This is a genomic window from Ideonella lacteola (assembly GCF_038066555.1).
In the GTDB taxonomy this organism is placed as follows: domain Bacteria; phylum Pseudomonadota; class Gammaproteobacteria; order Burkholderiales; family Burkholderiaceae_C; genus Ideonella; species Ideonella lacteola.
This window is the reverse complement of sequence record NZ_JBBUTG010000013.1, coordinates 1-115,343: the sequence shown is the minus strand read 5'-3', so window position 1 is coordinate 115,343 and position 115,343 is coordinate 1. Positions and strand designations below refer to the sequence as shown.

Sequence of the window (115,343 nt, the reverse complement as noted above, 5' to 3'; positions counted from 1 at the left end):
TTGGCACGATCGTGGGCCATGTCAGGGACATGTTCCGCACGCGTGCCTATGTCCATCAAGACGGCCGGATGACACTGCTGGACGTGCCCGGCGACTACGTGGCGTCCAAGGGTCTCAACAATGCCGGCGTCGTCGTGGGTGTCTCTGTCTGGGACGGCGGACACAACGGCTGGATCTTTGACCACGATGTGTTGACTGAGCTGCCCATCTCCACCGATGCCGTGGCCATCAATTCAAGCGGCGTGGTGTTGGTGTCGCGTTGGGGCCGAGAGAACACGGATGCGAGTCTCTACATCAACGGACGACTGGAGACCTTGCCGAGCCCGGCGGGCGCTGACGAATGCCAGGCCATGGCGCTGAACGATCGGAATGTGGCCGTTGGCATCTGCCATCGGATGGACGGCTCGCCGGTGGTCGTCAGGTGGAGCGATGGCGACGTCGTTGATCTGTCGAATTTGATCTCCGACGGGTCGGGCGACGGATGGTTCCTGACCGCGGTGTCGGGTATCAACGGGGCGGGCCAGATCGCCGGTTGGGGCTGGATCACAGACCCACAGGGTGAATATGTCAGGCGTGCGTTCTTGCTGAGCCCTGTTCCGTAGTGCGCCTGGAGGTCGTTGCACCCCTTGCTCAGCTTGTGCGTGGCGTGCGGCGTTGGGACGGCGTGATCTTGGCGGGTGCTGCCGCTGGCCATTTCGCGAACCTTGATTCGGATGTGACGGCGTCAGCCGCCATCCGACCGGGCGAGGCCTAGGCCTGGATGTATGCCTCCAGCCCCGCCACCAGCGCGGCGAAAGACACGGCGCAGCGCGGGCTGTCTCGCAAGTCGGCGTGCATGGCCACCCAGGTGTCGAGCTGGAACGAGAACGGGTGGGGCAGCACCCGCACGAGGCCCGCACGGCGAGCCAGCGCGACCTGGCAGACGCCGAGACCGAAGCCGGCACGGATCATCGCGAGTTGCGCCAGATCGCTGTCGGCGCGCAGGGCAAAGCGTGTGCGGTCGAACGGGCCCAAGGCCGCCGACATCTTGCGCAGCCGCGCGGTTTCACGATCGAAGCCGATCAGGCTGTGGTGATCCAGGTCGACCATGGATTGCGGGGTGCCGCATCGCGCCAGGTAGCTCGCCTGTGCGTGCAAGCCCAGCTCGATCGCACCCACACGACGGGCCAGCAGCGCCCCCTGGGTGGGCTGCACCATGCGGACTGCGATATCGGCCTCGCGCCGCAGCAGGTCATCGACCTGGTTCGACAGCATCAACTCGATGACGAGCTCCGGGTGTTGTCGGCGCAGGTCGGTGAGGATCGGCGGCAGCACCTCCACGCCCACCACCTCGCTGGCGGTGATGCGAACGGTGCCGCGTACGCCTTCGCGCTGGCTGCTGGCGGCGCGCAGCAGCGCGGCCGCGGTGTCGGCGAGATGCGCGGCATACGGGCGCAGTGCTGTGGCGGTGTCGGTGGGCGCGTAGCCATCGAACGAGCGGGTGAACAGCGTGAGGTTCAGCGATGCTTCCAAGGCATCGATGTGCCGGCCGACGGTCGGTTGGGTCAGGCCCAGCGTGCGGGCGGCGGCCGAGAGCGAGCCCTCTTCCAGCACCGCCAGGAACGAGCGGTACCACTGCCAATCGGGCTCTGTCGTCGCAGTCATTCTGCTATTCAAACATGAATAGCGGTTCGCCTGAATTCAGCGATTTTCTTTTGGCGCCGCACCCGCCAGACTTCGTCCATCGCCAGTCACTGTCACCCTCCAAGGACACCCCACATGGACATTCAGCCTTCTCGAATCGCATTGTTCGGCGCCGCTGGCGTCATCGGCCAGAGCGTGGCCAGCGCCCTGAGTGCGCAGGGTCGTCACTACCGTGTGGTGGGCCGAAGTGAAAGCAGCATGCGGCGCCAGTTCGGCCACGATGCTCTGGCCGAGGTGAAGACCTGGGACCCCGATTCGCCGGCTTCGGTGCAGGCGGCCGCCGAGGGCATCGAGACGCTGGTCTACATGGTGGGCGTCGACTACTGGCGGTTCGAGCTGCACCCGGCGCTGATGCGCAAGACGATCGACGGCGCGATCGCCGCGGGCGTCAAGCGCATCCTGCTGATTGGCACGGTCTACCCGTACGGCCTGCCTCAGACGCCGACGATCCGCGAGGATCACCCGCGCGAGCCCCACACCTTCAAGGGCCGCATGCGCAAGGCCCAGGAAGATCTGCTGCTGGAGGCGGCCACCGAAGGAAAGATCGAGGCGGCCGTGCTGCGCCTGCCTGACTTCTACGGCCCCGGTGTGGAGGCGAGCTTTCTGCATGGCGCCGCGCAGGCCGCGATCAACGGTGGCACCGCCGACCTCATCGGCCCGATCGACACGCCCCACGAGTTCGTGTTCGTGCCGGACGTCGGCCCGGTCGTCGCCCGGCTGATCGACACGCCTGAGGCGTTCGGTGGCCGGCGCGTGTGGCATCTGGCGGGGGTGGGTGTCACCAGCCAGCAGGCATTGTTCGAGGAGATGCAGCGCCAGGTGGGCCACCCGATCAAGCTTCGGGTGGCTGGCAAGACGATGTTGCGGGTGCTGGGCCTGTTCAAGCCCATGTTGCGCGAGATGGTCGAGATGCACTACCTGCAGACACACCCGGTGCTCATGGACGATGGCGCGCTGCAGCGGCTGATCGGCCCGATCCGCAAGACGCCCTATGCCGAGGGCATTCGCCAGACGCTGCAAGCCGTGCGTGACGGCGTGGAGCCCACGCCGCCCGGCGGTGCCCGCCGCGCCAAGGCGGCAGGCATCGCCTGACGGTCAGAGAAAGCCCAGGCTGCGCTTGTTCCCGAAGTGCACCAGGTTCGGCAGGATCTTGTCGAGCTGACCCTCGCCGGCACCGAACCAACCCAGCAAGGTGCTGGCGAACTGGTCGACGCTGCTGGTGGGAATCCAGCGGCCCTGCAGCTCCCACGATTCCACGCCGACGTCGTCCGGACCGCCCAGCTCCAGCTTGGGGTAGGTGCCGTAAGTGGCACCGCCCTTGACCGAGCCGCCCAACACGATCTGGTGGTTGCCCCAGGCATGGTCGGTGCCCGCGGTGGAGTTGGGCGCGAAGGTGCGGCCGAAGTCGCTCTGGGTGAAGGTGGTCACCTTGGTGGCCAGGCCCAGGTTGATCAGGGCTTGCTGGAAAGCCGCCAGGGCGTCGCCCAGCTCCTTCAGCAATCCGGCATGCAGGCCGAGCAGCGAGTTGTCGCCAATCTGGCCGCTGTGGGTGTCATAGCCCCCTTGCTGGGCGAAGAAGATCTGCCGGTTGCCCTGGACCTGCGCGTTCGAGCGGATCAGCTTGGCCACCTGGTAGAGCTGCTGGCCCATCGAGGTGGTGATCTTGCCGTCGACGATCAGCGGGGCAAATGCCGAGTCGATCGCCGGCGTCGAGTCAGCGTCACCCGGCATCGACTTGACGATGGCCCCGAGCCGTTCGGACATGTCGAACGCGTTGGTCTGCTGGGCCGCATAGGCCTGCCCCAGCACCAGTGGCTGCGGCTCGGCGTACAGCGCGTCAATGGCCGCACGGCGCAATCGGTTCGGCTCCCAGTCGGTGTCATCCGGGCCGAGGCCGTAGGCGCCGAAGGTGGAACCAGGGCCTGGCAGCACCAGCGGCGAAGGGCGAACGTCTTCGACACCGAAGCGGCCGTTGCCACCCACCGAGATCACCGGGTTCACGGTGCCCAGCACCTTCGATGCGCGGCCGCCCCAGCCAGTGCGGGTCATCGCATCGGTGGTGCCTGTCTCCCACTCGATCTGCTGATCGGCGTGAGAGAAGAGGGCATCGGGAATCATCTCGCTGCCGTCAGGCGCGCCGAGGTACTGGTCTTTGCTGAGCGGCTTGTACAGCGGGCCGACATTGAAGATCGGCGCCAGCTGATGGTTGGCCCAGAACGGTTGCAGGGCCGACAACGAAGGGTGCAGCCCGAAGTTGGAGCCCGACAGCGACACCAGGCTCGATTGCGGCAAGGCCAGGCTGCCGCGCACCTTGGCGTACTCCTGGTAGTGGCTGGTGTCGGTGGGCACGATGGTGTTCATGCCATCGTTGCCGCCGTAAAGGAAGATGCAGACGAGGGCCTTGTAGTCGGCCGCATAGGCCGGTTGCGTGCCCAGGGCGAGATGGCCGAGGCTGGCGGCGCCCAGGGCGCCGGCCAGCGTGCCGCCGGCGCGCTGCAGCCATTGGCGGCGATTCAGGCGCAAGGGGTGGTGCGTGTGCGTCATGTGGGTCACTCCTCGTGCGCTCAACGTTGCACCTGGTAGTCGGGCGAACCGAGCACCAGGTAAGCCGCGGCCTTGACGCGTTGGGCCTGCCAGTTGTTGGGGTCGGTGGTGGGCGACCACCACTTCACGGCCTTGAGCACCTTGGCCCGCGGCGCCTCGGGCAGAAGGCGCCCCAGCGTCATCATCGACAGGCCATCGACCAGCTTCTCGGCGTTCTTCGCATCCGGCAGGAAGGCCGTCAGGTCGACCCGCGTGCCGACCGCATCCGGCACGTTGGGATCGGGCGCAGAGCCGTTCCAGTCGAGCAGATAGGTCAGGAAGTTCAAGCGCTCCAGCGCCGTGTTCGAGTTGTGGATGCCGAACTCCGGGCCCACCAGCGAGGTGCCCGCCACGGGGTAGTCGCTCGGGTAGAAGCTGAAGACAGAGGGCGGGCGGAACACCTGCTGACGAAGCAGCTCGGACCACCAGTAGTACAGCGCCGCGCCATCGGTGTGGCCGTTGAGGGCACGGATGGCGCCGGTGACGTGGAGGATCGGTTCACGCAGGTGGCCCGCCTTCTCCTGGTCCCAACGGTCGCCACGGGCCTCGCTGTCGAGCAGGACGGCGGCCACCGTCGCAGCCATGTCGCCGATCTTGCCTTGGCCAAAGGTGCGGCCGGCGGCCTGGTAGGTGCCCGTCTTGAATGCACTGGCGACGCGGCCGACGTACTTGTCCGAGGGGTTGCTCTTGACCAGGTGCTGGATCAGCTTCTTCGCCACGAAGGGTGGCGTGTTCGGGTGCTGCATCAGGCTGTCGAGCACCTTGCTGAGCGCCTGGGTCGAATTGCTGTTGGCCGGCACAAAGACATCGGACAGCAACCGTCGCTTGCCCGCGTCGCGGAAGGCGGTGGCGGGCACCATGTCGCCGCCGAAGTAGGCGCAGTTCGCGCCGCTGGGCCAGCAACCCCAGGCCGTCTGGCCCCCGGCGGGGTAGGTCCAGCCGGTGAGGGCATAGGCGTACTCGCGCACCGTCTCGTTGTTGTAGGTGGGCTTGCACTTGCCCGTGGCCAGCGTGCCATCCGCATTCAGCTTGCAGGTGCCGATAGAGAACAGCTGCAGCAGCTCGCGGGCGTAGTTTTCGTTGGGCAACGACTTGTCGTTGTTGACCATGTCGAGGAACTCGCCCATCAGCGGCGACAGGGTCACACGGCGCAGCAACTCCCGGTAGTTGCCGAACGCGTTCTCGAGAAGCATGTTCTCGTAGTTGCGCCAGCCGTAGGTGCCGTAGACCGTGTTGCTGCTGATCACGAAGATCTGCTGCAGCGCGTGCGCGACCCGTTGGCGGAGCTGGTCGGGCTGTTCGATCGCGTTGCGATAGAAGTCCCAGCTCACCGGCTCTGCCGAGTAGTAGTCGCGCCAGCAGTAGACGTTGTTGATCTGGTCGGGCCGGCTGCAGAAGAACTCCGGCCGGGTGTTCTTGTGGATCGCGTCGTCGGCGCCGTGCGTGTACACCGAGCCGGTCGTCGTCATCTGCTTGGAGATCCAGCCCGCCGCACCCATCGACTCGATCTCGGTGATCAGCGCGCTGGTCGGCCCGAAGGTGGCTTGCTGCGCCAGACGCACCGCATCCGATTGCTCGGCCGTGGGCACCAGCGACAAGCCGGCGAAGGGATCGGCCGTCTCGCGCCGGCCCGAGGCCGACTGAACGCTGGCTCGGTTGGAGGCGGAGTCGGAAGTGGCCGCGGCCGATGGTGGGCTGTTGGCCGATTCATCCGCGGTGTCTGAACCGCCGCAGGCTGCTAGCAGGGCCACTGTGGCGCCTGCCATCCCATTGCAGAGGCGGCTGCGAAGCCGGCCCGATCGTGCACTCATGCGATGCCCCTGTTGGCGGCAGCGCCGTGATGGGCTGCCGGACGGCGCACTGTGACGTGGCGCCGACGGGCCCTGTATCCAAACTTAACCCTCCCAGGTGTGAGGCTGTTCGCTTGGTAACGCACCTCACAACTCGAAATCGCGCCGGCCGGTCGCCGGCGCGAGTCACCCGGCCTCGACTACGAGGCCTCGTAGCGAAAACGGGTGGGGTGACTGGGTCAGCGCGTGGCGCGGGCGAACGCCAGCCAGTCGATGTTGGCGATGCCGCTGCCACCCTTGCCCACGAGAAACACGTCATGCACACCCGTGGTGGCCTGGATGGGGAACGTGAAGGCCTGGTAGGTCGTCCACCCGCCGGTGTTCGGCACGGTGACCGTGCCGACGACCGGGCCGCTGGTGCTGTCCAGCCGAACCTCGATCTTCTGGCCGGCGTAGGCCGGGTCCACCGCGAGCCGCATGCGCAGCCGATCCAGGCCCTTGCTGCCGAAGTCGAGCGAGGTGTAGCGGATCCAATCACCCCCATCGAAGAAGCCGATGCCGTTCGAGTCGTAGCTCACCCCTTGCTGGGTGTAGAAGTTCTGCGACTGCAGCTTCTTCTTCGCGGCCCAGGTGCCCTCGTAGGGCAGGTTGCGGATCAGGCTGTTGCTGCCGGTGAGGGCGTTCTTGAAGACGGTGTTCAACATGGTGTTCGGTGCCATGTTGAGCTCCACGTCCCAGTTGCGCCACTTGGACTCGATGGTGGCGTAGCTGTCGGTCGCTACGTTGGGCGTGTTTGCCGACGCGTTGGTGTGGTTGTAGAGCGCCCAGTTGCCGATGTTGGTGCCCTTGTACGTCCAGCTCGTCCAGTGCCAGCCGGCCTCGTTGTACCGCTTGAGGGCGTACTCCCAGCTCGATTGCAGCGAGAAGAGATTGAACTCGCCCACGTGGTGCGGCACGTTGTACCAGGCATGGTCCTGCTCGTCGGCGACCTTGCCATCGGTGAAGGCCTTCTGTGATTCGTAGTTCGAGTCGTTGCCCCAGTTGTAGTAATGGAAGGAGTAGCTCACGTTCTTCCACCCGAATTCACTCGGCGGCGTGATGGCGTTCCAGTCCCAGATGCCTTCCATGAAGATGATGTGGTTGGGGTCGACCGTGCGGATCTCGTCATAGATGCGGTCGTACATCTCCAGCACTTCGCGCGTCGCGGCGCCGGGGTAGTTCGTCGATGGCTCGTTGAGCAGGTCGTAGCCGGCGACCGTGGACTCGTCCTTGAAGCGCTGCGCCACCGTGCGCCAGAAATTCAAGGTCTGCGACTGGTAGGTGGCGTTGTTCCAGAGCTCGCCCGAGCCACCGATCTTGCCGCTGTGGTCGGCGCCGTTTTGCGAGCCGGGCGCGCCATGCAGATCGAGGATCACGTACAGCCTGTACTTCTTCGCCATCTTCACCACCCACTCGATGCGGCGCAGATCGGGCTTGCCCTTGTCGTCCAGCCTCCAGCTGCCGTCCTCGTTCATGTGGTTGAGGTAGTAGATCGGCAGCCGCACGGCGCTCATGCCCAGGTCTGACAGGCGGATGAAGTCCTTCTCCTGCAGGTAGGTGTCCTGGTAGGCGGCGATCAAGGCGTCGCGGCCGGAATCGCCAAAGCGCTGGCTGAGCGTCTTGCGCATGTTGTAGTCGTCGCTGACCCCTTCCAGCGGCGACATCCACTTCTCGTGCACCTGCCAGCCGCCCAGGTTCACACCGCGCAGGTAGACGGCATCGCCGGTTCCGTTCTGGTTGCGAATCAGGCGGCCATCCACCTTCAGGAAGTTGCTGTGGCCGGCAGCCCATGCCGGGGACACGGCGGCGGCCAGCAGGCCCAGCGTGAGGGCCATGGCGGGCTGCCGGAACCACGAGCGGGCCGGCGTGGGGGTGGTGTGGGGCGGGCGGGCAGTGTTCACGATCCTCTCCTCGATGTTCAGCGGCGTACCGTAATGGAAGGGCTGTGCGATCAGCATCCGGGTTGGTACCGGTTCCAATCGCGGGCTGGCAACAAGGCGTAACCCTGCAGGGCGCTCAGGCCTTGAAGGTGACCCAGGGGCGCATGCGCGCCACCGGCGCGATCAACCCGGCGTCACGTTGCGCGTCGATGACGGGGCCGATGGGCTTGTAGGCGTGCGGTGCCTCTTCGATCAGGCGCTCTTCGCGCAGGGTGACGCAGTGCCAGTCTCCGTTGGCGGGAGGTTGGGGCAGGGCTCGTGCCACTTGCCGCCGCATGCGGCGGCCCGCGCCATGACTGCAAGAGGACAACCATTGCGGGTGACCGAGGCCCAGAGCCACGTAGGAATGGTCGCCCATCGAACCAGGGATCAGCGCCAATTCGCCGGGGTGTGCCGGCGTGGCGCCCTTGCGGTGGATATTGCGACCGTGCTCCGTGAGGATCACGTTGTGGGGAACGTCCACGATCAGCCGCCATGCCGGCGTGCCGAACAGTCGCTGCATTTCCGCCTTGACCATTTCCCCCAGGACGACTCGGTTGGCCCAGGCATACCGCGCCGCAATGCCCATGGCCTCGAGGTACTCGCCCGCCAATGGACCGTCGAGCGCATAGAGCTGGCTCGATGGATGGCGGACGCCCGAGGGCCAGGCCTGTCGGGCACGGTCCATCCACTGCGCTCCGATGTGAAAGCCGAGGTCACGCGACCCGCTGTGGATCATCACCACCACGTCGTCTCGTGCCAAGCCGGCGGCATAGGCCGCGTGGCGGTCCAGCACGGTCTCAACCACTTGCAACTCGACAAAGTGGTTGCCCGACCCGGGTGTGCCCAGGCAGGGATCGCGGTACGTCTCGCGGGCCCCGACGAATGCCGCCGGGGCGTGGCGAGAGTGCCCAGACAGCCCACCGAGGCCGATGCATCGGGCGAGATCGGTGGCGAGCATGTCGCGGTCGACCGCTGCCCACAGGCCTTCCGGTTTCAAGGCGTCGATGAACGCCAGGGGACCATCGTCGAACAAGGCTTTGAAGGCACGGGTGGGCACCGGCACTTGGCGCTCGTTCTGAAGCAGCACCGCACGCAGGCGATCGATCAAGGCTTCTCGGCGAAGCGCCACCTGAGCCAGGTTCAACCCGGTTCGATAGAGCCGCATGCCGCAGTTGATGTCGGTGCCGATGGCCGAAGGGATCACCACATCCAGGTCGGTGGCGACCACCGAGCCGACCGGGGCGATGGTGCCGGGGTGGAAGTCTGGTGTTGCGCACGCCGAGCACACGGCCGCGCGGCCGGACGGCGTGCGGACCGATGCGAAGGCCAGCAACTGGCGGACGGCCATCTCCTCCAGCGGGAGGTCGGGCGGCAACAGGATGGTGGCCTGGGCGCGTTCGTCGCGAACGCGGTAGACGCCGCCTTCGTAGCGAAGGTCGATGTTCGCGCGGGCAAATGCGCGATAGAGGCGATTCAGATGGGACATGACGCTGTGCGGTGCCAGGCGGTGAGCCTGGGGCCCGAAAGTCTTCGGGCGGTCGAAGGTGGCTCCGTCGGTGGACGAGGAGCGCGGCCCTTTCGCTGCAGCAGCAGTCAGCTGGAGAGTGGGCGCGATTCTAACGTCGGCCGGTTTGAAGACGCTGCAGCAATCGCTGACGCCTGCGGCGGGTGGTAACGATTTGCCGTTCAACTGGCCGCGGCGCAGGGCGACACTGCGGGCATCTCGTGTTCAGAATCGACGACCATGAACCCAGTGATTCGCTCGGCGTGGGTGCTGGCCATTCAGGCGGCCCTGTTGGGGGCGGCCATGGCGCAGCAATGCCCGCCAGAGGTACCGGTGCAGGGCGCACCGCCACCTGGCCCGCTCCCGGTGTTTCCGGCCACCAACTGGTGGAACACGGACATCAGCGCGGCCCCCGTCGATCCCAAATCGGCCAGCTACATCGGCTTCATCAACAACGGGTCATCGCGCCAGTTGCATCCCGATTTCGGCGGTGAGGTCAAACCGGGCAGCCAGAGCGTGTATGGCTTTCCCTATGCGGTGGTCGATGGCACGCAGCCGAAGCAGAAGGTGAAGTTCAAGTACTGGGATGAAAGCGACGGCGTTGACCTGGATACAGGCAAGCCGATTCGCTTCTACCCGATCCCTGGCGAAGCCATCACCCAGCCGCACTGGGTGGAGGGCGGGGCGCCGGCGAACGTGGATCAGCGCAAGAAGAACGATCGCCACCTGCTGATCATCGACTGCACGAACAAGCACCTGTACGAGCTGTACAACGTCTACTACGACGCCACCCAGAAGAAGTGGCTGGGCGGATCAGGCGCCTTCTTCGACATGACGCGCAACGATCGCAGGCCCGAGGGCTGGACATCGGCCGATGCGGCGGGCTTGGCGATCTTCCCGGGCCTGGTGCGCTATGACGAGGCCTGGAACGATGCGGTGCCCGAGATCGAGCATGCGCTGCGGGTGACGGTGCGGGCCTCGAACGGCCATGTCTATCCGGCCTCTCACACCGCGGGCTCGACGGCCGGTGCATTGCCGATGGGCGCCCGCCTGCGGTTGAAGACCAACGTCAACGGTGTCGACCCCGCCACGCGCACCAAGGACCCGCATGCGCGCAAGATCTTCCGCGCGATGCAGCGCTATGGTCTGATCGTGGCCGACAACGGCTCGGACATGTACATCAGCGGCACCTTCGACACGCGCTGGAACAACGACATCCTCAACCCGGCGTTTGCCACGCTGAGCGCGAGCGATTTCGAAGTGATCAAGCTCGGCTGGAAGCCCTGACGCACCGCAGGCGCTGCCCCATCGACGTCGCACCCCACGTGCCGCGCCGCTCGGGTCTCCCGATGGGGCGCGGCATCCATTGGCGGTGCGCTGGATCAGGAGCCCGCCGAGGCCGCTCCGCACTTGCCGTTGAAGGCTTTGCCGCTGCGTGACGTGCAGGTCACACCCGCCGGAAGGGTGACCTCCATCGACGCCAACTGGCTTGAAGCCGAGGCGATCGCCGAGCGCGCATTCGGCCCGCAGTTCGATTGCAGCCCGTACCACATCGGCACCACGGCCTTGGGGCCCTTGATCTTCAGCGACACCGTGCTCTGGTGCTCGTAGCGATTGTTGCTGACGAGCGAGTCGACATGCCCACCTCCTGCCGCTTTCACCCGGCTCGGCGGTGAGAGCTTCATCTGCTCGGCCACCACGGGGTCGAGCGCGCTGGGGCAGCGGCCCGCCGCGGTGCTGCCGATGCAATAGTCGAATGCTGCGCTGGTGGTGGCCGATCCACTGCCCATGGCCGAAACCTTGATGCTCAAGGTGGTCACTTGGGTGGGCGATGCCCCCGCCACGCTGAAGACCACCACATCGCCACCGAAGAGCTTGGCCGTCACGTCCCAATCGACGCCGGATTCATTGCCCGCGGTGCAATAGGCCAGGCCCGTGTCTCGGTCGTTGAAGTTGGTTGACGCTTGCGCATCGCCCTCGGCCAGGTTCCAGGTCTTGGCATGCCCGGTCGTGTTCTCGTTCTGAACCACATCGCCGTTCGGGCCGTTGGCAATGGTGATCATGGACACGCCGTTGATCGATTGCGCAGCGACGGGGTGGGCGGCGGCGGCGCAGACGGCAGCCAGCAGGGCGAACCGGTGAATGGATCGCTGGTGCGACACGGGTTGGCGCATGGGTAGTTCCCCCGAAGAGAGCGAAGCCCGAATCCTAACGGCGAGGCCCGCACGATGCTACTGCGGGTATTGCGATGAATGGTTGAGTGGAGAGACCCGAACGACTGGCACTGGGGTGGGGCGCGGCGGCCCATGTCAGTGCGTGTCATCGGGCGGCGCAGCGACGGCGTTGAGTCAGGGTCTCAGGCGCATCGCACCCACCTCGCGGTACGACGCCGGAGATGTGAACAAAGGAAACAAGGCAGTTCCATGAACCGCAGAATCAAGACCGCGACCGCCGCTCTGGCCCTGCTGATCGCCGGTGCCGCGTCAGCCGACGTGACCTTCTACGAGCACGGCAACTTCGAGGGCCGGGCCTTCACCACGCCGCACAAGGTCGACGACTTCCGGCGCTTTGGTTTCAACGACCGCGTTTCCTCGCTGGTCATCACGGGCCGGCAATCTTGGGAGGTCTGCGAGCACGTCGAATTTGGCGGGCGCTGTGTCGTGCTGATGCCCGGCCAGTACCGCTCTCTCGGTGAAATGCAGATGAACGATCGCCTGTCATCGGCCCGGCCCGTTTGGCGCGATGGCCACGGCCACGACGATCACACGCCGCCTCCGCCGCCGCCTCTGCCGCCGGGCCATGCCACCGGCCAGATCGCCTTCTTCGAGCACGGCGGCTTTCAGGGGCGGGCCTTCCAGGTCAGCGGCGAGGTGGGCAACTTCCAGCAGTACGGATTCAACGATCGCGCGTCGTCGGTGATCGTTCTGGGTGAACGGTGGGAGGCCTGCGAGCACGCGGGCTTCCAGGGGCGATGTGTCATCCTGAGGCCGGGCCGCTATCCCAGCCTCGGCGCGATGGGACTGAACGACACGCTGTCGTCCGTGCGCCCGGTGCCGCCCACGGCACGCTACGAAGAGGTGCGCTATGCGCCGGTGCCTGAGCCCGTCTACGACTGGCGCCGTCGTCCGCAAGAGCGCTTCTACGAAGCGCAGGTGGTGGGCGCCCAGGCCGTGTTCACGGGCCCGCAGCAGCAGCGGTGCTGGATCGAGCGCGATCGCGTGGCGGTGGAGCGCCACAACGAGCCCAATGTGGGCGGCGCCGTGGTCGGCGGCATCCTCGGCGGCATCCTCGGCCACCAGATCGGCACGGGTTCAGCCCGCGACCTGGCCACGGCAGGCGGTGCCGTGATTGGTGCGGTGGTGGGCGCCAACGTGGGTCGCGAGACGGTGGTCAACCGGCCCACGCAACGCTGCGCAAGCGTGCCGCCGCAAGGCCGCCCCGACTACTGGGACGTGACCTACCAGTTCCGTGGCATGGAGCACCACGTGCAGACCACTTTCCCGCCCGGCCCGACGATCACGGTGAACGACGAAGGCGAACCGCGTCTGTGATGAGGGCCTGACGCGCCGACCGAGCGTGGCAAAGAGAAGCGGCCCGGGGCTCACACCCCGGGCCGCAGTTCTTTGGGGAACGCGGTTGATCAGGCGGTGGCCGGGCGCTGTGAAGCGATCCAGCCATCGATCTGACGTTCCAGCACCTGGAGCGGCAGGGTGCCTTGCGAGAGGACGCGGTCGTGGAAGGCCGAGAGGCTGAAGCGCTCGCCCAGTTGTTGCTTCGACCTCTGCCGCAGTTCCTGGATCTTCAGTGCGCCGATCTTGTAGGCCAGCGCCTGGCCGGGCGACGCCATGTACCGCTCGGTGGCCTGCTTGGCTTGCGCCGCGGTGATGCCTTCGTTGCGGACCATGTAGTCCATCGTGCGCTCGCGTGTCCAGCCCTTCGCATGCAGGCCGGTGTCGGTGACCAGGCGCACGGCCCGCAGCAACTCCATCTTCAGGTGCCCCAGATGCTGGTTGGGGTCGTCGTACAGCCCCATCTCGTGGCCCAGGGTCTCGGAATACAAGGCCCAGCCTTCACCGAAGGCGTCGTTCCAGCCGAAGCGGCGGAACGCGGGCAGCGGCAGGTCGAACTGCAAGCTGGTGTGGAAGTGATGGCCGGGTTGCCCTTCATGCAGCAGCAGCGAGGTCATCTCGGAGTTGTTGTACTTGTCGGGCGTGGTGGGTGCGCCGACAAAGAAGATGCCCGGACGCGACCCATCTTGTGATGGCGCGCTGTAGTAGGGGCTCGTCGTGGCGCGCTGAAGCTCGGGTATCGCGCGGATCTGCAGCGGTTGCTTCGGAAGTTTGCCGAAGAGGTGGGGCAGTTGCGGCGTGACCCGTTCGTTCAGCGCGTAGTAGGCGGTGAGGATGTCGTCCCAGCTGCGGAAGGGCCTGAAACGGGGTTGCGCCTCATGCCACTTCAGGAACTCGTTGATCGAGCCCTTGTGGCCGAAGCCGCGCTGCAGCTTGGCCATCTCGCCATGGATGCGTTCGACTTCCGTCAGGCCCAGCGCGTGGATGCGGTCCGGCGCCATGTCGGTGGTGGTCTGCAGCCGAACCAGGTAGGCGTAGTAGGCCTCTCCATTCGGAATGGCCGAGATGCCAGCGCTGGTGCGGCAGGCGCGCAGATAAGGGCCCTGCAGGAAGGCGAGCAGCCCCAGCATCGAAGGGCGGATGTCCTTCTCGTAGGCCTGCACGTATTCGCGCGTGATGCGAGTCCGGTCTGCCGGGTCGAAGCCCGCCGGCATCGCCCGCAGCGCCGCGCCGAAAGGCGATTGGTCGAGCTTCGGCGCGGTCAACGCCTTGAGCATCGGCAGTGCCGATTGCACCAGCGGCCGGGGCACGGTGTACCCGCGCGCCACGCCCTCGCGCATGTTGACGATGGCCTGCTGGTTGAACTCCGGGATGCGGCGCAGGCGCTTGAGGTAGTTGACGTAGTCGGTCGGCGTCTTCAGCGCCTGGAGCTGGTCTCCGCCGGCCCAGTTCGACAGCGCCACCGGCATGCCGCCGTATTGGTCGATCGGCATCAGATGGTCGGGGAAGGCGCTGCCTTCGATCGACAGCTGCACTTCGCGGCTCAGCAGCTCGTGGGTGAGGCGATCGTCCGCGGAGAGTGGCTCCAACGGTAGCGCGGCGAGCTCTCGCTTGACGCGCTCATCCAGGGCCAGGGTGGCGGCCTGATGCTCCGGCGAGATCGTGATCGCCATCCGTCCTTCGTACTTCGGGCCGCCCAGCGTGGCGGAGCCTTGCAACGGGTTGAGTTCCAGTTGATCCGCAAAGTAACGGGACGCAATGTCCGCCAGCACGGGCGAAGTGATGCCCGATGACAAGCTGGCATTCGGGGCGGGGGTGTCGGCGGCCCAGGCCTGTGGCCACGTGGCCGCGGAGGCCACGGCTGCAGCGCGCTTGGCCCAGTCACGTCGGTTCAGCATTCAAGTCTCCTCGTGGGTAGAGCCTGTCGATGTTGCCGGCTCGGCGGCGAACGATCAGCGGTGGTGCGACGGAACGCGCGATTCGCGGGGTGAATCGTGCAGGGCTGCGACGCAGTGAGCCGTGGGTCAGGTCGACGGTGCCGAGGGCGCGGGGCCTGCTGTGCGGTGGATTCGGATGGGCGCCGCTGAGGCCGCACGGGCACGCAACTGCCCGCAGCCGCCCTCCACATCCTGCCCTGCCGATTGGCGCAGCTTGGTCAACACGCCGCGCCGGTGCAGTGTCCGCGCGATCTCGGCGGCACGCTCCCAGCTCGGGCGGCGGTAGTCCAGCCCGTCGACCTGGTTGTAGGGGATCATATTGAGGATGGCGTACTTGCCCTGCAGCAGTTCGTGCACGGCATCGATCTCGTCGTCTCCGTCGTTGATGCCTTCGAGCAGCGTCCATTGGTACTGGATCGGGTACCCGGTCTGCCGGGCATAGCGTTCGCCCAGCTCCACCAGTTCGGTCGGTGTGATGCGCGGCGCGCGAGGCAGGAGCTGTTCGCGCAGCTCGGGTTTGGTGGTGTGCAGCGACAAGGCCAGGGCGGGTTTCACCCGCCCCTGTGGCAGCCGCTCGAAGACCCGGTGATCACCCACCGTGGAGAAGACCAGCTGCTTGTGCCCGATGCCGCCTGCGGTGCCCAGCAGCTCGATCGCATCCAGCACGTTGTCGAGGTTGTGTGCGGGCTCGCCCATGCCCATGAAGACCACCTTCTTGACCGGTCTGCGCTGACGAGCCAACGCGACCTGCGCCACCATCTCGGCGCTGCCCACTTGCCTCAGCAAGCCATCGCGCCCGGTCATGCAGAAGCGGCACCCCACCGCACACCCGACCTGGCTGGAAATGCAGACGCCGTCGCGCGGCAGCAGAACACTTTCCACCGTCTGTCCGTCCCCCAGCTCAACGAGCAACCGGGCCGAGCCATCTTCAGCCGGATGCTCCGACTGCACCCGACCGAGGGCCTGCAGCTCGGCCTCCAGGGCGGGCAGCGCGCGGCGCAGGCTTTGCGGCATGAAGTCTTCCAGACGGCGGCGGCCGCTGTCTTGAGGCATCGCGTTCGACCACAGCCGCAGCACACGCTCTTCATGGGCAGGCAGGGCGCCGAGGGCGCGAAGGCGCTCGCGCAACGCGGGCAGGTGGGCAAGGGGGGAAACGGTGAGAGGTACGGCCATGGCAGCAGCAAATCGAGACGTGGCACGACGGTTCGGCGATCTGCCGGCCACAGGGCGGATTGTCGCGTGTGGCGCGGTACGGGCCGGCGTGCCTTGCGCAGCAGATGCATGCAGATGCCGCATCGATAAGGTCCCGATGCGCGCACGCCCGGGGTGCGGTCGACCGTCGGCTGTGGCACAGTGCGGGGCCCTCAGCCTACCGGAGGACTGGCCCCTGTGAGCAGCCGAGCATCGTCCGCACCCACCATCATTGACGTCGCGCGTGAAGCCGGCGTGTCGATCAAGACCGTGTCACGCGTGCTCAACCGCGAGGCGGGTGTGCACGAGCAGACGCGCGAGCAAGTGCTCGCGGTCGTCGCGCAGCTGAAGTACCGCCCCAAGTTGTCAGCCCGCAGCCTGGCCGGGGCGCGCAGCTTCCTGATCGGCCTGCTGTACTACGACCCGAGTGCCGCGTTTGTCGGTGGGGTTCAGAAGGGCGCTGCGGTGCGTTGCCGCGAGGCGGGTTATCACCTCGTCGTCGAGTCGATCGAGAACGAGGCGCCGGACATCGAAACGCAAGTCGACCGCATGGTCGCGGCGCTGCGACCGGACGGGATGATCCTCACCCCGCCGCTATGCGACAACCCGCAGGTGCTGAAAGTGCTGTCCGACAGCGGCACACCCACCGTCTTGATTTCGCCCGGCGATCACGACCCTGCCTTGCTCACCGTGCGCATGGACGATGTCCACGCGGCCCAGGAGGTGACGCAATTGCTGATCGAGCTGGGCCACGAGCGCATCGGCTTCATCCGCGGTGCGCGAGATCAGGCCGCTTCCGAGCTGCGCTACCAGGGCTTCAAGCTCGCCATGGAGGCGGCGGGCCTGTCGGTCGACGAGGCGCTGGTCTACCAGGGCGACTTCACCTTTCCCAGCGGCGTTGCCGGTGCGCACCATTTGCTCGGGCAGAAGGGGCGGCCGACGGCTGTGTTTGCCAGCAACGACGACATGGCGCTCGGCGTTCTGTCGGCGGCGCAGCGGCTGGGCCTGCAGGTGCCGGGCGAGTTGTCGATCGCGGGCTTCGACGATTCACCGGCCGCTTCGCTCGTGTGGCCGCCGTTGACCACCGTTCGGCAGCCGATCGAAGAGATGGCCCGTGTGGCGGTGGACATGCTGGTGACACCAGCGGCCGGCGGCGACGAGGCGACGCCCGGTGGCCGCGTGCTGCCGCACCGCCTGGTGCCGCGTGATTCGACAGCCGCGCTGGCATCGCGCGCGCACCGACCGACGGCAGCCCGTCGTTGACTGCGCCGGGCCTGCGCGCACAGGCGTCCACGCGAATCCACCACCTCTGAGACGGGCCGCTCGGCCGTCGCGACACCTCGGCACAAACACTCGGGAAGACCCGGAGTTGCGTCGTCTTGACGGTCGATGACAGCGTTGTCAGAATTCGTTTCACCAGCTTAGACAACGTTGTCATTTTGCCGTGATGGACAAATGGCAACCGCGGTCCGCTGGCCGGCTGCGATGCCAGCCGGTAGCCACGACATGAAAGAAGGAGACACGGTGGTGATCAGCAGAAAGCATGTGGTGGCCGGCCTGGTGCCGGTTGCCGTTCTCTCCGGCGCCGGGGTGTTGGCGCAGGACAAGCCGGCAGGCGACACGGGATCGGTCGATCAGGTGACCGTCACAGCCACCAAGCGTCTGACGCTGGTGCAGGACACGCCGCTGGCGGTGACAGCCTTCTCGGGCAAGGACCTGGAAAAGGCGCAGGTCAAGGACCTGTCCACGATGCAGGCGCTGGTGCCTAACCTCAGCGTGGAGCAGCATGGCGACTCGGGTGGCGTGCACGTCTTCCTGCGCGGCGTCGGCTCCACCAACCACACCGAGCTGGGTGACCCGGCGGTGGCGTTCCATGTGGACGGTGTCTACTCGCCGCGTCCGCAGGGCGCCACGGTGCTGATGTATGACCTGGCCAGCGTTGAAGTGGCGCGTGGCCCGCAGGGCACACTGTTCGGCCGTAACGCGACAGCCGGTTCGGTGAACCTGGTGACGGCCAAGCCGAAGTTCGGCGATTCGAGCGCTTCGTTCGGTGCCGTTGTCGGCGACCGCAACCACATCGGCATCCAGGCCGCGATGAACGTGCCGCTGGCCGAGACGGCCGCGCTGCGCATCGCGGCGATCACCGATCGCCAAGATGGTTGGGTTGAATACCAAGAGCGTTCCTATGTGCAGCCCGGTGCCCGCAAGTACGGCGCCACCGACCAGCAAGGCATCCGCACGACGCTGGTCTGGGACATCACCGAGAACCTGCGCACCACGACCGCCCTCGAGTACTACCGCGACCAAGGCACCGGCAATGTCTCGCTGATGCAGACGCCGCGCTCGGGCGAGAAGTGGAACTCGGCCTTGATCGACACCCCGGGGGCCCTCGACCAGGACAACACCACCTTCCGCACCCGCATCGATTGGGCGATCACGCCGTCGATCGAGCTGAGCTACATCGGCAGCATCAGCAGCATGTCGCGCACCAATGCCAGCGACAACGATGCAGGCGTCACGCCGGGCTTCAAGCAAGAGCACCGCACCGAGTGGTCTCGCTTCGACAACAACACGCACGAACTGAACCTGAAGTCGACCGACGAAGGCCCGTTCCAGTGGATTGCGGGTCTGTTCTCGATCAACGAAGACAACAAGATCCGCTTCGACATCGACATCTCGCAAACGCCGGTTGTCGGCACCACCGGGCCGATCATCGTCGACCCGAAGGACCCGACCGACGTGGCCTGGGCGATGTCGTTCATCCAGCCCAAGCGCACGCTGTCGTCCAACGCCGTGTTCGGCCAGGGCACCTTCAAGTTCAACAAGGAATGGGCGGTCACCGCCGGTGCGCGCCACACGAAGGAGAAGAAGCAAGACGTAGGCGGCCGCAACTGGGTGTGCCCGAACTTCGGCTCCACCATCGCCACGGGCGGCCACCTGATCGGCCCCGGCGGCCCGGTCAACCGCGAAACCTGCAACAGCGACTACGACGACGCCTTGCCGGCACCCGACTACGGCACCTGGCCGGGCGGCGGCCACAACGATGGCAAGACCGAAGACACGGCCAGCACCTACCTGGGCCGCGTCGAATTCAAGCCCAGCAAGGATCTGCTGACCTACGCCACCATCTCGACCGGCTTCAAGTCCGGCGGCCTGTCCGATGGCGGCCGTCGTCACAAGCCCGAGTTCCTGACCAACTACGAAATCGGTGCGAAGACCGAGCTGTTCGATCGCACCTTGGCGATCAACGTCGCGGCCTTCATGATGAAGTACAAGGACATGCAGGTCAGCTCGATCGAGTACACGGGTGACGATGGCACCGGTGGACGCCAACAGCAGCTGGTGACCAGCAACGCTGCGAAGGCGACGATCAGCGGCGTCGAAGCCGAATGGAGCTGGCGCCTGACCAAGGCCGATCGGTTCAGCGGCAACGTCTCGTTCCTGGATGCCAAGTACGACGACTTCCTGACCTGCGATTCGGCGCTGCTCAACTGTGGCGACGAAGCGAACGCGCAGAACCTGAAGGGCGAGAAGCTGCCGCACGCGCCGACCTTCTCGACCACCTTCGCCTACGAGCACGACTTCACCATGCCCGGCGGTGGCTTGGTGGTGCCCCGTGCACAGGTGCACTACCAGACGCGGACCAAGCTGGGCCCGTTCGGCGACATCAGCCCGAACGCTTCGGCGGCCGCCCGCGCCACGCCGGATGCGCGTTACCAAGACGCCTACGCCACGGTGGACTTGAGCTTGCGCTACGAAGAGCCCAAGGGCCGCTGGTTCCTGGAAGGCTTCGTGGTCAACGCCTCTGACGAGCATGTGAAGACCGACGCTTCATGGGTCAACGGGACCGCCTGGACGTCGTTCTACAACCCGCCACGCACCTACGGCGCCAAGATGGGCTATCGCTTCTGATCGCCCGCGGGGCCGGCCTGATGCGGCCCCGACCTCCGAACGCCGAGCATTCACCCGGCGCCCGCCTCCTCTCAAAGTCGGCGCCGGGTCTTTTTTTGTCGGCTCCATATCGAATCACTTCGTCGAGTTCGAGGATGAACCGCTTGTTCGCGCACAGCGCGGTGAGTGCCGTGCTCGTGATGGCCGCTGGTGCCGCCATCGCGCAGAAGACGACACTGACCGTGGCCACCTTTCCGGATCTGGATCGTGCCTCGAAGGCCGCGGTCGAGAGCTTTCAGCAGCAGTACCCGAAGGTGGAGCTGAAGATCGTCTCACTGCAATACGGCGATCACCACACCGCGATGACCACCGCACTGGCCACCGGTTCGGGCCTGCCCGACGTGATGGCGGTGGATTTCCGGTTCATCGGCAAGTTCGCCGAGAGTGGCGGGTTGGAAGACCTCAACGCCGCTCCCTACAACGCGCAAACGCTGCGCGACAAGTTCGTCAAGTACACCTTTGCCCAAGCCACCGGCAGCAAGGGCAATCTGGCGGCGATGCCCGCCGACATCGGCCCCGGCACCTTGCTGTACCGAAAAGACCTGGCCGAGAAGGCCGGTGTCACCGAAGCCGATCTCACCAAGAGCTGGGAGAGCTTCATCGAAGCGGGCCGCAAGATCAAGGCGAAGACCGGCGCCTACTTGCTGGCCGATGCCGCCGACATCCGCGACATCGTGCTGAGAACCGGCCTGAAGGACGGCGAGGGCCTGTATTTCGATGCGCAGGGCAAGCCGCTGGTCGACGGCCCGCGCTTCGTGCGCGCCTTTGAACTGGGCCGCGCCGCGCGCCAGGCCGGGCTCGATGCGAAGGTGCAGCCGTGGACCAACGACTGGTCCGCCGGCTTCAAGCAAGGCCGCATCGCGAGCCAGATGATGGGTGCCTGGCTCACGGGCCACCTGAAGAACTGGCTCGCACCGGACACCAAGGGCTTGTGGCGCTCGGCGGTGCTGCCGGGGGGGCAGGCCGGCAGCTACGGCGGCTCGTTCTACTCGATCCCCAAGAAGGCGGTGCACAAGGCGGAAGCCTGGGACTTCATCCGTTTCATGACGACCAACAAGACGATCCAGCTCAACTCGCTGAAAGTGCTGGACACCTTTCCTGCCCTGATCGAAGCGCAGAACGACGCGGTGATGGACGAACCGATCGCGTTCCTGGGTGGCCAGCAGGCCCGCAAGCTGTGGCGCGAGATCGCGGCGCAGGTGCCCGCCACGCCGGTGACGAAGTACGACGCGATGGCCACCGACGTGATCCGCGACGAGTTCGAGAAGGTGGTCGCCGAGGGCAAGGCCATTCCCGCGGCGCTGGCCGATGCCAAGGCCTTGATCGAGCGGCGCGCCCGCCGCTGACCGAGGAGGCCGCTGTGGAACGCGCGTTGTCTACCGCCCATCCCGTTCAACCGGCGTTGCCGGCGCGCCGAGCCGGCGCGGCCTGGCGTGCGCGTCGCTGGGCGCCGTACCTGTTCATCGCGCCGTTCTTCGTGCTGTTTGCTGTGTTCGGCGTGTTCCCGCTGCTGTTCTCGATCTGGCTCTCGCTGCACCAGTGGGACCCGGCGGCGGGGCTGGAGTCGATGCGTTGGGTCGGCTTCGAGAACTACGTCTTCGCGGCGACCGACCCGTGGTTCCACCGTTCGCTCTACAACACCTTCTGGTTCGCACTCGCCACCGGCGTGCCCCAGCACCTGGTGGCGCTGCCGCTGGCCTACTTCATCCATCGGCGCCTCAAGCGCAGCCGAAACGCGGTGGTGGCCGCGTACTTCGTGCCCTACATCACCTCCAGCGTCGCGATCGCGCTGATCTTCAGCACGCTGTTCTCGAAGGACTACGGCGTCATCAACGCGCTGCTGGGCACGCAGATCGACTGGCTGGGGGACGCCACCTGGACGAAACCCTCGGTGGCGTTCGTGATCTTCTGGCGCTTCCTGGGCTGGAACGTGGTGCTGTATCTGTCGGCGCTGCAGGTGATCGACAACGAGCTGTATGAAGCCGCCACGCTCGACGGCGCGGGAAGCTGGCAGCAGTTCCGCTTCATCACCTTGCCGCTGCTCAAGCCGATGATCTTCTTTGCCGTGACGCTGACGATCATCGGCAACCTGCAGCTGTTCGAAGAGCCGTTCATCCTGGTCGACCCCGAGAAGGGCGTCAGCCAATCGGTGATGACCAGTGCCATCTTCATGTACCGGCTCGCCTTCAGCGACGGCGACTTCGGCACCGCCTCCGCCGTCTCGTGGATGCTGTTCCTGATCATTGCGGCGCTCACCTGGGGCAACAGCCGGCTGTTCGGCCGCACCGGAGGGCAGCATGAGGCGTAGCACCTCGAATGTCTCGATGGCTGCCTGGGCCATGGTGGGCACCGGCGCGGTGCTCTTGATGGCCCCGTTCTGGTTCACCTTCGTGTTCGCCACCCATGGGCGCACGGAGATCTTCAACTCGCCCCCGCCGGTCTGGTTCGGCTCGGCGCTGTTCAACAACATCGACCTGCTGCAGGAGCGGTTGCCCTTTTGGCGCAACCTGGGCATGAGCCTGTATGTGGCGGGGATGACGACGGCGCTCAACCTGATGCTCTGCGCGCTGGCCGGCTATGGCTTCGCCGCCTACGACTTCCGCTTCAAGAAGCCGCTGTTTGCCGTCGTCGTGGGCTCGATGATGCTGCCCAGCTTCCTCAACATGATCCCGAGCTTCATGGTGATGGATGCGATCGGCTGGATCGATCAGCCCCGTGCGCTGATCGTGCCGGCGGCCGCGGGTGCGCTGGGCATCTTCATGATGCGCCAGTACATCGGATCGGCGATTCCGAAAGACCTGCTCGATGCCGCCCGCATGGACGGCTGCGGCGAGTTCCGCATCTTCTGGAGCGTGGTGCTGCCGCTGCTGAAGCCGGCACTGGGCACGCTGGGCCTGATCACCTTCATCGCGTCGTGGAACAACTTCATGGCGCCGCTGGTGGTGATGCGCTCGGCCGAGAACTACACCTTGCCCTTGGCGCTGCGCTCGATGCAAAGCCCCAACAACACCGAATGGGGCGCACTGATGGCCGGCAGCGCCATCGCGATGCTGCCCCTGCTGATCGCCTTTTTCTTCAGCGCGCGGCGGCTCGTCGCGGGCTTGACCTCCGGTGCCGTGCGCGGTTGACGCACACGGCCATCTCTGTCCTTCGTTGCCAAACAGACGAATGAACTCGAACGACACGCAATTCGCCGCCGCGGCCAGCCGCGCGGCCTTCGGCCCTGATTTCGTCTGGGGCTCGGCCACCAGCGCTGCGCAGATTGAAGGCGCCGGCGCGCTCGACGGCAAGGGTCCGTCGATCTGGGACGCGTTCTGCCGCGAACCCGGCCGCATCAACGATGCCTCGAACATCGACGTGGCCTGTGACCACTACCACCGCTACCGCGACGACGTGGCGCTGATGAAGTGGCTGGGCCTGAAGGCGTACCGGTTCTCGTTCGCCTGGCCGCGCGTTCAACCGCTGGGCCGCGGCGCATGGAACGAAGCGGGCTTTGCCTTCTACGACCGCCTCATCGACAGCCTGCTGGAAGCCGGCATCGCGCCGCATGCCACCCTCTACCACTGGGACCTGCCGCTCGCGCTGCACACCCAATTGGGTGGATGGCCCTCTCGCGAAATCGTCCCCCACTTCGTGGATTACGCGGCCGAGATCGCGCGCCGATTCGGCGATCGACTCGAGACCATCGCCACCCTCAACGAACCCTGGTGCGTGGCCACCCTGGGCTACGAAACGGCGCAGTTCGCACCCGGGCAGACGAACCGTGCGGCAGCGATGCAGACCTCGCACCACCTGCTGCTCTCGCACGGCAGAGCCATCAAGGCGATGCGGGCCGAAACGCGCACGAAGCTGGGCATCGTGCTCAACCACACGCCGGCGTTCCCGGCGACCGAGCTGGAGGCCGACCGTCGTGCCGCCCGGCTGGACGACGGCCTCAACGTGCGTTGGTACATGGACCCGGTCTTCCGCGCCCAGTACCCGGCCGATGTCATCGAGCACCTGGGTGCCGATGCGCCCCGCATCGAGCCGGGTGACATGGCCGACATCGCCCAGCCGCTGGATTTCCTGGGGGTCAACTTCTACACCCGCAGCTACATCAGCACGCAAGAGCCCAAGGTGCCCGCACCGGGCCAGCAGGGCTTCACCGACATGGGCTGGGAGATCTATCCGAAGGCGCTGACGCAGCATTTGGTGCGCATCACCCGCGAGTATTCACCGCCCCCGATCTACATCACCGAGAACGGCATGGCCAACGCCGATCGCATCGATGCAGACGGCCGGATTCCTGATGCAGAGCGGATTGCCTATCTGCGCGAGCACCTGGCCGCGCTCGCCAAGGCGGTCGAACTGGGCGTCGACGTGCGGGGCTACTTTTACTGGAGCCTGCTGGACAACTTCGAGTGGAACTCGGGCTATGTGAAGCGGTTCGGCCTGTTCCATGTCGACTACGCCACCCAGACGCGTACCGCCAAGGACAGCGCCCACTGGTACCGGGCCTTCATCGAGGCCCAGCGCGTCGGCCACGAATCGCCCAAGGCTTGAGCGATGGCGGCCGTTCGCTTCGAGGGCGTCGCGAAGACCTACCCCGGCGCTGCTGCGCCGGTGGTGCAGGGCCTGGATCTGCAGATCGCCGATGGTGAGTTCATGGTGCTCGTGGGCCCGTCGGGCTGCGGCAAGAGCACCACGCTGCGCATGCTGGCCGGGCTGGAAGAGCCGACCGGCGGGCGCATCTGGATCGGCGACACCGATGTGACCGATCTGCCGCCGGCCGATCGAGGTGTGGCGATGGTGTTCCAGAGCTACGCGCTGTACCCGCACATGACGGTGGCTCAGAACCTGGGTTTCGGTCTGCGCATGTCGGGCCACTCGCGCCAGCAGATCGATGCGGCGGTGCAGCGCGCGGCCGAGCGTCTGCAGCTTTCTGCCCTGCTGGGCCGCCTGCCGCGTGAACTGTCGGGCGGCCAGCGCCAGCGGGTGGCGATCGGCCGCGCGATCGTGCGCGAACCGAAGGTGTTCCTCTTCGATGAGCCGTTGTCGAACCTCGACGCGGCGTTGCGCACCCAGATGCGCATCGAGCTGGCCCACCTGCACCGCAGCCTTGGCACCACCATCGTCTACGTGACCCACGATCAGGTCGAGGCGATGACGCTCGGCGACCGCATTGCTGTCTTCAACCAGGGGCGCATTGAGCAGATCGGTGAGCCGATGCAGGTGTATCGGCAACCGACGAATCGGTTCGTCGCGGGCTTCCTCGGCTCGCCGCGGATGAACTTCCTCCCGGTCCAAGGCGCTGCCGAGTCGGCGCTCGAAGTGCCGGGGGGCTCGCTGCGGTGGCCGGCGTCACAAGGCGTGGCCACCAGCCGAGTGGCCACCGTGGGGGTGCGGCCCGAGCATCTTCAACTGGTCGACGATCAAACCATCTTCTCGCTGCAAGGCGAGGTGGACACCGTCGAGCAGTTGGGTGACACGAGCGTGGCCTATGTGAGCCTGCAGGGTCTGCCGGAACCGCTGTCGCTCAAGCTCGGCGGCACGGTGGTGGCGCCGGCGCGGGGCACCCAGGTGCGGCTCGCGGCCGAGCCTGAGCATCTGTTGGCGTTCGATGCGGAAGGTCGGCGGGTGGACGTGGGCGTGTTGGCCTGAACCGGCGCGGCTCTCTGCCGCGCTGTCAACACTGCAGCAGCAGCTTGGCGCGTTGCGGCGAACAGCCGCAGCGGAACACGTAAGCCCAGCCGCCGCCGAAGTTCATTTCGGTCTTTCGGTCGGGGCCCTGTTCGAGCAGTGCGAGGAACGGCATCTTGTGGCCGCAGCCGCCGCAGATCGGTGTCTCGTCCAGCTCTTCCCAGTGAGCGGTGCCGCCCCATTGCCCCAGCACCTGCCGCACATCGCGACCGGTGGCTTCGGCCCAGCCCATCGCGGCACTGGGGTAGTCCGGGGCTTCCTCCGCGGCGAGCAAGGTGGCGCCATAGCGCGTGGCACGCAAGGTCTTGCTGCCCGGGGGCGGGTCCACCAGCGCCAGATCGCGTGCGGGCACGACGATGGCGGCATTGCCGCCGCCCTCGGCTTCGGCCTGGTGGCACATGCCCGGTCGTTGTCGGCACATGAAGAGCAGCACCAGGGCGGCGTCTTGGCCGTCGGCATCGTCCACGCGCAGTTGGCCGAGGAATTGCATCGCGCCGCCGCAGTGGCGGCAGTGCGGCCACGCCAGTTGACCGGCCGGTGCCGAGGGGCGCCCGCCGAATGCGGTCTGGTCGGTCGGTTGCTCGAGGTCGAGGGCGTGGTGAATCAGGATCTCGGTCATCGGGCCCAGGGCGGCGGCATCTCGGGGGCCCGAATTCTGGCGCGCCCCGCATCAGGGCCGCATAAGCGTCGAGGTTGGGCTACCAGGCCAGCTTCAGCGCGCGGCCTGGGCCTGACGTCAAACCGCGGCTTCCACCACCATCTGCAGCCGCTGCTGACCCTGGAATTCGTCCAGGCTGAGCCGGTAAGCCAGTCGAACCTTGACCGGCAAGGGGTCGGCGTGGCCGAACCAGATGGCGTCGCGCAGCTGTCCCTGGTGCTTCAGCCGCAGCTTCAGGTGCTTCTCTCCGACCAGGCGTTGTTGGATCACCTCCACCTCGTCGCAAAACACCGGGGCTTCGAACCCTTGGCCCCACACCTGGGCGTCGAGCTTGGCGACGGTGTCGGCGTTGAAGTATTCGAGCGCCAGCGGTCCGTCGGTGGCCAGCGTGCGCGCCAGGGCCTCGGGCTGCAGCCATTCCTGCGCCACGAGCTGAAGCGCTTCATCGAAGGTGTCGAAATCCGCTTCGGTCAGCGTGCAGCCGGCGGCCATTGCGTGGCCGCCGAACTTCTTCAGCACGCCGGGATGCCGCTTGCTGACCAGATCGAGCGCGTCGCGCAGATGAAAGCCAGGGATCGAGCGGCCCGAGCCCTTCAGCAGCCCATCGTGGCCGAGCGCGAAGACGAAGGTGGGGCGGTGCAACCGGTCTTTCATGCGTCCGGCCACGATGCCGACCACGCCTTCGTGGAAATCCGGGTCGAACAGCACCACGGCGGGTGGCGGCGTGCCTTCGGGCATCAGGTTGTCCAGCAAGGCCTCGGCTTGCTCGCGCATGCCGGCCTCGACATCACGCCGTTCGCGGTTGATGGCGTCGAGTTGGCGCGCCAGCTCGGTGGCGCGCTCGGCGTCGTCGGTGGTCAGGCACTCGATCCCCAGCGTCATGTCCGACAGCCGGCCCGTCGCGTTGATGCGCGGGCCGAGAGCAAAGCCGAAATCGAAGGCAGAGGCGGTCTCGGTGCGGCGCGAGGCCGCGGCGAAGAGGGCCGCCACGCCAGGCTGCATGCGGCCCGCGCGGATGCGCTTGAGGCCCTGCGCGACGAGCCGCCGGTTGTTGGGATCGAGCTTGACGACATCGGCCACCGTGCCCAGCGCCACCAGATCGAGCAGCGCGTCCAGCCGCGGCTGGCTGGCGGCGTCGAAGCGGCCACGCTGGCGCAATTCGGCGCGCAGCGCGAGCAGCGTGTAGAACATCACCCCGACACCCGCCAGCGACTTGCTGCCGAACGCGCACTCTGGCTGATTCGGGTTGACGATCACGTCGGCCTCCGGCAACTGCACGGCGCCATCGACCAGTGCAGGCAGGTGATGGTCGGTGACGACCACCCGCATGCCGACGGAGCGCGCATGGGCCACCCCCGCGTGGCTGGCAATGCCGTTGTCGACCGTGATCAGCACGTCCGGCTGTTGTGCCCGGGCGAGGTCGACGATGGTGGGCGTGAGGCCATAGCCATGCACCTGGCGGTCCGGCACGATGTAGCTGAGCGTGCCGGGGGCCGCGCCCAGCATCGCCAGGCCGCGCAGCGCCACGGCGCAGGCGGTGGCGCCGTCGCAGTCGTAGTCCGCCACCACGCACATGCGCTGGCCTTGCTCGATGGCGTCGGCCAGCAGTTGCGCGGCCTCGCTGCTGCCGCGAAGCTGGGTCGGCGGCAGCAGCTGGGCCAGGCCGTCCTCCAGCTCGGTGGCACTCTTGACGCCGCGCGCTGCAAACAGGCGAGCGAGCAAGGGGTGCACGCCGCTTTGCTCCAGTGCGAAGACCGTGCGCGGCGGCGCATCACGCAGCGTGAGTCGGGGTGTGACCATGGTGTGAAGAGCGGGGGTCAGAGATGGGCGAGCCAGGGCGCGACATCTTCGCGCCGGGGGGCCAGCAGGCCGCGGCGCCACCAGGGGCGCTCGGCCGGCGAGAAGGTCTGTGCGTGGCGCTCGCCGCACAGGGTGATCTGCACGGGCTGGCCTGCTTCGGCCTGCCGCAGCGCTTCGGCAACCGGGCCGGCGTCGAGTGCCGCCCAGGCCTCGGCCCAACTCGTCCAGTCTTCGGCCAGCGCGGGGCCGCGCAGGCGGTCGTCCATCCGAACGGCCGCGTCCGTCGCGGTGCCCGGCTCGGCGGGCGTCGCCCCGGTGCCGCTCAACCAGAACGAATTGACAGGCAGCAGGCCTTCGGCCTCGCGCGCTTCGTTCAGGGGGTGCTGATGCAGCAGCATCTGCGCTTCGGCCTGCAGGCGGCGCACCAGGCGAGCGCCGGCGTGGCTGCCGAGCCAGAGATCGACATTGCGGCCGATCACCCGGTCGAGCGATGCGCTGGGCAGGGTGGCCAGGCTGGGGTGGCGCGCGTACCAGCGCGAGGGCGCGCCCCACAGCAACTGCCAGCCGTCGTCGGCAAACAGCGGGCTCAACTGGTCGAACAGAAGGCGTGACAGCGCGTTGTCCAGCCCCAGTGCGGCAGGATCGGCGAGCGATATCTGCTCGGTGCCCACATGCCAGTGGGCGGGGCTCAACAACGCCCAACCCTGGTCGTCCGCCTGCACGGTCAGGCCGTCACGCCGCGCTGACCGGGCCGCGAACGGCAACAGGCCGTCTTCGCCCACGGGCCAGCCCCAGGCACGCGCCAGCACGCGTTCGTGCGGCGGATTCAGGCTGAGCTCATCGCCCTCGTCGCGATGCGAGGGCGTCAGCCGCGCCAGCAGGCGTTCCAGGTGGGGCCATTGAAGGGTGGAGAGGGCCTGGCCCGCGGCGGGCGACAGGGCGGCGGCAAAGGGAAGCACCAAGTGCATCCGTGAATTATCGGTGTCTGCTGTGTCGAGGCGGCGCCATCACCCGTGAAGGGGGGATGCGCATCCATTTGCATTCCGATACATTTGTCCGCAGATCAGCCATGACCAGGGCACACCCGCGCGAAAGCCGGGGTCGCAAAGCCACCGATCCACACGGCTCGCCACCCGGCGGGCCGCGGACAGCGGGGTTGCCATGCGCCAGAGGCGTGGACCGGTAACGGTGCCACGTTCTTGACCGCCTTCTCGCGGTTCGTACGGCCCCCTTTCGGCAGCACAGACCCCGCGGCGCGCAGGTCAGCCCTGCCACGACGACAGGGAGTTGCGGATGCGTCTCGAGCAGGCGGAGGCTTCGGGCATCGGGCGCCGACCGAGTGTTTCGCTCGGAACGGCCAGCGCGGTGCCGTCGGCCGCGCGCTGTCCGATCGCCGCCGGGGTGCTGGTGCCTTTTGTCGTGGTCATGGTCGTGCTGCTCGGCCTGTGCATGGGCGGCTATCAGATGCTGTCGGCGGTGCGCGCCTTCGTCGGCGGTGAAAGCCACTGGTCCAAGGGCCGAGGCGCGGCGATGGCGCAGTTGCGGCTGTATGCCGCGACCGGCTCACCGGCGGCCTACCGGGGCTTCGAGCAGGCCCTCGATGCCCCTTTGGGCGACCGCGAGGCGCGATGGGCCATGGAGGCCGACGAGCCAGACCTTGAACGGGCCCGGGCAGGCCTGCTGCGCGGTGGCAACCACGCCGACGATGTCGACAGCCTGATCTGGCTCTACCGTGCCTTTGGCGACACCTTTTTGCTGCGCGATGCGGTGCGGGCTTGGCGCGAAGGCGACGCGCTCATCGACGAGTTGCAAGCGGTGGGTGAGGACGTGCGTTCGCGACTGGATCGCGGCGGGCGATTCGGCGATGCCGAGCTGGCTCGCCTGGACGTGGTGCTCGACCAGTTGGAGGGCCGCCTGCTGCAACAGGAGACGCGCTTTTCCGAAGCGCTCGGAGTCGCCTCTCGGGGCACGCAGCGGGGCTTTCAACTGACGCTGGTCGCCCTCACGCTGGCGCTGGGCATGGCCGTCGTCTTGCCGGCTCGGCGCACCCTGCAGCGCAACGAGCGGCAAAGGCGCCAATGGTTAGAGGCGCACCAGCGCTGGTCGATGGCGGCCGAAGTGGCCGGCATCGGCCTGTTCGAATGGCGAGCTGCCGACGATCTGTACCGATTGGACGCGCGATGCTGTGCGCTGTTCGGCCTGGACGCGGGTGATGGGGGCCGCTCGCTCGAACGGCACCAACTGAGAAGAACGCTGCTGGACGAGGACATTCCAGCGATGCGGCTGGCACTGGATCGCGCGCGTCTCGACGCGCTGCCGTTTCGCTTTCGATGCCGGGTGAAGCATCCGGACGGTGACATTCGCCACCTGGAGACGGTGGGCTACGAGCAGCGCAATGACGCGGGGCGGGTGCAGCGTGTGGTGGGGGTGGTGCACGATGTCAGCGAAGACGAAGAGCGCACGCAGCGAAGCATCGAGGTGGCCGCGGCCGAGCGAGCGGCCCGGGCGCGCATGGCGTTCCTCTCCCGTCTCAGCCACGAATTGCGGACACCGCTGAACGCTGTGCTGGGGTTCTCGCAGTTGATGCTCACCGAAGAGCGCGAGCCCTTGAGCGCCAGCGCTGCCGAGCGCATGCAGCACATCGTTTCAGCGGGGCAGCATTTGCTTCGGCTGGTTGACGATGTGCTCGACGTGACCCGCATCGACAGCGGCCAGTTCAGTGTGCAGAGCGAGCCGGTGGGCCTCGCGGCGCTGTGGGAGTCGGCGGTGAAACAAGTCGAGCCCTGGCGGGAGGCCATGGGGGTCACCATCGAAACGGCTTGGCCGGATGACGCGCTGTGGGTTCGCGCTGACGCCAAGCGGCTGGAACAAGTGCTGGTGAACCTGCTGCGCAATGGATGCCAATACAACCGCGCGGGTGGCAGGCTGGTGGTGGCAGCCCGGGCCGTGGGCGATCAGCTCTGGATCGACTTCAGCGATGAAGGCGAAGGTCTGTCCGCCAGCGAGATCCAGCAGCTGTTCCAGCCGTTTCAACGTCTGCCGCGCCACTCGCGGGTGCCAGGCACCGGGCTGGGCCTGGTGATCGTCAAGCTGTTGATGGCGCAGATGGGCGGGCAGATCGTTGTTCGGAGCCAGCCTGGCCAGGGCAGCACCTTCAGCATCGGCCTGGCGCGGTGTGACGAACTGGGCCTGTGGTGAAGCTTCACGACTGAGGCGTGTTCCGCATCGGCCTCGGGTGGCCCAGCGTCTCTTTGAACGCGGCGCCTTCCTGGGCGACGTCCAGTTGCACGCGCAGCGAATACATCCGTGCTTCCACCTCTGATTTCTGCACGCGGTCGCGGATGCGCAGATGCTCGCGCAACGAGGCCACGGCGGCGTGCCAATGCAGGCGCGCCTCGTGCAGTGCAGCGGCTTCCAGGTGCGCTGCGGCCAGCTCTCGCAGTTGTTGGCTCTGCTCCAACAGCTCGATGGACAGCGCCAGCGCAGTCGACGCACTGCGGTGGTTGTTTTGCAGGCGATCGAGGCGCGCCAGGCGCCACAGAAGCATGCCCCGGTCCGGCCCGGATTTGGCCGCCTCGGCCGCCTGGATACCGCCCAGCAGCGCGACCCGCGCATCCTCCAACTGCCCCAACTGCCAATACGCATCGCCGATGAACTGGGCATTCCGGGCCAGTGACACGAGATGACCCGCAGCGCGGTCACGCTCCGCGTATTCGCGGTAGGTCACCAGCATCTCATGGACCTGGGCATGATCGAACCCGTCGGGCTGCTCGAATGCCAGTTGGAGCCGCGTCGACAGCAGGTTCTGCATCACGATCCGGTGGCGGGTGGGCTCCTTGGCGGAATCCAGGTGCTGCAGCGATTGCTCGAAAGCTGCGGCAGCCTCTGGCAACTGGCCGCAGGCCCAGAGCGTCGACCCGGAATAGGAGAAAAACAGCGCGGTGTAGAGGCTGCCGGCTTCCATGGCCGGCAACAGCCGCTTGCCGACATTCAAGATCTCGAACGCCTTGGGCGCATCGCCGACACACGCGAGCGCCAGCGCAAGCAGGCCGCAGGTGTACAGGCGGGTGGGAGGCTGGTCGAAGAACTCGAACCAGTTCAGCGCGCGGAACCCGGCCTCCACCGCGTCTCGGGCTCGCCCTGAGCTCTGGTGGCCCCGCAGGATGAGGAAGTCGCACTGCCCCAGCCGTTCGACGTTGGCGGTGGCCAACCAATGGGGCCGGTGGCGCGCGCACAGTGCCATGGATTCACTGAAACGGCCCTCGTTGGCCAGGCTCATGGCCTGCGCGATCGGGTCTTCGTCGCCGTCGGCCTCTTCTCCGGGCGGCCGGGCCGCGGCGCGCCGCTGTGGCCTGGCCCCTTCGGCTCGGCTGAGCACGTCGACCAGGTAGCTGAAGCCCGCCAGTGACGTGTTGGAGGGCGCCGTGGGCGACGGTTCGTCGTCTGATTCGATCGCGTGGGTGATTTCTTGTGGGATCTGTTGCACCACCGATGCCGCCTCCGCAAATGCCGGCAGCATCAAGACGACACGATGCTGTCGGAATGGACCACGGAGAGCACGTCTCTCCAGGGGGTTCAAGCTACCCCAGTCTGATGCGGCCAAATATGGCAATAGGTAAGCGCCGTGATGGCCTGTTGCGCCAGCGTGGTTTTGGGGCGGGTCGCTTGCCACAAATTTCTGGCCTTGTCACTTCACCACAACCAGGCCCCTAGTTTGTGGGGGCTGATGGGCGGACGGCCCCAATGAAATACTGACTTCGCCCGATTCAGCGGCATATCAAAAACTTCCCTGTTGGAGCTCTCCATGAATCTGTCTCAATTGACCGTCGGTGTTGTTCTGTGCGCCAGCCTTGTCCCCGCCTTCGCAGCTTCGGATAATTTCAACCGGACCGATCTGGGCACCAAATGGGTTTCCCTGATCGGTGACCGCGCCCGAATCTCGAATCACAAGTTCGTGGCCGGCTTGGCGTATATGAAATACACGCCCGCAGCGGCCGACACCCGAGCGGTGGCCACCATCGCCGCCACCGGCAAGGACGTGGGGCACTATGCCGGCTTGTTCGTGGGCAAGGCATCGGTCAAGTTCCGCACCAATGCCAGCGACATGATCGAGGTGGTCTGCTTCGAGCCGACAATCATGAGCGATATCGACGTTCCCGGAACCTGCTTCACCGCCATGGCGGGGGATTTCACCGCTTTCAAGAAGGCCCGGGTGACGATGCAGACGACGGGTACGATGGCGTCGATCGACATCGATACCAACAAGGACGGCAGCCCCGAATACTCGTTCAAGTACGATTTTGGCGCGGCGGTGGGGGGCGGTGTGGGCCTGATGGGAAACAACGAGATCTTCACGATCGATAATCTCTCGACAGGCCAGGCAGACTGACTTCCAAGTCTGCTTCCCGCCGGAATATGGTGGTTTTGATACTCCGGCGGGGTAGATATATTTTCTTTTCGCCCGGCACGATGGATCAATCATGCTCTGGGGCGGTCTCTTCGGCCGGCAGAGGCGGTGGTGCGCCCTGACGGCCTGTCGGCAGGTTGAACGCTGAGTTGTCTGATGGGTGGAGCTGTTTCCTGACGTCGGCCAACCCAACCACGCCGGTCGCCGTTCGGCTCCGGGGCCGAGGCCAAGGTGACATGCGATGCGGGCTCGGCCAGGGCCCCTGGGCGTGCGATGTCGCGGCTGCCCGCCCGCGCCGCCCGCGCGGCGCGAGCCCCGCGGCGCCGCCGTTCAAGCTGGAGCAGTTCGCTCCGGGTAGCATGCCGGCACCATGAGTCTTCTTTCTGCGCTGCCGTACGAATGGCAGATCGGCTGGCGCTACACGCGCGCCGGTCGTGCCGGCCGTCGCAACGGTTTCATCTCCTTCATTTCTTTTGTCTCCGTGATCGGCATTGCGTTGGGCGTGATGGCCCTGATCGTGGTGCTGAGTGTGATGAACGGCTTCCAGAAGGAGGTGCGCGACCGCATGCTCTCGGCGGTGGCCCATGTGGAAATCCTGCAGCCGCAGGGTGAGGCGCTGCCGGACTGGTCGGCCGTGGCCAAACGGGCCAAGGAAGACCCGGCTGTTCGGGCCGCCGCGCCGTTCATTGCCGTGCAGTCGCTGCTGGCCCGCGGTGAGGACATGCGGGGTGCGGTGGTGCGAGGGGTGCTGCCGGCTGCGGAGAGCGAGATCACCGATCTCGCCGCCAAGCTTCAAGCCGACGGCACCTTCGCCCAGCTTGTTCCCGGGCAGTGGCGCATCGTCTTGGGCACCGAGCTCGCGCGATCGTTGGGGGTGAGGGTGGGCGACCCGGTCACCTTGATCACCCCGGGCGGGCAGGTGACGCCCGCCGGCGTGCAGCCCCGTCTCAAGCAGTTCACCGTGGCCGGGGTCTTCAGCGTCGGTCATTACGAGTACGACAGCGGGCTCGCGCTGATCCACATCGACGACGCCGCCAAGCTGTTTCGCACCGAGGGGCCGACCGGGGTGCAACTGAAGCTCGCCAACGTCCAAGAGGCGCGTGAGGTCGGCTGGCGGTTGGCCGAGGCGCTCGGGCCGCAGGTGCGTGTGCGCGACTGGACGCGCACCAACGCCGCCTGGTACGACGCGGTCCAGATCGAAAAGCGCATGATGTTCATCATCCTCACGCTGATCGTCGCGGTGGCGGCCTTCAACCTGGTGTCCACGCTGGTGATGACGGTGACCGACAAGCGTGCGGACATCGCGATTCTTCGCACCATCGGCGCCAGCCCCCGCTCGGTGATGGGCATCTTCGTCGTTCAAGGCGCCACCTCGGGCATCATCGGCACCTTGGCCGGTACCGGCCTGGGGCTGCTGATTGCCTTCAACATCGGCACCATCGTGCCCGCCATCGAGCGGGCGCTGGGCGTGGCGTTCCTGCCCAGCAGCATCTACCTGATCAACCGCATGCCAAGCGACCCGCAGATGGCCGACATCCTCCCCATCGCGCTGATTTCGCTGGTGCTGGCGTTCCTGGCGACGCTGTACCCCAGCTGGCGCGCCAGCCGCGTCAACCCGGCGGAGGCGTTGCGCTATGAGTGACGTGGCATCGTCGGCTGTGCTGATGGCGCAGGGCCTGACCAAGCGCTTCACCGAAGGCCCGCTCGATGTACGGGTGCTGCACGGTGTCGACCTGGTGGTGAATCGTGGCGAAACGCTGGCCATCGTCGGCGCATCGGGTTCGGGCAAAAGCACTTTGCTGCACCTGCTGGGCGCTCTTGACGCGCCCAGCAGCGGCAGCGTCACGCTGATGGGCCGGCGGCTCGACGCGATGGATGCCGCGGAGCAGGGCCGTTGGCGCAACCAGCATTTGGGCTTCGTCTACCAGTTCCACCACCTGCTGCCTGAGTTCAGCGCGCTGGACAACGTGGCGATGCCCTTGCGCATCCGCCGCTTGTCCGTGCCTCAGGCACACGAGCGGGCCCGCGCGGCCCTGGCCGAGGTGGGCCTCGCTGAGCGGGTGCTGCATCGGCCAGGTGAGTTGTCTGGCGGCGAGCGGCAGCGCGTGGCACTGGCGCGGGCGCTGGTGGCGGACCCGGCGTGTGTGCTGGCCGACGAGCCCACGGGCAACCTGGATCGAGATACCGCCGATCGGGTCTTCGCCATGATGCTGGGCCGGGCGCGTGAACGGGGGCTGGCCTTTGTGCTGGTGACCCACGACCCGTCGCTGGCCGCGCGCTGCGATCGACAAGTGCGCCTGGATGCCGGACGCCTGACGGTCGCCTGAGATGGTGCGGTTCTCGGAGATGAACCCCCTGGCGATCGTCGTGCCGGTCATCGTGGCGGTGGTGCTGCTGGCCATCCGCATGTACGTGCTGATGCGCGTGCGACACAAGCGCCAGCGAGAGAACCGCCAGGAGGCGGAGCGGCTGAAGTACATGGTGGTGGCGTATCGCTCGCTGGCGGGCTCGTTCACGCCGGCCACAGGCGAACACCGGGCTCAGCTGGAAGAGGCGTTGGCCGATGTGGTGCTGTTCGGCACGATCAAGCAGGTCGAAATGGCGGCGCCATGCGTGCAGGCGTTGATCCGCGGCGAGACCGTCGAGTACCAGCCCTTGATCGAGGAGCTCCGCGCCGATTTGCGCAACCAGCTGGGCTTGGATCCGATTCCCGAGACGCTGTCGCTGCCGCATGCGGGGCCAGGCCGTTCCCCACGGCCGTGGCGCGGTGAAGGGGCCGGCGAAGGCGGCCGTGGCGGTGGCGGTGGTGGGGCGCGACAACGCCAAGGTGGTGGGCCCGCCTGAGCCTGTGCATGATGTGGATCGATACGCACTGCCATCTCGACGCCGCCGAGTTCGACGCTGATCGTGATGCGGTGGTGCAGCGTGCGCAGCGGGCCGGCGTGACGATGCAGGTGTTGCCGGCGGTCGAGGCCAGGCACTTCGAGGCGGTGCGCGCTCTGGCCCACCGCCACGGCTTGAGCTATGCGCTGGGCATCCATCCGCTGTACGTCGACCGGGCAGCCGACCACGACCTGGACCAGCTGCACCAAGCGCTCCAACGCTGGCGTGATGATCCGCGCCTGGTGGCGGTTGGCGAGATCGGGCTGGACTTTTTCGTCACCGGTCTGGACCGGGATCGAATGCAGCGCTTCTACGCCGCCCAGCTTCGCCTAGCTCGAGAGGCCGGATTGCCCGTGCTGCTGCATGTGCGGCGCTCGGCTGACATGCTGCTCAAGCACCTGCGATTGATCGAGGTGCCCGGTGGCATCGCCCACGCCTTCAACGGCAGCGCGCAGCAGGCCGAAGCGTTCGTCGAACGCGGCTTCTGCTTGGGCTTTGGCGGCGCGATGACCTTCGATCGCGCACTGAACATTCGCGAGCTGGCACGTACCGTCGCCGAGCACGCGCCGGTGCTCGAGACCGACGCACCCGACATCCCACCGCATTGGATGTACCGCACGGCCGAGCAACGCGCGCAGGGGCAGACCAGCCGGAACGAACCCGCCGAGCTGCCCCGCATCGCCGAGACGCTCTCGCAACTGCGTGGCTGGTCGCTGGCGCGCACTGCCGAGATCACCACCCGCAACGCGGGCGGGGCCCTGCCCCGGTTGGCGGCCCTGCTGTCAGAAGCGTCGGCATGAATGCGACGGATCGGCCACGGCTTGTCGGCCTGCCGCCGGTGGTCGGGCCCGCCACGCGCTTGATCGTGCTGGGCAGCTTCCCCGGGGCGGCCTCGTTGAAGGCCCAGCAGTACTACGCCCACCCGCGCAACCAGTTCTGGCCCATCGTCGGGCGCCTCCTGGGGGTGGATCTGCCGTCGATGCCGTACGCCGATCGGCTGGACACCGTGCGTGAGCGCGGCCTGGGGCTGTGGGATGTCTACGCCGCGTGCCTGCGTGAAGGCAGCCTGGACAGCGCCATCGAGGCGCCAGAGCACAACGACCTCGCCGGTCTGCTGCAACAGGCCCCGGGCTTGCGACTGATTGCGCACAACGGGGGCGAATCGGCTCGCAGCATGCGCATCACCCAATCACTGGGCGTGCCGGTGCAGCGCCTGCCGTCGACCAGCCCGGCGAATGCCAGTTGGAGCTTCGAGCGAAAACTCGCGGCCTGGCGCGAGGTGTTCGAGGCGGCAGGGATTTAGCAGCCCATCGGCGGCCGACAGCCCATCAGACGATGCGCAGCGGGATCGTCACCGGCCCGTCATTGATCAGGTGCACCTGCATGTCGGCGCCAAATTCGCCGCACGCCACCTGCGGGTGTTGCGCCCGGGCGCGGGTCAGCAGCAACTCGTACAACGCGCGGCCTTGATCGGCCGGCGCTGCGCCGGTGAAGCTGGGGCGGCTGCCGCCTGAGGTGTCAGCCGCCAGGGTGAACTGCGAGACGATCAGCAGCCCGCCGGGTGTGCCGGCACCGTCGAGATCCTGCACGCTGCGGTTCATCTTGCCCGCCTCGTCACTGAAGATGCGCAGCTTCAGCAGCTTGGACAGGAACTTCTCGACCTGCGCCTCTGTGTCTGCAGGCTCAGCGCACGCCAGCACCAACAGGCCCTGGTGGATGGCGCCCACGGTGCGCCCGGCGATGTCGACTCGTGCCTCTCGCACGCGTTGGACCAGGCCGATCACCCGGGCATCTCCGAATGCAGGCGCAGGCTCATATCAGGTCCTTCTCGTCGTTGAAGTGCGCTTCCACGTCCATCGGCAGCAGTTGGATGCTGGCTCGCAGACCCGGCACCGCGCTCATCAGCGCCTGTTCCAGGTCGGTGCGCACCGCGGCTGCGCGTTGCAGCGTCCAGTTCGACGGCATGTGCATGTGCAGGTCCACATAGCGCCGCGCGCCTGCGCGCCGGCTCGCCATGTGATCGAAGCGGATCGTGTGGTGAGCGAATTCGTTGAGCACCCGCTCGATGGCCTGCTGGTGCTCGGGTTCCAGCGCGTGATCCATCAGACCATCGGCCGACCGGCGCAAGAGCGACACGCCTTCCCGCAGGATGTTCATGGCCACCAGCACGGCGGCCAGCGGGTCGAGCCACGTCCACCCGGTCAGGCTGACGCCGATCAGCCCGAGCACGACGCCGGCGCTGGTCCACACATCGGTGATGAGGTGCCGCGCATCGGCTTCGAGGGCGATGGAATGGTGCTGGCGCGCGGTGCGCAGCATGGCCCAGGCGAGGCCACCGTTCATCGCCGAACTGACGACCGACAGCACGACGCCCAGGCCCAGCGATTCGAGCGGTTGGGGCTGCAGCCAGCGCTGCACTGCCGCCACCGTGATGCCGAGCGCGGCCGTGATGATCAGCACGCCCTCGAAACCGCTGGAAAAGTACTCTGCCTTGTGGTGGCCGTAGGGGTGCTCTTCGTCCGGCGGCTGGGCCGCCAGCGTCACCATCGCGAGCGCAAACGTGGCACCGGCCAGGTTGACCAGCGATTCCAGCGCGTCGGCCAACAGGCTCACCGAGTCGGTCAGCCACCAGGCACCGGTCTTGAGCACGATGGTCGCCACCGCAATGGCGACCGAAAGCTTCAGATACGACGCAACCTGCATAACACCTTGCCGGACTGGGCGCTTGCCGCGCCGCCCACGATCAAGTGGCGTGCGCGGATCCGGCTTCGCCGGTCCGCTGCGCGAGCCCCCTTGGGGGGGGCAGCCCGCCGGAGCGGGCGTGGGGGCTTATTTCCCCGCGATGCCGATCAGCTCGACATCGAAGTGCAGCGTGGCGTTCGGGGGGATGACGCCGCCGGCGCCCTTGGCCCCATACGCGATGCCCGGCGGGCAGATCAGCTTCGCCTTGCCGCCGACCTTGAGCTTCTGCACGCCTTCCGTCCAGCAGGGGATCACGCGGTTGAGCGGGAATTCAGCGGGTTGGCCGCGGCTGTAGGAGCTGTCGAATTCCTTGCCATCGGGGAAGGTGCCGCGGTAGTGGACCTTCACGGTATCGGTCGGGCTGGGGCTGGCGCCGGTGCCGTCCTTGATCGAACGGAAGATCAGGCCGCTTGGGAATGTTTCGCTGCCATCGGCAGCCTTCGTCGAGCCCGCGGTGGCAGAGGCCGACCCGCTGGCGGGTTGCGTCTGCGCATGGACGGCGAGGCCGGCGAATGCCAGCACGGATACAACGACAGCGATAGTTCTGGAACGGTTCATCGGGATCTCCGTGACCTTTGGGAAAAGCTCAAGACAAGGTGACGCGCGCGAATTTGCGCTTACCGACCTGAGCAACGAATGTACCGGCTTGAAGTTTCAGGCCTCTGTCCGAGATCACACTCCCATCGATGCGAACGCCGCCTTGATCGATCAGGCGGTTGGCTTCGGCCGTGCTGGGAGCGAGTCGCGCGGCCTTCAACAGGGCCCCAATGCCCATGGGCGCGCCGGTGAGCGACACCTCTTCGACGTCGTCCGGGATGCCTCTGCGGGCACGGTTCTCAAAATCGGCTTCAGCGGCATCCGCTGCCGCCGCGCTGTGAAACCGCGTGGTGATCTCCTTCGCGAGCATCACCTTCGCGTCCTTCGGATTGCGGCCACCCTCGATCTCGGCCTTCAGCTTCGCGATATCGGCTTCACTGCGGAAGGACAGCAAGGTGAAGTAGTCCCACATCAACGTGTCGCTGATCGACAGCAGCTTGGCGAACATCGTGTTCGCGTCTTCGGTGATGCCGATGTAGTTGTTCTTGGACTTCGACATCTTCTCGACGCCGTCCAGCCCCACCAGCAGCGGCATCGTCAGGATGCACTGCGGCTCCTGGCCGTATTCACTTTGCAGCGCACGGCCGACGAGCAGGTTGAACTTCTGGTCGGTGCCGCCGAGTTCGAGGTCGCTCTTCAGCGCCACCGAGTCGTAGCCCTGCATCAGGGGGTAGAGCAACTCGTGCACCGAGATCGGCGTGTTGGACTGGAAGCGCTTGGTGAAGTCATCGCGTTCCAGCATGCGCGCCACGGTGTACTTGGCGGCCAGTTGGATCATGCCGCGCGCGCCCAGCGGGTCGCTCCACTCGCTGTTGTAGCGGATCTCGGTCTTCTCGGGGTCGAGCACCAAGCTGGCCTGGGCGTAGTAGGTCTTCGCGTTGGCCTCGATCTGCTCGCGCGTCAGCGGCGGGCGCGTCGCGTTGCGGCCCGAAGGGTCGCCGATCATCGAGGTGAAGTCGCCGATCAGGAAGATGACGGTGTGCCCCAGGTTCTGGAGCTGCCGCATCTTGTTGAGCACCACCGTGTGGCCCAGGTGAATGTCCGGGGCGGTGGGGTCGAGGCCCAACTTGATGCGCAGCGGCTGGCCGGTGGCCTCGGAGCGCTGCAGTTTCTTGACCCAGTCGGCCTGGGGCAGCAATTCGCTGCAGCCGCGCAGACTGATGGCCAGCGCTTCCTGCACAGAATGGCTGAGCGGCGTGCCGCCGTTCACGGGTTCTGTCATACAAAAGTCACAGATTGCAAACTGGGGATAGCGCAGGGATGCGCGTGGCTATACTCGCGCGCAACGCCTGTTCCGGGCTCCGATTCCGCCGTGAATCGCCCCGAACCGGTCGCCCAGGGCCATCGCGACGGTGGCTTGAAGCGGCGGATTCTACGGGCCAGCCCCCGCCCAGGGCTGGATCCCGAACCATTCGTGCCTGGAGCGCCAGCCTGCTGGCCGGCGCCGGGTTCGGCTTGTCGGCCCAAGGAGGCTTTGCCACCGTGGGCGCGGGTCGTCTAGCAGATTGAACTGAATGTCATTGGATCCACGCTCATCGGCGGCTGAATCGAACCCGCCGTCAGCGCTGCGGGCTGCAGCGGCTGCCATCCGCGACACCTTGGCCGAACACCGGCGGGGCCTGTCGATCTCGCTGGCCGTGCTGCTCACCGGCTTCGGTGTCACGGCCTTCGGTATCGCGCCGTTGGTGCCCGATGCGGCCGAACTGCCGCGCCGCACCATCACGGAAAGCGTCGAACCTCAGGGCCTCGCCAGCCAATTGGAAGCGTTGGCTGATGCCGAGTTGGCGCTGCGCCGCAGCGAGACGACCCGCGCCAGCGACACCGCAGACAGCCTGCTTCGCCGCCTGGGCGTGATCGACGCCGAGGCCGCGCAATTCCTGCGCACCGATCGCATGGGGCAGCGCGTGCTCAACGGCCGCCCGGGCAAGATGGTCTCGGCCGAGCTGGATGATGAAGGTCGCCTGCAGACGCTGGTGGCCCGTTTCGCCACCGATGACGATGGCGCCACCACGGCGCCGTTTCGCTTTCAACGGTTGACGATCGAGCGGGGCGCGAATGGCCGCCTCGAAGCCAAGCTGGAGACAGCCGCGCTGGGCTCCAGCACGCGTCTGGCGGGGGGCACGATCCGCAGCTCGCTGTTCGCGGCGACCGATGAAGCCGGCATCCCCGATGCGGTGGCTGTGCAGATGGCCGAGATGTTCTCGGCGGACATCGATTTCCATCGCGAGCTGCGCAAGGGCGACGCTTTCAGCGTGGTCTACGAGGCCCTGACCGCCGATGGCGAGCCCATCACCTGGAACCAGGGCAGCGGCCGGGTGCTGGCCGCCGAGTTCGTCAACAACGGCAAGACCTACCAGGCGGTGTGGTTCGGCCAGACCGACGGCAAGGGCGCCTATTACGACTTCAAGGGTGAGAGCAAGCGCCGGGCCTTTCTCGCGAGCCCGATGGAGTTCTCGCGGGTGACGTCAGGCTTCTCGATGCGGATGCATCCCATCCTGCAAACCTGGCGGGCTCATCTGGGCACCGACTACGGGGCGCCGACCGGCACGCCCGTGCGCTCGGTGGGCGACGGCATCGTCGAATTCGCCGGCTGGCAGAACGGCTATGGCAATGTCGTTCAGCTGAGCCACGCGGGGGGGCGCAGCACCCTGTATGCGCATTTGTCGCGCGTCAATGTGCGCAAGGGCCAGCGTGTGGACCAAGGCCAGAACATCGGTCTGGTGGGCTCGACCGGCTGGGCGACCGGGCCGCACCTGCACTTCGAGTTCCGCGTCAATGGCGTCCACCAGGATCCACTCAAGATTGCCAAGGCCGCTGAAACCGTGGCGCTGGATGCCTCGCAGCGGCCTCGCTTTGCCCAGTGGGCCGTGGCCATGAAGACCCAGCTCGACGCTGCCGACGAACTCCAGGGTGTGGCCGGGCGCGGCGAGTAAACCGCTCGCCGGCCGGCGCATCAACCCCTGCCGGCCGTGCGGCCACAATCGACCGCATGGCGATCTTCATTGGATTGATGTCCGGCACCTCGCTGGACGGCGTCGACGGCGTGGTGGCCCGCTTTCCGGACGACCCCACGCTGCACGCGATCGACGTGCTGGCGCATGCCCACCGTGCTTTCGCCGATGCGCTTCGGCAGGAATTGCTGGCGCTCAACACGTCCGGGCCCGATGAGCTGCACCGCGCCGCCCTGGCGGCCAACGCCCTGACGCGTGTCCAGGTCGAGGTCGTGCAGGCCTTGCTGGAAGCCTCGGGCGTGACGGCCCACGAGGTCGTGGCGGTCGGATCGCATGGACAAACCTTGAGGCACCGACCAGGCGAGTTCGACGGCACGGGCTATACCCTTCAGATCAACCAGCCGGCGCTGCTGGCCGAGGGCTGCGGCATCCGCGTGGTGGCCGATTTCCGCTCGCGCGATGTCGCTGCGGGCGGGCAGGGGGCGCCGTTGGTGCCGGCCTTCCACGCCCAGGCGTTCGGCTGGCCACACGCACCTCGCGCCGTGCTGAACTGGGGCGGCATCGGCAACCTCACCTTGCTGCCGGCGTCCACCGAGGCGGGTGGCCTGGTGCGTGGCTTCGATTGCGGGCCCGGCAATGCCTTGCTCGACCACTGGGCCCAACGCCACCTGGGCCGACCCTATGACGACGAGGGCGGCTGGGCCGCCACCGGCACGGTGCAGAAGGCCCTGCTCGACAGCCTGTTGGCCGAGCCCTATCTGCATCGTCCGCCGCCCAAGAGCACGGGCCGCGATCTGTTCAACCCTGCCTGGCTAGACGCCCGCCTGGAGGCCCACATGACCGCTCACGCCGTGGGCGTGGCGCCCGTCGATGTGCAGGCGACCTTGGCCGAGTTCACTGCCCGAGCCGCGGCTGATGCCCTGCGGACGTACGCCCCCGCCACGGCAGATCTGCGCGTGTGCGGCGGTGGTGCATTGAACCGGCACCTGATGGTGCGCCTGGCCGCCTTGTTGCCCGGAGTGCGCGTCGGCTCCACGGCAGACGCCGGCCTGCCGCCACTGCAGGTCGAAGCGGCGGCCTTCGCTTGGCTGGCGCGGGCCTGTGTCCTGGGCCAGCCCGGCAATCGCGCCGAAGCCACCGGTGCGCGGGGGCCCCGCGTGCTGGGGGCGATCTACCCCGCCTGAGCTCGGCGGCGAGGCGCAGCGGTGCCCCAAGCGGGGGCGGCACGGTGTATGCGTGCGAAGGGGTGAGCACCTCGGATGCATCACCTGCTTGGGGCGGACACGTCCCTTGGCCATGGCTCAGCCGTCCCCCGGCCGCGGTACAGGCGATGCATTCGGATACTTGTGTTCCCTCCATGGCGCGCAGCATTCAGTCTGTGCAGATCGGGGGAACCGCGCGGTGCGGACCACCCCGCTGACCAGACCAGTTTGGAGGGTTCCCATGCATCCATCCACCGCAGCCATCCGGCCCCGGCCGCCACAAGCCACCTTCTCCCGTACCGCCTGGGTCGTCATCGGCCTGTTGGGCACCACCGTGGCCGCCCTGGGGTCGGCGCTGGTGATGCGCTCACCTGCCCCTGCGCCTGCCGACTTGGCCCCGCAGGTCAGCTATGCCAACGATCTGGCGCCCACCGCCGCGGGCAACAAGCCGCTGCCGGTGGCCAGTGACGGCAACGCGGCGCCCGGCGAGGCGCCAACCGCCTCCCCCGTGCCTGCCCCCGCTCACGCCACGGCGAAGGCGCCTTCTCGCCACGCCGCCCCGGCCACGGTGCAGCCCCATGCCGATTCGGATGTGGCGCCCGCGCCGGGCACCCGTGGCGAAATTCACGGCACCCAGCCGGCGGTGGTGTCGGTTTGCAACAGCTGCGGCGTCGTCGAAGCCGTCGAGCCCGTGCAGCGCGAAGGCAAGGCCAGCGGTGTCGGGGCGGTGGCGGGTGGCGTCGTTGGCGGCGCCTTGGGCAACCGCATGGGTGCGGGCAGCGGCAAGACCGCCATGACCGTGCTGGGCGTCGTCGGTGGCGGCTTGGCGGGCCATGCGATCGAGAAGAAGGTCAAGACCGAGACGGTCTACCGCGTCAAGGTGCGGATGGAAGACGGTTCGGTGCGCAGCTTCACGCAAGCCAAGACCATGGCGGTCGGCACCCAAGTGACGGTCCAAGGCGAGACGCTCAAGGTCGCTCCGGCGTCGACGCAGACCGCGCAGGTTGCCCGTAACAGCGCCTGATCCTGCGCCCCACCCATGAAAAACGCCGCCTCGAAGGGCGGCGTTTTGCTTCTGGGGCGGGTTCGGTCAGCTCTTGCGCACCCGCAGCAACTCGTCGAGCACCAGGCAGATGGCCCCCAGCGTGATGGCGCTGTCGGCCAGGTTGAACGACGGGAACGCGCGGCCCGCGTAGTGCACCTGGATGAAATCGACCACGTAGCCGTGCAGCAGGCGGTCGATCACATTGCCCAGCGCCCCGCCCAGGATCATCGCGATCGAGAAGCAGAACAGGCGCTGCGCGGGGTGCTTCTTCAGCATCCACACGATGACACCCGATGCGCCGAGCCCGAGCGCAACGAAGAACCAGCGCTGCCAGCCCGACGCGCCCGCCAGAAAGCTGAAAGCCGCGCCGGTGTTGTGCACCCGGACCACGTTGAAGAACGAGGTCACGACGCGGCTCTCGCCATAGCGGAAGTCGCCCAGGATCAGCGTCTTGGTGAACTGGTCGAGCAGGATCACCACGAGCGCCAGGCCCAGCCACACCCACAGGCTGCTGCCCGCGGACGACGAAGCACCAGACCGCCGCGCCATCAGGCCACCACCCGTTTTTCGCCGGCACCGTGCAGGTTGCTGACGCAGCGGCCACAGATGGTCGGATGCGCCGCATCGGCCCCGACATCGTCGCGGTAGTGCCAGCAGCGTTCGCATTTCGGCGACGTACTGGGCGTGACGGCCACTGACAGCGCCTCACCATCCATCACGGCAACCGCCGAGGTGATGGTCACGAAGCGAAGATCGTCGCCCAGCGAACGCAGCAGCGCGGCGTCTTCCGACGGCGCGGTGATCACCAGGTTGGCCTGCAGCGATGCGCCGACGGCACCGGTCGTGCGCACGGCCTCGATCTCCTTGTTCGCCAGGTCGCGGATCTCGTGCAGGCGGTTCCATTTCGCCAGCAGCGCCGCATCCGGCGTCGGCAGCGGCCAGTAGGTCTCGGTGAAGATCGTCTGCTTCGACGCCGTGCCGTGGGCGAACACCTGCCACGCCTCTTCGGCGGTGAAGCTGAGGAACGGGGCCATCCACCGCAGCATCGCCTGGGTGATGTGCCACAGCGCGGTTTGCGCGCTGCGGCGGGCCAGGCTCTTGGGTGCCGTGGTGTAGAGGCGGTCCTTCAGCACATCGAGGTAGAACGCACCCAGGTCTTCCGAGCAGTACACCTGCAGCTTGGCCACCACCGGGTGGAACTCGTAGGCGGTGAAGTGCTTGAGGATCTCGGCCTGCAACTCGCTGGCCCGGGCCAGCGCGTAGTGGTCGATCTCCAGCATCTCATCGGCCGGCACGGCGTCGGTCGCCGCATCGAAGTCGCTGATGTTGGCGAGCAGGAAGCGCAGCGTGTTGCGGATGCGGCGGTAGCCGTCGACGACGCGGGCCAAGATCTTGTCGTCGCCTGAGATGTCCCCAGAGTAGTCGCTGGCTGCGACCCACAGGCGGATGACTTCGGCGCCCAGCGTCGAGCTCACCTTCTGGGGCTCGATGCCGTTGCCGAGCGACTTGCTCATCTTGCGCCCTTGGCTGTCGACGGTGAAGCCATGGGTCAACAGGCCACGGTAGGGGGCCCGGCCGTGCAGCGCCGCCGCGATCAGCAGCGACGAGTGGAACCAGCCGCGATGCTGGTCATGGCCTTCGAGGTACAGGTCGGCCTCGGGGCCCTGATCATGGTGGCCCACCGTGCCGGCAGCGTCCTTCGCGTGGGTGCCGCGCAGCACATGCTGGAAGGTCGAGCCGGAGTCGAACCACACCTCCAGGATGTCGGCGCTCTTGGTGTAGTGCGGTGCGTCGGCAGCGCCCAGGATCTCCTCGGTCGTCACCCGGCTCCACGCTTCGATGCCGCCCTGTTCGACGATGTCAGCCGCCTGGTCGAGGATCTCCATCGTGCGCGGGTGCAGCTCGCCCGAATCCTTGTGCAGGAAGAAGGGCAGGGGCACACCCCATGAGCGCTGGCGAGAGATGCACCAGTCGGGCCGGTTCGCGATCATGTCGCGCAGGCGGGCGCGGCCGTTCTCGGGGAAGAAGCCCGTCTGGTCGATGGCATCCAGCGCCATCTGGCGAAGCGTCTTCGGTGCCTTGTCTTTGGTGAAGACGCCCACGCCCTCGTCCATGCGGACGAACCACTGCGCCGCCGCGCGGTAGATCACCGGCGTCTTGTGGCGCCAGCAGTGCGGGTAGCTGTGGGTGATGGTCTCGCTGGCCATCAGGCGGCCATGGGCCTTGAGCGTGTCGATGATGACCGGCGCGGCCTTCCAGATGTTCTGGCCGCCGAACAGCGGCAGGGTCGGCGCATAGCTGCCGTTGCCCTGCACCGGGTTCAGGATGTCGTCGTACTTCATCCCGTGCGAGACACAGGAGTTGAAGTCGTCCACACCGTAGGCGGGCGACGAATGCACGATACCCGTGCCGTCGTCGGCGGTGGCGTAGTCGGCCAGGTAGATCGGGCTCAGGCGGTCGTAGCCCGCGTCGACATGCGCCAGTGGGTGCTTGAAGTGGATGCCGCCGAGGTTTTCGCCCAGCGTGGTCGCGACCACCTTGCCTTCGAGGCCGAAGCGGGCGAGGCACTTCTCGACCAGCACCGCGGCCAGCACCAGGAAGCCCTTGCCGGTCTCGACCAGCGCGTACTCGATCTTCGGGTTGAGGTTGAGTGCCTGGTTGGCGGGGATCGTCCAGGCGGTGGTTGTCCAGATGACTGCGAAGGCGTCGCCCGCGAGCGACGGCAGGCCGAAGGCGGCCGCCAGGCGGTCGTTCTCGGCGCACAGGAAGGCGACATCGAGCGTCTGGCTCTTCTTGTCGGCGTACTCGATCTCGAACTCGGCCAGCGACGAGCCGCAGTCAAAGCACCAGTACACCGGCTTCAGGCCCCGGTAGACGAAGCCGCGCTCCATCACCCGCTTGAACGCGCGGATCTCACCGGCCTCGTTGGCGAAATCCATCGTGCGGTAGGGCCGGTCCCAATCGGCCAGCACGCCCAGGCGCTTGAAATCGCCCATCTGCAGGGCGATCTGCTCGGTGGCGTAGGCCCGGCTCTTGGCCTGCATGTCGTCGCGGCTGAGGTTGCGGCCGTGCTTTTTCTCGATCGCATTTTCGATCGGCAGGCCGTGGCAATCCCAGCCGGGCACGTACTGGGCGTCGAAACCCGCCAACTGGCGAGCCTTGACGATCATGTCCTTGAGCACCTTGTTGACGGCGTGGCCCATGTGGATCTGGCCGTTCGCATACGGCGGACCGTCGTGCAGGATGAACTTGGGCGCGCCGCAGCGGGCTTCGCGCAGGCGCTTGTAGGTGCCTTGCTCTTCCCACTGCTTGACCCAGCCCGGCTCCCGCTTGGCAAGGTCGCCTCGCATCGGGAACGGGGTGTCGGGCAGGTTCAGGGTGCTGCGGTAGTCAGGGGTGGCGTCGGTCATGGCGGATCGCGCTCGCTTTTTAGGCGGTCGGCGCGCTTGGCAGATCGGGGCGAAGGCAGGGCGCCGGTCACGGCAGGCACCCTCGGAGGGCAGGAAGCGCGCAAGGGCGCGCCTCAGAAGCTGACGCGGCGAAGCGCGTCAGGCCCGGATAATTCGATCGCGCGTGGTTTGGCGCCGCGTGGCGGTGTGCCAGCGGGGCGTGGCGGGGCGAACGGTGCTCAGGGGCATGGGCCGATTCTAGCGGCGGGGCACACGGCCGCGTTTCATGCCTGCTGGGGATGGTTTTCGGCCCGGGTGGCCTCAGCCGTGGGCTTGCAGCCAGGCGCGGGCGTCGGCTTCGTCCTGGGCGATGGCGGCGCGCAGGGCGTCCAGCGACTCGTAGCGGCGCTCGTCGTGCAGCTTGTGCAGCAGCTCGACCGACACCACCTCGCCGTAGCCGGCATCGGGCCCGAGGGTTGCGGGCCAGTCGAGGCAGTGCGTTTCCAGCAGCACGCGGCCGGCATCTTCCACCGTCGGCCGCACACCCAGGCTGGCCACGCCGGGCAAGGGCTCGGGCGTCAGCCCGTGCACCTTGACCACGAAGATGCCCTGCGCGGCCGGCTTCTGGAAAGGGAATCGCACGTTCAGCGTGCGGAAGCCCAACTCGCGCCCCAGCTTGCGACCATGAACCACATGGCCGCTGATCGCGTAGGGGCGCCCCAGCAACGTGGCCGCACGCTCCATGTCGCCGGCGGCCAGGGCCTCGCGCACGGCCGAGCTGGACACGCGGATGCCATGCACCTCGTAGCTCATCATCCGCGCGACGTCGAAGCCGCGCCGGGCGCCGGTGGCGTCCAGCAGGGCATAGTCGCCCGCCCGTCTGGCGCCGAAACGGAAGTCGTCGCCCACCAGCACGTAGCGCGCCCCCAGGCGCTCGATCAGCATCTTCTCGATGAAATCCTCTGCCGACAGGCCGGCCAAGGCTTGGTCGAATCGCAGGATCACCACATCGTCCACCCCGCAGCGAGCCAGCTCTCCCAGCTTGTCGCGCAGCGTCGCGATGCGGGTGGGCGCTTTCTCTGGCGCACCGGCGCGCACCGCGAAGTAGTCGCGCGGGTGGGGCTCGAAGGTCATCACGCAGCTGCGCAGGCCGCGGTGGCGGGCCTCGTTGTTCAGCAGGGCCAGCATCGCCTGGTGCCCACGGTGGACACCGTCGAAGTTGCCGATGGTCAGCGCGCAACCCGGGCCGGGCTGGGCGCGCGGGTGGTGCAGGCCACGAAGAATGCGCATGGCGCGATGTTATGCCGTGGCTCGCAGGTGGCGCGCCAGCTCTTGCGCCAAAGCGTGCAGGGTGAAGGGCTTCGCCAGGTATCCATCCATGCCCGCGGCGCGGCAGCGGTCTGCATCACCGTCCACCGCGAAGGCGGTCAGGGCGACGATGGGCAGGCGATGGCCATCGGGGTGTTGCGATTCGATGACGCGCCAGCGGCGCGTGGCTTCGAATCCGTCCAGGATCGGCATTTGGCAATCCATCAGCACCAGATCCACAGGGCCGGCCTGCAGCTCGGTGAGGGCCTGCGCGCCGTCTTGCACCATGCGCCAGCGCAGCCCCAGCTTTTCGAGCATGCCGGTAGCCACCAGCGCATTCACCGGGTTGTCTTCGACCACCAGCACCAGCGCCGGTGGCAGCGCGGGCAGGGCGTCGGCCGGTGTCGAAGGCAGGGGCGACGACGCGTCGGCCCCGGCCTGCGGCTCGGCGGGGTGGTAGCGGAGCGTGAACTCGAACACCGCGCCGGGGCCCGCATGGGGCTGACACACGACATCGCCGCCCATGGCGCGGGCAAGGTGGCGCGAAATCGTGAGTCCGAGGCCTGTGCCGCTGCGGCGGGCCTCGGTGCTGGCTTGTTCGAATGCCCAGAAGATGCGGTCGGCGTGTTCCGGCGCTATGCCTTCGCCGGTGTCGCTGACGGTGAAGCTGATCACCGTGTCCCTTCGCTCGATCGACAGCCTCACATCGCCGCGGGCCGTGAACTTGATGGCATTGCCGATCAGGTTGTGCAGCACCTGTTGCACCCGGACCGGATCGCACAGCAGGTGGCTCGGCAGGTTCGGCGTGGGCTGATAGAGCAGTGCCAGCCCCTTGGCCTGCGCCACCGGCCGCAGCAAGGCCAGCACTTCATCCACCAGGGCCGCCAGCTCGACGGGCCTTCGCTGCAGCTCGATGCGTCCGAATTCGATGCGCGAGACATCGAGCAGGTCGCCGATGAGGTGCAGCAGGTGTTCGGCCGACTGCTGCACCACATGATTGCGGCTGGCCTGATCGGGCGACAGGCCCTCCAGGGCCATCAGCTGCGACATGCCGAGGATGCCGTTCAGCGGGGTGCGCAACTCATGGCTCACCGTCGCCAGGAAGCGGCTTTTGGCTGCACTGGACTGCTCGGCCAATTGCAGGGCCTGGCGGCGCTGTTCGGCGATGGCGGCATTCTCGAACCGCAGGTAGAGCAGCTCTTGCATCCGGCGGTTGCTGCTCAGCCCTTCGACCAGGATCACCCCGAAATACAGGGCCTGGCCGCTGGCCACCAGCCAGCCATACACCCCGCCCTGAATCAGGTGCAGCAGAAAGCTCGGCAGCAGCGTGGCGCCCATGAAATGCATGGCGTGCCGCAGGTGGCTGCTCAGGGTGAACACCCCCACCGAAGCGACGCCGATCAGCGAGGCCAGCACCACGCCGTCCACCATCGTCGGGTGCGCGGCCTGCCCCACGAGGCCGACCACGCCCCAGCTGATGCCGTCCAGCGTGGCCAGCAGGTCATGTTGCCGGCGCCAAGCGTTGGCGCGCAGAGCCCAGTGCGGGTCGCGCACGAAACGCCGCCAGTGCGTGTACCGCACCGCCCACAACAGTGCCTTGGCGGCATACCAGCCCCAGGCGAGCGTGGCGCCGATGAGTGGCGCAAACCCCCAGGCCAGCAGCCCCGAGAACGCGATGCCACCCCACAGGGCCTGAGGCGTGCGCTCATAGAGGATGCGCACACGCTCGACGGTGACCTGCGCGGCCACCGACGTGGGGGCTTCGTTGCCTGGAGAGTCCGGCGCCGGGCCGGCCGACCGGCGAGCCGGCGTCAGGGTGTCCATGGTGCTGGCCCATGATAGGAAGCCAGACGCCGCGGCGGGATGCTCGTCAACCCGGCCAGCCGGGCAAAAAATCAGGGCAGAACCAGCTCCACCCGGCGGTTGAGGGCGCGCCCGCTTTCAGCCTCGTTGCTGGCCACGGGCGCCAGGTGGCCGACGCCGCGCGCGATCAGGCGGGCGGCGTCGATCTTGTAGCCCTTGGTCAAAGCCTCGGCGACGGCCTGCGCACGCTGCTGCGAGAGCGAGACATTGGCTTCTGGCACGCCCTGGTTGTCGGTGTGGCCGACGAGGTAGACCTTCAGCTTGGGTTGGGCGTTCAGCATCCGCGCGATCTCGTCGAGCTGGGCATTCGACTCGGGCTTGACCACGGCTTTGCCCGTATCAAAGTAGATGCCGTAGAGCGCAATCTTCCCGTCGGCCTTGAGGCCCTTCTGCAGCCCGTCGGCGTTGACCGTCACCTGGCCGCCCTTCATCGCCTGCGGCTCGGCGATCTCCAGGTAGGTCGCGACAAAGTCGCTGCGGTAGATCTGCCCGGTGCTGACGATGACGTGCACCTTGGTGCCGTTGCGCTCCAGCGTGCCGTAGGTGAAGTGCATGTTCTGTGCACCCAGGTTGCTGGCGCCGCCCACGCTGCGCATCTGCTCGTAGAGCTTGGAGCCTTCCTTGTTTCGATCCCGCTCCACCTGGAAGTCAACTTCCGTCATTCCGTTGTACCGGTCTCCCAGCGGAAAACGCATGTGCTCGCATGTGGGTTGAGCGGGTGTGCAGGCGACCACGGCCTTCATGCCGGCAGCGTTCAGCGCCTGCTCGTAGTTGCGGTGCACCTCCAACGCGGTCTTGCCCAGGGGCGCGAAGTAGACAAGGCGCGTGATGCGCCCTTCGACATTGATGGGCGAGAGGTAGTCGTTCTGTTTGTCCAGGCCCAGTTTGCTGGGGAATACCGAGCCGGCAAAGCCGAGTTGCTGGTAAGCGACGAGCCAGGAGTCGTTGTAGCGCCGGATCAGCGGGTGGTCTTCTGCGCCGGCCACGTCACGGGCCCAACTCGGGCTCGCCGCCTGGGCGGCGATGGCGGTGGCAGCGGCGCACAGGCCAACGGCCACGCGCATGAATGTTCGGAACATGAATGGATCCTCCTGAGGTGTTGTCCGGGCCCATAGGGGGCTGGGGCCGCAGCCCGTTCAACGCCGGCGCTCAGGGGCCGGCCGACCTGGGCACGGTTGGGGCGGGTAAGAGTTTGTCAGCCTGCAGGCTCGTTCCAGCCCGGGACCCATATCCATTGCCCAGGCTTCAAGTCGGCCGGAATCTCCAGGTGGCCGAAGCGGCTGCGGTGCAGGGTCTCCACCCGGTTGCTCACGGCGGCCACCATCCGCTTGACCTGGTGGTATTTGCCCTCGGTGAGCGTCAGGCGCAGGCCTGTTTCGCCGACGGCTTCGCAGGCGGCCGCGCGAACCGGCGCCGGGTCGTCGTCCAGCACCACGCCATCGAGCAGGCGCTGCACCTGTGTCGCGTCGACGGGGTGCTTGCAGCCCACCTCGTAGACCTTGGGAACGTGGTGCTTGGGCGAGGTCAGGCGGTGGATCAGCGTGCCATCGTCGGTCAGCAGCAGCAGGCCGGTGGTGTCTTCGTCGAGGCGGCCGATGGGCTGCACGCCGCGTTCGCGCAAGGGTGGGGGCAGCAGCGTCATCACGCTCGGGTGGTGCTTCGGTTTTTGCGAGCATTCGTAGCCCGCTGGCTTGTGCAGCAGCACCAGCGCCTTGGCGTGATAGGGCCAGGCCCGGCCTTCGACATGCAGCACCAGGCCGTCGGTGGCGAAGTCTTCGTCGGGGTCGTCGAGTTCTCGGCCCTGGTGAGACACGAGGCCAGCGTAGACCATACCGGCGCAGACACGCCGCGTGCCGAAGCCCTGGCTGAAAAGGATTTGCGAAAGTTTCATGGGTGAAGTGTCAAGTCGCGCACCGCCGGCAGGCCCGGCAGGCCGTGGGCCGCGCGCACGCCCCGCAGCACCGCCTGGCTCACGGCTTCGGCCGCGAATGTGCCCAGCACACTGAGTTGGTGAGGTTCGACGTGGCCCGGGATGCCGCCCGTGGCGAGGGCGAACAGCAGGTCGCCGTCGTGCTGGGTGTGAACGGGGTGGATGCATCGCGCCAGGCCGGCCTGGGCCATGGCCGCCAGCCGGTGGGCCTGTGCCTTGTCCAACTGCGCGTTGGTGGCGACGATGCCGATCGTGGTGTTCAAGCCCGACAGGCCGCTGGCCGGGCCCTCGCCACGGGCCAAGGCGGCGATGCTGTCACGCAGCCCTCGGCCGTCGGCGGTGCGTGCGCCCGCCACGATGGCGCCAGAGGCGGGGTCTCGCACGTCGCCCAACGCATTGACGGCGACGATGGCCGCGATCGCCACTTCGCCGACCCTCAGCACCGCACAGCCCAGGCCGCCCTTCATGGCGTGGGTGATGCCAAACAGCTTGCCCACCGTGGCACCGGCGCCGGCACCGACGTTGCCTTCGTCGGCCGTGTCGGGCCGAGCGGCCTCGCAGGCTGCATAGCCCGCCGCCGCATCCGGGCGGATGCCGGGTTCGCCGACCCACAGGTCGAACAACACCGCGGCAGGCACGATCGGCACCCGGGCCGGCCCTACCGGGATCCCGTGACCGCGCTCTTCCAGCCAGCGCATCACACCGCCGGCCGCGTCCAAGCCGAAGGCGCTGCCGCCGGTCAGCAGCACCGCATGGACACGGTCGACGAGCGCACCGGGCGCCAACAAGGCTGTTTCACGCGTGCCGGTGGCTCCGCCGCGGATGTCCACGCCCGCCACAGCGCCCGATTCGCACAGCAGCACGGTGCAGCCGGTCGGGCGGCGCGGGTCGGTGTGGTGGCCGAGCTTCAGGCCAGTGATGTCGCTGAATGCGGCGGGGGCGGTGGACATCCGGCGATGGTATCCACCTGTCATCGGCGGGCCGCCCCGATCGCCGGGGCGCTGTCGGCGGGGGCTACCATCGCCGCTTTGCCTGGGGAGGATCGGCATGTGGCGCTTCGCGATGGCTTTGGTCGCCGGGATCGGCTGTTCGCTGCTGGCGCACGGTGCCACCGCGCGCGAAGCCGCCCCCTCCCGGGCCTTGCACCAATTCTTCGCTGAGGAATGGGAGCGCACGCTTCGCGACAGCCCGGAAACCGCCAGCTACAACGGGGACACCCGTTATGACGATCGCTGGAGCGACCTCAGCCTCGCGGCCATCGCCCGGCAAGAGGCCGCCGATCGGGCCGCCCTCGCCAAGCTGCGGCGTTTCGACCGGCGTCGCCTGTCGGCAGCCGATCAACTGAGCTACGACACCTTCGAGTGGCAACTGCTGCACGCGATCGAGCGCCAGCGCTTCCGCGAGTATCTTGAGCCGATCAACCAGCGCAGCGGCGTGCAATTGGCGGCCGGTATCGCCGAGATCATGCCCTTCGATACGGTGGCGGACTACCGACGCTACCTCGCGCGCATGACCGCGCTGCCCGTGCAGATCGACCAGGTGATCGCGCTGATGCAAGAGGGTGTGCGCACCGGCCATGTGCCGCCCCGGGTGCTGATGGATCGGGTGCCCGCGCAGATCCAGGCGCAGATCGTCGACGATGCCGCCACCAGCCCCTTCTTGCGGCCCTTTCAGCGCTTTCCCGCCGCGGTGAGCGAGGCGGATCGCCAGGCCCTCATGACCGAGGGCACGCGCCTGGTGCGCGAGCGCATCGTGCCGGCCTATCGCCAGCTGCTGGACTACGTGAACCGCGAGTACCTGCCCAAAGCCCGAAGCACCGTCGCGGCGACCGATGGCCCGGATGGGGCGGCGTACTACGCCTTCCGGGCCCGTTACTACACCACCACCACGCTCAGCGTCGACGAGATCCACGAGATCGGCTTGAAAGAGGTGGCCCGGCTGCGCGCGGCGATGGACAAGCTGCAGGCCGAGATCGGGTTCGCCGGCACGCGCGAGGCCTTCTTTCAGCACCTGCGCAGCGACCCGAAGTTCTTCTGCCCGACGCCCGAAGCGCTGTTGGAGGCCTACCGTGCCGTGGCCAAGCGCATCGACCCCGAGCTGGTGCGCGTCTTCCGCACGGTGCCGCGCATGCCTTACGGCGTCCGCCCGGTCCCCGCCGAAGCCGCCCCAGATGCCACCGCGGGCTACTACCAGGGGGGTGCGGCCGATGGCAGCCGGCCAGCCTACTTCTACGCCAATCTCTACCGGCCGGAGTCGCGGCCGCGCTGGGAGATGCTGCCGCTGGCGCTGCACGAGGCTGTGCCCGGCCACCACTTCCAGTTTGCCCGCGCCCTGGAACTGCCCGAGCTGCCGATGTTCCGCAAGACGGCGTACTTCGTGGCCTACAGCGAGGGTTGGGCGCTGTACGCCGAGCAACTCGGCTACGACATGGGCTTGTACGGTGATCCGTATGAGCGCTACGGCCAGTTGACCTACGAAATGTGGCGGGCGGTGCGTCTGGTGGTCGACACCGGCTTGCATGCCAAAGGCTGGAGCCGTGAGCAAGCGATCGCCTACTTCAAGGACAACGCGCCCAAGACCGAGCTCGACATCGTCAACGAAGTCGACCGCTACATCGGTGATCCGGGCCAGGCGCTGGCCTACAAGATCGGTCAGCTGAAGATTTCCGAACTGCGCCAACGGGCCCAAAGGGCCCTGGGTGGCGCCTTCGACCTGCGCGACTTCAATGACACGGTGCTGGAGGCCGGCTCGGTTCCGCTGACGGCCCTCGAAGCGCGCATCGATCGCTGGATCGCCGCGCAGGCGGCCCGCCGCCCCAGCCGGCCCTGATCTTGCGTACGGGCTTGCCCCGGCGTTCAATCGGCATTTCGCCACATTGCGCTCGGTGGTCCGTCGTAGAGAATCCGTTGCTGCGGGTCAGTCGCCTGCTGATGCCCTTGTCGTCGTCGTGCCCGCTGTCTACTGCCTCCCCCTGTACCGCCTGCTGCGTGTCTTGGCACGCGGCGGCTGGGTGGCGTGGTGGGCGGTGGCCCTGGCGGGCGGGGCGTCGGCCTACGCGGCTGAGGCGTCGAAAGCGGCCGTGGGTGCCGAGGGGCGCCGCTGGTCACATCTGACCGAGGTCGCCTTCCAGCACCTCACCCAAGACCAGGGCCTGCCCAACGAAATCGCCACGGCCATCGCGGAAGACGGCGACGGCTTCCTCTGGGTCGGCACGCTCGGCGGTCTGGCCCGGTGGGATGGTTACCGGGCCCGCGTGTTCAAGGCCGACCCGCGTGTGCCGGGCACCCTGCCCGACAACGTGGTGCAGACCTTGCACGGAGATGCCGCGGGCACGCTCTGGATCGGCACCAGCTCCGCCGGCATCGCCCGCTATGACCCGGCCACCGAGAAATTCGTGTCCTACCCGGTCGGTGAACAAGGGCTCAGCCATGTGAGCGTGCGCTCCATCATCGACGACGGATCCGGGGGGCTGTGGGTGGCCACCGATGGGGGGCTGGACCATCTGGACCCCGCCAGCGGGCGCATCCTCCACGCGAACGCCGATGGCGCCGGCGGCGCGGGCCTCACGGGTGAGCGCGTCCATGTGGTGCTGCGCGATGCGCTGGGGGCACTGTGGGTGGGCAGTTCGGAGGGGCTGTTCCGGCGCGAAGCCGGGGGCGATCGTTTCACCCCCGTTCGGCTGCTGGCTGGCCCGGGCCCGCAGCCCGAGCCCCAGACACTCGCGGAAGACAGCGCCGGCCGACTCTGGGTGGGAACCCTGCAGCACGGTGCTTTTGTGCTCGAGGACCACGGCCGGGCGGCCGCGCGCGTGGTGCACGAGGGCCGCTCGCACGATGGCGTGGACATCCTGCGCAATCGCCAGATCGTCACGATGGCCGAGGTGCAGCCGGGCGAGATGTGGCTCGGCATGGGCGGCCAGGGCATCGTCTCGATCGATATCGCCAAGGGAGAGTCGCGCCGCATCCGCAACATTCCCACCTGGCCGATGAGCCTGCCGGACAACGCATTGCGCGATCTGCACCGCGATCGCTCGGGCCTGGTCTGGGTGGCCACCAACAGCGGGGTGAGTCGGCATGACCCGCGCCAGTCGGCCATCCTGACCCGTTTTGGCGTGGCGCCCACCGACACGCCGCTGGCCAATCGCTCCAGCACCGAGGTCAGCTGGATCCTGCCCATGCCGCAGGGCAGGCTCTGGCTGGGCACGCACAAGAGTGGCATCGAGATCCTGGACGGCACGGGCGCGCGGGTTGGGGCACTGCGCCCCGACGCGAGCCGGCCTGGAACGGCCTTGCCGCAGGACATCGTGCTGGGCATGGACCGCGCGCCGGACGGCGGCGTCTTCATCGGCACCAAGCGAGGTCTCTATCTCGCCTCACCCGATGGCCAGCGGGTGACCCGGGTGACCTTGCCCGGCCGGGACCCCGCGGCCTCCACCTGGGCGGTGCTGGCCGATGGCGACGTGCTGTGGGTGGGCGGACAGACCGATGGCCTGTGGCGCTTCGACTTGCGCACCCGGCAGGCCACGCCGATGCTGCGCGGGGGCGCCGCGATGCTGAGCGACCAGCGCATCATCGTGCTGGCCAAGGGCGCCGAGGGGACGTTGTGGGTCGGCACCCGCAACGGCCTGAACCATCTCGATCCGGCCACCGGCCGGGTGCGCAGCTACCCGGCCGACCCGGATTCCCCGCAAGGCCTGTCGGCGGGCTTCGTCACGGCCATCTACTGCGACCGGCTCGACCGCCTGTGGGTCGGCACCTACGGCGGTGGCATCGACATCCTGCCGCTGAAAGACCCGGCGGGCCAGATGATCCGGCTGGGCACGGCGCAGGGCCTGCCGGATGGCAATGTGAACGCTCTGCTTGAAGACCCTCAGGGCCAGGTCTGGGCCAGCACCGACAACGGCCTGGCCCGCATCAGCCCGCAGACGCTGGCGGTGCGTTCGCTGAGGCGGGCAGAAGGCGTGGTGTTCCCCACCTACTGGACAGGGTCGGCCGCGAGCACGCCCGAGGGTGAGCTGCTGTTCGGCGGCGCTGGTGGGATGACCATCGTCCGGCCCGAACGGCTGTATGCGTGGACGTATTCGCCCGCGATCGTGGTCACCGACCTGAAGATTGGCGGCCGCAGCCTGCCCGCCGGACGCTTCGCCACGCTCGATGCCGGTGCCTCGGCGCCGGCCGCCGGTCCGCTGGTTGTCCCCCCCGAGGGCAACAGCATCGCGGTCGAGTTCTCCGCCGTCGACTTCTCGGCGCCCGAGCGCAACCGCTATGCCTACAAGCTGGAAGGGTTCGATGCCGATTGGCTCGAAACCGATCACTCGCGGCGCCTGGCGGCCTACACCAATCTGCCGCCTGGCAACTACCGTCTGCTGTTGCGGGGCTCCAACCGCGAAGGGGTCTGGAGCGAGCGCGTGGTGGGCCTGCCGATCCGCGTGCGGCCTGATTGGCACCAGACCGTCTGGTTCCGCCTGTGCATCGCGCTCGCGCTGTTCATGCTCGTGGTGCTCGTCGTGCACCTGCGCACCCGGCTGCTTCGTGCCCGCCACATCGAGCTGGAGCGCAAGGTGCGTGAACGCACCGCGGAGCTCGAGGCACTGCACAAGGCCTTGAAAGACAAATCTCTGGTGCTCGAACGCACCAGCATCACCGATCCGCTCACCGGCCTGCACAACCGGCGCTTCCTGGTCGAACACATCGATCACGACATCGCGGCCAGCTTGCGCCGCCTGCAAGAGGCCAAGGCCGCCGGCGGCGCACCCATCGATACCGACAGCGTGTTCTTCCTGCTGGACGTCGACCATTTCAAGCGTGTGAACGACGTGCATGGGCACGCCGTGGGCGATGCGGTGCTGGTACAGGTGAGCCGCCGCCTGCGCTCGGTGATGCGAGAGTCGGATTACCTGGTGCGCTGGGGCGGCGAGGAGTTCCTGGCGGTGGCCCGCGACACCGATCGAGGCCGGGCCGAAGAGTTGGCTGAGCGGATGCGCGCGGTGGTGGCAGACAGCCCCTTCATCGTCGAGGGCGGGCGGGCGCTGCCGGTCACGTGTTCGATCGGCTTCGCGTGTCTGCCCTATTTGCCCTGGCGCCCGCACGCGCTGGGTTGGCAGGACGTGGTGCGCCTGGCGGATGTCGCGCTCTACACCGCCAAGCGCGCTGGCCGGGATGCCTGGGTGGGCCTGCATGCCACCGAGCGAGCCCAGGCCGAAAGCCTGCTGGCCACGGCGCAGGGCGGGCCCCAACGGGCGCTGCACGAGGGCGAGATCCGCGCCACCAGCAACAAGCCCCCGGATGTGGTCGCCCGGGCGTTTTCGCCACCGTCGGGTGAATCGGGCGACGCCACCCCGTGGCCGTTCAATTCGACGGCGACTCCCGCACCCACTTGAGCGGGCGGCGCCACCGCGCCTGTCACGCAGCAACGCGCGGAAACGCGCTGTGAATCGCCCGAAACAATGCCCGGTTAACCTGCCGGGCCGCGCCGCACGGGGGAACGCGGATTGCTCGCCACCCTCCATACCTCTCACCGGAGACGCTCATGAATCGCCTGCTGCCCTCGCTGTGCCTTGCCCTGCTGGCGGCTGCCAATGCCTGGGCCGAGCCCAACGTGATGATCGGTGCCCATGTGGGCTCCCAGCACGACCCGCGCTCGAAGGAGAAGTTCGAAGCCTTCGAAAAGATGATCGGCCGCAAGCTGACCATCGACAACGACCATGAAGACTGGGCCCTGTTCCCGGATGTGGACCGGGTGAAGTGGAACCGTGCCAACGGGCGCCGTTCGATGCTGTCTTGGCGCATCGTGTTCCAGCGCAGCGACCCCTCCAAGGGCTGCGCCACGGCGGACGACATCATCGCGGGCAAATACGACGAACAACTGCGACGCCAGGCCGAGCAGGTCAAGTCGCTGGGCGGCCCCTCCATCCTCGTTCGCTACAACTACGAGATGACCAACAACCAGGAGAACACCTGCTTCACCGGTTTCAAGGTCAAGACCAATCTGCCGTTGGCCGGCAGCAAGTACATCGCGGCGTGGAAACACATCGTCGATCTGTTCCGAAAGGCGGGGGCCACGAACATCGAATGGGTCTTTGCGCCTGGCCACAACGCCTGGGAGACGGGGCAGTGGAAGCATTTCTACCCTGGCAACGATTACGTTGACTGGCTGGGCATCGACAACTACAACAAGACCAACCAGGTGAAGTCGTTCGCCACCGATCCGGGCAACCTGGCGTTCTACGCCGCCGCGGCGCCGATGGGCAAGCCGCTGATGGTGGCCGAGACGGGGGCGGTGAGTGACCCCAAGAAGAACCCCGATCCGCAGACCGTCTGGCTCAAGACCGCTCGAGAGTTCGTCAAGACGCACCCGCAGATCAAGGCCATCTTGTGGTGGCAGAACCCGGGCAAGTTGAAGAAAGAAGATTCCAGCTACGAAGGCTCGGGCTATGAGCTGCAGGGCACCGGCCTCGAAGCCTTTCGCGAGATGGCCAACGACGCGCATTTCGCTGACAAGTGATCTCGCCTCGCGCTGCGACGCCCAGCCGTGCGGGCGGCTTGTGCGTCACATTTCGAGATTAGGGGGATCGCGCCCTTCAACGTGGGAACCGGCGCCTCGCCGCCGGATACTGCGCCCTTTCCAAGACGATGGAGAGGATCGCACGTGAAGCGTTTTCTGGATTTGCGGCAGGGCTCGCTCCCGGCCTGGCGTCATTGGCCCTGGTTGGCTCTTGCTGTGTGTGCGCCGTCGATGGCGGCCACCGGCAAGTCGATGCTCAACGACACCGGCGTCACCCAGTGTGTCGTGTGGGACGCCGTGCAGAGCAACTACGTCTTCACCGACGCCTGCGCCGGCACCGGGCAAGATGGTGAGTTCGGCCGTGATGCCCAATTGCGCGCGAACGGCAACGGCCACGCCGGTTTCGTGTTCGAGAAGATCGGCGCCGCCGGCGAGGTGCTGCCCCGCAGCGCGGCCCAGTGGAGCTGCGTTCGCGACAAGGTGACAGGTGCGATGTGGGAGGTGAAGACCGCCGACGGCAGCCTGCGCGACGGCACGCGGCGTTTCACCAACCAGGGTAACGGCCGAAGCGACGACGCCAGCGGCTATGTGGCCGCTGTGAACGCAACCGGCCTGTGTGGCGCCACCGACTGGCGCCTGCCCACCTACCGCGAGCTGCACAGCTTGGTGGACTACAGCGTTGCGCCCGGCCGCCCGATGCTCGATGAGGCGTGGTTCCCGAATTCAGCCGCCGACTACCACTGGAGTTCCAGCAGCGCAGCGGTCAACAGTGGCGGCGGCATCTACTGGTGGGCGTTGGGGCAGGGCGCTGGCGACTCGATCTGGTATGGCGGCGAGTATGGCGAGTTCGCGGTGCGTTTGGTGCGCCTGGGCAAGGCCGTGCCGGCCGATCGTTGGGTGCTCAAGGGCGCCGAAGTGAAGGACAAGTCCACCGGCTTGATCTGGCGTCGCTGCGCCGAGGGCCAAAGCTGGACGGGCTCGACCTGCACCGGCACGCCCACCACCTTCCTGACCTCGTTCGACGCGGCCGAGCATGCGGTGGCCCAGGCGGCGGCGTCGGGCAAGGGCTGGCGCATGCCCAACCCCAAGGAGCTGGCCAGCCTGGTTGACACCCGGGTGAAGGCGCCGTCGATCGACACCGTGGCCTTCCCTGGTTTCTACACCGAGAGCTACCACACGGGCACCCACTGGACGGAGAACGAGGTTTACGACTGGGGCGTGTCGTTCGCGGCGGGCCAGGTCGGCCGCGACTTCTGGGGTGGCAAGGTGCTGCTCGTGCGCGACGCGGACTGAGCCTTTCAGCCAGCAAAGAACAAGGGCCCGACAGGGCCCTTGTGTCTGGTGCATTCGTGCTCGAGGGGCGGGCGCCCCGGGATGTCAACGTGCGGCGGCGTACTTGGCGCGTGCCAGGGCGCCCCGCTCCGGAATGCGGGCCGCGGCCCGCTCCAGGGCGTAGCGCCAATCGGGCAGCGCCTCGGCGACCTTGGCCGCCTTGGCGGGGGAGGCTTCCACCAGCATTTGCCCGGCGGCGGTGCGCACAACCGTTGCCCCCATGGCAGTGGCCTTGCGCTTGGCGGCCGAAACCGCCTTCGTGTCCAAGCTCAACGGCAAATGAAACACATACCTCGCCATGGGCTCAATTATCGCGCCAGCCCCCGGCCTTGCATAGTCGGGGGCAAGCCCAAATCTTCCGCATGCTGCAGCGCGAGTTCCACGATTGCGTGTGAACGGTGTTCATCTCGCGGCATCTTCAAGATGGCATGGCCTGTCAGCCGCCGAGCCAGCACCCCGGTGGCGATGGGCGTGGCCATCGAGGTGCCTGACATCACACCCCAGCGGTCGTTGGGGATGGTCGAGACGATCGCCACGCCCGGCGCCGTGAGGGCAACCTTGTCGCCCCGGTTCGCGAAGCTGGCAAAGAAACTGGGGTGGCCGGCGAGCGTCTTGCCGGTGCGGGTGCTGAGCGTCCAGTCCAGGTACGCTCCGGGCGGCCAACTGTCACGCAAGCCGATGGCGGAAACGGCCACCGCCTTGGCGTACCGGGCCGGGTAGGCGATGCTGGCGTGGCCCTCGTTGCCGGTGGCCGCGATGCACACGCAGCCCAGGCCCCAGGCCTGTTCGATGGCGTCTCGCACCGCTCCATCGGCCACGCTGCCGCCGATGCTCAGGTTCACCAGGTCACAGCCGTCCAGCGCGGCCTGCTTGATCGCCGCTGCAATCGCAAAGGTAGAGGCTTCATCCACGCCATCTTCAAAGATGCGGTACGCGTAGAGCTGGGCGCGGCTGGCTTCGCCGCGGCGCCAGCCTTCGGCGACCGCCGCGATGACACCGGCCACGTGCGTGCCATGGCCATCCCAATCGCGCCAGCGGCGCGGCTGCTCTTCGGTGGTGTTGCGACCGCCTTGCAGGCTCAAGGCCTCATGGGGGCCGACACCCGTGTCGACCACGCCGACCCGGACCTGCTCGCCCGCCTCCTTGTCGGGTAGGCCATAGATGAGGCCTCGGGCATCCGGGGCGTGGGCATCGATCGACGGGACATGCGCTTCGAAGCCATCGGCATTCACGGCCACCATGGGCCAGCGCGCCGGCCAGCCGCTGTGCAGCGGGTCGATGTACAGGGCCTCTATCGCATCGGGCTGGCGATCGAAGCTGAACTGGGCCCGGCCATAGCGGTCGGTCGTGGCCGACAGGCCGATGCCTTGTCGCTCGTCGAGCATGGCGGTGACGAGTGCGTCGCCCAACAGGCGGGGGCGCTGCCCAGCCACCCGCACTGTCACGGTCCATTCGAAGGCGGTGGCGCGACCGCGCCGTGCTGACCGCGCGGGCGCCCGCAGCGTCTGCCAGGGCCCACGCGCTCGTTGCAGGGGGTACCACTGCTCTTCGAAGACCTGGGCCCCTTCCGGCACCCAGGCCTTCACCTCGTCGAGCGAGACATGGTCTGCATCGAGCAGCACGGAGCCGTCAGACGGCGCGGTGTTGACGATGGTGAGCGCGGGTGGGGTCTGTTTGTGAACCGTTCCCCCGGCATTGGCCACCGCGGAGCGAGGCGTGGCGGGGTGGCCCGCCCGCGCGGCGGTGATGACCGGTGCGGTCAGCAGCCGGGCCGTCTTCGCGGGGGAACTGGTGTCGTCGGTCAGGCCATCCTTGGGGATGACGATGAAGCGGCGCGGTCGTTCGGCAGTGGTCATCGCAGCGTGGTCGTTAGGAGGGTTCGGGTTGCGACACGGGCTGTCTCGCGCGGGGCCGGCGGGCGGCTCATGCGCAAGGCAGACGGGCGCTCTTTCCCTCCGGCGCTCTGGATGTAGGCGGGTTCTGCGCTGCCCACAGCATGCCGCGGCGCAGGCTCACTCGGTGATCCACCTGAGAGAAGGAACAGGGCCTGAGGGCCGTTCTCAGGTGGAGCGGCGGGCATCGTATCCCCCACGAGACCGCTGCCGCGACCCGCGCGGTGTCAAAGTGTTGGGCGATCCGCTCAACAGGCTGCTTGCCGCGGCCTTGGGGCCGGGGGGCGCAATGCGGCTCGCGCCCGGCAACACACCCCAGACCCAGGGCCGCCGGCGGGCCACGAAGCCGCCGGCGCCCTGGTAGAGGGGCTCAGGCGAGGTTGCGCAACTCGCGCAGCGCGACCGACAGCATCGCCAGATCCGCCTTCTTGGCGTCGGCCAGTTCCATCAGCACGCGCTGGGCGCGTTCCAGTGCCACCGCGTTGGCGGCCTCCCAGGTGGCGAGCATCTGCGCCGAGCCGCCTTCGCCCGAGGCCAGCACCTCCTGGGTGATCGCGCGTTGCAGGCCCGCCAGATCGTCGCCCAGTGCATTCTTGGCCAGGCTCTGCCAGTGGCTGCTGCTTGGCAGCGCATCGATCTGTTCGCGCAGTCCGGCCAGGCCCAGCCGGTTGGCCACGCCCACATGCACCTCGCCCACTTCGGCCACCGCCCGTTTGCTGGCTTCAGCCACCTCGGCGATGTCGAGGGCAGCCACCAGCCCGTCGGCGCTGGCCACCCGGTAGGCGAGGGCCGCCGGCACGCCGGCGGCGATCCAGGCCACCGCTTGCGGCGACGAGGCGGCCTGCGCGGCCAGCGGCTCGCGCAGGGCTTCGACCGCCGCGCGGAAGCGGGTGAAGGTCTGCTCCATCGGCTCGTTCAGCCGCTTGTAGCGCAGGAACCAGGTCGTGGCCCGGGCGGTGAGCCAGCCTTCCTCGACCAGCATCTCCGACTGCACCGCATCCGGGACGATGTTGTCCAGGGCCTCGACCTGCTCCCACAAGGCCACATGCCCCATCACCTCACGGGTGCAGAGGTAGGCGCGCACCACCTGCGCCGGCTTGGCGCCGGTCTGGTCGGCCAGGCGGTGGACGAAAGTGCTGCCCACGCGGTTGACCATGCTGTTGAGCACGTGCGTCGCGACGATCTCGCGCTTGAGTGGGTGCCGCGGGATGTAGCTGGCCATGCTCTGGCGCAGCGATGTCGGGAAGTAGCGCGCCAGCGCCGTGCCGATCCACGGGTCTTCCGGCAGATCTGACGCGATGATCTCGTCGAACAGCCACATCTTGCAGTAGGCCAGCAGCACCGCCCGCTCGGGGGTGGTGAGCCCCACGTTGTGGGCTGCGCGCTCGGCGATCACGTCGTCGGTGGGCAGGAACTCGATCGCACGGTTCAGGCGGCCGGCCTTCTCAAGAAAACGCATGAAGCGCGCTTCCTGGTCCAGCAATCGCCCGCCCAGGCGATGGGTCACCGACAGCACCTGCGTCTGGAAGTAGTTGTCACGCAGCACCAGCGCGGCGACCTCGTCGGTCATCTGGGCCAGCGTGGCGTTGCGCTGCTTCTCGGTCATCTCGCCGTCGGCCACCGCCAGGCCGAGCAGGATCTTGATGTTGACCTCGTGGTCCGACGTGTCCACGCCGGCCGAGTTGTCGATCGCGTCGGTGTTCAGCGACACGCCGTTCAGCGCGGCCTCGATGCGGCCGAGCTGGGTGAAGCCCAGGTTGCCGCCTTCGCCGACCACCTTGCAGCGCAGCTCGCGTCCGTTGATCCGCAGCGCATCGTTGGCGCGGTCACCCACCTCTGCATGGCTCTGCGTGGAGGCCTTCACATAGGTGCCGATACCGCCGTTGTAGAGCAGATCGACCGGCGCCTTGAGGATGGCCGACAGCAGCTCGGTGGGGGTGAGGCGCTCAGCCTCGATGCCCAGCGCCTGCCGTGCCTGCGGCGAGATCGGAATCGATTTCTCCGAGCGTGCCCAGACCCCGCCGCCGGCCGAGATCAGTTCGGGGTTGTAGTCGGCCCATGACGAACGGGGCAGCTTGAACATCCGCTCGCGTTCTGCGAACGAGGTGGCCGCATCCGGCGTCGGGTCGATGAAGATGTGGCGGTGGTCGAAGGCGGCCACCAGGCGGATGTGGCGCGACAGCAGCATGCCGTTGCCGAACACGTCGCCCGACATGTCGCCCACGCCGACCACGGTGAAATCAGTCGTTTGGATGTCGGTGCCGCGCTCACGGAAGAAGCGCTTGACGCTTTCCCACGCGCCACGGGCGGTGATGCCCATCGCCTTGTGGTCGTAGCCCACGCTGCCCCCCGAGGCGAAGGCATCGCCCAGCCAGTGGCCGTACTCCTTGCTGACGGCGTTGGCGTAGTCGGAGAAGGTGGCCGTGCCCTTGTCGGCCGCGACGACCAGGTAGGGGTCGTCCGCATCGAGGCGCACCACCTGCGGCGGCGCGACCACGGTGCCCCCGGCGTAGTTGTCGGTCAGGTCGAGCAGTCCGCGCAGGTAGTCCTGGTAGCAGGCGATGCCTTCCTTCATGAAGGCGTCGCGGTCGGTGGCGGGCGGCGCCTTCTTCAGCACGAAACCGCCCTTCGAGCCCACCGGCACGATGACGGTGTTCTTCACCATCTGCGCCTTCACCAGGCCCAGGACCTCGGTGCGGAAGTCCTCCGGCCGGTCGGACCAACGCAGGCCACCGCGCGCCACCTTGCCACCCCGCAGGTGGATGCCCTCAAAGCGGGGCGAGTAGACGAAGATTTCGTACAGCGGCTTGGGCTCTGGCAAGCCGGGCACCTTGGCCGATTCGAACTTGAAGCTCAAGAACGAGCGCCGTGGGCCAGGCGCGCCGGAGTGGCCCACGCCAGTGCGCCAGAAGTTGGTGCGCAGCGTGGCCCGGATCAGCGCCAGCATTTGCCGCAGCACCCGGTCTTCCTGCAGGTTGCTCACCCGGTCGAGTGCCTGCTCGATCGCATTGACCTGCGAGGCCGCCGCATCGTCGTCGCGCCCCTGTGGGTCGAAGCGCAGCTTGTACAGCTGAACCAGCATGCGCGCGATGCGTGGGTGCGCCGTGAGCGTGGCTTCCACCGCACCTTGCGAGAGGGCAAAGCCGATCTGCTTGAGGTAGCGCGCATACGCCCGCAACACCACGATCTCGTCGGCGGCCAAGCCGGCGCGCAGCACCAGGCGGTTCAGGTCGTCGTTTTCAACATCGCCCTTGAAGACACGCGCAAAGCAGTCTTCAAAGAGCCGCGACAGCGTCTCGGCCTCGATCTCTTCCGAGATGTGGGCCTGCAGGTCGAAGTCGTGCAGCGAGATGGAGGCACCATCGGCCTTCAGGCGGTAGTTCTGTTCGCCCAGCACCCGCACGCCCATGTGTTCGAGCATCGGCAGGCTGTCCGACAGCACGATCGGCTCGCCCAGGCGGTAGACCTTGAAGCCCAGCGCAGTGGGGCCGGCGCCCAGCGGCCGGTAGAGCGCCAGGCCGAGCGGCGACGTGGCCGACAAGGCGGCGACGGCGCGCACATCCGGCACGGCCGCACGGGCTTGCACCCGTTCACGGTATTCGGGCGGGAAGGCCGTGCTCCACGCCTTGAACAGCGCGATGCCGCGCGCTTCGCCCTCGGCTTCGGTCAGCGCGTCGCGCAGGCTGTCGTCCCAGCGCCGGGCCGCGTCGGCCAGCTTGCGCTCCAGCTCGCGCCGATCCACCACCGGGATCTGGCCCGGCGTAGTGCGCACGGTGAAATGGATGCGCGCCAGCACCGTGTCGCTCAGCAGCACATCGAACTCGGCACTCGTCCCCGCGAAGGCCTCCATCAGGATGCGCTGGAACTTGATTCGCAGATCGGTGGCGTAGGCCTCGCGCGGCACGTAGATCAGGCACGAGACGAAGCGGTCGAAGGGATCTTGCCGAACGAACAGGCGCAGTCGCTGGCGATCTCCCAGCGCCAGGATGCCGAGCGCGGTCTCATACAGCTCGTCGTCGCTGATCTGGAACAGCTCGTCGCGGGGGAACGTCTCCAGGATGTGGGTGAGCGCCTTGGCCAAGTGCCCACCGGGGGGCAGCCCGGCGCGCTGGGCGATCGTTTCCACCTTGCCGCGAAGCAGCGGCGTCTCGGCCACGCGAGCGCTGTAGGCGGTGGAGGTCAGCAGGCCCACGAAGCGGTGCTCTCCGATCACCTTGCCGTTCTTGTCGTAGCGCTTCACGCCCACGTAGTCGGTGTACCCCGGGCGGTGCACGGTCGACCGGGTGTTGGCCTTGGTGACGACCAGCACCGGCGTCGGGGCGTGGGCCAGCTCGCGTGCATTGGCCGGCAGTTGCGACAGGCCGGATGACGTCTTCTCCGCCTCGGATTCGCGCAGCACGCCCAGACCGCTGCCCGTCACCAGCCGCAATGCGCTGTCGCCTGCCAGGTTCACCAGCTCGTGCTGCCGATAGCCCAGCAAGGTGAGGTGATCGTCAGCCAGCCACTCGAGGAAGGCTCGGGCCTCGGCGACCTGTGCGGCCGGCAGCACGTCGGGTGCCTGGCCGAGTTCTGCGATGGCCTCGTGCAGCCGCGCCACCATCGGTCTCCAGTCGTCGACGGCGGACCGCACGTCCGACAACACCTTCTCGATGCCCGAGACCAGCGCGGCCTTCTGCTGCGCATCCACCAAACGGTCGACCTCGATATGCATCCACGATTCGCGCGCGCCGGCGCCGGCGTCGGCTCCGGCGGCAATGGACGAGAGGCTGCCATCGGCCGCCCGTTCCACGCGGAAGATGGGATGCAGGATCATGTGCAGCGTCATGCCCTGGCGATTGATCTCCACCGAGGTCGAATCGACGAGAAACGGCATGTCGTCGTTGACCAGCTCGATCACCGTGTGCCGCGAGGCCCAGCCGTGCTCGGCCACTGTGGGGCTCAGCACCCGCACCTTCGGCCCACCGGGGGTTCGCGTGGCACCGAACTGCCAGTGCGACAGCAGGGCACCGGCGAGGTCTTCGGGCGTTCGCTCGGCAAGATCGTCGGAGTCGAGCTGGCGGAAGCACTCGCGCGCGAAGCTCTCGAACAACGCCTGCCGATCGGGGGCCAATCGTGCTGCGGCGATGGACAAGACGGCGCTCAGGCGGTCGCGCCGCAGCGAATCGGTGGATGCACTCATTCGTCGGTCTCCATATTGTTCTGTAGCCGGCAGTCCCACTGCCGGCCCGCAGCTTACGCCCGCCACACCACACTGGGTATGGCCGACGCGGGCACCGATGGCTGGAGACAACAGCGAATGCGGGCAAATGTGGCGGTTTGCTGACGACCACCCGCCCTTGCGCTGGCGGCGGCGCTCAGCTTTTGAGCAGTTCGGGGCGCTCCTTCAGCAGCGCCGACGCCTTTTCGTGCCCCAGCTTGGCGGCGGACGACAGCCATTTGCCGGCTTCGGCGTCGTTCCGCTCGATTCCTTGGCCTTCGAGATAGGCCATCGCCAGCCGGTATTGCCCTTCGGCGTTTTCTTCCTGCGCGGCCTTGCGATACCAGGCCACGGCTTCCGCTATGCCGCCGCTGTCCGGGTGCAGACCTTCGGCATGCAGTTGCCCGATCTCCACCATCGCGTTGCCATTGCGCTGCTCGAGAGCCCGGTTGAACCACTCGAGCGCGAGCTTCAAGTCTTTCTCGACACCACGCCCCGCCTTGTACATCTGGCCCAGGTGGTTTTGCGCCCAGCTTTCGCCTTTGTCGGCGTTGAGTCGATAGAGGCGGATCGCCTCGACCATGTCCTTCGGGGTGCCTCGGCCGTTTTCGTACAGCTGGCCCAGGTTGTTGATCGCTCGGCGTTCACCTTGCGCGACTGCGCGCGAATAGAGTTTGATGGCCTGGTCGTAGTCCTGCTTGACACCCTGGCCTTCCTGGTACTGCCAAGCGAGGTTGTTCAGGGAGACGGCATCGCTTTCATCGACGCCGTGTCGATACCATTTCAATGCGGTCGACTGATCAACAGCCACGCCGTGCCCGTGCTCATAGCACGCGCCCAGGTAGCCCATCGCGCCGCCATAGCCCGCGTTGGCAGCCTTCTTCAGCAGCCGCACGGTTTCTTCGGGCTTGGCATCCATTCCCTCGCCGCCCCACAGGTAGAGCAGGGCCAAGGCGACCGTGCCCCGGTGGAAGCCGCGATCGCTGACCAACTGGTACCAACGGGCGGCTTCCTTCAAGTCGCGCTGCACGCCAAGGCCGCCCTGGTAGGCCGTTCCCATGTCGATCATCGAGTCGACGTGTCCTTGTTCGGCGGCCAGGCGCAGCCAACGCACAGCTTCTTGAGGATCCTTGGTGACGAACTTGCCCGCCCGATACGACTCGACGAGATAGAGCTGTGCATCAATGTCGCCGGTTTCGGCAGCCACCTTGAACCAGCGAATGGCCTCTGGATGGTCTTGGTCTGCGCCAGAGCCCCGTCGATAGGCTTGCGCGAGATTGAATGCGGCAGCAGAGTTGCGCTGCTCAGCGGCGAGGCGGTACCACTTCAACGCCTCGACGGGATCGATGGCGACACCCAACCCATCGGCGTACGCCACTCCCAGGCCGTTCTGGCCTCGCGCATTGCCTCGTTCAGCGGCCTGACGGTAGAGCTTGATGGCGAGAGCGTGGTCCCGCTTGATGCCTGTGCCGGTCTGGTAGAGCCACGCCAGATCGGCCAAGGCTTCCGTGCTGCCCAGGTCGATGGCCCGTTTGAAGAGACGAACAGCCTCTTCCACATCTTTGCGAACGTGGCTGCCAGCCTGGTACCAGTAGCCGAGTTCGCGAATGGCTGCGATGTGGCCTTGCTCGGCTGCCCGCTCCATCCACCTGACAGCTGATGAGTCACTCTGGGGAACAGCGTTGCCGCGGGCGTGCAGCAGGCCCAGTTCGTATTGAGCTGGCGCATAGCGTTGATCGGCAGCCTTTTTCAGCCACTGAACGCCGGCCTGCCGGTCTTGCGGCGCGCCGTATCCTTCCAGCAGGAACATGCCCAGGCCGGATTGAGCGCTGGGGTCGTTGAGCTCTGCCGCGCGCTGGATCGTGTCGAAGGCACGCCGGGCCTCTTCTTTGCGGGCGTAGGCGTAGGCCAACTGCACCATCGCTGAGGTGTCGCCTTGGTCGGCCGCGCGTTCATACCAAGTCAGCGCTTCCTGCGCATCTTTGGCGACGCCGACCCCTGCTTCCAGCAAGGAAGCCAGTTGGACCTGTGCGAAGGAGGAACCGCCTTCCGCCGCCAACCGATACCACCGTGCGGCTTCTGTCTCATTGGCCTGAACGCCATGCCCGAACTGAAAACAGAAGCCCAGCCCAGCCATGCCCCAAAGGTCTCCCAGTTCGGCTGAGCGTTGGTAGAGGGCGAAGGCGCGATTCACATCAGCGGGGGCGCCCTTGCCGGTGCGATACAGCTGGGCAAGGCGGAACATCGCCCTGGGGGACCCCTGGTCCGCCGCGAGCGTGTACCACTTCAGCGCTTCGCCCGCATGGGGGCGCAGCCCCTTCTCGCCCATTTCGTACAGCAAGCCGAGGTAAAGCTGGTGCAATGCATCGCCTTGCTTCGCGAGCGCCTTGATGTCGTCGAGAGACTCTGCCAGTTGCGGCGCTGGATCAATCGTGATGCCGACGTCCAGATCTTCATTGGAAGAGCTTTCTGTCGCCGGGTGGGCCGGCGCAGCGGCCGCGATGATGGGTACCGTGCAGAGCAACACGCTGAGGGCCAAACGGCCCCAGATATTCTTGTCGTGGTCCCTCTTCATACCGTCCCTGACGTCTGCGATCCGCAAAGCGTCCATTTTCTGCGGTCGAGACAGCCCAGGGATGGGGCTGATCTACGAGGGGAGTCGGCGCGTTAAGTCGGCCACGGTGGGCGTCGGCCGCGCGGGCCGCGTCGGGTGCAGCCCGCCTCAGCGGTTATTGGCTTCCAGCCGGTTGTCGCAGTCGTCTTGCAGGTCGCGCTGAAACTCGCGCAGCCAGGCCCATGCGAGGCGGTTGATGTGGGCCGGGGTCTCGATCACGTCGGTGCGCGGCGAGGCCTGCGATGGGAGGAGGGAGGTGGTCAGCGGTGCCGGTGCGGGCAGCGGCGCAGCTGCTGTGGCATTGGCGTAGCCCACGCCACAGGCGGCGGTGCAGCCGAGGGTGGCCAGCCATCGCTGGGATCGGCGGACGCGGGTGCTGCTCCGTCGGCGAAATTTTCGAATGGGCGCGATACGAAGCTTTCGAAACTTGTCCATACGAAATTGGGCGTGCCTCTTGACAGGTCTCTTTCGAGTATACGAGTCGAGGTATCTGGGTGAAAAGTCGGCCCAACCAAGGACTTGCCCGGCGCGGGTTAATACGGGCTTCGCGGTGGAATCGGTTTCGAAAGACTTGGGCGTGAAATCTTCTTTGTTTGAATTTCGAAGTTCGTTGATTGATTTCGAAATGACGTTCTCGCCGTTTCAGCCTTAGCACGGCTTTACACGCGGTGTGGCGGCAGGTACTCGCCCATGCGTGGAAATCAACCCGGCCAGGCCACCCGTGCCACCAATCCACCGCCCGGGCGAGGCAGCAGTTGGAACTGTGCGCCGTGGGCTTGCGCGACACGCTCCACGATGGCCAGGCCCAAGCCGGCGCCGCTGGGGCCGCTGCGCGCCGCATCGCCGCGCTTGAAAGGCTGCTTGAGAGATTCAGCGAGGCTGGGCTGGATGCCGGGGCCGCGGTCGCGCACCTCCAGCCACAGCGCGGTGCCATCTTCGCCGGTGGCCACCTCGATCGGCGGCGCGCCGTAGCGCTGCGCGTTGACCACGAGGTTCAGCACCATGCGCATGACGCCTTGGCGTCGCAGCGGGCGCGCCGACAGGGGGCCAGGTTGCCAGTGCACGCCATCGGCCGGGCAGAGCGTCAAGGCGTCCTGCACGAGTGCGTTCAGATCGGCTTGTGCCGGCGCGTCGCGGTCTTCTTCGCTGCTTCGGACGAAGTCGAGGAAGCGGCCGAGCAGGCTGTCCATCGCGTCGATGTTGCGGTTGAGGGTGCCCAGCAGCTCGGCTTCGGCCCGGCCGTCCAGCATTTCGGTGGCCAGCCTCATCTTGGCCAAAGGTGTTCGCAGGTCGTGCGACAAGCCGGCCAGCATCAGCGAGCGCTCGCGTTCACTCTGGGCCAGGCTGACCGCCATGTCGTTGAACGCGTGTGAGACGCTGGCGATTTCGCGCGGCACGCCGTCCACCGGCAACGGCGAGGGGCGCTCGCCACGCCCCAGTGCTGCGGAGGCGTGCACCAGGTCGTTCAACGGCCGGTTGATCCGTCGCTGGATCAGCCAGGCCCCCAGGATCGCCAGCAGTGCGGTGGCGATGGTGGCCGCGAGCCACGCGCCGCTGAATACTGGTGCAGGGGGGAGACCGGGCAGATTGACCCAGTAGGCCTGGCCCTGCACATCCAGGCGCACCTGGATGACATGGCCCACATCCGGCTCGGCCAGCGGGCGCCATTGCAGCGTGTGGCCCGTGAGGGCCCAGCGCTCGCCGACCTCATTCAAGAACAGCCTTTGAAGCCGTGTGGCGCGCCAGCGCTCGGTGTCTGCCGGGGGCTCGCCGCGCTGGACGGCTCTTTTCACGCTGCCGTTGAAGCCGGCCACGAAGGCGCTGCGCTCGGCGGGCGGCAGCGCGCCCAGCCCCGTCTCCAGGGCCTGCAGTTCTCGCACCGTGCCTTCGGCCAGCAAGGTGGTGCGTGGCAGCGTGACGAAGGTTCGGAACAGCCAGGCGCTGCCGATCTGGCCCACCAGGATCAGCGCCACGATCAGCAGCAGATTGCGCTGGAAGAGGGTGCGGGGCAGCCAAGTCATGCGGACGTGTCTGCGCTCTCAGGTGGCCCCGCCATCCGGCACGAAGACGTACCCGCGGCCCCACACCGTCTGGATGTGCCGGGGGTGCGACGGATCGTCTTCGATCACTCGCCGCAGCCGCATCACCTGGGCGTCGATGCTGCGGCTGGTCACGTCCTGCTCGCGGTCAGCGCCCTTGGCCAGCTCGATCAGGCGGTCTCGCCCCAGCGGGCGGTTCGGGTTCATCACCAGCGCGTGCAGCAACTGGAACTCGCCGGTGGTCAGCGCCACCGGTTGGCCATCGCGCTCAAGCAGCCGCCGCGCCGCGTGCAGCGTGTAGCGCCCAAATCGCACCGGCTCGTCGCCGAGCGGTCCGCCATGGGCCCCCAGCAGCTTCTGCCGGCGCACCATCGCCTGGATGCGGGCCAGCAGCTCGCGCGGGTTGAATGGCTTGGGCAGGTAGTCGTCGGCGCCCATTTCGAGGCCGATGATGCGGTCGACCGGGTCACCGCGGGCGGTGAGCATCAGGATGGGCACCGTCTCACCCGCGTGTCGCAGCCGCCGGCACAGCGACAGCCCGTCTTCGCCGGGCATCATCACGTCCAGCACCAGCACGTCAAAGCGTTCACGCCCCAGCAGCCGTTCGGCGGCGCTGGCGTCGGCCACGGCACGCACCGTCAGGCCCTGTTCGCCCAGGTAGCGCTGCAGCAGGCCGCGCAGCTCGGCCTCGTCGTCGGCAATCAGCACGGTGATCGGCGCGTCACTCATGGTCGCCATGTTAGGCGCCGGCGTCGCGACACCGCGGCAACGGCAGGCGCAGTGATGACAAACGATGACACGCACGACGTGGTGTCACACATGGTCATCACCATGGTCACGGGCAGAGCGAGCTGCGGGGGATATTGGCCTGGGGAACCCGAACCACCGGTGCCAGCCAAGTGCCGCCGGCCCCAAGGAGAAGACCGATGAAAGATCACCAATCCGTGTGCATGGCCGTGTCGATGGTCGCATTGGCGGCGCTGTCGATGTGGGCGGCCACCCTGTTGCTGCAGGCGGCCGATGTGCGCTCGACCACGGCCATGTCGCCGACGGTCCGCACCGACGCCCCGCCGGCCGACGTGGGCGATCCCGGGCAGGCGTTCAGCCCGTCAGCTTTCAGCCGGACATCTGCACGATCGTGAACGCACCGAGCCCGCAGCTGAACGCGCCGACGCCGGCCTGCAGCCAGCGCTGCAAGGGCACCAGGTGCCGCGCCGTCAGACGCATCGGTGCCACCAGCGCGGCCGACAGCAGGGCCATCCCGGCGATGGAACCCAGGCCGAACAGGGCGATGTAGGACAGCCCCAATGACAGCGCCGGTGCCGCCTGCAGGCTCATCAGCGACAGGGCGGCCGAGCCCGCCAGCCCATGCATCATGCCCACGGCCAGTGCGCGCAGGGGCCAGCCGCCGGCCTCCGCGTGAGCGTGCTCTGGCGAAGTGGCTGTGGTGTGCAGGGCCGGGGCGTGGCCATGGATGTGCAGGTGCACCAGCTCTGGGCGACCATGGGTGCCATGTCGGTGCACATGCAGATGCGTCTGCGGCCGCCAGACGCGGCGCAGCACATCGGCGCCGAGCAGCACCAGCATGACGCCCACTGCCGATTCCAGCCCGCGCTCCACCTGCGGCGGAATCACCTGGCCCAGCACCAGCACCGCGCCGGCGAATGTCAGCAAGGTCAAGGTGTGGCCGAGGCCCCAGAACGCCCCTTGCCGCATCGCCTGGCGCCACCCCCCCTCGCGGGTGGCCAGCGTGGCCACCGCGGCCAGGTGATCGGCCTCGGTGGCGTGCTGGACGCCCAGCAACAGGCCGACGAGCAGGGTGGGCAACAGGGTGGGCAGGGCCGTCATGAACCGATTGAATTGCAAGCCCTATGCCGGTGCATGCCGGCCGTTCCGCGGTCGGCGTGCCGCCTTGTGTCGACGGCGGGAGCGCGGCGCCCGGGCGCCGGGCAGGCCAGCGGCCCACCTCCGCTACGATGCCCGGCTTCGTGCGCCGCATCTCGTCGGCGTCAAACAGAGGAGATGAACCATGCGCACCGTCGTGACCACCGGGATCCGATCGGCATTGGCAGGCGTGAGCCTGGGGGCCGGCATCGCCGCCGGTGCCGCCGGCCTGAGCTATCCCGAAACGCCCCGCAAGCCGGTGATCGACCTCTACCACGGTGTGGAGGTCACCGACCCGTACCGCTGGCTCGAAGCCACTGATACCCCGGCGGTCGAGGCCTGGGTGGCTCAGCAGAACGCCCTGACGCGCTCGCAGCTCGACCCGCTGCCGAGCCGCGCGGCGATCGTCGGCGAGCTGAAGACCTTGTTCGGCAGCGCACCCGTCACCCGACGCCAGTTGCACTATGCGGGTGGGCGCCTGTTCGCGATGAAGTCGCAGCCTCCGGCCAATCAGCCCAAGCTGGTGGTGCTGACCGACCCGATGGACATGGCCACCGAGAAGACCATCGTCGACCCGAATGTGCTCAACCCGAAGGGCACCACCGCCATCGATTGGTATGTGCCGTCGCTGGACGGCCGTCTGGTCGCGGTGAGCCTGTCCGAGAACGGCAGCGAAGACGGCACGCTGCACCTGTTCGAGGTGGCCACCGGCCGGCAACTCGAAGACGTCGTACCGAGGGTGCAGTACCCCACCGGCGGTGGCAGTGCCGCTTGGACGCCCGACGGCAAGGGCCTCTACTACACCCGCTACCCGCAGGGCCAGGAGCGCCCGCCGGCCGATGCCAACTTCTACCAGCAGGTCTGGTACCACCAGATCGGCACCCCCATCGCCCAGGACAAGTACGTGATCGGGCAGGAGTTCCCGCGCGTTGCCGAGACCTTCCTGAGCACGACCGAAGACGGCCGTTACCTCTTGGCGGATGTGGCCTACGGCGATGGAGGGGACCACGCCTTCTACCTGCGCGGGCCGGGCCAGACGGCGTGGACCCGCCTGGCCGATTTCGCCGACGGCGTTCGCAGCGTGGTGCTGGGCCGCGACGGGCGCTGGTACGCCATCGTGCTGAAGGGCTCGCCGCGGGGCCGGGTGGTGGCCGGGTCATTGGACGCCCCGTCGCTGGCGAAGGCGAAGCTGTTGGTGCCCGAAAGCGAGATGACGGTGTCGGCGGTCACGCCGGCCACCAGCCGGCTGTATCTCGAGTACCTGGCCGGTGGGCCGCAGGAGCTGCACGCGTTCACGCTCGATGGCCGGCCGCTCGGCCGCATCGGTGCCGAGGCGGTGGCCACCGCCATGGCCGGGCCGACCCTGGAAGGCGATGAGCTGCTGTTCGCCAGCCAGAGCTATGTGAGCCCGTTGGCGTGGTACCGCTACCGGCCCACTTCGCAGCAACCGGATCCCGCGCCGGTGAAGACGCCGCTCAGCGAGGCGCCGCGCGATGTCGACCTCGGCGATGTCGAGGTGCGCCGCGAGTTCGCCACCTCGAAGGACGGCACCAAGGTGCCGGTGAACATCGTGTTCAAGAAGGGCCTGAAGCTGGATGGAAAGAGCCCGCTGCTGCTCACCGGCTACGGCGGCTTCTCCATCCCGATGCAGCCACGGTTCAGCTTGCGCACCGCCTTCTGGCTGCGCCATGGCGGGGTCTTCGTGGTGGCCAACCTGCGAGGTGGCGGCGAATTCGGCGAAGAGTGGCATGTGCAGGGCAACCTCACCCGCAAACAGAACGTCTTCGACGACTTCATCGCGAGCGCGCAGTACCTGATCGACAAGGGCTACACCTCGCCAGCGCGTCTGGCCATCGAAGGCGGCAGCAACGGTGGCCTTCTGATGGGCGCCGTGCTCACTCAGCGGCCGGAGATGTTCCGTGCGGTGGTCGGCCACGTCGGCGTGTACGACATGCTGCGCGTCGAGTTGTCGCCCAACGGAGCGTTCAACGTGTCCGAGTTCGGCAGCGTGAAAGACCCGGCGCAATTCAAGGCGCTGCACGCCTACTCGCCCTATCACCGCGTCGTCGAGGGTACGGCCTACCCCTCCGTGTTCCTGCTCACCGGCATGCACGACGGCCGCGTCGAGCCGCACAACACGCTGAAGATGGCCGCGCGCCTGCAGGCAGCCAGCACATCCGGCCGGCCCGTGCTGCTGCGCGTGGCCGGTGATGCGGGGCACGGGCAGGGCATGGCCCTGTCGTCGATGATCGAGCAGGACGCCGACGTGTTCGCCTTCCTGTTCGATCAGCTCGGGATGAAGTGATGGCGTACGACTACAGCTCCGACAACCAGCGGCTCGAGCTGCCCAACCCCTACCGGGTGCAGAACGCGTTCCTGCTGCTGTGTGCCTTGATCACCGGCGCCGGTGGCCTGGCGGCGCTGGTGTGGGCCCGGGCCTATCTGCACTACGGTGGTGGCCACGGCGCCTTGGCCGTGCTGGTGGGCATGGGGCTGTTGTCGGCAGCGATCGGCTTCTCGGTGCGGGCGGCCCGTCGCCTGCGCTTCTTCTTCGGGCGGGGCCGCCCGGCCTCCTTGGCGCCGGAGGTGGCGGTGGGGGCCACCGGTAACTCCGCGGCGGCCGATCAATACAAGGCGATGCTGCGTCAAGGCGGTCTCGAATACCCCGAGCCACAAGGGGCGCTGAACGGCCTGCTGTACCACGCCATGCCCTGGCTCATCACGGCGCCGCTCAAGGTGCAGGCGATGGCGCAGACGCAGTTCTTCAATGCCCTGTCATTTGCGGCCACCTTGGTGTCGTTCGTCGTGGGCTGGTGGCTGCTCGGAACCGACGATTCCCGACCCGTCATCGCGGCGGCCTATCTCGCCTTCGCGGCTGTGGTGCTGCTCAAGCCGCTGCATGCCGGCGAACGTGCCCGCATGAGCAGCGCCTGGCTGATCGGTCTGGCGGTGGTGGCCGTGGTCGGCCCGGTGCTGGTGGGCTTTGCCGGCCGGCTGCTGCCCGCACTCACCATCCCCCTGCATGGCCAGGCCTTCTTCCTGCTCGGGGCGGCCTTGGTCGCGGTGGGCCTGATTCTTTTGAGCCTGTATGCCCAGGTGGATGGCCCGCCTGCCACCGAGCGCAGCATGGAGCAGCTCACCTTGTCGATGAACGGCCCGCCCGCGGCCTTGATCACCGAGCTGGACCGTCGCCTGCAAGACGGCTGGGCCGAACGCATTCCGAATCGCCGCTACACCCGCCTGGAGCCGCATACCCCGGCGTCCGACGGAGCCGGGCGCTTCGCCGGCGAGTTGATGGAGGAGTCGCAGCCGATGCCGCTGGGCGGCACCACCGCCCCCACGCTGCTGGGCGCCTTGCGCATGCCGCGCCATCGCGGCCTGGTGCTGCTGGACCTGTATGCCACCTTGCTGGTGGTGGGGGCGACGGTGCTCGCGCTCTTCTACCTGAAGAGCCTGGACCCGAGCCTGCCACCGGGTGAGTCGATGAACTGGGGGCATGCCCCGGTCGGCTACTCGCTGATCTGCCTGGCGGTCGCGGCGTTCTGCTTCCAGTCGGCCTCGGCCATCTGGGGCCGTTTCAATTTCGAATCGGTCCTGGTTTGGGTCGAGTTGTTGGGCACCTGGCAGACCTCGCGCATCGGCACCGGCAACCAGCTGAGCAGCCAACTGCACAGCGACAACGAGGTCGTGCGGGTCGAATCAATGACGCTGCGCGTCTGGCGCGCTCGCATCGAATCGGTCGTCTTCGGCAAAGACGACCAGCGCCAGGTGACTGCCATGTTCGGTACCGCGCAAGAAGCCCGGCAGCTCGCGGCCCACCTGGCCGACTTCGCTGGGCGCCAGAGCATCTTCGTGGCGCCGGCCGCCGCGGCCGACCAGCAGCGCCTGGTCAGCTTGCAGGCCAGCGAGCGGGCCCTGGCCGCCGGTGCCAAGGCGGCGCCCGGCTCGGCATTGGGCTCGGCCGCGGCCGAGCACGAGGCGCTGCGGGTGGAGGCTGCCCACGCGAAAGCAGCACGGTTCTGCACGGCCTGCGGCGCAGCCGCCTCGCCGGGCGCCCGCTTCTGCTCGCAGTGCGGGCAGGCGCTGGGCGAGCTGCCGGGCTGATGCCCCCCGCGGGGCCGGGGTCAACGGCGCTCGCGGGTGGCTTTGTCGACCTTTTCCGATTGCTCCTGGCCGGGCCGGGTGGCCGGCGGAGGTGCGAAGGGCGGAGGAAAGCCCACGAAGGCCAGGAAGATGAAGATCGGCAACAGCACGTAGAACAGCGGGCGTTTCCAGTGCAGCTTCATCTGCAGCATCTGGGGGACGACGCCGCCGCTTCAAGACGCGGCGGCCAACAGAGTGTTGCTGGCCAGGCCCCGCTGGCACGCTGCCTTTCAGTCCAACCTGAACAGCGTACGCAGTTCTTCCGGCGGCAACTGTCCTATCCATGTCTCCCCACTGCCGACCGTCATGTCCGCCAGTTCGCGCTTGGACCGGATCATCAGGTTGATCCTTTCCTCGAAGGTGCCGCGGGTGATGAATCGGTGCACCTGAACGCGCCGCTGCTGCCCGATGCGGTAGGCGCGGTCGGTGGCTTGGGCTTCGACGGCCGGGTTCCACCACAGGTCGAAGTGCACGACATGGTTCGCGGCGGTCAGGTTCAGCCCCGTGCCACCGGCCTTGAGTGACAGCAGGAAGACGCGGTCGGTGCGCTTGTTCTGGAAGCGATCCACCATCTGGTCGCGCTTCCCCCTGGCGACGCCACCGTGCAGGAACAGCGGCTCGTGCCCCAGCCGCTCGCGCAGCATCGCCTGCAGAAGCAAGCCCATCTCGCGGAACTGCGTGAAGACCAGCACCTTCTCCTGAGCGGAGTGGATCTCCTCAAGGAGGTCGATCAGACGCTCGGCCTTGCCCGACTCGGCGGCGTCCGCGGCCCGCTGTTTCAGGTAGTGAGCCGGGTGATTGCAGACCTGCTTGAGCGCCAGGATCATGTGCAGCACGAGTCCCTGCCGCTGGAAGGTGTCCGACTCACCCTCGATGCTGGCCAACCCTTCTCGCACCACCGACTCGTACAAGGCTGCCTGCTGCCGGGTGAGCGTGCAGAACTGGTCTTGCTCCACCTTGTCCGGCAGGTCGCTGATGATGGACTTGTCGGACTTGAGCCGCCGCAGCATGAACGGCGCCATCACCTTGCGCAGTCGCTCGGCAGCTGCGGCGTCGCGGTGCACCTCGATGGGTGTGGCGTACTCACGCGCGAAGTGCGTCGGACCGCCCAAGTAGCCGCGCTGCGCGAAGTCCATGATCGCCCAATACTCCGAGAGCTGGTTCTCGACGGGCGTGCCGCTCATGGCGACGTAGCTGCCCGCCGGGATGCTCTTGATGGCTTTCGACTGGGCGGTCGCGGCGTTCTTGATGTTCTGAGCCTCGTCGATCACCACCAGGCGCCAGCGCATGCCCTTGAGCAGCGCGGCTTCGCGGCGCGCGACGCCGTAGGTGGTGAGCAGCACGTCGGGCCGCGCGGTGGCGAGTTCGCGTTTCGCTCCGTGAAAGACGCCCACCCGCAGTGATGGCGAGAAGCGCTCCACCTCCTTCTGCCAGTTGGTCAGCAAGCTGGTCGGCACGATCACCAGCGCGCGGCCGTCGTCGAGGGCACCGTCCTCCTTGAGGCGTTGCAGCAGCGCAATCACTTGCAGCGTCTTGCCGAGGCCCATGTCGTCGGCGATGACGCTGCCGAGGCCCATGCGGGCGTTGCGCCAGAGCCAGGCGAAGCCGCGCTCCTGGTAGGGGCGCAGCGTGGCCCGGAGGGCCTTGGGCAAGGGCACGTGGGCCGTCGTGGTGAGCTCCTTCAGAACCTTCTCGGCGGCTTTGTTCAGGCCGATCGGCACGCCGTCAAATTCGCCGGCCAGTGCGACGCGCAGCAGTTCGGCGCCGGACATCGGCGACGGTCGCGTCAGGCGCGCTCGCAGTTGTTCGACCTCTGACGGATCCAGGTACACGTACTGGCCGCGGAACTTGACGATGCCCGTGGCGCGCCCGAGCAAGCGCTCGAACTCCGCGGGCGTGACGAGTTCATCGCCCAGCGACACCTTCCAGTCGAAAGAGAACAGGGTGCTGGTGTCCAGGAGGCCCGAGGTAGAGCCGCTCTTCGCCTTGAGCTGCATCGAAAGGCGAGGCCGCAGCAGCCGGTCGAGGGAGCGAGACAGCAGTGTGCGGATGCCCATCAAGCGCAGGGCGGGCAGCGTGTCGAAGAGCAGGGAAGGCAGCGCCTCGGGCTCCACGACGAGCGGCTCCTTCGCGCCCTGGCGCACGTAGTCGTTCAGGGGCGGATGGAACTCGGCCAGCATCGCCACGGTGCCGAGCACCTCGGCGCGGCGGGAGGCCCAGGAGGGCTTCTTCAGCACCTGGGCCAGCGGCGTCGGGGCGTCGGTCAGGGCCGCGTCTTCCGCCACGGCGAGAGAGAGCGCGAAACCGTCCCCGTCCTCGTGCTCTCCCACGCTCAGCACCGGGACGTGTGAGCGTGCGGCCAAGTGCAGGCGCGCGAGCCACGCATGGATGCCGACCGCGACGGCGGCTTCGCCCGGGCCATCGAAGCGGGCCCGCCCGGTCTTGAAGAACAGGGCCAGAACCTTGTCGCCCGCCGCCTTCTCCGCGGCGATAGCGTCCGATGCCGCGACGAAGTGGTCCAGCATCGCCGACAAGAGCAGGCGCACCTGCACGTCCGGATCGAGTGCTGCCTTCCTGCGTCCCGCCTGCTTCTGCACGAGTTTCGACGGCAGGGCACCTGCTGTGGCGGCCACCATGCCGCGGACCGTCGAATCGAGTTCGGCCGCGCACCAGCGCAAGGCCACCGTGCCGGCATCGACCTGGAACACCTGTGGAACGACCGCACCCCGGGCGAGCAGGTGCAGGGCCAGCAGCCGCATCGTGTGCAGCGCGGCGAGCTCGGTCGGCAGATCCGGCAGGCGCGCGGGGGCCACTTCGCCCAGAGACATCAGCAGCTCGGACCAACCTTCGATCGCATCGTCCGCGCGGTGCGCGCCCGTGACGGCCAGCCGCCCCTGCGCATCGGCGAGAAGCTGCAGGCGGCCCTCCGGGATCGGGGCACGGCCGTCCGTGGGCGGCGAGGTGTCCAGAAGCCGGAGGGCATGCTTTGCCACGCGTGCCATCACGCGCTGTGCGACCGCGCGGAAGTCGCCGCCGCGGAAGAAGACCGGGCTCGCCGGCAGCACGCGCCACAACGGCTCATGCAGGTCCGGCAGGGTCGTGAAATCCAGGCGCGCGAGCGCCGACGGATCGGGTGCCGCGTCGCCGCCACTTGCCGCAGCAGGAGCAGACGCCGCGAACAACACTTCCTTCGCGTTGGGGATCGCCGACCCGGCGGCGGAGTCGATCTGGATTCCGTGCTCGCGCATCAGCGAGGGCAGGTCGAGGCCGCGCAAGCTGAAGACGAGGAACGGGTCGCCGTCGATCTCGCGGCTGAGGACGTAGACCACAGCGGCCAGGTGCTTGCAGGGCACCGCCCAGTCGGGGCACGAGCACTGCATCCGCAGATCGCTCCAGCGCGAGGGAAAGACCGCGATCTTCAGCCGGCGCGCTTCCTCCAGCACTGCAGGATCGAGCTCGCGATTGAGCAGCCGCCCAATCAGACCGGGGTCGGTGGCCAGGCGTTCCACGAGTCGCGCCGCATCGGCAGCGGGTGTCGGTGGCACCTTGATCTCCACGACGTAGGGCTGCGCCCGCGATCCCTGGACTTGCGCGCGCACTTGGCTGCCCTTGACCTGCAACTGCAGGACGGCGCCGCGATTGGCGTAGGTTCGCCCACGGGGCAGGCGGTTCTCATGGTCGATCTGCGTCAGCGCCTGCAGCCATTGGGCGCCCCACCAGGTATTGCCGTAGGTCGTGCGCGCGCTGGAAGCGCGTGCGGGCGTGGAGGAGGCGGGGCGACGAGGGGCATAGAACGGCATGCATCAGGCTTTCAGTGAGTGCACGGGCGAACAGGCGAACAGGCGAGCAGGCGAACAGGCGGCCGGGCGATTGTGGCGGGCCGTTGAGGAGCCAATCCTGAATCGACGCTCATTGCGCCTCGGCAGACGATCGGCACTTCATCGGCCTGCAAAGATCGTTCACAAAGCGCCGGGTCACCGCCGTGTTGGGCGTTCAGTGGTCCCGCCACGGCTTCTCGGCGCACTGTGCTCCATGTCAGTCGGCCACCGACGGCTGCGGCGTTGTTTCGATTTCAAAGGCTTGCTTACCGTCTGGGGGCGCCTGACGGGCGGGCCAGGTGTGATGATCGACAGCGCTTTCAACACCACAGCCGTCCAGCCGCCACCATGCGTAACTCGTCCGTCTTGTCCCTTTGTGTTCTCTCGGCCACGGCCTGCCTGGCCGTTTTCGGTGCCGCGCCGACCTTTGCGGCAGAGCCCGCCTCGGCAGGCCGCGCCGCCACGGTCTCGGCCCAGCCCTGGGCGGTGCAAGCCGGCCCCGCGGGTGACGTGCAGCGATTGAACATCGGTGCAGGCGAGCAGGCTGCCGCGGGTGCGCAGGCGCCTCTGCCGGCCGAGGTGCTGGCATCGGCCAAGTGCGCCGACAGTGGCACCAAGGCCTTCCGCCAGGAAGTGCTGAAGCTGACCAACAACTACCGCGCCATCGGCCGCTACTGCGGCAGCACCTGGTACGCGGCGACCAAGCCGCTGGCCTGGAGCACCGAGTTGAAACGTGCGGCGAACGGCCACTCGCGTGACATGGCGAAGAACAACTTCTTCAGCCACACCGGCAGCAACGGCAGCTCGATGGCCGACCGCATCACCGATGCGGGCTACCGCTGGTCTTCTGCGGGCGAGAACATCGCCGCCGGCTACGACAGCGTGGCCTCGGTGATGGACGGCTGGATCAAGAGCCCCGGCCACTGCGCCAACATCATGAGCTCGCACTACAAGGACATCGGCATGGCCTGCGTCCCGTCGACCAGTGCCGACTACAGCAGCTACTGGACGATGGATCTGGCCGCGCCGCTCTGACGCCTTGAGTGTGCCCCGGCGCCGCGAAGCGACCGGGAGGGGCGGCCCTCGCGCCGTCTGCCGGGGCCGGCCCGATCAGCGGCCGTTGCGGGTGCGCATCGAGATCTGCGTCAGGCCTTCGAACTGACAAAGATCGAGCAGGTGAACGATCTCCTGGTAAGCGGCCTGGGTGTCGCCGTCGATGCGCACCGGCAACGCGGGATTGTTCGCCGCCGCGGCGTGCAGGCGCTTGCGCAGCTCGGCCTGCGTCACCCGTTCGCGGCCCCAATACACGCCGCCCTTGGCGTCGACGCCCAGCACCAGCACATCGGGTGAGGCCGTGGCGCGATCGAGCGACACCGCCGACTGCGGCAGCGTGATCGGCAGCTCGGTCAGCGGCTTGTTGTCGTCCTGGTGCTTGAACGAGGTCGCCACCATGAAGAACATCAGCAGGAAGAAGATGCAATCGATCAGCGCGATCAGGTTGATCTCGGGCTGCTCTTCTTCGCCCAGGTCGATGCGCATCAGTGGCTCCCGGTGCGAAGGCAGGCGTCGAACATGCGTTCGAGCTGTTCTTCCATCGCCAGCCCGCTGGTCACGAGCCGGTGGCGGAAATAGTGATGCAGGCCGAGTGAAGGCAGGGCGACGGCCAAGCCTGCTGCGGTGTTGACCAGCGCCTTCGAGATGCCGCCGGCCAGCAGCGACGCGTCGCCCATGCCGCCCGTGAACGCGATGACGTGGAAGGCTTCGATCATGCCGATCACCGTGCCGAGCAGGCCCACGATGGGCGCCACGGTGGCCACCACCGCCAACGGGTAGGCGCGCTGCTGCTGGGCGCGCAGTTGCCGCGAGGCGATCTCGCCGGCCCGCTGCGCCAATTCATCGGCCGTCCAGCGGTGGCGGTGTGACACCACGAATTGCAGGGCCCGGGCCAGCACGCTGTCGCGTTGCTTCAGCACCTGATCGAGCTGATCGAACTGGCCGGCTTGCCACAACGGAACCACCTCGTCGACCAACGTGGGCGGCGCCACCGCGCTGGTGCGAAACCGATGGAACCGCTCCAGCGCCACGGTGATGGCGAGCACCGACAGCGCGGCGATCACCCAGATGCCGGCGCCACCGGCGGCAAGTTGTTCGAGAAAGTTGAACTGCACGGTCAGTCCTTCATGGAGGTCAGGTGTCGGATAGCGGTGGGCCTACGGTGCGAGCACCACCGAGAAGAAAGTGCGGTCTCTGTCGTTGAACAGCTTGACCAGCAACCGGTGCGTGCCGGCGCTCAGGCTCACCCGGCGGTGGCCTTCGGCCAGCGCCAGGCTGGCCACCTGCTCGTCAGGCAGGTAGTACGGCGGTCGGAACCAGGGCTTGTCGCCCGGCGAGCCCGTCCAGATCTGGCGGCCATCCAGCCACAGCTTGGAATCGTCGTCGGCGGCGATGTCCAGCCACACGTCGCGGGCGTCGTCGAGGTACAGCTCGGTGTAGGCGTAGTACACCGCGCGTTCCTCGCGATCGGGGGGGATGAACGGGTAGAAGCCGCGGCTGGCGTATTGCCAGGTCAGCGTGCGGCCATCGAGGCCACGGTAGACCGCGTCGAGGTCTACCCCCTCTTCCGGCGGGTGGGGGGTATCGATCGGTGCGCGGCCCTCGGCGGGAAACGGGCCGATGACGTACCAGCTGTCCAGATACACCCGGTTGGCCCACACACCACCGGCGCCGATCACCCTTCCGCCCCCGGTGCGTACGGTGGCGGGGTCGACGGCCGACGGTTGAAGGTGCCGCACCAGGCTCGGCTGACCGGACGTTCCGGTGCCCACCAGGTTCGTGCTGCGGCCGGTGAGGTCGAGGCTGCCGCCCGGCACCACCACCGCGCTGCCCGCGACGGGGGCCAGGTCGTCGGCGCGGGCGATCCAGCCGCCGTCCACGCCCCGGACCGTCTCGCGGTTGACCGACCGGCCTCCCTGCACACCCACCACGCCCACCCGCCCCTGCGGTGCGCCTTCACGGAAGATGGCCTTCACCTGCTCCAGGCGCGATCGCGGAATGCCGTCGGCCGGCAGCGTCTGCCCGGTCGATCCTGAGGCCGGGAGGGCCGGCGGGGCCACGGCGGCCACCTTGGCCGGGCCGTAGATGCGCGGATCGGTGCTGCCCACGCGCACGCCGTCTCGCCGAGCCTCGATCTGCGCGCGTTGCGCCTCGAGCGCGTCTTTCGCCCGCTGTTCGAGGGCCGCGATGGTCTCGGCAGGCGAGGCCTTGGGGTCGGTGCCAGGCGTGTTGGTGGGCGCCTGGGCGGACATCGCCTCCACCTCTTTGGTGGCTTCGGTCAGAGGCATGTTGGCGATTCGCGCCAGGGCTTCGGCCCGCAGCCTGCGCTGAACCGCGTCGATCGAGGCCGACAGCGCCGCTGCCTGCCGCGCCAGGGCTTCAGGCGATGCCGAGTCCAGGTCGAGCGGTGGCGGCGGCGTGTCGCCGGCCGCGTCGGCCAGGCGATCTCGGATGGCCTGCATGCGCTCCACGCGCCGGCGCAGCTCTCGGCTCTCCGTCTGGGCCATTTGCTGCTGGGTGCGTGCGGCGGCCACCGCCTGCGCCCGCGCCTGTTCGCGTTCACCCAGGCCAGGCAGGCTGAACAGCAGCAGCGCCATGGCACCGTGGACCAGCAGCGAGGCGGGCAGGTAAGGGTGCGTGGCGAGCCGCCGACGCAGCCGCCCCAGCAGGCGATCGCTGACGCGAAACGTGCGCCCCTGATCGATCACCGCAGCGCCTCGATCGGTTCGAGCCCGAGAGCGAGCCGCAGGTGGCGCAGGGCAGAAAGGGTGGTGACGAGCAAGGTGGCGAATGCCGCCGCCGCGAGCGGCGCGAACAAGCCGGCGGTGGCACCGATGCGCTCGACAAAGCCGTCGAGGTAGAGCTCACCCAGCCAGGCCGCGAGCGGCAGACCGAGCACCATGGCCGCGCCGACCGGCAGGGCGAACTCAGCCATCACCTGGCGCGCCATGTCGAGCGTGCCGGCCCCATGCAGGCGGTGCAGGACCAGCTCGGTACGGCGTCGACGCAGCGTGTCGGCCACGAGGGCATAGGCGCCCGACATGGCCACCCCCACGGCGAGCAGCGCCACCGCCGCCAGCATGGCGGTGAACTGCGCCTCCTGCGCATAGACCTCGCCCAACTGCTCTTCGGCCGATTGCACGGTGTGCGGCACCTTCGGCCCGTGGGCCGTCCAGAGTTCTTCCACCACGCGGTGCAACGTTGCCAGGTCTCGGCCGTGGATGCTCAGGTCCCACTGCGGTCGGTCGCTCAACAAGAAGCCCTGCGGCAGCGCAGGATCACGGGCTGACTCGAGCTTCACACTGTCGATCACCGCGACGATGCGGCGGGGTTCCTGGCCTTCCTGCAGAAAGCCGCCGCCGCCGGTCACCAGGGCACCCACCGCCGCCTGCGGCGAGGCGAAGCCCAGCATTTGCGCGGCCTTGGCGTCGATCACCATGGCGGTTTCACCCTGGCCCATTTGCGCTTGGCCGGCGAGCAACTTCATGCCCCAGGTCTCGAAGAAGCGCGGTGACACGGTGCTCAAGCGCAGCACCTGGCGTGCTCGGCTGGCACTCACGATCAGCTCCTTGCGCCCGCCATCGGTGTCGCGTGCCGGACGCATGTCGCTCATCGCCCAGCTGAGCACGGCGGGGTGATGGTCGAGGGCCTGAGTGAACGCATCGAGGTTGGGCACGAGTTCAGGGTTGATCAGCACGCCGAGCCACAGACGGCCTTTCGGGTCGAACCCGCGATCGACGTGCAGCAGATGGTATTGCTGCGCCGCGAGCACGCCAGCCAAGGAAAGCAGCATCAGGGCGCCCCCCAGTTGCAGCGCGAGAAGCGCCTGCCGCACGCGGCGGCCCCAGGGCCCTTCGCTGGCCGTTCGCCCTTGCAGCGCCGGTGCGGCGGGCCGGCGCAGCGCCAGCCATGCGGGCGCGGCCAAAGTCAGCGGCCACAAGGTCAGCACCGCCGCGGCCAGCCCCGCCAGCGCCATGGGCGGCAGCGGGTCGGCCACGGGCAAGGTGGACGGCAGGTTCATCCAGCTCGCCACCGCCGGGGCCACCCACCAGGCCAGCAGCAACGCGGCTGCGGCGCTGGCCACCAGAGGCAGCAGGGCTTCCAAGCCCCACAACCGCAGCAGCGCCGCGCCATCGGCGCCCAGGCTGCGGCGCAGGGCGGTTTCGCGCTGGCGTTGCAGCAGGCTGGCGGCCTGCAGGTTCATGTGGTTGAACGCCGCCATCAGCAACAGCAGGCCGCAGGCAGCGCCCAGCGCGCCGGCCAGCATCCAGGTCAGCTCGGCCGTCTCGCCTTCGAAAGGCAACTGAGCCAACGGCAGGCCGCGGAAGTACGCAGCTTCTCGACCCGTGCGCCAATCGGGCGGCAGCTCCTGGAACAGCGGGCTGGCGACGAAGGCCTCTCGCATCCACCGGCCCACGTCATCGGCACGGGCCCCGTCACGCAGCCTGGCGTAGACCCGGCCGTTGACCATGTAGAGCCCTCGGCGTTCGGCCTCGCTCTTGGAGTTCGCTTGTGATTCGAAGCCGGCGATCAGGTCGTGCGGCCGGCCGTACATGGCGCCCTGGTCGAGTGGGTGGCGCGGGTCCATCTCGGGCACCACCGCGGTCACGGTGTAGACCACGCCGCGCACGTCGAAGGTCTTGCCCATGGCCTCGCTGGGCGGCATGTCGCCCCACAGGCGGCGGATGAGGTGCGGCGTGACGGCCACGCCATCCCGACTGGCCAGCGTGGCGCGCAGGTCGCCCGCCAGCGGCTTCAGGTCGAACAGCGGCACGATCTCCGGATCGGCCAGCAGAGGGAACACCTGTTCCAGACGATCGCCCACGGTCACGTCCATGCCGTCGCCGCTGGTGCGGGCGATCAGGTCGAGCGGGGCACCGCGTTCGCGCAGCATGGTGCCGAACGACACGGGCGAGGCGGTGAACCACGGGCTGGGTTGCCCGGGCGGGTTGCCCTTGAAATCGAGCACGATGGTGCGTTCGGGGTCTGGGATGCTGGGGTCGGTGGACGCCAGCGCGATCGCGAGCAGGCCCACCAGCAGGCTGGCCGTGAAGGCGAGGGTCAGGCCCGCCACCGAGACCCACGCCGCCATGCGCCGGTGGCGCACACCCGACCAGGCGTCGCGCAGCAGCGCGTTCATTGGAAAGTCCTCCATGCTTCGCACTCAGGGATGAACGCTTGGGAACGGCCCGGCGCGCTGATCAGACTTGCCCTACGTGCTTCGCACTTCGGGATGAACGCTTGGGAGCGGCCCTGCGCGTTCATGCCGCCAGCTCCGCGCAGGCATCCACCAGCACGCGGCCATCCAGCAGGCGAACGCTGCGCGAGGCGAGCGCTGCGTGCTCGGCACTGTGCGTCACCATCACGAGCGTCGTGCCCTCGGCGTTCAGCTCGCGCAGCAGGTTCATCACTTCCAGGCCGTGGGCACTGTCGAGGTTGCCGGTGGGCTCGTCGGCCAGCAGCAGCGCGGGGCGCGCCGCGATGGCTCGCGCGATGGCGACGCGCTGCTGCTGTCCTCCGCTGAGTTGGCTCGGGTGGTGGCCGGCCCGGTGTGACAGACCCAGCCGCTCCAACACCTCGTCGACACGGGCGCGCTGGGCCTTCTCGGCCAGCGGGCCATAGCGCAAGGCGAGCTTCACGTTGTCGCGCACGCTCAGTTCGTCGATGAGGTTGAAGCTTTGGAAGACGAATCCGATGCGGCCGCGGCGGATGGCGGCGAGCTCGCGCGGGCTCTTGTAGGTGACGTCTTCGCCTTGCAGCCGATAGTGCCCGCTGGTGGGGCGATCGAGCAGGCCCAGCAGGCCCAGCAGCGTCGACTTGCCGCAGCCCGAAGGCCCGGTGATGGCCACATACTCGCCCGCCTCGACCACCAGGTCGACCGCGTCCAGCGCGGTGGTCTCGATGTCTCCGGCGCGGTGCCGCTTGGTGAGTTGCTTCAGTTCGATCATGGCAACGCGAAGCGTTCGGCTTCTGATGGGGGTTGGGAAATCAGCACCTCATCGCCGGCCTGCAGGCCGGCAATCACTTCCACCTGGCCGGCCGCGCGGCGGCCCAGTTGCACCTGGCGGCGCAGCAGCTCTCGGCCCTGGCGAACGTAGAGCGTGGTCTGCACGCCGGGGCCGTCGGGCAGCAACAGCGCAGGGGTGGGGCGGTCGAGTTGAAGCCGCAGATCGACGGCCTGGCCGGCGTGCAACTGCCTCGCGTGGCCGGCCTCGTCCCAGCGCAGCAGCACGCGCACCTTGCCGCCTTGCACTTGCGGCAGCGTCTGCGCCAGCGTCAGATCGCCGTGGGGTGTGGTCGCGGACAGGCCGGGCCGCAATCGGGGCAGGTAGAACTCGTCGACGTCCGCCACCAATTGCACACCGCCGGCCGGGTCATCGATGCGGCCCAGCCGATCACCGGGCTTCACGCTGGCGCCCAGCTGCAACTGAAAGCCGCTCAACTGGCCCGAGATCGGTGCCGTTTGCAGCAGCCGGTCACGGGAACGGGCCAGCAGGTCCAGACCGCGCTGCAAGCCTTGTACGGCGCGCGCCATCTCGTCGAGTGATTGTTGACGCGTCTCGGCTTCGGCGCGCTGGTCGCGCTCGGCCTGGCTCACCAACTGGGCAGCCAGTCGCTTCTGGCGCTCGGCCTGCTCGAGCGCCGCCGCAGAGACGAAACCGGCATCGGCCAACTGAGCCTGTCGCTGGTAGTCGGCCTCGGCTTGCTGCTGGGCGGCGAGCAGTTGGGCCAGTTCGCGCCGGTTCTGCGCCAGGCTGGCGGCCTGCGCACTGCGTTGGACCGACACGTTGGCCATCTGCTGGGCGACTTCGGCGCCTCGTTGCATCAGCAATTGCTCTTGTTCGGGGCTGTGCAGGCGATACAGCGGCGTGCCCTCTTTCACCTGTTCGCCGTCGTGCGCCAGCACGGCCTCGACACGGCCCGCTTCTGGCGCATCCAGTTGCACGGAGCGCAATGGTTCGATGCGGCCGCGCAGCGCCAGTTCGTCGCGGAACACGCCTTGCCGCACCGCGGCCAACTGGGGGGTCGTCAAGGTCTGCAGTTGATGCGGCCGCCACCACATCAGCACCGCCAACAGGGCCGCCAGCCCCGCGCCCGCCGCCACCAGCCACGGCAGGCGGGGCCGGGCGGGCTGCAGCGCGCGGTCCATGGCCGCGCCGCTGAAATGCTTGGCGGGCGATGGTGACGGGGGCAGGGCGGTCGGGTTCATCGAGGGTCGCAGCTTCGGGCCTCGCCTTGGCGGTGAACAGCCCCCTGTCCGCTTCCGAACACCCTGATGTGCGCGGGTGAGCGTTGCTGCGAAGATTCGGGCTGTGCCCGACGCATCCATCCTCCTGCTCGACGACGACCCTGATGTGGGCCTGGCGGCGCAACTGCTGTTGCAGCGCCGCGTGGCCCCGGTCACCTGCCTGCGGCGGCCTGCCGAGCTGCCGGCCGCACTCGATCAGCACCGTCCGCCACTGCTGCTGCTCGACCTGAACTTTGGCCCGGGGCGGACCGATGGCGCCCAGGGGCTTCGCCTGTTGGCCGAAGTGCTGCTTCGGCCGCAGCCACCGGTGGTGGTGGTGATGACCGCCTACGCCGACATCGACCTCGCGGTGCAGGCCCTCAAGCGGGGCGCCTTCGACTTCATCACCAAGCCCTGGGACAACGTCAAGCTGATCGCCACCTGCCACGAGGCGCTGCAGGCGGCCGCGCAGCGTGGGCAGGCACCGGGCGACGCGGCGAGTGCGCCCGTGGCAGGCACCGACGCGCCGCGGTCGCTCGTCGCGCAAGAGCGGGCCGCCGTGCTGGCGGCGGTGGCCGAGGCGCAGGGCAACCTGAGCGCCGCGGCGCGGATGCTCGGCCTGTCGCGCGCGGCGCTGTACCGCCGCCTCGACAAGCATGGCCTTTGAACGGACCCGGCTTCTCGCTGCCGCGCTGCTGTGGGCCGGTGCAGGGGCCACCGCAGCCACCGCCGCGGGCTCGGCACGTGCCTGGGTGGCGGTGGTGGTGCTGGCGGTGTGCGGCGTGGCGGTGGCCTGGCCCCTGGCGCGTCGGCCAGCCGTTGCGACCCTCGTAGCTGGGTCGGCCGGGTCGGCCGAGTTGAGCGAGGCCGCTCCTGCGCCCGATCGCCTTCACGTGGCCCGCCTGCAAGCGCAGCTCGAACACTTGCCGGTGGCGGCCTGGGCGCTGGGCTCAGAGGCCCTTCAGCCGCTGACCAGCCGCGCCCGGCGCCTGGAAGCGCCGGGCGGCGTACGGGACAAGGTCGCCTTGCATGCGCTGCTTCGGCGCACCACCGAAAGCGGGCCGGTGGTGCTCGACTCGGAGCGCGGCAACGAGCGTTGGCAACTGCGCCGCCAGCCCCTGGCGCTGGACGGACGTGAACAGGTGCTGCTGGCCCTGGTGCCGCTGGAGCACGAGCTGGAGACAGAGTCCCTCCTGGCTTGGCGCCAGCTCGTGCAAGTGCTGACCCACGAGATCATGAACTCGCTCACGCCCATCAAGAGCCTGAGCCAGACGGCCGCGACGCTGCTCGACGAGCCGGGCACCGAGGCCGAGCTGCGCACCGCCCTGAACGCCATCGCGTTGCGCGCTGAGAGCCTGTCGAACTTTGTCACCACCTACCGGCAGGTGAGCCGTTGGCCCGAGCCGGTGATGGCGCCCGTGGACTTGCAGGCGCTGTTCGCGCGGCTGGACCAGGCTGTCGGCCCCGCATGGCGAGCGCGCGGGGGCGAGGCCAGCTTCGAGTTGGGTTCGCCAGGGCTGCGGCTGCAGGCCGATGAAGGCCAGCTTGAGCAGGCGCTGCTGGCGCTGTTCACCAACGCCGAGCAGGCCACCGCCGATCTGCCGCAGCCACGTCTGTGGGTGCAGGCCCGCCAGGGGCGTGGTGGGCGACTGCAGATCAGCGTGCGCGACAACGGCCCCGGCGTGCCACCGGGCATGGAGCGCGAGATCTTCCTGCCCTTCTTCAGTGCCCGCGAAGGCGGCCAGGGCATCGGCCTGACGGTGGTGCGCCAACTGGTGCACGGCATGGGCGGTCGGGTGCGACATGTGCGCCCCCTCGAAGGCGGCGCGGCGTTCGTGATGAGCTTTTGATCAATGCGCCAATGGCGCCTGCAGAGCACTGCCGCCGAACGAATGGGTTCGATCAATCTCGTAAACCACCGCTTCCAAGCCTTGCAGCGTATCCAACAGGTTACCTGCTGAATCGAGGGAAAGCTGTTGTCCGGCTCTCGAACTGCCTGCATCTGGATTTCCCACGATCGTGGCGAGTGCATGGCCGAAGCCTGGAAGGCTGAACGAGATGCGCTGGGGCTTGGCGCTCTTGTTGACGGCGATGAGATACGTGCTCGGATCGTGGTCCCGGAGAATGGCATCGATGTGGGCCGATTGGTACACCAGGCCTGGATTCCGACGGCCCAGGAACACTGGTGAGAAGTCCTTCAACTCCGATACGAGGTCGGTCATGAATCGACGGTCTCCGTCTTTCATGATGTTGTGTACACCCCCGGCGTCCTCGACATCGTAGGAGTAGAAAATGAGCCCGGTCGAACCCAGTGCGATCGAGAGGTATGTCTCTGCCCTGATCTGTCGGTTGGTGGGCATGCCGAATTGGCTGCCAGTCTGAATGATGAGCCACACCGGTTTGGGAGAAACCTGGGCCTTCATTCGCAAGAGTTTCGACTTGACGTCGTACAGAGGATCCGGGTCGTTGTTGAACGGGTACTCGTCATTCAGGAAGATATCCGCTGAATCCCTGTAGGCGCTGATGTCGCTGGCGTACTCGGTCAGGAACACGGGATGTGCGGGATCTGCAGATTTGAAGATGCCGTAGGCCCACTCGGTGTCTGAAGTGGTCAGGTCATTGGCTGAAACAGGCTCGTCGGGCAGGCCGTACCCCAAGATGAAATCGGAGTCGCGGGCGTCTTCGATACTTGCAGTGAACGCGCGGGACTGCCGACGCCTGATGGCTTCAGCGTTCTCTTCGTCACATCCGGGCCCTGCCGTGTAGTGCAGGTATAGGCGCTTGCGCTCTGCCTTTCGGATGGCATCCGTGTTCACGCAAAACGGGCGCGAGGCAACATTGGCGCCAAGTTCTTTGGCGCCAGCCCAGTGGGATTGAAGATAGACACTGATTGGAAAGAACGGTGTTCCGTTGATCGAAATGGTCTGGTCGGGGTTGACCGTCACGGTGTTGCCTGCGTGCGCGCGAACGGCCGCAAGGCACGCCAGCGCGATCATCAGCTTCAGGAGACAGGTGTTCATTCTTCAGCGAGCCAAGGGGAGCATTGGCCCAGGATATCGACCCTGCGCTGACATCGCTTTCACAAAACCGCCCTGTTTCTTTCGCTCACACGCGACGCGCTTTTGTCGGCGAAGGCGATTCCAGGAGCAGGCGATCTCACCTCCCCGCAGACTCCCCGCCCGCATCTGAAGAGAATGTCGCGGCCGAATGCCTTTCTCGTCGCGAGGTGAAGTCCGACAATCCGCGCCATGACCGAACAAGACATCGTCATCGCCGGCGGCGGTATTGCCGGCCTCTATTGCGCGCGGCGGCTGGCGGACGCCGGGCACCGGGTGTTAATCCTCGAAGCGGCGTCCGATCGCTGGGGTGGGCGCATCGAAACGGAAGATCTCGATGGCTTCATCGCCGAAATGGGGCCGATGCGGTTCGAGCCGACGCTGCAGCCGCGGTTCGCGTCGCTGTGCGCCGAGCTGGGGGTGGGCCTGGTGCCGTTCTCGGGGCCCAGCGCCGACGCGACGGTGGCGCCGGATGAAGAGCTGCCGCCGGAAGAGCAGGGGCTGAACTCGCTGCAGCTGCTGCAGCGCGGGATCATGCTGATCATGGGCCGGGCGCAGGACGACCAAGCCTGGATCGACAGCCTGACCGAGGACGACTACATGCGCTTGCGCAAGCATGCGCAGTTGCACGGCCAGCCGCTGTGGGCCATGGGGTTCTGGAACGCGCTGTCGGCGCAAGGCATCCTGAGCCACCGGGCGCTGGTGAAGCTGCGCGACACCGGCACCTTCTATCACATGATCCCGGAGAACCTCAACGCGATCGAGTGGATCATCTGGTGGCTGCGGGCGCTGAAGACGGTGGGCCGCGAGCTCGCCAGCATCGAAGGGGGCTCCGCACGCCTGACGGAGGAGATGCTTTCCGGCCTGCGTCGCCACCCGAACGTGACACTGGCCGGCGGCCACACCTTGTTGGGCTTCCGGCCGGTGGGCTTGGGCAGCACCACGCTGCTGCTCGACGTGCGCACGCAAAGTGGCGTGACCCAGCTGCGGGCCGAGCGCCTTGTCCTCGCATTGCCTCGCCTGCCGCTGGTGAAGCTCGCGTCGTGCCTGCCCCGGCACATCGAAGAGCAGCTCGACAGCGTCAACGGCTTTCCGATGCTGAAGGTGTTCCTGGTGAGCAACGCGCCGTGGTGGGACTACGATCAGCCGCCGCAGCAGCATGCCCACTGCATGCCGACACGCGAGGTGCACTACTTCCGACGCCCGCGCGAAGACGACCGCGATGGCCACGGCATGGTGCTGCTGTACATGGACCGGCCATCGACCGAGTTCTGGCGCCATTACGTGACGGACACCCAGCGGCATGACCGCGCCGAGGTCGATCAGAACGCGCGCATCGTGGATGCGTTTGCGCTGTTCATCGCCCGCGATGTGAAGCGGGCGCTGGAGGCGACCGCGGCTCAGGCCGAGGCGGATGCGGCCGCGGGGGATCCGATCATCAACCTCACGGATCAGGCGCGGCGCATGTTCGAGCACATGAGCCTGGAAGAAGCGGCGGCGCATGTGCGCCAGTCGATCATCACCTACGGCATCCGCGATTGGGCTCGGGCGCCGTACGGCGCGGCCAACCACGGCTGGCAGCCGGGCGTTCGCTCGTGGAAGGTGATGGAGGCCTTCAAGGCCTTTGATTTCGGCAGCGGCGCCCGCAACGTGCACATCGTCGGCGAGGCCTACTCCGACTACCAGGGCTTCATCGAGGGCTCGTTGAACAGCGCCGAGATGGCGTTGCGCACCATTCCCTTCCCCGGCGAGCGCGGTGGCGTGCTGCCGGACGCCGAAGGGGGCCTCACGAACATCGCGTGACCTGCACGGTGGCCTGAGCTGCGTCGTGGCCTTCTGCCGCCCCTGGCGTTCACCAGGGGCGGACGCGGGCCGACATGTCGTCGGCCCGATGCGCCGTCAGTTCACTTTCAGCTGGACGTTTTTCACCTGGAACGCCACCCCTTGCTGGTCGTCCCAGACGGGGAAGATGCCGAAGGGCACGACGATGTTGTCGAGGGTGAAGCAGTCGGCGTTCTTGGCGCCGGCCACGTCGGCGATGTTCAGCGTGATGGTGTGGAACTCGCCGTCGGCCGGGGGCTTCACCGCGTCGGGCAGGACGTAGTCGACGTTGCGGCAGCCATCTCCCGGGCTTTCCATCTTGATCGCCAGGCCCTGGGTGTTGGCGCCGTAGGTGCTCACCGCCACGTCGAACTGCAGCTTGCCGTTCGCGTAGTTGCTGAGGTTCATCGGGCTGCCCTTGAAGTTGAAGGTGCCGTTGCCACCATCCGCCGCGAACGTGGCGTCGAGCACGCCAGCGGTCACCGTCCAGCCCACGTGCGTGCCGTTGCTCGACCAGGAGTCGATCGCCAGATCGCCGTAGAAGCCGTTGGGGCCAAGCAGCGTCGCGCTCGGGCCCGGCAGCGGGTCGATGGTCGGTGGCGCGGGCGGCACGAACTCTTCGCAGGTGCGGGTGTCGGCATCGCCGGTGGCATCCACCAGCCAGCGGATGCGGGCAAAGCTGGCCGAGAAGGCCTTGTCGGTTTGCACCAGGAAGGCGGTGTCGATCGCGCTGAAATCGGCGCCCGCATTCGCGAAGCACGACAGCGGGATCTTGACCGTCGACTTGGTGTTCAGCGCCAAGCCGTTCAGCACCGTGGTGCCATCGAGTTCACCGCGGCACGGGTAGCCGCAGTCGATGCGGATCTTCACGTTGCCCGCCGCCGCCTGGTGCACCACCACGTCGAACGCGAGCACGGCCTTGGCATCCGGGTGCACGTAGCCCATCAAGTCTTGCGGGTGGCGCGTGCCCGGCGAGCCGGGGTCCGCAGCCATCGCCTTGATCTCGGCCAGGCCCGTCCAGGTGGCCTTCTTCGCATCCTGCTGGGTGTTGATCTGGGTGGTTTCCAGCGTCAGCGTGGCGTCATCGGTGCTGAGCTTGGCGTTCAGGTCATCACCCACCGGGATCGACCAGTTCGGCGATGAGCCGATGAACAGCGGGAAGGTGGCGCTCTGCACCTGGTTGAACACCTCCAGCGGTTCGCTGGCGGCCGGGCCCGTGTTGCCGCTCTGGCCGCAACCCAGCTCGGGCGTCGTCTCGTCCAGCGTGTGGCCGACGTCGCTGCCCGGCTTGGCGTAGCTCAGCCCATAGCCGTAGGCGAACAGCGGGTCGTAGTTGGTGTCGCCCTTGTTGACGGCTGTCTGGCAGGCTGACTTGGGCCACGAGAACGAGAGCTTGCCGGTGAAGTCGACATTCACCGAACCGTCGGCCTTGCGGAACAGCACATCCGCCACGCCCTTGCCTTCCGTGCCCGGCAGCCAGGCTGCCACGAAAGCGTCGCTGCGGTTCAGCTCCTTGTTCACCCACAGCGGGCGTCCATTGAGCAGCACGGTGACGACCGGCACGCCTTGGCCGGCGACCGCGTCGAGCATCGCCAGGTCGGCCGGGAAGCGGCGCGCCAGTTCCAGCGTGCCGGTCCGGCCGATGTCACCGGCGTCTTCGGCATAGGGTGTTTCGCCGATGACGGCGATGATCGCCTTGTAGTCGGTCAGCGTCAGGCCCGTGGCATCCAGCGCGTAGGTGACGTTGGCGGCACCGGCGGCGTCGCGAATGCCGGCCAGCACCGTGTCGCCGTAGGGGAAGTCGGCATTGGTGTTCGAGGTGCCCTGCCAGGTGAGCGACCATCCGCCCGTCTGGTTCGACATGCTGTCGGCACTGCGGCCCAACACCAGGATCTTTTCGCCGCGCTTGAGCGGCAGCACGCCGCCATCGTTCTTCAGCAGCACGAGCGATTTGCGCACCGCTTCGCGGGCCAGGTCGCGGTGGAGCAGGGCGCTCGGGTCACCCGCGCCCGGGCGCATGGACGGCTTGACCGACACGGCGGCACCCCCGTCGAGCTTGAACAGCCCGGCGCGCATCTTCACCCGCAGGATGCGGGTGACGGCGTCGTCGATGCGGGACATGGGGATGTCGCCCGCTTCGACCTGCGCGATGGTGTTGGCGATGAAGGCTTTCCACTCGTCCGGCACCATCACCAGGTCGATGCCGGCGTTGATGGCGGGCGGGCACGAGGCGTTGGTACAGCTCTTGGTGTTGCCGCTGGCGTCCTGGTATTGCACCTGACCGATGCCGTTCCAGTCGGAGACCACCAGGCCGTCGAAGCCGATCTTTTTCTTCAGCACGTCGGTCAGCATGTAGCTGTTGCCGTGCATCTTGGCGTTGTTGAAGTCCAGCGGCTGGCCATCCTTGGTGTTGCCTTGGAAGGTCCAGCTGTTGAACGAGGCCATCACGGTCTGCGCGCCCGCCTCGAGGGACGAGTAGTAGCCCGCGCCGTGGATGTTGATCATCTCCGCCAAGGTGGCCTTGGTCTCGCCTGCGTTGCGGCCCTGGTCGGTGCCGCCGTCGCCCATGAAGTGCTTGGCGGTGGCTACCACGGTGGGCCGGCCCGAGGCGGCGAACTTGCCCTGCAGCCCGGTCACGAAACGGCCGCCGTAGGCCTTCACGATGTCCGGGTGCTCGGAGAATCCTTCATAAGTGCGGCCCCAGCGGTCGTCGCGCACCACCGCCAGCGTGGGCGCGAAGGTCCAGTCGATGCCGGTGGTGGACACCTGCTTCGCCACGGCCGTGCCGATGCGTTCGATCAGCTCGGGGTCGTTCGCCGCGCCCAGGCCGATGTTGTGCGGGAAAAGGGTGGTGCCGTAAACGTTGCCGTGGCCGTGGACGGCGTCGGTGCCCCAGATCACCGGGATCTTCACCGCCATGTCGGTGTCCATCGAGGCCTGCCAGTAGGCGTCGGCCAGCGCGAGCCACTCGCCGACGGTGGCCGTCTTCTTGTTGCCGGGCCAGGCCCCGCCGCCGTTGAGCACCGAGCCGATGTAGTACTGCCGCACCTCATCCGGCGTGATGCTGGCGATGTTGGGCTGGGTCATCTGGCCCACTTTCTGGGCCAGCGACATCTTCGCGACGATCTCCTTGATCTGCGCTTCCTGGGTGCTGTCGGGCGCGATCGCGCTGGTCACGTGGGGCCAGTCATCGAGCGGCTTCTTGTCGTCGCCACCGCCGCCACCGCAACCGTAGAGCGCCAGCGCCAAGCCGGCGGCTCCTAAGGTGAACCACCTTGTCATCTCACAGTCTCCTCGCCAAGTTTTTTGAATGGGCGCGAATCTGGAACCGATTCCAGACTCGCGGCCGCGCACTGTAGGAGACCTTATCGCTTTCTTTCCAGTAGGTTAATTACTGATGAATATGGGCACTTGTTTTGCCCGGAGTGTCGTACTTGTATTAACGAAAAATGAACAAACACTCGGGTTCTTACCGTTTCGTTCATCTTTTGAGAGGGTCAAAATATCCAACGGTTGGAATCGGTTCCATTGTGCTGAGATCCCTTACGCCGCTCCCCCTGCCGTCACCGCTGGCCGTGATCGTCCGCTCGCCTGTCGCGATGCGGTCGGCGCGGGTGGGCGCGCGTTCCTCCGAACAGAGGCGGTGCAACGGGTGCCCAGAACGGCCCCGGTGCCGGGTTGTTGCCGATTCGCACCCGCCCTGTGGCAACGAGAATGCGGGAACCTGAAAGCGCTTTCATGACCACCGATTCCACTTTGCGGCCTGAGCAGGCTGCGCTTGTGCTGCCACCGGCCGGCTCGGCGTTGTGGCGGCGTGATTTCTTGTTCGGTGCCGCGACCGCGGCCTTCCAGATCGAAGGGGCCACGCAGGCCGACGGGCGTGTGCCGTCCATCTGGGACACCTTCTGCGCCACGCCGGGCCGGGTGGCACGGGGCGACACGGGCGATCCGGCGTGCGACCACTACCACCGCTATGACGCCGACGTGGCGTTGATGGCCGAACTCGGCTTTGGCGCCTATCGGTTCTCGATCGCCTGGCCCCGGGTCATCGACGACAACCACCGTCTCAACCCCAAGGGCGTCGACTTCTATCACCGCTTGCTGGATGCGCTGGACCAGCGCGGCATCGACGCCTACGCCACGCTCTACCACTGGGACTTGCCCCAGCACCTGCAAGACCGGGGCGGCTGGTTGAACCGCGACACAGCCCGCCGCTTTGCCGACTATGCGGGCCAGATCGCGCATGCGCTGTCGGGTCGGGTGAAGGGCTGGATGACCCTGAACGAGCCCTGGGTCTCGGCCTATGTGGGCCACGCCGAGGGCCGGCATGCCCCCGGCCTGCGCGACCCCCGCTACGCAGTGGAGGCGATGCACCACCTCTTGCTCGGCCACGGCCTCGCAGTGCCCGCCCTGCGCGCCAACGACAAAGCGCCCGTCGGCCTGGTGGCCAATGTCAACGGTGTCACCGCGGCGAGCGAGCGCGAAGAAGACCAGCGTGCCGCGCGGCGTGCCCATGCCAGCAACAACCACTGGGTGCTCGATGCCCTGTTCCTCGGCCGCTATCCCGCCGAGTTGCAGGCCCTCTGGCCCGACGCGGTGGTGCCCGCACGGGCCGGCGACATGGAAGTGATCTCGGCGCCGCTCGATTTCATCGGCATCAACTACTACTTCCGGGCCGTGGTGGCCAGCGACGGAGACCGTGGCTACGTGGTGCACCAGCAGCCCGGCGTCGAGCGCACCCAGATGGGCTGGGAGGTCCACCCCGACAGCCTGCGCGACCTGCTCATCGAGTTCCACCAACGCTACCCGAATCTGCCGCCGGTCTACATCACCGAAAACGGCATGGCCAGCGATGACCACGTCGACGGGGGACGCGTGCACGACGAGCAGCGCATGCGCTACCTGGGCCGGCACTTCGCGGCCATTCAGCAGGCCATCGATCGAGGCGTCGATGTGCGCGGCTACTTCGCTTGGTCGCTGCTGGACAACTTCGAGTGGGCCTACGGCTACGAGAAGCGATTCGGCATCGTCCATGTCGACTACGCCACCCAGCAACGCACCCCCAAGGACAGCGCCCTGGCGCTCAAGGCATTCTTTCAGCAGCGCGCCCAAGCTGGCGCCTGACCCACCCGCACCTGCAGGAGACAACTACATGATGAAGCACACCATCACCCGCATCGCCCTGGCCGCCTTACTCGCGAGCGGCGCCGCGATGGCCCAGGCCCAGACCAAGGCCGAGGTGATCCACTGGTGGACGTCGGGCGGCGAATCGGCCGCCGTCAAGGAACTCGCGAACGCCTACAAGGCCGCGGGCGGCGTGTGGGTCGACAGCGCCATCGCGGGTGGCGAGGCGGCGCGCGCTGCGGCGATCAACCGCATCGTCGGTGGCACGCCGTCGACCGCGGCGCAGTTCAACACCTCCAAGCAGTTCCTGGACATCATCGATGCCGGGTTGCTCAACAACGTCGACGAAGTGGCGGTGAAGGATGGCTGGGACAAGATGTTCCCCGCTCCGATCCTGAATGCCATCAAGATCAAGGGCCACTACTACGCAGTGCCGGTGAACATCCACATGGGCGCGTGGTTCTGGTACTCGAAGGCGGCCTTCACCAAGGCGGGCATCGCGGCCGAGCCTAAGACGCCGGACGAGTTCTTCGCCGCGCTGGACAAGCTCAAGGCCGCCGGCCTGGTGCCGCTGGCCCAAGGTGGACAGCCCTGGCAAGAAAAGCTGCTGTTCGACGGCTGGCTGGCGCACGCCGGTGGCAGCGAGCTGTACCTCAAGTTCTACCGCGACCGCGACGCCGCCACCGCCCAGAGCCCGGCGTTCAAGGCCATCCTGACCTCGTTCAAGCGCCTCAAGGGCTACGTGGACGCGGGATCACCGGGCCGCAATTGGAACGACGCCACCTCGTTGGTCATCAACGGCAAGGCCGGCATGCAGTTGATGGGCGACTGGGCCAAGGGTGAGTTCCAGAACGCCAAGCAGACGGCGGGCAAGGAGTACGGCTGCTTCCCGGGCTTTGGTCCGAAGTCGCCCTACATCATCGCGGGCGATGTCTTCGTGTTCCCCAAGACGTCTGATCCGGCGCAGATCAAGGCGCAGCACCTCTTGGCCAGCACCTTCACCACGCCGGCCACCCAGGTGGCGTTCAACAACAAGAAGGGTTCGATCCCGATCCGCACCGACGTCGATGCGAAGGGCATGGACGCCTGTGCCCAGATCGGCCTGCAGGTCATGAAGGATTCGTCGCGCCACCTGCCCAACTCGGAAATGCTGGTCACGCCGGACGTGGCCGGCGCGCTGCAGGACATCATCACCAAGTTCTGGAACACCAACCAGAGCGTCGACGATGCGGCCAAGGCGATGGCTGCCGCGATCAAGGGCTGATGCCGGGGGCGTGATGTCGTCTATCTCCCGAAGCCGGGGGCTCCGCTATGTCGCGGCCTACACGGCGCTGCTGCCGATGGCGGCCACGGTGCTGCTGGCCTACATCGGCACCATGGCCTGGTCGGTGAAGGTCTCGTTCACCAGCTCTCGCACGCTGCCGGTGGACAACTATGTCGGCCTGATGCAATACGCCAAGCTGTTCGACAACGAACGGTGGACGTTGTCGTTGCAGAACATGGCGCTGTTCGGTGTGCTGTTCATCGTCGGCTGCATGGTGCTCGGCTTTGCACTGGCAGTCTTCATCGACCAGAAGGTCAAGGGCGAGGCGGTGCTGCGCACAGTCTTCCTCTACCCCTACGCCGTTTCGTTCGTGGCCACGGGGCTGGTCTGGCAATGGATGCTGAACCCCGAGCTGGGCATCCAGTCTGCGGTCCGCAGCCTGGGCTTTGAGGGCTTCACGCTCGACTGGATCGTGCAGCAGGACGCGGTGATGTACGCCATCGCCCTGGCCGCCGTGTGGCAGGGCTCGGGCCTGGTGATGGCGCTGTTGCTGGCAGGCCTGCGCGGCATCGACGACAGCCTCTGGAAGGCTGCGCGCATCGACGGCATCCCCCCGTGGCGGGTGTACCTCTCGATCGTGCTGCCGATGCTGGGCCCCTCGATCGGTACCGCGGTGGTGCTGCTGTCGGTCGGTGTGATCAAGGTGTTCGACGTGGTCGTCGCGATGACCCAGGGCGGCCCGGGCCTGGCCAGTGAGGTGCCCGCCAAGTTCATCATGGACAACCTTTTCGGCCGAGCCAACATCGGTCTCGCCTCGGCCGCCTCGACGGTGCTGCTGATCACGGTGCTCGCCCTGGTGGCGCCCTGGTTGTATGCGCGACATCGCGCCGCCGGGGCGGAAAGGGCGCACGGATGAGCGCGGTGATTCAAACTTCGGCCATGCCTGCTGCTGCCTCCAACCGTCGACCCCGCGCCATGCTCCGGCCGGCGCGCATCGGCATCTACTTCTTCCTCATCACCGCGGCCGCCTTCTTCCTGCTGCCGCTGTACGTGATGCTGGTCACGTCCGTGAAGCCTATGGAGGAGATCCGCCTCGGCCATCTCTTCGGCTTGCCGATGAAGATGACGCTCGAGCCCTGGGCGCAGGCGTGGTCTCAGGCTTGCACAGGCTTGCAGTGCGAAGGCATCCAGGGTGGTTTCTGGAACTCGGTCGCCATCGTGCTGCCCAGCACGATGGTGTCGATCCTCATCGGGGCGCTCAATGGCTACGCGCTGTCGTTCTGGCGCCCCAGAGGCAGCAATGCCTTGTTCCTGGCGCTGCTCATCGGCGCGTTCGTGCCCTACCAGGTGCTGATGTTTCCGCTGGTGAGGGCGTTTGCGTCGATGTCGTTGTTCGGCACGCTGCCCGGCATCGTGCTGATCCACACCATCTTCGGCATGCCGGTGATGACGCTGCTGTTCCGCAACTACTACAGCACCGTGCCCCGTGAGCTGTTCATGGCAGCCCGCATCGATGGGGGCGGCTTCTGGCGCATCTTCGTGCAACTGATGCTGCCGATGAGCCTGCCGATCATCGTGGTGGCGGTGATCATGCAGGTCACCGGCATCTGGAACGACTTCATCCTCGGTCTCACTTTCGCCGGCCGCGACCACCTGCCGATGACGGTGCAACTGAACAACGTCATCAACACCACCACCGGCGAGCGGCTCTACAACGTCAACATGGCGGCCACGCTGCTGACCTCGATGGTGCCGCTGGTGATCTACCTTGTCTCGGGCCGCTGGTTCGTGCGCGGCATCGCTGCCGGCGCCGTCAAGGGCTGAGCGCCTCTCGAAATCGATAGCTCTATGTCAAGCGTATCCATTCAACAGCTCGGCGTGCGCATGGGCGCCGTCAACATCCTCGAGCAGCTCGACCTGAGCGTTCACGAAGGCGAGTTTCTGGTGCTGCTCGGGCCCTCGGGCTGCGGCAAAAGCACGCTGCTCCACAGCATCGCGGGCCTCATCGACGTGGACGCCGGCAGCATCCACATCGGTGGCAAGGACGTGACCTGGGCCGACCCGAAAGATCGCTCGATCGGCATGGTGTTCCAGTCGTATGCGCTTTACCCGACGATGAACGTCGAGCGCAACATGAGCTTCGGCCTGCGCGTGGCGGGTCTGCCCAAGCAGGAGATCGCGCAGCGCGTTCAGCGCGCTTCGAAGATGCTGCAGCTCGACCCGTTGCTGAGCCGCAAGCCCTCGCAGCTCTCGGGGGGGCAGCGCCAGCGCGTGGCGATCGGCCGGGCGCTGGTGCGTCAGGCCGAGGTGTTCCTGTTCGACGAGCCCCTCAGCAACCTCGACGCGAAGCTGCGCACGGAGTTGCGCCGCGAGCTGAAGCAGCTGCACCGCGAGCTGGGCGCCACGATGATCTACGTCACCCACGACCAGGTCGAGGCGATGACGCTGGCCAGCCGCGTGGCCGTGATGCGCGGCGGCCGCATTCAGCAGATCGGCGCGCCTGGCGAGGTCTACGCCAGGCCGGCGAACATGTTCGTGGCGGGTTTCCTGGGCTCGCCGAGCATCAACTTTGTTCACGGGCAGCTGACGATTGCTGAAGGCAGCGCCGCGGTTTTCCGCGCTGGGGTGCTCGACGTGACCTTGCCGCGCGACGTGTTCAGCGCCGCACCACCGGCCCAGGCCGAAGCGGTGTTGGGCGTTCGTCCGGAGCACATCAGCCTGCTGCCAGCCGGCGAAATGCACCCGCCTGCCGAGGTGACGCTGGTTGAGCCGATGGGGTCGCACTTTGTCGTCTGGGTGGACATGCAGGGCCAGCGTCTGTCGGCCATCGTCACCAGCGCCGAGCCGCCGGCCGTGGGCGATCGGGTCGGTGTGGCGATGGATCTGGCGCGCGCGTGCGTGTTCGACGCACGGACCGAACAGCGCCTCTGAGGGCCCCAGCCCTCTTATCATCGCCGCCAGCAAACCCGGACCGACCGGGTATCCAGATCGGCTGGCGGTAACGATGGCGACCATCAAGGATGTGGCGCGGCTGGCGGGCGTGGGCGTAGGCACCGCGTCTCGCGTGATCAGCGGCAAAGGGTCTTTCTCGAAGGATGCGGCTGAGCGTGTCGCAGAGGCGGTCAAGCAACTGGGCTTTCGACCGAGCGCGATCGCACGCGCCTTGTCACTGCGCAGCACCGGCACCATCGGTGTCTTCGTCCCCGATTTCAAGGGCCCGTACTACGGCCCGCTGCTGCACGCCATCGACACCGAACTGCGCCAGTACGACCGCCACATGGTGGTGGCCAACGGCTGCGGGCATGACGACCGCCGCCAGCAGGCCCTCGACGGTGTGCGTTTCCTGATCAGCCGCGATTGCGACGGGATCATCGTCTCGAGCACCGCGCTGAAAGACTCCGATTTCCAGCAACTGCGCGACAGCTTCACCCACCTCGCGGCCGTGAACCGCGACGTCAAGGGCATGCGCAGCGAGTGCTTCACGGTGGATCACCGGGTGGCCGGCCGGCTGGCAGCGACGACGCTGCTCGATCACGGGCATCGCTATTTCGCGGTGGTTTCCGGCCCGGCCAGTGCCAGTGACAACCGGCAGCGTCTGCAAGGGTTCTTCGATGCGCTCGAAGCCGCGGGAGTTGACCCGAAGAAGGTGCCGGTCGAAGAGGGCGATTTCGCCGCCCAGAGCGGCTGGGAGGCGATCGAGCGCCTGCAACACGCCGGGCACCGCTTCACCGCGCTGTTCAGCGCCAACGACCAGATGGCGATGGGCGCCATCAGTTGCCTGCGCCACCGCGGCGTCGCGGTGCCGCACGAGGTGTCGGTGGTGGGCTACGACGACACGGACGTCGCGGCCTTCCTGTCGCCGCGGCTGACCAGTGTGCACATTCCGATCGACGAGATGGGATTGAACGCCTGCCGCATGTTGCTCAACGACTGCTACGGCCTGGGCCTGCCCGTTTCGCGGGAATTCGAGCCCCGCATGGTGCTGAGGGACTCGATCGTCCGGCGCACCGAACCCTGAGCCACCGAACACCGCCGAGCGTGGGGGGCGTCGTCAATGCCCCAGCCAGCGCTGCAGCAGCGCCTGCATCTGTGATGGCGGCGCCGGTTTGCCGATGAAGTCGTTCATCCCCGCTTGCAGGCAGCGCCGTTCGTCTTCGGCGAACGCGCTGGCGGTGACGGCAATGATGGGCACGTCCGCGCCGCGAGGCAGGCGGCGGATGCGCCGGGTGGCCTCGAGCCCGTCCATGCCGGGCATGTGTACATCCATGAGGATGAGGGCGTAGTCCGCCTGCTCGGCCATGGACACCGCTTCGGCACCGTGTGAGGCACAGTCCACCGTGATGCCCGCTTGCGCGAGTGTGGCGGCCCCAATCTCTCGGTTCACCGCATCGTCGTCCACCAGCAGCACCCGCGCACCGGCCACCGCGCCTGCGGCCCAAGCGGTGGCTGGCGCGCCCGCAGAGCGGTGGCCCGCGGTGGGGGGCCGGTCAGCCGCCGGGGCGGGGCTCCTGCGCAGGCGAACGGTGAACCAGAAGGTGCTGCCCTGGCCGGGTGTGCTGTCCACACCGGCCTCGCCGCCCATGAGCATCGCGAAATGCCGGGTGATCGACAGACCCAGGCCCGTGCCACCGTAGCGCCGGGCGGCGCCGTTCTCCAACTGCTCGAAGGGTGAGAACAGCCGCGGCAGCAGGTCTGGGGCGATGCCAATATGCCCGAGTCGATCACCGAGAAGCGCCAATGCGCTTCGAGCTCGGTCTCTTGTTCCAGTTCGGCCCGCACTTCGATGTCGCCGGCCTGGGTGAACTTGATCGCGTTGGCCACGTAGTTCAGCAGCGCCTGTTGCAGGCGCGTGCGGTCGCCCCAATGGCTGCCCGTCGAGGCGCCGACCACCCTGCGCAACTGCAGCCCTTTGGCTTGCGCGTCGCACTCCACGATGGCGATCACGTTGTCGACCACCGCCTCGATGTTCACCGGCTCTTCCTGTAGCGTGAACTTGCCCGATTCGATCTTGGACAGATCGAGGATCGCGCCGATGGTTTCCATCAGGTGGGCGCTGGCACCTTCAAGCTGCGCCATGCGGCGGTCTTGTTCGGGCGTGAGGCCCCCGGTGCGCACCAGATGCGACAGGCCCATGATGGCGTTCAGCGGCGTTCGGATCTCGTGGCTCATATTGGCGAGAAAGGCTGCCTTCGCGCGGGAAGCCGCCTCGGCCAGCTGAGTGGCCTGCTGCAGCTCTTGCGTGCGGGCCGCCACCTTGCCATCGAGTTCCAGGTTGCGGCGGGTCAGGTGGCGGTTCCAGGCCAGCACAGCCAGCAACAACAGGGCCGCACCGGCCGCCACCCCACCCACCGATTTGGCCAGCAGCGCGGTGTCCAGGGCCTTCTCGTAGCGCACCGACGTCCAATGCTGGATGATCGACTGGCGCTTTTCCGGTGGAAGCGCATGGATGGCGCGCTGGAAGAGGCTTTGCAGGTACGGATCGTCGTTGCGCACCGCCACCTGCATAGACAAGCGCTCACTCAACTGCGATGCGACCCGCAGGTCGGTCATGCCCTCGATCAGCAGATGCCGGTTGACGATGGGCAACGTGCCGATGAAGCCGAAGATCTGGCCCTGCTGCACCTGGCGCAGGCCCTCGGCCGCATCGTCGTATTCGGTCAGGTTGATGCCCGGCAGCCGCGCCTGCAGTGACGGTGCCACGCCAAAGGCGCGGGTGACGCCGAAGCGCTGGTGCAGGTGCTGGCCGATGTCGGTGAAATACGGTTGGCTGCTGCGGGTGACCACCACCACCGGAAAGTCGGCATAGGCACTGGTGAAGTCGAGGAAGGCGCGGCGTTCGGGCGTCTCTTGCGCGAAAGAGATCAGGTCGCAGCGCCGTTCCCGCGCGGCGTCGAGCGTGTCGCTCCAGCTGCGTGTCGGCACGAATTCGAGCTCGACATCCATGGTCTGCGCCAAGCGCGTGACGACGTCGGGCGCGATGCCCACATGCTCGCCTTCGCGGGTGACTTCGCTCAGCGGTGCGCCCGAGGGGGCGCTGCACACCTTCAACCGGCGCAGCCTGGCCAGGTGATCTTGCTCGGCGTTGCTCAGGGCGATGCGGCCCAGTGCGCGGCCAAACAGCAGATCGGCTGCGCTCCTGGACATCCAGCGCTCCGCCAAGGCCGCGCGTTCCTGGATCGGGGTGTTGGCGATGGCCCGGTTGAGCAGGCTCGCGAGCATCGCCGCGTCCTTTCGCACCGCGAATCGCGACGGCGTCTGCGCGTTGTCGATCGACCCCACGACCGCCAGGTTCCCCATGGGGTGCGCGGCCATGCGGTACTCCACCACCGGCGTGGTTTCGATGTAGGCATCGGCCTCACCATTGGAGACGCGCCGGAGGCAATCGACCACGGTCTCGCAACTGATCCGCCTGGCCTTGATGCCGCTGTCTTGGATGATCTTGTCGGCGATGTTGCGCGTCTCGACCGCGATGCGCTTGCCGTCGAGCGAGGAGATGTCCGGGTAGCTGGCGCCCAGGCGCGCCACGATCGACTTGGTCGCGTAGCGGTAGGGCTCGGTGAACAGCATCTGCTGCTCGCGCTCGGCCGTGCGGGCGATGTCCGGCACGATGTCCAGCCGGCCATCGCCCAACATGTCCAGCCCTTGTGCGAACGAACTGGGAACATAAGTGAAGCGGGTGAGGCCCACTTTGTGCAGCAGCAACTGCAGGAACTCGACGGTGAAGCCGCTCGCCTGGCCGTCTCGAAAATATTCGAACGGCGGCCGATCCACGACCAGGATGCGCAGCGTCGGCTGGCTGCGGACAAACTCTTTTTCGGCCGGAGACAGGTCAAGCCTGCCGGCGAACTCTGCCGCGGATGCGGCGCGCGGTGCGGCCTCCACGGCCCATGTCGCGCCGAACGGCCACCATACCGACCACCACAGTAGCCAGACCAGTCTTGCTGCTGCCACCCATGCCCTCGCGAGCTACAACCAGGGGACGAACAACTGGCGTTACCGCCTGCTGAACCACTCCGGCCGAGTGTAGCGATTCGTTTCCAAGGCGCAATCGTGATGGCTGCGGGTGTGGCGCCGATGCCCAGGCCCCGGATCCTTCATCCCAATCTGTCAATCGGCTCGTCCGTCGAAGGCGGCCTGCAGCGCCTCGATGTCGAGCTTGACCATCTTCAGCATCGCTTCGCAGGCGCGGCGAACCTTGACCGTGTCCGGGTGGGACACCATCGCGGCCCATTGCGCGGGAACGATCTGCCAGCTCACGCCGTAGCGGTCCTTCAGCCAGCCGCATTGCTCCGCCTGGCCACCCTCGAGCAGCGCGTGCCAGTAGCGATCGATTTCCTCCTGAGTGTCACAACTGACGACGAAGGAGATCGCGTGGTTGAAGGGGTCCAGCGGCCCCGCACTCATGGCCGTGAAGGCCTGGCCGAACAGCTCGAATTCGACGACCTTCACCGAGCCGGGCGGCCCGCTGGGTGAATCGGCGGGCAGGGTGGTGAGCCGCGTCACCCGAGAGCCCGGGAAGATGCCCGCATAGAAGCGGGCGGCCTCTTCGGCCTCGGCGGCGTACCAAAGGAACGGGGTGATCTTCTGCAAGGCCATGGTGGCTCCTCTCGAGTTGAGCGATAGCTGGGGTCGGTCGGGTCGGTAGGGTGGGCAGCGCGAGCCCGGCGCCGGCGCGAGCCGCAACGCCACGCCGCTGAGCACGACGAAGCGCGGACGGCCAAATCGACACCGTGCGGGCATCGCGCCCAGGGCCCGCCGATGATCTTCAACGCGCTGCGCGCGGCCGGGTCTGAGTCCGACACGTTACGCTGCGGTCATGCTTCGTCACTTCCTGCGTCGGGCTCTTGGCCGCCTTCGGTGGCAGGCCTGCGCTCGCCTCTGGCTCCCGGCCTGGATCGCCGCTTGTTTCGGCGCCTGGCCCGGCGTCAGTCACTCGCTGCCGCCACCTTCTGCGCCCGAGCGAGTGGCGTGGCTGTGGGACGGGCCAGGGGTGCCCGATTGGTCGCGCGCGCATGCGGCGGTCGTGGTGCAGCATGTGTTGCTGCGCGGCTCAGAGGTTCTCGTGCGGCCGCGCCCGCAGGCGCCGGCGCTGGGCCCGCAGGCGAGGGTGACGCCTGTCGTGCATGTCGAGCTGAGCCTGGCGCAACCGCCGCAGCTGGGCGAGCGGCAGCACCGGGTGATCGTCGAGGCGGTGCGACGTGCGGCCGAGAGAAGCAGCTCTGGCTGGGTGCAGCTCGATCTGGAGGCGCGGCCTTCTCAGCGGGCCTTCTACCTGGCTGTGTTGCGCCAGTTGCGCGCCGTGTTGCCCCCGGAGGTGCGTCTGAGCATCACCGCTTTGGCATGGTGGTGCCGCTCGCCCGATTGGCTGGACGATCTGCCGGCCGATGAGGTCGTCCCGATGTTCTTCCGCATGGGGGCTGATTCGGCAGAAATGAGGCGGCTGCTGGTCGAGGCGCCCCATCGGTTGCACCGTCAGTGCCGGCAGGGCGCCGCCGGGTTTTCGATGCAAGAGCCTGTTGATGTCACCACGGTGTCGCGTTATGCTCGCACGTACTGGTTCGACGATCGGCGATGGCGTTGATCGAGCACAACAACACACGAACCGGTGAGGGAGCCATCCATGACACACCGCCCATGGGCCTCTTGGGCCCGCTCTGCCATCGTGGGGATGGCCATGGTCTGCGCCATGGTCGCCGCGCACGCCAGTGGCGATCCCGGGCCCTATGACGAATACGTCGTCCGCTCGCAGCCGGGCCATGACGTCGATGCCTATGAGGCAGGGCAGTTGGGCGTCGTCCTGCCCGGCTTCGAGCGCATCTACCTCTACACCGCGTGGCGGGCGATCGTGCTGGGCGCTGAAGGCTACGCCAAGGTGCCTCACACCCCAGGCGCGCTGCAGCAGGCCGCCGGTGCCTTTGCGCAAGGCTGGACACCGGTCGACGATGAAGGCGATCCGGTCGCGTACTGGCTCAAGGTCAGCCAGTCGTTGGCGCCGCGCAAGGCCGAACCCACGGCCGCCGACCGCATCGCCTTCAGCTCGGACTTCGCGAGCTATGTCAATTGCCCCTCTGCCGCCTTCGGATTCGCCGCCGAAACGCTGAAAAAGGCCGCCCAGCGCAGCGACGCGAGCCCCCAGCGCCTGTCGGCCTGGGTGGGCGCCCAGGATGCGGTGTTCGGGTTCTGCAACCACGACCCCGAGCGGGCCAAAAACTCCGAGCGGGGCGCCACACCCACCCTGCCCGGTGAGTTGCCCGGCAGCGAGCCTGCTTATTGGCGCCAGTTGCGCGAGTACCAGATCGCTGCGGCCCACTTCTACAAGGCCCATCTGGCCGAGGCGGCTCGGCGCTTCGCCGCCATCGGCAAGACGCCTGACCACCCTATGCGCGTCTGGGGGGCCTACCTGGCGTTGCGGGCCCAGCTGCGCCAAGCCACCCTCGCCGACACGCCTTTGGGCAGCACGGATCAGGAGTCCGCTGCGGCACCGCTGCTGGCGCAGGTTCAGCGCATCCTGGCCGATCCCACCCTCGAACCGGTGCACGAGGCCACCCGCGCCACGGCGCGGACGCTGCAGTTCCGACTCACCCCGCGGCGTCGCTGGGCCGAATTGACCGCGGCTCTGGCGGACCCTCAAGCCGATCCCTACGTCGACGACCGCCTGGGCGATTGGCGCCGAGTGGCCAACCTGTTGCTGGAGGAAGTCCGCACCGACGACATCGATGCGCTGGAAGACACCTTGCGAAAGCGCCACGATCACTACGACTGGATCCGCACGATGCAGCGTTGCGGCCTGGCGGGGCTCACGCCTGAGCGCACCGCCGCCTGTGGCCGCGAGGCGCCGCGCGCCCGCGCGCTGTGGCAGCGATGGGGCCACGAGAAGGCCGCCGACGCCGCAGGCCGAGCTCGGGCCTGGTTGTTCGCGTCGCTGGTGTTGACCGACCAGCTGGATGCCGACCTGGAACAGGCGGCGCTGGCCGTCGCTCCGAATGCACCCGAGTACCTGAGCGTGCGCTATCAGTTGACCCGGCTGTACCGGTTGGCCGGCCGATCGGATCGCGCTCGCGAGTTCGCCGACGGCGCGTTGGGCGAACTGCGGCGTCAGAAGGTGGGCTCGCTCAGTGCCGAGAACCTGTTCAAGCAGGAGCGCTTTGCCTTGGCCACGTCGCTGAAGGATGCGGTGGATCACTTGATGCGCCGCACGGGCGGATGGCGGGTGGCCGACACCGGCGAGGCTGGACGTTCAAACGGTGCGACCGGTACCGGCCGCCCTGCGAGCGACGGCATCGCGTGGATCAACACCCGGCTGGCTACGACGGACTTGCTGGCGTTGGCCCAGGACGAGCGGCTGCCCCGCGCGTTCCGCGCGCAGATCGCGGTCTCGGCCTGGTTCCGCGCCGATGTGGTCGAAGCCGATGAGCAGGCCATGTCGGCCGCAGCGCTGGCGGCGCAGTTGGCTCCGGCGCTCGGGCCGTCCGTGCGCGCCTACCGCGCCGCCAAGGGGCGTGCGGCCCGCCGCCATTCGCTGGTGTTGAGCGCCCTGTCGTTGCGCCTGTCGCCGCTGGTGCGTTGGATCGGTGACAGCCGTACGCCATGGTCCGGCGCCAGTGCCGAGCCCCGAAGCGATGACGAAGCCCTGGCCGACATGTGGTGCAGTGTGGCCAACAACCGCATCGACAGCTGGGACATCGACGCCCGGCTGGCCGAGCAGACGCCACCGCTGCCCGATGTGAGCACCCATCCGGCGGCCCGTGATCGCGAGATGGCGGTGCTGTCTCGCCTCAAGACCGCGACGGGCTTTGTTTCGGACCACGTCCTGGCCTGGGCCCAGGTCCATCCGGCCGATCCGGAAGTGCCTCGTCTGCTGTACGTGGTGGTGCAGTCCACCCGAGGCGGCTGCCGCGATGCGGACGCGAGCAAGGCGTCGAAGGCGGCCTTTCAGCTGCTGCACGGCCGGTACAAGAGCAGCCCCTGGGCGGCTCAGACGCCTTACTGGTACTAGCCTGGATCTTTCACGAGTCTGCTCGGACGAGTAGACGGCGGGGAGGTGAAGGGGCTTGGCGACCTGGATGAAGGCGATGGCGTCGCGCGAAGGCACGTTTGGGCGATTGCGGGCGCAGTACCCCCTTACCCCCGTTGTTTGTCAGCGTGCCGGAGTAGCACTCGCGGCGGGCTATGGGGCGAGCGCGCGGGCGGCCGTGACGAACACGTGCTTGAGTGGGTGCTGCGATGCCAGCAGCAGCCGCACTCGTCGGGTGTTGCGCAGCACCGCCGCGCCGATCTTCAGCAGCTTGGTACGGATGGTGGCCGTGCAGGCGCGCTCCAGCTCCGTGCCACCAAGCGCCAGGCGCCGCAGGTTGATCATCAGCGTGTAGGCCAGTGCCGCCAGCAACAACCGCAACTGGTTGGCGTCGAACAAGCGGCAGCTGGCACGTCGGCCGAACAGGTCCAGCTGCGCTTCCTTGATGCGGTTCTCGGCCTCGCCACGCGCACAGTACAGCCGCTCGTAAAGATCGGCGGCATCACCGTCCAGGCTGGTGACCACGAAGCGCGGGTTGGGGCCGTGAGGCCCATGCTCCAGGCGGGCGATCACGCGTCGCTCGCGGTCCCAGTTGCGCGTGGCGTACTGGAACTCGCCAATCAGGCGCTGCTTGGTACCGGCCGCGTCGTACTGCTCGGCCAAGGCCTGCGCGGGCACGGCCGAGAACCACTCCAGCGTGGAGTTCTTCTGCAGGCCGATGATGTAGTCGATGCCCCA

84 protein-coding genes, 2 pseudogenes and 1 riboswitch (1 of these 87 running past the window's edge) are annotated in these 115,343 nt (G+C 67.5%); of the genes and pseudogenes, 40 read left to right on the top strand and 46 right to left on the bottom strand.

Annotated elements, in window-relative coordinates:
• Positions 1 to 602, top strand: partial view of a hypothetical protein gene (locus AACH06_RS19445; protein ID WP_341427424.1) — the 3' portion only. The gene continues 316 nt to the left of window position 1, outside the view; 602 of the gene's 918 nt are visible here — the last part of the coding sequence; its start codon lies off the left edge, out of view; it ends in the stop codon at positions 600 to 602.
• Positions 603 to 750: 148 nt separating this feature from the next.
• Here the strand turns inward: AACH06_RS19445 and AACH06_RS19440 are convergent, their stop codons facing one another.
• Positions 751 to 1,644 (bottom strand): LysR family transcriptional regulator, encoded by an 894-nt coding sequence (locus tag AACH06_RS19440; protein ID WP_341427423.1) that lies wholly within the window; start codon positions 1,642 to 1,644, stop codon positions 751 to 753.
• A 114-nt stretch (positions 1,645 to 1,758) separates the two neighbouring features.
• On the opposite strand from AACH06_RS19440, the gene AACH06_RS19435 reads away from it, so the two are divergent.
• Entirely contained in the window at positions 1,759 to 2,775 is a 1,017-nt protein-coding gene (locus AACH06_RS19435; RefSeq protein ID WP_341427422.1) for an NAD-dependent epimerase/dehydratase family protein, read from the top strand.
• 3 nt (positions 2,776 to 2,778) lie between these two features.
• Here the strand turns inward: AACH06_RS19435 and AACH06_RS19430 are convergent, their stop codons facing one another.
• From AACH06_RS19430 to AACH06_RS19415, 4 genes are all read right to left on the bottom strand, one after another.
• Positions 2,779 to 4,227, bottom strand: a complete 1,449-nt coding sequence (locus AACH06_RS19430; RefSeq protein ID WP_341427421.1) for a DUF1501 domain-containing protein — start codon at positions 4,225 to 4,227, stop codon at positions 2,779 to 2,781.
• 20 nt (positions 4,228 to 4,247) lie between these two features.
• Positions 4,248 to 6,077: a DUF1800 domain-containing protein gene (locus tag AACH06_RS19425; protein WP_341427420.1), complete on the bottom strand. Its 1,830-nt coding sequence runs from the start codon at positions 6,075 to 6,077 to the stop codon at positions 4,248 to 4,250.
• 218 nt (positions 6,078 to 6,295) lie between these two features.
• A complete protein-coding gene (locus AACH06_RS19420) occupies positions 6,296 to 7,996 on the bottom strand; it encodes a carbohydrate-binding protein (RefSeq protein WP_341427419.1) in 1,701 nt (566 codons plus the stop codon).
• A 115-nt stretch (positions 7,997 to 8,111) separates the two neighbouring features.
• A complete protein-coding gene (locus tag AACH06_RS19415) occupies positions 8,112 to 9,503 on the bottom strand; it encodes an RtcB family protein (RefSeq protein ID WP_341427418.1) in 1,392 nt (463 codons plus the stop codon).
• Positions 9,504 to 9,761: 258 nt separating this feature from the next.
• Between AACH06_RS19415 and AACH06_RS19410 the strand changes: the two genes are divergently transcribed.
• Positions 9,762 to 10,808: a hypothetical protein gene (locus tag AACH06_RS19410; RefSeq protein ID WP_341427417.1), complete on the top strand. Its 1,047-nt coding sequence runs from the start codon at positions 9,762 to 9,764 to the stop codon at positions 10,806 to 10,808.
• Positions 10,809 to 10,903: 95 nt separating this feature from the next.
• On the opposite strand, the gene AACH06_RS19405 is transcribed toward AACH06_RS19410, so the two are convergent.
• On the bottom strand, positions 10,904 to 11,695 hold the full coding sequence (locus AACH06_RS19405; protein WP_341427416.1) for a hypothetical protein: 792 nt from the start codon (positions 11,693 to 11,695) through the stop codon (positions 10,904 to 10,906).
• Positions 11,696 to 11,944: 249 nt separating this feature from the next.
• On the opposite strand from AACH06_RS19405, the gene AACH06_RS19400 reads away from it, so the two are divergent.
• Positions 11,945 to 13,072, top strand: coding sequence for a beta/gamma crystallin-related protein (locus AACH06_RS19400; RefSeq protein ID WP_341427415.1), 1,128 nt, complete (start codon positions 11,945 to 11,947; stop codon positions 13,070 to 13,072).
• An 89-nt stretch (positions 13,073 to 13,161) separates the two neighbouring features.
• On the opposite strand, the gene AACH06_RS19395 is transcribed toward AACH06_RS19400, so the two are convergent.
• Positions 13,162 to 14,988: a DUF885 domain-containing protein gene (locus AACH06_RS19395; RefSeq protein ID WP_341427414.1), complete on the bottom strand. Its 1,827-nt coding sequence runs from the start codon at positions 14,986 to 14,988 to the stop codon at positions 13,162 to 13,164.
• 126 nt (positions 14,989 to 15,114) lie between these two features.
• Positions 15,115 to 16,200 (bottom strand): RNA methyltransferase, encoded by a 1,086-nt coding sequence (locus AACH06_RS19390; protein ID WP_341427413.1) that lies wholly within the window; start codon positions 16,198 to 16,200, stop codon positions 15,115 to 15,117.
• A gap of 216 nt (positions 16,201 to 16,416) precedes the next feature.
• On the opposite strand from AACH06_RS19390, the gene AACH06_RS19385 reads away from it, so the two are divergent.
• From AACH06_RS19385 to AACH06_RS19355, 7 genes are all read left to right on the top strand, one after another.
• Positions 16,417 to 17,481: a LacI family DNA-binding transcriptional regulator gene (locus AACH06_RS19385; protein ID WP_341427412.1), complete on the top strand. Its 1,065-nt coding sequence runs from the start codon at positions 16,417 to 16,419 to the stop codon at positions 17,479 to 17,481.
• Positions 17,482 to 17,742: 261 nt separating this feature from the next.
• On the top strand, positions 17,743 to 20,130 hold the full coding sequence (locus AACH06_RS19380) for a TonB-dependent receptor (protein ID WP_341427411.1): 2,388 nt from the start codon (positions 17,743 to 17,745) through the stop codon (positions 20,128 to 20,130).
• Positions 20,131 to 20,264: 134 nt separating this feature from the next.
• A complete protein-coding gene (locus AACH06_RS19375; RefSeq protein ID WP_341427410.1) occupies positions 20,265 to 21,515 on the top strand; it encodes an ABC transporter substrate-binding protein in 1,251 nt (416 codons plus the stop codon).
• Positions 21,516 to 21,529: 14 nt separating this feature from the next.
• Positions 21,530 to 22,477 carry a carbohydrate ABC transporter permease gene (locus tag AACH06_RS19370; protein WP_341427409.1) on the top strand — a complete coding sequence of 316 codons (948 nt, stop codon included), beginning with the start codon at positions 21,530 to 21,532 and terminating at the stop codon, positions 22,475 to 22,477.
• Entirely contained in the window at positions 22,467 to 23,297 is an 831-nt protein-coding gene (locus AACH06_RS19365; protein ID WP_341427408.1) for a carbohydrate ABC transporter permease, read from the top strand. Before AACH06_RS19370 ends, AACH06_RS19365 begins: the two co-directional genes overlap by 11 nt.
• 40 nt (positions 23,298 to 23,337) lie before the next feature.
• A complete protein-coding gene (locus AACH06_RS19360; RefSeq protein WP_341427407.1) occupies positions 23,338 to 24,711 on the top strand; it encodes a GH1 family beta-glucosidase in 1,374 nt (457 codons plus the stop codon).
• Between the two features lie 3 nt (positions 24,712 to 24,714).
• On the top strand, positions 24,715 to 25,809 hold the full coding sequence (locus AACH06_RS19355; protein WP_341427406.1) for an ABC transporter ATP-binding protein: 1,095 nt from the start codon (positions 24,715 to 24,717) through the stop codon (positions 25,807 to 25,809).
• A gap of 25 nt (positions 25,810 to 25,834) precedes the next feature.
• Here AACH06_RS19355 and AACH06_RS19350 read toward each other — a convergent pair whose 3' ends face one another.
• The 3 genes from AACH06_RS19350 to AACH06_RS19340 form a co-directional block, all read right to left on the bottom strand.
• On the bottom strand, positions 25,835 to 26,467 hold the full coding sequence (locus AACH06_RS19350; RefSeq protein ID WP_341427405.1) for a hypothetical protein: 633 nt from the start codon (positions 26,465 to 26,467) through the stop codon (positions 25,835 to 25,837).
• Between the two features lie 117 nt (positions 26,468 to 26,584).
• Positions 26,585 to 28,306, bottom strand: a complete 1,722-nt coding sequence (gene recJ, locus AACH06_RS19345; protein WP_341427404.1) for a single-stranded-DNA-specific exonuclease RecJ — start codon at positions 28,304 to 28,306, stop codon at positions 26,585 to 26,587.
• A gap of 17 nt (positions 28,307 to 28,323) precedes the next feature.
• Positions 28,324 to 29,274, bottom strand: a complete 951-nt coding sequence (locus AACH06_RS19340; protein ID WP_341427403.1) for a hypothetical protein — start codon at positions 29,272 to 29,274, stop codon at positions 28,324 to 28,326.
• 99 nt (positions 29,275 to 29,373) lie between these two features.
• A riboswitch (cyclic di-GMP riboswitch) is annotated at positions 29,374 to 29,470 on the top strand.
• Between the two features lie 129 nt (positions 29,471 to 29,599).
• On the opposite strand from AACH06_RS19340, the gene AACH06_RS19335 reads away from it, so the two are divergent.
• A complete protein-coding gene (locus AACH06_RS19335; RefSeq protein WP_341427402.1) occupies positions 29,600 to 31,504 on the top strand; it encodes a sensor histidine kinase in 1,905 nt (634 codons plus the stop codon).
• A gap of 4 nt (positions 31,505 to 31,508) precedes the next feature.
• Here the strand turns inward: AACH06_RS19335 and AACH06_RS19330 are convergent, their stop codons facing one another.
• Positions 31,509 to 32,825: a hypothetical protein gene (locus tag AACH06_RS19330; RefSeq protein WP_341427401.1), complete on the bottom strand. Its 1,317-nt coding sequence runs from the start codon at positions 32,823 to 32,825 to the stop codon at positions 31,509 to 31,511.
• A 285-nt stretch (positions 32,826 to 33,110) separates the two neighbouring features.
• Here AACH06_RS19330 and AACH06_RS19325 point away from each other — a divergent pair, with 285 nt between their 5' ends.
• The 6 genes from AACH06_RS19325 to AACH06_RS19300 all read left to right on the top strand — a co-directional run bounded on the left by AACH06_RS19325 (position 33,111) and on the right by AACH06_RS19300 (position 37,899).
• Positions 33,111 to 33,695, top strand: coding sequence for a hypothetical protein (locus AACH06_RS19325; RefSeq protein WP_341427400.1), 585 nt, complete (start codon positions 33,111 to 33,113; stop codon positions 33,693 to 33,695).
• A 388-nt stretch (positions 33,696 to 34,083) separates the two neighbouring features.
• Complete coding sequence (locus AACH06_RS19320) at positions 34,084 to 35,355, top strand: lipoprotein-releasing ABC transporter permease subunit (protein WP_341427399.1); 1,272 nt, start codon at positions 34,084 to 34,086, stop codon at positions 35,353 to 35,355.
• Positions 35,348 to 36,040 (top strand): ABC transporter ATP-binding protein, encoded by a 693-nt coding sequence (locus AACH06_RS19315; protein WP_341427398.1) that lies wholly within the window; start codon positions 35,348 to 35,350, stop codon positions 36,038 to 36,040. The genes AACH06_RS19320 and AACH06_RS19315 overlap by 8 nt, the downstream gene beginning before the upstream one ends.
• 19 nt (positions 36,041 to 36,059) lie before the next feature.
• Positions 36,060 to 36,557 carry a preprotein translocase subunit YajC gene (locus AACH06_RS19310; RefSeq protein WP_341427397.1) on the top strand — a complete coding sequence of 166 codons (498 nt, stop codon included), beginning with the start codon at positions 36,060 to 36,062 and terminating at the stop codon, positions 36,555 to 36,557.
• Positions 36,558 to 36,568: 11 nt separating this feature from the next.
• A complete protein-coding gene (locus AACH06_RS19305; protein ID WP_341427476.1) occupies positions 36,569 to 37,396 on the top strand; it encodes a TatD family hydrolase in 828 nt (275 codons plus the stop codon).
• Positions 37,393 to 37,899, top strand: a complete 507-nt coding sequence (locus AACH06_RS19300; RefSeq protein WP_341427396.1) for a DNA-deoxyinosine glycosylase — start codon at positions 37,393 to 37,395, stop codon at positions 37,897 to 37,899. Before AACH06_RS19305 ends, AACH06_RS19300 begins: the two co-directional genes overlap by 4 nt.
• A gap of 25 nt (positions 37,900 to 37,924) precedes the next feature.
• On the opposite strand, the gene dtd is transcribed toward AACH06_RS19300, so the two are convergent.
• The 4 genes from dtd to tyrS all read right to left on the bottom strand — a co-directional run bounded on the left by dtd (position 37,925) and on the right by tyrS (position 41,157).
• The gene (gene dtd / locus AACH06_RS19295; protein WP_341427395.1) at positions 37,925 to 38,380 is read right to left on the bottom strand and encodes a D-aminoacyl-tRNA deacylase; all 456 of its coding nucleotides are present in this window, start codon (positions 38,378 to 38,380) and stop codon (positions 37,925 to 37,927) included.
• A gap of 28 nt (positions 38,381 to 38,408) precedes the next feature.
• Entirely contained in the window at positions 38,409 to 39,299 is an 891-nt protein-coding gene (locus AACH06_RS19290) for a cation diffusion facilitator family transporter (protein WP_341427394.1), read from the bottom strand.
• A gap of 126 nt (positions 39,300 to 39,425) precedes the next feature.
• The gene (locus AACH06_RS19285) at positions 39,426 to 39,896 is read right to left on the bottom strand and encodes an FKBP-type peptidyl-prolyl cis-trans isomerase (protein ID WP_341427393.1); all 471 of its coding nucleotides are present in this window, start codon (positions 39,894 to 39,896) and stop codon (positions 39,426 to 39,428) included.
• 28 nt (positions 39,897 to 39,924) lie between these two features.
• On the bottom strand, positions 39,925 to 41,157 hold the full coding sequence (gene tyrS / locus AACH06_RS19280) for a tyrosine--tRNA ligase (RefSeq protein ID WP_341427392.1): 1,233 nt from the start codon (positions 41,155 to 41,157) through the stop codon (positions 39,925 to 39,927).
• A gap of 292 nt (positions 41,158 to 41,449) precedes the next feature.
• Between tyrS and AACH06_RS19275 the strand changes: the two genes are divergently transcribed.
• The 3 genes from AACH06_RS19275 to AACH06_RS19265 all read left to right on the top strand — a co-directional run bounded on the left by AACH06_RS19275 (position 41,450) and on the right by AACH06_RS19265 (position 45,112).
• Complete coding sequence (locus tag AACH06_RS19275) at positions 41,450 to 42,868, top strand: M23 family metallopeptidase (RefSeq protein WP_341427391.1); 1,419 nt, start codon at positions 41,450 to 41,452, stop codon at positions 42,866 to 42,868.
• 56 nt (positions 42,869 to 42,924) lie between these two features.
• Complete coding sequence (locus tag AACH06_RS19270) at positions 42,925 to 44,070, top strand: anhydro-N-acetylmuramic acid kinase (protein ID WP_341427390.1); 1,146 nt, start codon at positions 42,925 to 42,927, stop codon at positions 44,068 to 44,070.
• Between the two features lie 259 nt (positions 44,071 to 44,329).
• Positions 44,330 to 45,112 (top strand): glycine zipper 2TM domain-containing protein, encoded by a 783-nt coding sequence (locus tag AACH06_RS19265; RefSeq protein WP_341427389.1) that lies wholly within the window; start codon positions 44,330 to 44,332, stop codon positions 45,110 to 45,112.
• A 66-nt stretch (positions 45,113 to 45,178) separates the two neighbouring features.
• On the opposite strand, the gene lspA is transcribed toward AACH06_RS19265, so the two are convergent.
• The 7 genes from lspA to AACH06_RS19230 form a co-directional block, all read right to left on the bottom strand.
• Positions 45,179 to 45,682, bottom strand: coding sequence for a signal peptidase II (gene lspA, locus AACH06_RS19260; RefSeq protein ID WP_341427388.1), 504 nt, complete (start codon positions 45,680 to 45,682; stop codon positions 45,179 to 45,181).
• A complete protein-coding gene (gene ileS / locus AACH06_RS19255; protein ID WP_341427387.1) occupies positions 45,682 to 48,543 on the bottom strand; it encodes an isoleucine--tRNA ligase in 2,862 nt (953 codons plus the stop codon). Before ileS ends, lspA begins: the two co-directional genes overlap by 1 nt.
• Positions 48,544 to 48,843: 300 nt before the next feature.
• Complete coding sequence (locus tag AACH06_RS19250) at positions 48,844 to 49,812, bottom strand: bifunctional riboflavin kinase/FAD synthetase (protein WP_341427386.1); 969 nt, start codon at positions 49,810 to 49,812, stop codon at positions 48,844 to 48,846.
• 9 nt (positions 49,813 to 49,821) lie between these two features.
• Positions 49,822 to 51,654 carry an ATP-binding protein gene (locus AACH06_RS19245; RefSeq protein ID WP_341427385.1) on the bottom strand — a complete coding sequence of 611 codons (1,833 nt, stop codon included), beginning with the start codon at positions 51,652 to 51,654 and terminating at the stop codon, positions 49,822 to 49,824.
• A gap of 71 nt (positions 51,655 to 51,725) precedes the next feature.
• Positions 51,726 to 52,772, bottom strand: a complete 1,047-nt coding sequence (locus AACH06_RS19240; protein WP_341427384.1) for an OmpA family protein — start codon at positions 52,770 to 52,772, stop codon at positions 51,726 to 51,728.
• A 116-nt stretch (positions 52,773 to 52,888) separates the two neighbouring features.
• The gene (locus AACH06_RS19235) at positions 52,889 to 53,584 is read right to left on the bottom strand and encodes a 16S rRNA pseudouridine(516) synthase (RefSeq protein WP_341427383.1); all 696 of its coding nucleotides are present in this window, start codon (positions 53,582 to 53,584) and stop codon (positions 52,889 to 52,891) included.
• A complete protein-coding gene (locus AACH06_RS19230; RefSeq protein ID WP_341427382.1) occupies positions 53,581 to 54,573 on the bottom strand; it encodes a P1 family peptidase in 993 nt (330 codons plus the stop codon). Before AACH06_RS19230 ends, AACH06_RS19235 begins: the two co-directional genes overlap by 4 nt.
• 97 nt (positions 54,574 to 54,670) lie before the next feature.
• On the opposite strand from AACH06_RS19230, the gene AACH06_RS19225 reads away from it, so the two are divergent.
• The 4 genes from AACH06_RS19225 (at position 54,671) to AACH06_RS19210 (ending at position 62,419) form a co-directional block, all read left to right on the top strand.
• Entirely contained in the window at positions 54,671 to 56,452 is a 1,782-nt protein-coding gene (locus AACH06_RS19225) for a DUF885 domain-containing protein (RefSeq protein ID WP_341427381.1), read from the top strand.
• A gap of 118 nt (positions 56,453 to 56,570) precedes the next feature.
• A complete protein-coding gene (locus AACH06_RS19220; protein ID WP_341427380.1) occupies positions 56,571 to 60,002 on the top strand; it encodes a two-component regulator propeller domain-containing protein in 3,432 nt (1,143 codons plus the stop codon).
• A 149-nt stretch (positions 60,003 to 60,151) separates the two neighbouring features.
• Positions 60,152 to 61,126: a glycoside hydrolase family 26 protein gene (locus AACH06_RS19215; protein ID WP_341427379.1), complete on the top strand. Its 975-nt coding sequence runs from the start codon at positions 60,152 to 60,154 to the stop codon at positions 61,124 to 61,126.
• A gap of 144 nt (positions 61,127 to 61,270) precedes the next feature.
• Positions 61,271 to 62,419 carry an Lcl C-terminal domain-containing protein gene (locus AACH06_RS19210; RefSeq protein ID WP_341427378.1) on the top strand — a complete coding sequence of 383 codons (1,149 nt, stop codon included), beginning with the start codon at positions 61,271 to 61,273 and terminating at the stop codon, positions 62,417 to 62,419.
• A gap of 84 nt (positions 62,420 to 62,503) precedes the next feature.
• Here the strand turns inward: AACH06_RS19210 and AACH06_RS19205 are convergent, their stop codons facing one another.
• The 7 genes from AACH06_RS19205 to AACH06_RS19175 form a co-directional block, all read right to left on the bottom strand.
• The gene (locus tag AACH06_RS19205) at positions 62,504 to 62,680 is read right to left on the bottom strand and encodes a hypothetical protein (RefSeq protein WP_341427377.1); all 177 of its coding nucleotides are present in this window, start codon (positions 62,678 to 62,680) and stop codon (positions 62,504 to 62,506) included.
• Between the two features lie 86 nt (positions 62,681 to 62,766).
• Positions 62,767 to 64,314 carry a S8 family serine peptidase gene (locus AACH06_RS19200; RefSeq protein WP_341427376.1) on the bottom strand — a complete coding sequence of 516 codons (1,548 nt, stop codon included), beginning with the start codon at positions 64,312 to 64,314 and terminating at the stop codon, positions 62,767 to 62,769.
• A 406-nt stretch (positions 64,315 to 64,720) separates the two neighbouring features.
• The gene (locus AACH06_RS19195) at positions 64,721 to 69,529 is read right to left on the bottom strand and encodes an NAD-glutamate dehydrogenase (protein WP_341427375.1); all 4,809 of its coding nucleotides are present in this window, start codon (positions 69,527 to 69,529) and stop codon (positions 64,721 to 64,723) included.
• A gap of 175 nt (positions 69,530 to 69,704) precedes the next feature.
• A complete protein-coding gene (locus AACH06_RS19190) occupies positions 69,705 to 72,122 on the bottom strand; it encodes an SEL1-like repeat protein (protein ID WP_341427374.1) in 2,418 nt (805 codons plus the stop codon).
• Between the two features lie 147 nt (positions 72,123 to 72,269).
• The gene (locus AACH06_RS19185) at positions 72,270 to 72,596 is read right to left on the bottom strand and encodes a hypothetical protein (RefSeq protein ID WP_341427373.1); all 327 of its coding nucleotides are present in this window, start codon (positions 72,594 to 72,596) and stop codon (positions 72,270 to 72,272) included.
• Between the two features lie 266 nt (positions 72,597 to 72,862).
• Complete coding sequence (locus tag AACH06_RS19180; protein WP_341427372.1) at positions 72,863 to 74,182, bottom strand: ATP-binding protein; 1,320 nt, start codon at positions 74,180 to 74,182, stop codon at positions 72,863 to 72,865.
• Between the two features lie 18 nt (positions 74,183 to 74,200).
• On the bottom strand, positions 74,201 to 74,929 hold the full coding sequence (locus tag AACH06_RS19175; protein WP_341427371.1) for a response regulator: 729 nt from the start codon (positions 74,927 to 74,929) through the stop codon (positions 74,201 to 74,203).
• Between the two features lie 197 nt (positions 74,930 to 75,126).
• Here AACH06_RS19175 and AACH06_RS19170 point away from each other — a divergent pair, with 197 nt between their 5' ends.
• Positions 75,127 to 75,342, top strand: a complete 216-nt coding sequence (locus AACH06_RS19170) for a hypothetical protein (protein ID WP_341427370.1) — start codon at positions 75,127 to 75,129, stop codon at positions 75,340 to 75,342.
• Here the strand turns inward: AACH06_RS19170 and AACH06_RS19165 are convergent.
• On the bottom strand, positions 75,317 to 76,048 hold the full coding sequence (locus AACH06_RS19165) for an urease accessory protein (protein WP_341427369.1): 732 nt from the start codon (positions 76,046 to 76,048) through the stop codon (positions 75,317 to 75,319). The genes AACH06_RS19170 and AACH06_RS19165 overlap by 26 nt on opposite strands.
• Positions 76,049 to 76,229: 181 nt before the next feature.
• On the opposite strand from AACH06_RS19165, the gene AACH06_RS19160 reads away from it, so the two are divergent.
• Positions 76,230 to 78,389 (top strand): prolyl oligopeptidase family serine peptidase, encoded by a 2,160-nt coding sequence (locus tag AACH06_RS19160; RefSeq protein ID WP_341427368.1) that lies wholly within the window; start codon positions 76,230 to 76,232, stop codon positions 78,387 to 78,389.
• Positions 78,389 to 80,188: a zinc ribbon domain-containing protein gene (locus AACH06_RS19155; RefSeq protein ID WP_341427367.1), complete on the top strand. Its 1,800-nt coding sequence runs from the start codon at positions 78,389 to 78,391 to the stop codon at positions 80,186 to 80,188. The genes AACH06_RS19160 and AACH06_RS19155 overlap by 1 nt, the downstream gene beginning before the upstream one ends.
• Positions 80,189 to 80,208: 20 nt before the next feature.
• Here AACH06_RS19155 and AACH06_RS19150 read toward each other — a convergent pair whose 3' ends face one another.
• Positions 80,209 to 80,370, bottom strand: coding sequence for a hypothetical protein (locus AACH06_RS19150; protein ID WP_341427366.1), 162 nt, complete (start codon positions 80,368 to 80,370; stop codon positions 80,209 to 80,211).
• An 87-nt stretch (positions 80,371 to 80,457) separates the two neighbouring features.
• Entirely contained in the window at positions 80,458 to 83,847 is a 3,390-nt protein-coding gene (locus tag AACH06_RS19145; protein WP_341427365.1) for an SNF2-related protein, read from the bottom strand.
• A gap of 546 nt (positions 83,848 to 84,393) precedes the next feature.
• On the opposite strand from AACH06_RS19145, the gene AACH06_RS19140 reads away from it, so the two are divergent.
• On the top strand, positions 84,394 to 85,080 hold the full coding sequence (locus tag AACH06_RS19140; RefSeq protein WP_341427364.1) for a CAP domain-containing protein: 687 nt from the start codon (positions 84,394 to 84,396) through the stop codon (positions 85,078 to 85,080).
• 75 nt (positions 85,081 to 85,155) lie between these two features.
• Here AACH06_RS19140 and AACH06_RS19135 read toward each other — a convergent pair whose 3' ends face one another.
• The 6 genes from AACH06_RS19135 to AACH06_RS19110 form a co-directional block, all read right to left on the bottom strand.
• Positions 85,156 to 85,584, bottom strand: coding sequence for an ExbD/TolR family protein (locus AACH06_RS19135; protein WP_341427363.1), 429 nt, complete (start codon positions 85,582 to 85,584; stop codon positions 85,156 to 85,158).
• Positions 85,584 to 86,213, bottom strand: coding sequence for a MotA/TolQ/ExbB proton channel family protein (locus AACH06_RS19130; RefSeq protein WP_341427362.1), 630 nt, complete (start codon positions 86,211 to 86,213; stop codon positions 85,584 to 85,586). Before AACH06_RS19130 ends, AACH06_RS19135 begins: the two co-directional genes overlap by 1 nt.
• 42 nt (positions 86,214 to 86,255) lie before the next feature.
• Positions 86,256 to 87,806, bottom strand: coding sequence for a hypothetical protein (locus AACH06_RS19125; RefSeq protein WP_341427361.1), 1,551 nt, complete (start codon positions 87,804 to 87,806; stop codon positions 86,256 to 86,258).
• Positions 87,803 to 90,238, bottom strand: a complete 2,436-nt coding sequence (locus tag AACH06_RS19120) for an FtsX-like permease family protein (RefSeq protein ID WP_341427360.1) — start codon at positions 90,236 to 90,238, stop codon at positions 87,803 to 87,805. Before AACH06_RS19120 ends, AACH06_RS19125 begins: the two co-directional genes overlap by 4 nt.
• A gap of 121 nt (positions 90,239 to 90,359) precedes the next feature.
• A complete protein-coding gene (locus tag AACH06_RS19115) occupies positions 90,360 to 91,046 on the bottom strand; it encodes an ABC transporter ATP-binding protein (RefSeq protein WP_341427359.1) in 687 nt (228 codons plus the stop codon).
• Complete coding sequence (locus AACH06_RS19110; protein WP_341427358.1) at positions 91,043 to 92,308, bottom strand: efflux RND transporter periplasmic adaptor subunit; 1,266 nt, start codon at positions 92,306 to 92,308, stop codon at positions 91,043 to 91,045. The genes AACH06_RS19115 and AACH06_RS19110 overlap by 4 nt, the downstream gene beginning before the upstream one ends.
• Positions 92,309 to 92,411: 103 nt before the next feature.
• Between AACH06_RS19110 and AACH06_RS19105 the strand changes: the two genes are divergently transcribed.
• Both AACH06_RS19105 and AACH06_RS19100 read left to right on the top strand, forming a co-directional pair.
• Positions 92,412 to 92,993, top strand: a complete 582-nt coding sequence (locus tag AACH06_RS19105; RefSeq protein WP_341427357.1) for a response regulator — start codon at positions 92,412 to 92,414, stop codon at positions 92,991 to 92,993.
• Positions 92,983 to 94,176, top strand: a complete 1,194-nt coding sequence (locus AACH06_RS19100; RefSeq protein WP_341427356.1) for a sensor histidine kinase — start codon at positions 92,983 to 92,985, stop codon at positions 94,174 to 94,176. The genes AACH06_RS19105 and AACH06_RS19100 overlap by 11 nt, the downstream gene beginning before the upstream one ends.
• Here the strand turns inward: AACH06_RS19100 and AACH06_RS19095 are convergent, their stop codons facing one another.
• On the bottom strand, positions 94,177 to 95,346 hold the full coding sequence (locus AACH06_RS19095; protein ID WP_341427355.1) for a hypothetical protein: 1,170 nt from the start codon (positions 95,344 to 95,346) through the stop codon (positions 94,177 to 94,179). It abuts the gene before it with no gap.
• 228 nt (positions 95,347 to 95,574) lie between these two features.
• On the opposite strand from AACH06_RS19095, the gene AACH06_RS19090 reads away from it, so the two are divergent.
• A complete protein-coding gene (locus AACH06_RS19090; RefSeq protein WP_341427354.1) occupies positions 95,575 to 97,185 on the top strand; it encodes a flavin monoamine oxidase family protein in 1,611 nt (536 codons plus the stop codon).
• Positions 97,186 to 97,281: 96 nt separating this feature from the next.
• Here AACH06_RS19090 and AACH06_RS19085 read toward each other — a convergent pair whose 3' ends face one another.
• Positions 97,282 to 100,485, bottom strand: a complete 3,204-nt coding sequence (locus tag AACH06_RS19085; protein ID WP_341427353.1) for a glycoside hydrolase family 3 N-terminal domain-containing protein — start codon at positions 100,483 to 100,485, stop codon at positions 97,282 to 97,284.
• A gap of 456 nt (positions 100,486 to 100,941) precedes the next feature.
• Between AACH06_RS19085 and AACH06_RS19080 the strand changes: the two genes are divergently transcribed.
• The 6 genes from AACH06_RS19080 (at position 100,942) to AACH06_RS19055 (ending at position 107,609) form a co-directional block, all read left to right on the top strand.
• Positions 100,942 to 102,327 carry a GH1 family beta-glucosidase gene (locus AACH06_RS19080; RefSeq protein ID WP_341427352.1) on the top strand — a complete coding sequence of 462 codons (1,386 nt, stop codon included), beginning with the start codon at positions 100,942 to 100,944 and terminating at the stop codon, positions 102,325 to 102,327.
• A gap of 28 nt (positions 102,328 to 102,355) precedes the next feature.
• The gene (locus tag AACH06_RS19075) at positions 102,356 to 103,591 is read left to right on the top strand and encodes an ABC transporter substrate-binding protein (protein WP_423222061.1); all 1,236 of its coding nucleotides are present in this window, start codon (positions 102,356 to 102,358) and stop codon (positions 103,589 to 103,591) included.
• 13 nt (positions 103,592 to 103,604) lie between these two features.
• Positions 103,605 to 104,507: a carbohydrate ABC transporter permease gene (locus AACH06_RS19070; RefSeq protein WP_341427351.1), complete on the top strand. Its 903-nt coding sequence runs from the start codon at positions 103,605 to 103,607 to the stop codon at positions 104,505 to 104,507.
• A 23-nt stretch (positions 104,508 to 104,530) separates the two neighbouring features.
• Positions 104,531 to 105,415 (top strand): carbohydrate ABC transporter permease, encoded by an 885-nt coding sequence (locus AACH06_RS19065; protein WP_341427350.1) that lies wholly within the window; start codon positions 104,531 to 104,533, stop codon positions 105,413 to 105,415.
• A gap of 24 nt (positions 105,416 to 105,439) precedes the next feature.
• Positions 105,440 to 106,522 (top strand): ABC transporter ATP-binding protein, encoded by a 1,083-nt coding sequence (locus AACH06_RS19060; protein ID WP_341427349.1) that lies wholly within the window; start codon positions 105,440 to 105,442, stop codon positions 106,520 to 106,522.
• 73 nt (positions 106,523 to 106,595) lie between these two features.
• Positions 106,596 to 107,609 (top strand): LacI family DNA-binding transcriptional regulator, encoded by a 1,014-nt coding sequence (locus AACH06_RS19055; protein WP_341427348.1) that lies wholly within the window; start codon positions 106,596 to 106,598, stop codon positions 107,607 to 107,609.
• 33 nt (positions 107,610 to 107,642) lie between these two features.
• On the opposite strand, the gene AACH06_RS19050 is transcribed toward AACH06_RS19055, so the two are convergent.
• The 4 genes and pseudogenes from AACH06_RS19050 to AACH06_RS19040 all read right to left on the bottom strand — a co-directional run bounded on the left by AACH06_RS19050 (position 107,643) and on the right by AACH06_RS19040 (position 111,187).
• Positions 107,643 to 107,975, bottom strand: a complete 333-nt coding sequence (locus tag AACH06_RS19050; RefSeq protein WP_341427347.1) for a response regulator — start codon at positions 107,973 to 107,975, stop codon at positions 107,643 to 107,645.
• Between the two features lie 186 nt (positions 107,976 to 108,161).
• Positions 108,162 to 108,248: pseudogene (locus AACH06_RS30195) on the bottom strand (hypothetical protein); the annotation flags it as partial.
• A 65-nt stretch (positions 108,249 to 108,313) separates the two neighbouring features.
• Positions 108,314 to 110,362, bottom strand: a pseudogene (locus tag AACH06_RS19045) (transporter substrate-binding domain-containing protein); the annotation flags it as partial.
• 336 nt (positions 110,363 to 110,698) lie between these two features.
• On the bottom strand, positions 110,699 to 111,187 hold the full coding sequence (locus AACH06_RS19040) for a VOC family protein (RefSeq protein WP_341427345.1): 489 nt from the start codon (positions 111,185 to 111,187) through the stop codon (positions 110,699 to 110,701).
• Positions 111,188 to 111,407: 220 nt separating this feature from the next.
• Here AACH06_RS19040 and AACH06_RS19035 point away from each other — a divergent pair, with 220 nt between their 5' ends.
• Positions 111,408 to 112,172, top strand: coding sequence for a hypothetical protein (locus tag AACH06_RS19035; RefSeq protein WP_341427344.1), 765 nt, complete (start codon positions 111,408 to 111,410; stop codon positions 112,170 to 112,172).
• 39 nt (positions 112,173 to 112,211) lie between these two features.
• Positions 112,212 to 114,587: a hypothetical protein gene (locus AACH06_RS19030; protein ID WP_341427343.1), complete on the top strand. Its 2,376-nt coding sequence runs from the start codon at positions 112,212 to 112,214 to the stop codon at positions 114,585 to 114,587.
• Positions 114,588 to 114,758: 171 nt separating this feature from the next.
• Here AACH06_RS19030 and AACH06_RS19025 read toward each other — a convergent pair.
• The coding region (locus AACH06_RS19025) for a transposase (RefSeq protein ID WP_341427342.1) at positions 114,759 to 115,343 on the bottom strand (585 nt) is incomplete at its 5' end.

Bases quoted from the DNA above. Each gene is read 5' to 3' on its own strand.
- AACH06_RS19440 (WP_341427423.1), bottom strand. From the start codon at position 1,644: ATGACTGCGACGACAGAGCCCGATTGGCAGTGGTACCGCTCGTTCCTG.
- AACH06_RS19435 (WP_341427422.1), top strand. From the start codon at position 1,759: ATGGACATTCAGCCTTCTCGAATCGCATTGTTCGGCGCCGCTGGCGTC.
- AACH06_RS19430 (WP_341427421.1), bottom strand. From the start codon at position 4,227: ATGACGCACACGCACCACCCCTTGCGCCTGAATCGCCGCCAATGGCTG.
- AACH06_RS19425 (WP_341427420.1), bottom strand. From the start codon at position 6,077: ATGAGTGCACGATCGGGCCGGCTTCGCAGCCGCCTCTGCAATGGGATG.
- AACH06_RS19415 (WP_341427418.1), bottom strand. From the start codon at position 9,503: ATGTCCCATCTGAATCGCCTCTATCGCGCATTTGCCCGCGCGAACATC.
- AACH06_RS19410 (WP_341427417.1), top strand. From the start codon at position 9,762: ATGAACCCAGTGATTCGCTCGGCGTGGGTGCTGGCCATTCAGGCGGCC.
- AACH06_RS19405 (WP_341427416.1), bottom strand. From the start codon at position 11,695: ATGCGCCAACCCGTGTCGCACCAGCGATCCATTCACCGGTTCGCCCTG.
- AACH06_RS19400 (WP_341427415.1), top strand. From the start codon at position 11,945: ATGAACCGCAGAATCAAGACCGCGACCGCCGCTCTGGCCCTGCTGATC.
- AACH06_RS19395 (WP_341427414.1), bottom strand. From the start codon at position 14,988: ATGCTGAACCGACGTGACTGGGCCAAGCGCGCTGCAGCCGTGGCCTCC.
- AACH06_RS19390 (WP_341427413.1), bottom strand. From the start codon at position 16,200: ATGGCCGTACCTCTCACCGTTTCCCCCCTTGCCCACCTGCCCGCGTTG.
- AACH06_RS19375 (WP_341427410.1), top strand. From the start codon at position 20,265: ATGAACCGCTTGTTCGCGCACAGCGCGGTGAGTGCCGTGCTCGTGATG.
- AACH06_RS19365 (WP_341427408.1), top strand. From the start codon at position 22,467: ATGAGGCGTAGCACCTCGAATGTCTCGATGGCTGCCTGGGCCATGGTG.
- AACH06_RS19360 (WP_341427407.1), top strand. From the start codon at position 23,338: ATGAACTCGAACGACACGCAATTCGCCGCCGCGGCCAGCCGCGCGGCC.
- AACH06_RS19355 (WP_341427406.1), top strand. From the start codon at position 24,715: ATGGCGGCCGTTCGCTTCGAGGGCGTCGCGAAGACCTACCCCGGCGCT.
- AACH06_RS19350 (WP_341427405.1), bottom strand. From the start codon at position 26,467: ATGACCGAGATCCTGATTCACCACGCCCTCGACCTCGAGCAACCGACC.
- recJ (WP_341427404.1), bottom strand. From the start codon at position 28,306: ATGGTCACACCCCGACTCACGCTGCGTGATGCGCCGCCGCGCACGGTC.
- AACH06_RS19340 (WP_341427403.1), bottom strand. From the start codon at position 29,274: ATGCACTTGGTGCTTCCCTTTGCCGCCGCCCTGTCGCCCGCCGCGGGC.
- AACH06_RS19335 (WP_341427402.1), top strand. From the start codon at position 29,600: ATGCGTCTCGAGCAGGCGGAGGCTTCGGGCATCGGGCGCCGACCGAGT.
- AACH06_RS19330 (WP_341427401.1), bottom strand. From the start codon at position 32,825: ATGCTGCCGGCATTTGCGGAGGCGGCATCGGTGGTGCAACAGATCCCA.
- AACH06_RS19325 (WP_341427400.1), top strand. From the start codon at position 33,111: ATGAATCTGTCTCAATTGACCGTCGGTGTTGTTCTGTGCGCCAGCCTT.
- AACH06_RS19320 (WP_341427399.1), top strand. From the start codon at position 34,084: ATGAGTCTTCTTTCTGCGCTGCCGTACGAATGGCAGATCGGCTGGCGC.
- AACH06_RS19315 (WP_341427398.1), top strand. From the start codon at position 35,348: ATGAGTGACGTGGCATCGTCGGCTGTGCTGATGGCGCAGGGCCTGACC.
- AACH06_RS19310 (WP_341427397.1), top strand. From the start codon at position 36,060: ATGAACCCCCTGGCGATCGTCGTGCCGGTCATCGTGGCGGTGGTGCTG.
- AACH06_RS19305 (WP_341427476.1), top strand. From the start codon at position 36,569: ATGTGGATCGATACGCACTGCCATCTCGACGCCGCCGAGTTCGACGCT.
- AACH06_RS19300 (WP_341427396.1), top strand. From the start codon at position 37,393: ATGAATGCGACGGATCGGCCACGGCTTGTCGGCCTGCCGCCGGTGGTC.
- AACH06_RS19290 (WP_341427394.1), bottom strand. From the start codon at position 39,299: ATGCAGGTTGCGTCGTATCTGAAGCTTTCGGTCGCCATTGCGGTGGCG.
- AACH06_RS19285 (WP_341427393.1), bottom strand. From the start codon at position 39,896: ATGAACCGTTCCAGAACTATCGCTGTCGTTGTATCCGTGCTGGCATTC.
- tyrS (WP_341427392.1), bottom strand. From the start codon at position 41,157: ATGACAGAACCCGTGAACGGCGGCACGCCGCTCAGCCATTCTGTGCAG.
- AACH06_RS19275 (WP_341427391.1), top strand. From the start codon at position 41,450: ATGTCATTGGATCCACGCTCATCGGCGGCTGAATCGAACCCGCCGTCA.
- AACH06_RS19270 (WP_341427390.1), top strand. From the start codon at position 42,925: ATGGCGATCTTCATTGGATTGATGTCCGGCACCTCGCTGGACGGCGTC.
- AACH06_RS19265 (WP_341427389.1), top strand. From the start codon at position 44,330: ATGCATCCATCCACCGCAGCCATCCGGCCCCGGCCGCCACAAGCCACC.
- lspA (WP_341427388.1), bottom strand. From the start codon at position 45,682: ATGGCGCGGCGGTCTGGTGCTTCGTCGTCCGCGGGCAGCAGCCTGTGG.
- ileS (WP_341427387.1), bottom strand. From the start codon at position 48,543: ATGACCGACGCCACCCCTGACTACCGCAGCACCCTGAACCTGCCCGAC.
- AACH06_RS19250 (WP_341427386.1), bottom strand. From the start codon at position 49,812: ATGCGCATTCTTCGTGGCCTGCACCACCCGCGCGCCCAGCCCGGCCCG.
- AACH06_RS19245 (WP_341427385.1), bottom strand. From the start codon at position 51,654: ATGGACACCCTGACGCCGGCTCGCCGGTCGGCCGGCCCGGCGCCGGAC.
- AACH06_RS19240 (WP_341427384.1), bottom strand. From the start codon at position 52,772: ATGTTCCGAACATTCATGCGCGTGGCCGTTGGCCTGTGCGCCGCTGCC.
- AACH06_RS19235 (WP_341427383.1), bottom strand. From the start codon at position 53,584: ATGAAACTTTCGCAAATCCTTTTCAGCCAGGGCTTCGGCACGCGGCGT.
- AACH06_RS19230 (WP_341427382.1), bottom strand. From the start codon at position 54,573: ATGTCCACCGCCCCCGCCGCATTCAGCGACATCACTGGCCTGAAGCTC.
- AACH06_RS19225 (WP_341427381.1), top strand. From the start codon at position 54,671: ATGTGGCGCTTCGCGATGGCTTTGGTCGCCGGGATCGGCTGTTCGCTG.
- AACH06_RS19215 (WP_341427379.1), top strand. From the start codon at position 60,152: ATGAATCGCCTGCTGCCCTCGCTGTGCCTTGCCCTGCTGGCGGCTGCC.
- AACH06_RS19205 (WP_341427377.1), bottom strand. From the start codon at position 62,680: ATGGGGGCAACGGTTGTGCGCACCGCCGCCGGGCAAATGCTGGTGGAA.
- AACH06_RS19200 (WP_341427376.1), bottom strand. From the start codon at position 64,314: ATGACCACTGCCGAACGACCGCGCCGCTTCATCGTCATCCCCAAGGAT.
- AACH06_RS19195 (WP_341427375.1), bottom strand. From the start codon at position 69,529: ATGAGTGCATCCACCGATTCGCTGCGGCGCGACCGCCTGAGCGCCGTC.
- AACH06_RS19190 (WP_341427374.1), bottom strand. From the start codon at position 72,122: ATGAAGAGGGACCACGACAAGAATATCTGGGGCCGTTTGGCCCTCAGC.
- AACH06_RS19185 (WP_341427373.1), bottom strand. From the start codon at position 72,596: ATGGACAAGTTTCGAAAGCTTCGTATCGCGCCCATTCGAAAATTTCGC.
- AACH06_RS19180 (WP_341427372.1), bottom strand. From the start codon at position 74,182: ATGACTTGGCTGCCCCGCACCCTCTTCCAGCGCAATCTGCTGCTGATC.
- AACH06_RS19175 (WP_341427371.1), bottom strand. From the start codon at position 74,929: ATGAGTGACGCGCCGATCACCGTGCTGATTGCCGACGACGAGGCCGAG.
- AACH06_RS19170 (WP_341427370.1), top strand. From the start codon at position 75,127: ATGAAAGATCACCAATCCGTGTGCATGGCCGTGTCGATGGTCGCATTG.
- AACH06_RS19165 (WP_341427369.1), bottom strand. From the start codon at position 76,048: ATGACGGCCCTGCCCACCCTGTTGCCCACCCTGCTCGTCGGCCTGTTG.
- AACH06_RS19160 (WP_341427368.1), top strand. From the start codon at position 76,230: ATGCGCACCGTCGTGACCACCGGGATCCGATCGGCATTGGCAGGCGTG.
- AACH06_RS19155 (WP_341427367.1), top strand. From the start codon at position 78,389: ATGGCGTACGACTACAGCTCCGACAACCAGCGGCTCGAGCTGCCCAAC.
- AACH06_RS19150 (WP_341427366.1), bottom strand. From the start codon at position 80,370: ATGAAGCTGCACTGGAAACGCCCGCTGTTCTACGTGCTGTTGCCGATC.
- AACH06_RS19140 (WP_341427364.1), top strand. From the start codon at position 84,394: ATGCGTAACTCGTCCGTCTTGTCCCTTTGTGTTCTCTCGGCCACGGCC.
- AACH06_RS19135 (WP_341427363.1), bottom strand. From the start codon at position 85,584: ATGCGCATCGACCTGGGCGAAGAAGAGCAGCCCGAGATCAACCTGATC.
- AACH06_RS19120 (WP_341427360.1), bottom strand. From the start codon at position 90,238: ATGAACGCGCTGCTGCGCGACGCCTGGTCGGGTGTGCGCCACCGGCGC.
- AACH06_RS19115 (WP_341427359.1), bottom strand. From the start codon at position 91,046: ATGATCGAACTGAAGCAACTCACCAAGCGGCACCGCGCCGGAGACATC.
- AACH06_RS19110 (WP_341427358.1), bottom strand. From the start codon at position 92,308: ATGAACCCGACCGCCCTGCCCCCGTCACCATCGCCCGCCAAGCATTTC.
- AACH06_RS19100 (WP_341427356.1), top strand. From the start codon at position 92,983: ATGGCCTTTGAACGGACCCGGCTTCTCGCTGCCGCGCTGCTGTGGGCC.
- AACH06_RS19095 (WP_341427355.1), bottom strand. From the start codon at position 95,346: ATGAACACCTGTCTCCTGAAGCTGATGATCGCGCTGGCGTGCCTTGCG.
- AACH06_RS19090 (WP_341427354.1), top strand. From the start codon at position 95,575: ATGACCGAACAAGACATCGTCATCGCCGGCGGCGGTATTGCCGGCCTC.
- AACH06_RS19085 (WP_341427353.1), bottom strand. From the start codon at position 100,485: ATGACAAGGTGGTTCACCTTAGGAGCCGCCGGCTTGGCGCTGGCGCTC.
- AACH06_RS19080 (WP_341427352.1), top strand. From the start codon at position 100,942: ATGACCACCGATTCCACTTTGCGGCCTGAGCAGGCTGCGCTTGTGCTG.
- AACH06_RS19075 (WP_423222061.1), top strand. From the start codon at position 102,356: ATGATGAAGCACACCATCACCCGCATCGCCCTGGCCGCCTTACTCGCG.
- AACH06_RS19070 (WP_341427351.1), top strand. From the start codon at position 103,605: ATGTCGTCTATCTCCCGAAGCCGGGGGCTCCGCTATGTCGCGGCCTAC.
- AACH06_RS19065 (WP_341427350.1), top strand. From the start codon at position 104,531: ATGCCTGCTGCTGCCTCCAACCGTCGACCCCGCGCCATGCTCCGGCCG.
- AACH06_RS19060 (WP_341427349.1), top strand. From the start codon at position 105,440: ATGTCAAGCGTATCCATTCAACAGCTCGGCGTGCGCATGGGCGCCGTC.
- AACH06_RS19055 (WP_341427348.1), top strand. From the start codon at position 106,596: ATGGCGACCATCAAGGATGTGGCGCGGCTGGCGGGCGTGGGCGTAGGC.
- AACH06_RS19040 (WP_341427345.1), bottom strand. From the start codon at position 111,187: ATGGCCTTGCAGAAGATCACCCCGTTCCTTTGGTACGCCGCCGAGGCC.
- AACH06_RS19035 (WP_341427344.1), top strand. From the start codon at position 111,408: ATGCTTCGTCACTTCCTGCGTCGGGCTCTTGGCCGCCTTCGGTGGCAG.
- AACH06_RS19030 (WP_341427343.1), top strand. From the start codon at position 112,212: ATGACACACCGCCCATGGGCCTCTTGGGCCCGCTCTGCCATCGTGGGG.